This is a genomic window from Planktosalinus lacus, from assembly GCF_014640155.1.
Taxonomy (GTDB): Bacteria; Bacteroidota; Bacteroidia; order Flavobacteriales; family Flavobacteriaceae; genus Planktosalinus; species Planktosalinus lacus.
Map to the genome: position 1 here is coordinate 230,686 of NZ_BMGK01000002.1, position 99,763 is coordinate 330,448.

90 protein-coding genes are annotated in these 99,763 nt (G+C 39.1%); 55 read left to right on the forward strand and 35 right to left on the reverse strand.

Features of this window, described 5'->3' with window-relative positions:
* Positions 1 to 89 precede the first annotated feature (89 nt).
* The 10 genes from IEV69_RS03280 to guaA form a co-directional block, all read right to left on the reverse strand.
* A complete protein-coding gene (locus IEV69_RS03280) occupies positions 90 to 740 on the reverse strand; it encodes a hypothetical protein (RefSeq protein WP_188439421.1) in 651 nt (216 codons plus the stop codon).
* 105 nt (positions 741 to 845) lie between these two features.
* Positions 846 to 2,024 carry a tRNA 2-thiouridine(34) synthase MnmA gene (mnmA, locus tag IEV69_RS03285; protein ID WP_188439422.1) on the reverse strand — a complete coding sequence of 393 codons (1,179 nt, stop codon included), beginning with the start codon at positions 2,022 to 2,024 and terminating at the stop codon, positions 846 to 848.
* A 116-nt stretch (positions 2,025 to 2,140) separates the two neighbouring features.
* Positions 2,141 to 4,036: a membrane protein insertase YidC gene (gene yidC, locus IEV69_RS03290; RefSeq protein ID WP_188439614.1), complete on the reverse strand. Its 1,896-nt coding sequence runs from the start codon at positions 4,034 to 4,036 to the stop codon at positions 2,141 to 2,143.
* Between the two features lie 29 nt (positions 4,037 to 4,065).
* The gene (pyrG, locus tag IEV69_RS03295; RefSeq protein ID WP_188439424.1) at positions 4,066 to 5,691 is read right to left on the reverse strand and encodes a CTP synthase; all 1,626 of its coding nucleotides are present in this window, start codon (positions 5,689 to 5,691) and stop codon (positions 4,066 to 4,068) included.
* Positions 5,692 to 5,846: 155 nt separating this feature from the next.
* Positions 5,847 to 6,074, reverse strand: a complete 228-nt coding sequence (locus tag IEV69_RS03300) for a DUF3820 family protein (protein WP_188439426.1) — start codon at positions 6,072 to 6,074, stop codon at positions 5,847 to 5,849.
* 12 nt (positions 6,075 to 6,086) lie between these two features.
* On the reverse strand, positions 6,087 to 6,389 hold the full coding sequence (locus tag IEV69_RS03305) for a type II toxin-antitoxin system RelE/ParE family toxin (RefSeq protein WP_188439428.1): 303 nt from the start codon (positions 6,387 to 6,389) through the stop codon (positions 6,087 to 6,089).
* Positions 6,386 to 6,607, reverse strand: coding sequence for an addiction module protein (locus IEV69_RS03310; protein ID WP_188439430.1), 222 nt, complete (start codon positions 6,605 to 6,607; stop codon positions 6,386 to 6,388). Before IEV69_RS03310 ends, IEV69_RS03305 begins: the two co-directional genes overlap by 4 nt.
* Positions 6,608 to 6,659: 52 nt before the next feature.
* Positions 6,660 to 7,193, reverse strand: coding sequence for a DUF922 domain-containing protein (locus IEV69_RS03315; protein WP_188439432.1), 534 nt, complete (start codon positions 7,191 to 7,193; stop codon positions 6,660 to 6,662).
* A gap of 30 nt (positions 7,194 to 7,223) precedes the next feature.
* Positions 7,224 to 9,161: a LysM peptidoglycan-binding domain-containing protein gene (locus IEV69_RS03320; protein ID WP_188439434.1), complete on the reverse strand. Its 1,938-nt coding sequence runs from the start codon at positions 9,159 to 9,161 to the stop codon at positions 7,224 to 7,226.
* A 275-nt stretch (positions 9,162 to 9,436) separates the two neighbouring features.
* On the reverse strand, positions 9,437 to 10,966 hold the full coding sequence (guaA, locus tag IEV69_RS03325) for a glutamine-hydrolyzing GMP synthase (RefSeq protein WP_188439436.1): 1,530 nt from the start codon (positions 10,964 to 10,966) through the stop codon (positions 9,437 to 9,439).
* A gap of 123 nt (positions 10,967 to 11,089) precedes the next feature.
* On the opposite strand from guaA, the gene IEV69_RS03330 reads away from it, so the two are divergent.
* Positions 11,090 to 11,815: an SIMPL domain-containing protein gene (locus IEV69_RS03330; RefSeq protein WP_188439438.1), complete on the forward strand. Its 726-nt coding sequence runs from the start codon at positions 11,090 to 11,092 to the stop codon at positions 11,813 to 11,815.
* 71 nt (positions 11,816 to 11,886) lie between these two features.
* Here IEV69_RS03330 and bshC read toward each other — a convergent pair whose 3' ends face one another.
* Positions 11,887 to 13,497, reverse strand: coding sequence for a bacillithiol biosynthesis cysteine-adding enzyme BshC (gene bshC / locus IEV69_RS03335; RefSeq protein WP_188439440.1), 1,611 nt, complete (start codon positions 13,495 to 13,497; stop codon positions 11,887 to 11,889).
* A gap of 332 nt (positions 13,498 to 13,829) precedes the next feature.
* Here bshC and IEV69_RS03345 point away from each other — a divergent pair, with 332 nt between their 5' ends.
* The 8 genes from IEV69_RS03345 to IEV69_RS03380 all read left to right on the forward strand — a co-directional run bounded on the left by IEV69_RS03345 (position 13,830) and on the right by IEV69_RS03380 (position 23,591).
* On the forward strand, positions 13,830 to 14,390 hold the full coding sequence (locus IEV69_RS03345; protein WP_188439444.1) for a helix-turn-helix domain-containing protein: 561 nt from the start codon (positions 13,830 to 13,832) through the stop codon (positions 14,388 to 14,390).
* 297 nt (positions 14,391 to 14,687) lie between these two features.
* Complete coding sequence (locus tag IEV69_RS03350) at positions 14,688 to 16,778, forward strand: Ig-like domain-containing protein (protein ID WP_188439446.1); 2,091 nt, start codon at positions 14,688 to 14,690, stop codon at positions 16,776 to 16,778.
* Between the two features lie 81 nt (positions 16,779 to 16,859).
* Positions 16,860 to 18,893: an OmpA family protein gene (locus IEV69_RS03355; RefSeq protein ID WP_188439448.1), complete on the forward strand. Its 2,034-nt coding sequence runs from the start codon at positions 16,860 to 16,862 to the stop codon at positions 18,891 to 18,893.
* A gap of 239 nt (positions 18,894 to 19,132) precedes the next feature.
* Positions 19,133 to 19,636, forward strand: coding sequence for an outer membrane beta-barrel protein (locus IEV69_RS03360; protein WP_188439450.1), 504 nt, complete (start codon positions 19,133 to 19,135; stop codon positions 19,634 to 19,636).
* Positions 19,637 to 19,814: 178 nt separating this feature from the next.
* On the forward strand, positions 19,815 to 22,295 hold the full coding sequence (locus tag IEV69_RS03365) for a M14 family metallopeptidase (RefSeq protein ID WP_188439452.1): 2,481 nt from the start codon (positions 19,815 to 19,817) through the stop codon (positions 22,293 to 22,295).
* A 44-nt stretch (positions 22,296 to 22,339) separates the two neighbouring features.
* Positions 22,340 to 23,023 (forward strand): PrsW family intramembrane metalloprotease, encoded by a 684-nt coding sequence (locus tag IEV69_RS03370; RefSeq protein WP_188439453.1) that lies wholly within the window; start codon positions 22,340 to 22,342, stop codon positions 23,021 to 23,023.
* 64 nt (positions 23,024 to 23,087) lie between these two features.
* Positions 23,088 to 23,336 (forward strand): type II toxin-antitoxin system Phd/YefM family antitoxin, encoded by a 249-nt coding sequence (locus tag IEV69_RS03375; protein ID WP_188439456.1) that lies wholly within the window; start codon positions 23,088 to 23,090, stop codon positions 23,334 to 23,336.
* Positions 23,337 to 23,591, forward strand: a complete 255-nt coding sequence (locus IEV69_RS03380) for a Txe/YoeB family addiction module toxin (protein ID WP_188439458.1) — start codon at positions 23,337 to 23,339, stop codon at positions 23,589 to 23,591. It abuts the gene before it with no gap.
* A 42-nt stretch (positions 23,592 to 23,633) separates the two neighbouring features.
* On the opposite strand, the gene IEV69_RS03385 is transcribed toward IEV69_RS03380, so the two are convergent.
* A complete protein-coding gene (locus IEV69_RS03385) occupies positions 23,634 to 24,872 on the reverse strand; it encodes an ABC transporter permease (RefSeq protein WP_188439616.1) in 1,239 nt (412 codons plus the stop codon).
* A 43-nt stretch (positions 24,873 to 24,915) separates the two neighbouring features.
* Between IEV69_RS03385 and IEV69_RS03390 the strand changes: the two genes are divergently transcribed.
* From IEV69_RS03390 to IEV69_RS03405, 4 genes are all read left to right on the forward strand, one after another.
* Positions 24,916 to 26,184 (forward strand): exo-beta-N-acetylmuramidase NamZ family protein, encoded by a 1,269-nt coding sequence (locus IEV69_RS03390; protein ID WP_229741299.1) that lies wholly within the window; start codon positions 24,916 to 24,918, stop codon positions 26,182 to 26,184.
* Between the two features lie 42 nt (positions 26,185 to 26,226).
* Complete coding sequence (locus IEV69_RS03395; protein WP_188439462.1) at positions 26,227 to 26,442, forward strand: (4Fe-4S)-binding protein; 216 nt, start codon at positions 26,227 to 26,229, stop codon at positions 26,440 to 26,442.
* Position 26,443: 1 nt separating this feature from the next.
* On the forward strand, positions 26,444 to 26,722 hold the full coding sequence (locus tag IEV69_RS03400) for a GNAT family N-acetyltransferase (protein ID WP_188439464.1): 279 nt from the start codon (positions 26,444 to 26,446) through the stop codon (positions 26,720 to 26,722).
* Between the two features lie 162 nt (positions 26,723 to 26,884).
* Entirely contained in the window at positions 26,885 to 27,244 is a 360-nt protein-coding gene (locus IEV69_RS03405; RefSeq protein ID WP_188439466.1) for a DoxX family membrane protein, read from the forward strand.
* Positions 27,245 to 27,281: 37 nt separating this feature from the next.
* Here IEV69_RS03405 and IEV69_RS03410 read toward each other — a convergent pair whose 3' ends face one another.
* On the reverse strand, positions 27,282 to 27,779 hold the full coding sequence (locus IEV69_RS03410) for a YkgJ family cysteine cluster protein (RefSeq protein WP_188439468.1): 498 nt from the start codon (positions 27,777 to 27,779) through the stop codon (positions 27,282 to 27,284).
* A 15-nt stretch (positions 27,780 to 27,794) separates the two neighbouring features.
* Between IEV69_RS03410 and IEV69_RS03415 the strand changes: the two genes are divergently transcribed.
* Positions 27,795 to 28,499 carry a class I SAM-dependent methyltransferase gene (locus tag IEV69_RS03415; protein WP_188439470.1) on the forward strand — a complete coding sequence of 235 codons (705 nt, stop codon included), beginning with the start codon at positions 27,795 to 27,797 and terminating at the stop codon, positions 28,497 to 28,499.
* Here IEV69_RS03415 and IEV69_RS03420 read toward each other — a convergent pair.
* The 3 genes from IEV69_RS03420 to IEV69_RS03430 form a co-directional block, all read right to left on the reverse strand.
* Positions 28,489 to 30,117 carry an amidohydrolase gene (locus IEV69_RS03420; protein WP_188439472.1) on the reverse strand — a complete coding sequence of 543 codons (1,629 nt, stop codon included), beginning with the start codon at positions 30,115 to 30,117 and terminating at the stop codon, positions 28,489 to 28,491. The two genes, IEV69_RS03415 and IEV69_RS03420, sit on opposite strands and share 11 nt — an antisense overlap.
* 73 nt (positions 30,118 to 30,190) lie before the next feature.
* Positions 30,191 to 31,879: a TonB-dependent receptor gene (locus IEV69_RS03425; protein ID WP_188439474.1), complete on the reverse strand. Its 1,689-nt coding sequence runs from the start codon at positions 31,877 to 31,879 to the stop codon at positions 30,191 to 30,193.
* 31 nt (positions 31,880 to 31,910) lie between these two features.
* Positions 31,911 to 34,931, reverse strand: coding sequence for a tetratricopeptide repeat protein (locus IEV69_RS03430; protein WP_188439476.1), 3,021 nt, complete (start codon positions 34,929 to 34,931; stop codon positions 31,911 to 31,913).
* A 164-nt stretch (positions 34,932 to 35,095) separates the two neighbouring features.
* On the opposite strand from IEV69_RS03430, the gene IEV69_RS03435 reads away from it, so the two are divergent.
* The 6 genes from IEV69_RS03435 (at position 35,096) to IEV69_RS03460 (ending at position 40,894) form a co-directional block, all read left to right on the forward strand.
* Positions 35,096 to 35,572 carry a hypothetical protein gene (locus IEV69_RS03435; RefSeq protein ID WP_188439478.1) on the forward strand — a complete coding sequence of 159 codons (477 nt, stop codon included), beginning with the start codon at positions 35,096 to 35,098 and terminating at the stop codon, positions 35,570 to 35,572.
* A complete protein-coding gene (locus tag IEV69_RS03440; RefSeq protein ID WP_188439480.1) occupies positions 35,565 to 37,502 on the forward strand; it encodes a S8 family peptidase in 1,938 nt (645 codons plus the stop codon). Before IEV69_RS03435 ends, IEV69_RS03440 begins: the two co-directional genes overlap by 8 nt.
* A gap of 89 nt (positions 37,503 to 37,591) precedes the next feature.
* A complete protein-coding gene (locus IEV69_RS03445; protein WP_188439482.1) occupies positions 37,592 to 38,275 on the forward strand; it encodes a cell division ATP-binding protein FtsE in 684 nt (227 codons plus the stop codon).
* Between the two features lie 27 nt (positions 38,276 to 38,302).
* A complete protein-coding gene (locus IEV69_RS03450; protein ID WP_229741301.1) occupies positions 38,303 to 39,010 on the forward strand; it encodes a methyltransferase domain-containing protein in 708 nt (235 codons plus the stop codon).
* A 33-nt stretch (positions 39,011 to 39,043) separates the two neighbouring features.
* Positions 39,044 to 39,934 (forward strand): glycosyltransferase family 2 protein, encoded by an 891-nt coding sequence (locus IEV69_RS03455; RefSeq protein WP_188439486.1) that lies wholly within the window; start codon positions 39,044 to 39,046, stop codon positions 39,932 to 39,934.
* A 21-nt stretch (positions 39,935 to 39,955) separates the two neighbouring features.
* Entirely contained in the window at positions 39,956 to 40,894 is a 939-nt protein-coding gene (locus tag IEV69_RS03460; protein WP_188439488.1) for a glycosyltransferase family 2 protein, read from the forward strand.
* Here the strand turns inward: IEV69_RS03460 and IEV69_RS03465 are convergent.
* Positions 40,882 to 41,277: a sugar 3,4-ketoisomerase gene (locus IEV69_RS03465; RefSeq protein ID WP_188439490.1), complete on the reverse strand. Its 396-nt coding sequence runs from the start codon at positions 41,275 to 41,277 to the stop codon at positions 40,882 to 40,884. The two genes, IEV69_RS03460 and IEV69_RS03465, sit on opposite strands and share 13 nt — an antisense overlap.
* Entirely contained in the window at positions 41,274 to 42,377 is a 1,104-nt protein-coding gene (locus IEV69_RS03470; RefSeq protein ID WP_188439492.1) for a glycosyltransferase, read from the reverse strand. The genes IEV69_RS03465 and IEV69_RS03470 overlap by 4 nt, the downstream gene beginning before the upstream one ends.
* Positions 42,378 to 42,415: 38 nt before the next feature.
* Between IEV69_RS03470 and IEV69_RS03475 the strand changes: the two genes are divergently transcribed.
* Positions 42,416 to 43,561, forward strand: coding sequence for a glycosyltransferase (locus IEV69_RS03475; RefSeq protein WP_188439494.1), 1,146 nt, complete (start codon positions 42,416 to 42,418; stop codon positions 43,559 to 43,561).
* Position 43,562: 1 nt separating this feature from the next.
* On the opposite strand, the gene IEV69_RS03480 is transcribed toward IEV69_RS03475, so the two are convergent.
* Positions 43,563 to 44,324 (reverse strand): T9SS type A sorting domain-containing protein, encoded by a 762-nt coding sequence (locus IEV69_RS03480; protein WP_188439496.1) that lies wholly within the window; start codon positions 44,322 to 44,324, stop codon positions 43,563 to 43,565.
* A 129-nt stretch (positions 44,325 to 44,453) separates the two neighbouring features.
* Between IEV69_RS03480 and IEV69_RS03485 the strand changes: the two genes are divergently transcribed.
* Positions 44,454 to 45,374 carry a sulfotransferase domain-containing protein gene (locus IEV69_RS03485; protein ID WP_188439497.1) on the forward strand — a complete coding sequence of 307 codons (921 nt, stop codon included), beginning with the start codon at positions 44,454 to 44,456 and terminating at the stop codon, positions 45,372 to 45,374.
* On the opposite strand, the gene IEV69_RS03490 is transcribed toward IEV69_RS03485, so the two are convergent.
* From IEV69_RS03490 to IEV69_RS03520, 7 genes are all read right to left on the reverse strand, one after another.
* Positions 45,371 to 46,858 (reverse strand): oligosaccharide flippase family protein, encoded by a 1,488-nt coding sequence (locus tag IEV69_RS03490; protein WP_188439499.1) that lies wholly within the window; start codon positions 46,856 to 46,858, stop codon positions 45,371 to 45,373. The genes IEV69_RS03485 and IEV69_RS03490 overlap by 4 nt on opposite strands.
* Positions 46,859 to 47,044: 186 nt before the next feature.
* Positions 47,045 to 48,193: a DegT/DnrJ/EryC1/StrS family aminotransferase gene (locus tag IEV69_RS03495; protein WP_188439501.1), complete on the reverse strand. Its 1,149-nt coding sequence runs from the start codon at positions 48,191 to 48,193 to the stop codon at positions 47,045 to 47,047.
* Positions 48,190 to 49,134 (reverse strand): GNAT family N-acetyltransferase, encoded by a 945-nt coding sequence (locus IEV69_RS03500; RefSeq protein ID WP_188439503.1) that lies wholly within the window; start codon positions 49,132 to 49,134, stop codon positions 48,190 to 48,192. Before IEV69_RS03500 ends, IEV69_RS03495 begins: the two co-directional genes overlap by 4 nt.
* A gap of 74 nt (positions 49,135 to 49,208) precedes the next feature.
* Positions 49,209 to 50,384, reverse strand: a complete 1,176-nt coding sequence (locus IEV69_RS03505) for a GlmU family protein (protein ID WP_188439505.1) — start codon at positions 50,382 to 50,384, stop codon at positions 49,209 to 49,211.
* Between the two features lie 109 nt (positions 50,385 to 50,493).
* A complete protein-coding gene (locus IEV69_RS03510; RefSeq protein WP_188439507.1) occupies positions 50,494 to 50,745 on the reverse strand; it encodes a type B 50S ribosomal protein L31 in 252 nt (83 codons plus the stop codon).
* 180 nt (positions 50,746 to 50,925) lie between these two features.
* Positions 50,926 to 52,296 (reverse strand): T9SS type A sorting domain-containing protein, encoded by a 1,371-nt coding sequence (locus IEV69_RS03515; RefSeq protein ID WP_188439509.1) that lies wholly within the window; start codon positions 52,294 to 52,296, stop codon positions 50,926 to 50,928.
* A gap of 60 nt (positions 52,297 to 52,356) precedes the next feature.
* On the reverse strand, positions 52,357 to 53,928 hold the full coding sequence (locus IEV69_RS03520; protein WP_188439511.1) for a hypothetical protein: 1,572 nt from the start codon (positions 53,926 to 53,928) through the stop codon (positions 52,357 to 52,359).
* 225 nt (positions 53,929 to 54,153) lie between these two features.
* Between IEV69_RS03520 and IEV69_RS03525 the strand changes: the two genes are divergently transcribed.
* From IEV69_RS03525 to IEV69_RS03555, 7 genes are all read left to right on the forward strand, one after another.
* Positions 54,154 to 54,693: a DUF4199 domain-containing protein gene (locus tag IEV69_RS03525; protein ID WP_188439513.1), complete on the forward strand. Its 540-nt coding sequence runs from the start codon at positions 54,154 to 54,156 to the stop codon at positions 54,691 to 54,693.
* Positions 54,694 to 54,698: 5 nt separating this feature from the next.
* Positions 54,699 to 55,649, forward strand: a complete 951-nt coding sequence (locus IEV69_RS03530) for a glycosyltransferase family 2 protein (RefSeq protein ID WP_188439515.1) — start codon at positions 54,699 to 54,701, stop codon at positions 55,647 to 55,649.
* A 65-nt stretch (positions 55,650 to 55,714) separates the two neighbouring features.
* Entirely contained in the window at positions 55,715 to 57,442 is a 1,728-nt protein-coding gene (locus IEV69_RS03535; protein ID WP_188439516.1) for a phospho-sugar mutase, read from the forward strand.
* A 46-nt stretch (positions 57,443 to 57,488) separates the two neighbouring features.
* Complete coding sequence (locus tag IEV69_RS03540; RefSeq protein ID WP_188439518.1) at positions 57,489 to 59,312, forward strand: ABC transporter ATP-binding protein; 1,824 nt, start codon at positions 57,489 to 57,491, stop codon at positions 59,310 to 59,312.
* Positions 59,313 to 59,832: 520 nt separating this feature from the next.
* A complete protein-coding gene (locus tag IEV69_RS03545) occupies positions 59,833 to 60,375 on the forward strand; it encodes an RNA polymerase sigma factor (RefSeq protein ID WP_188439520.1) in 543 nt (180 codons plus the stop codon).
* A gap of 33 nt (positions 60,376 to 60,408) precedes the next feature.
* Positions 60,409 to 60,915 carry a hypothetical protein gene (locus IEV69_RS03550; RefSeq protein ID WP_188439522.1) on the forward strand — a complete coding sequence of 169 codons (507 nt, stop codon included), beginning with the start codon at positions 60,409 to 60,411 and terminating at the stop codon, positions 60,913 to 60,915.
* A gap of 12 nt (positions 60,916 to 60,927) precedes the next feature.
* Positions 60,928 to 61,365 (forward strand): hypothetical protein, encoded by a 438-nt coding sequence (locus tag IEV69_RS03555; protein ID WP_188439524.1) that lies wholly within the window; start codon positions 60,928 to 60,930, stop codon positions 61,363 to 61,365.
* A 5-nt stretch (positions 61,366 to 61,370) separates the two neighbouring features.
* On the opposite strand, the gene IEV69_RS03560 is transcribed toward IEV69_RS03555, so the two are convergent.
* The gene (locus IEV69_RS03560) at positions 61,371 to 62,420 is read right to left on the reverse strand and encodes a WD40/YVTN/BNR-like repeat-containing protein (protein WP_188439526.1); all 1,050 of its coding nucleotides are present in this window, start codon (positions 62,418 to 62,420) and stop codon (positions 61,371 to 61,373) included.
* 186 nt (positions 62,421 to 62,606) lie between these two features.
* On the opposite strand from IEV69_RS03560, the gene IEV69_RS03565 reads away from it, so the two are divergent.
* From IEV69_RS03565 to IEV69_RS03640, 16 genes are all read left to right on the forward strand, one after another.
* A complete protein-coding gene (locus IEV69_RS03565; protein WP_188439528.1) occupies positions 62,607 to 63,818 on the forward strand; it encodes an RsmB/NOP family class I SAM-dependent RNA methyltransferase in 1,212 nt (403 codons plus the stop codon).
* Positions 63,819 to 63,906: 88 nt separating this feature from the next.
* Positions 63,907 to 64,953: an endonuclease gene (locus tag IEV69_RS03570; protein ID WP_188439530.1), complete on the forward strand. Its 1,047-nt coding sequence runs from the start codon at positions 63,907 to 63,909 to the stop codon at positions 64,951 to 64,953.
* Between the two features lie 109 nt (positions 64,954 to 65,062).
* Positions 65,063 to 68,731 carry a phosphoribosylformylglycinamidine synthase gene (gene purL, locus IEV69_RS03575; RefSeq protein ID WP_188439532.1) on the forward strand — a complete coding sequence of 1,223 codons (3,669 nt, stop codon included), beginning with the start codon at positions 65,063 to 65,065 and terminating at the stop codon, positions 68,729 to 68,731.
* A gap of 160 nt (positions 68,732 to 68,891) precedes the next feature.
* A complete protein-coding gene (locus tag IEV69_RS03580) occupies positions 68,892 to 70,034 on the forward strand; it encodes a T9SS type A sorting domain-containing protein (RefSeq protein WP_188439534.1) in 1,143 nt (380 codons plus the stop codon).
* Between the two features lie 137 nt (positions 70,035 to 70,171).
* Positions 70,172 to 71,368: a histidine kinase gene (locus IEV69_RS03585; RefSeq protein ID WP_188439536.1), complete on the forward strand. Its 1,197-nt coding sequence runs from the start codon at positions 70,172 to 70,174 to the stop codon at positions 71,366 to 71,368.
* A gap of 2 nt (positions 71,369 to 71,370) precedes the next feature.
* Positions 71,371 to 73,197, forward strand: coding sequence for a sensor histidine kinase (locus IEV69_RS03590; protein ID WP_188439538.1), 1,827 nt, complete (start codon positions 71,371 to 71,373; stop codon positions 73,195 to 73,197).
* A gap of 4 nt (positions 73,198 to 73,201) precedes the next feature.
* A complete protein-coding gene (locus IEV69_RS03595; RefSeq protein ID WP_188439539.1) occupies positions 73,202 to 73,951 on the forward strand; it encodes a LytR/AlgR family response regulator transcription factor in 750 nt (249 codons plus the stop codon).
* Positions 73,952 to 74,030: 79 nt separating this feature from the next.
* Positions 74,031 to 75,809: an AMP-dependent synthetase/ligase gene (locus IEV69_RS03600; protein ID WP_188439541.1), complete on the forward strand. Its 1,779-nt coding sequence runs from the start codon at positions 74,031 to 74,033 to the stop codon at positions 75,807 to 75,809.
* Between the two features lie 140 nt (positions 75,810 to 75,949).
* Positions 75,950 to 76,357 (forward strand): hypothetical protein, encoded by a 408-nt coding sequence (locus tag IEV69_RS03605; protein WP_188439543.1) that lies wholly within the window; start codon positions 75,950 to 75,952, stop codon positions 76,355 to 76,357.
* A 183-nt stretch (positions 76,358 to 76,540) separates the two neighbouring features.
* Positions 76,541 to 77,002: a MarR family winged helix-turn-helix transcriptional regulator gene (locus IEV69_RS03610; RefSeq protein WP_188439545.1), complete on the forward strand. Its 462-nt coding sequence runs from the start codon at positions 76,541 to 76,543 to the stop codon at positions 77,000 to 77,002.
* Complete coding sequence (locus IEV69_RS03615; protein WP_188439547.1) at positions 76,995 to 79,403, forward strand: 3-hydroxyacyl-CoA dehydrogenase/enoyl-CoA hydratase family protein; 2,409 nt, start codon at positions 76,995 to 76,997, stop codon at positions 79,401 to 79,403. Before IEV69_RS03610 ends, IEV69_RS03615 begins: the two co-directional genes overlap by 8 nt.
* Positions 79,404 to 79,466: 63 nt before the next feature.
* Positions 79,467 to 80,021, forward strand: coding sequence for a transposase (locus IEV69_RS03620; RefSeq protein ID WP_188439549.1), 555 nt, complete (start codon positions 79,467 to 79,469; stop codon positions 80,019 to 80,021).
* A 95-nt stretch (positions 80,022 to 80,116) separates the two neighbouring features.
* A complete protein-coding gene (locus tag IEV69_RS03625; RefSeq protein WP_188439551.1) occupies positions 80,117 to 81,310 on the forward strand; it encodes an acetyl-CoA C-acyltransferase in 1,194 nt (397 codons plus the stop codon).
* A gap of 14 nt (positions 81,311 to 81,324) precedes the next feature.
* Positions 81,325 to 81,684, forward strand: coding sequence for a four helix bundle protein (locus IEV69_RS03630; RefSeq protein WP_188439553.1), 360 nt, complete (start codon positions 81,325 to 81,327; stop codon positions 81,682 to 81,684).
* 60 nt (positions 81,685 to 81,744) lie between these two features.
* On the forward strand, positions 81,745 to 83,553 hold the full coding sequence (locus IEV69_RS03635) for an acyl-CoA dehydrogenase FadE (RefSeq protein WP_188439555.1): 1,809 nt from the start codon (positions 81,745 to 81,747) through the stop codon (positions 83,551 to 83,553).
* Positions 83,554 to 83,849: 296 nt separating this feature from the next.
* The gene (locus IEV69_RS03640) at positions 83,850 to 84,527 is read left to right on the forward strand and encodes a hypothetical protein (RefSeq protein ID WP_188439557.1); all 678 of its coding nucleotides are present in this window, start codon (positions 83,850 to 83,852) and stop codon (positions 84,525 to 84,527) included.
* A gap of 112 nt (positions 84,528 to 84,639) precedes the next feature.
* Here IEV69_RS03640 and IEV69_RS03645 read toward each other — a convergent pair whose 3' ends face one another.
* From IEV69_RS03645 to IEV69_RS03660, 4 genes are all read right to left on the reverse strand, one after another.
* Positions 84,640 to 85,134: a hypothetical protein gene (locus tag IEV69_RS03645; protein WP_188439558.1), complete on the reverse strand. Its 495-nt coding sequence runs from the start codon at positions 85,132 to 85,134 to the stop codon at positions 84,640 to 84,642.
* A 113-nt stretch (positions 85,135 to 85,247) separates the two neighbouring features.
* Positions 85,248 to 87,053 (reverse strand): adenylate/guanylate cyclase domain-containing protein, encoded by a 1,806-nt coding sequence (locus IEV69_RS03650; RefSeq protein WP_188439560.1) that lies wholly within the window; start codon positions 87,051 to 87,053, stop codon positions 85,248 to 85,250.
* A 7-nt stretch (positions 87,054 to 87,060) separates the two neighbouring features.
* Positions 87,061 to 87,429 (reverse strand): hypothetical protein, encoded by a 369-nt coding sequence (locus IEV69_RS03655; RefSeq protein ID WP_188439562.1) that lies wholly within the window; start codon positions 87,427 to 87,429, stop codon positions 87,061 to 87,063.
* A 193-nt stretch (positions 87,430 to 87,622) separates the two neighbouring features.
* Positions 87,623 to 88,093, reverse strand: a complete 471-nt coding sequence (locus IEV69_RS03660; RefSeq protein ID WP_188439564.1) for a hypothetical protein — start codon at positions 88,091 to 88,093, stop codon at positions 87,623 to 87,625.
* 185 nt (positions 88,094 to 88,278) lie between these two features.
* Between IEV69_RS03660 and IEV69_RS03665 the strand changes: the two genes are divergently transcribed.
* Positions 88,279 to 89,136 carry a sulfurtransferase gene (locus IEV69_RS03665; RefSeq protein ID WP_229741303.1) on the forward strand — a complete coding sequence of 286 codons (858 nt, stop codon included), beginning with the start codon at positions 88,279 to 88,281 and terminating at the stop codon, positions 89,134 to 89,136.
* A 32-nt stretch (positions 89,137 to 89,168) separates the two neighbouring features.
* On the opposite strand, the gene IEV69_RS03670 is transcribed toward IEV69_RS03665, so the two are convergent.
* Entirely contained in the window at positions 89,169 to 90,353 is a 1,185-nt protein-coding gene (locus IEV69_RS03670) for a T9SS type A sorting domain-containing protein (RefSeq protein ID WP_188439566.1), read from the reverse strand.
* A 433-nt stretch (positions 90,354 to 90,786) separates the two neighbouring features.
* Between IEV69_RS03670 and IEV69_RS03675 the strand changes: the two genes are divergently transcribed.
* Positions 90,787 to 91,290: a hypothetical protein gene (locus IEV69_RS03675; RefSeq protein ID WP_188439568.1), complete on the forward strand. Its 504-nt coding sequence runs from the start codon at positions 90,787 to 90,789 to the stop codon at positions 91,288 to 91,290.
* Positions 91,291 to 91,467: 177 nt separating this feature from the next.
* Here IEV69_RS03675 and IEV69_RS03680 read toward each other — a convergent pair whose 3' ends face one another.
* Entirely contained in the window at positions 91,468 to 92,451 is a 984-nt protein-coding gene (locus tag IEV69_RS03680) for a GlxA family transcriptional regulator (protein ID WP_188439570.1), read from the reverse strand.
* Between the two features lie 198 nt (positions 92,452 to 92,649).
* Here IEV69_RS03680 and IEV69_RS03685 point away from each other — a divergent pair, with 198 nt between their 5' ends.
* The 5 genes from IEV69_RS03685 (at position 92,650) to IEV69_RS03705 (ending at position 95,185) form a co-directional block, all read left to right on the forward strand.
* The gene (locus tag IEV69_RS03685; protein WP_188439571.1) at positions 92,650 to 93,102 is read left to right on the forward strand and encodes an SRPBCC domain-containing protein; all 453 of its coding nucleotides are present in this window, start codon (positions 92,650 to 92,652) and stop codon (positions 93,100 to 93,102) included.
* A 124-nt stretch (positions 93,103 to 93,226) separates the two neighbouring features.
* Positions 93,227 to 93,691 carry a GyrI-like domain-containing protein gene (locus IEV69_RS03690; RefSeq protein ID WP_188439573.1) on the forward strand — a complete coding sequence of 155 codons (465 nt, stop codon included), beginning with the start codon at positions 93,227 to 93,229 and terminating at the stop codon, positions 93,689 to 93,691.
* A gap of 12 nt (positions 93,692 to 93,703) precedes the next feature.
* Complete coding sequence (locus IEV69_RS03695) at positions 93,704 to 94,369, forward strand: class I SAM-dependent methyltransferase (protein WP_188439575.1); 666 nt, start codon at positions 93,704 to 93,706, stop codon at positions 94,367 to 94,369.
* Positions 94,370 to 94,461: 92 nt separating this feature from the next.
* Positions 94,462 to 94,956, forward strand: coding sequence for a DinB family protein (locus IEV69_RS03700; RefSeq protein ID WP_188439577.1), 495 nt, complete (start codon positions 94,462 to 94,464; stop codon positions 94,954 to 94,956).
* A 79-nt stretch (positions 94,957 to 95,035) separates the two neighbouring features.
* On the forward strand, positions 95,036 to 95,185 hold the full coding sequence (locus IEV69_RS03705) for a hypothetical protein (RefSeq protein WP_308420128.1): 150 nt from the start codon (positions 95,036 to 95,038) through the stop codon (positions 95,183 to 95,185).
* A gap of 109 nt (positions 95,186 to 95,294) precedes the next feature.
* Here IEV69_RS03705 and IEV69_RS03710 read toward each other — a convergent pair whose 3' ends face one another.
* Together IEV69_RS03710 and IEV69_RS03715 are read right to left on the reverse strand one after the other, a co-directional pair.
* Complete coding sequence (locus IEV69_RS03710) at positions 95,295 to 95,837, reverse strand: DUF1697 domain-containing protein (protein ID WP_188439579.1); 543 nt, start codon at positions 95,835 to 95,837, stop codon at positions 95,295 to 95,297.
* A 120-nt stretch (positions 95,838 to 95,957) separates the two neighbouring features.
* A complete protein-coding gene (locus IEV69_RS03715) occupies positions 95,958 to 96,395 on the reverse strand; it encodes a nuclear transport factor 2 family protein (RefSeq protein ID WP_229741305.1) in 438 nt (145 codons plus the stop codon).
* 510 nt (positions 96,396 to 96,905) lie between these two features.
* Here IEV69_RS03715 and IEV69_RS03720 point away from each other — a divergent pair.
* From IEV69_RS03720 to IEV69_RS03730, 3 genes are all read left to right on the forward strand, one after another.
* On the forward strand, positions 96,906 to 97,541 hold the full coding sequence (locus tag IEV69_RS03720; RefSeq protein WP_188439584.1) for a MarC family NAAT transporter: 636 nt from the start codon (positions 96,906 to 96,908) through the stop codon (positions 97,539 to 97,541).
* Positions 97,542 to 97,611: 70 nt separating this feature from the next.
* The gene (locus tag IEV69_RS03725) at positions 97,612 to 99,039 is read left to right on the forward strand and encodes an SDR family oxidoreductase (RefSeq protein ID WP_188439586.1); all 1,428 of its coding nucleotides are present in this window, start codon (positions 97,612 to 97,614) and stop codon (positions 99,037 to 99,039) included.
* 1 nt (position 99,040) lies between these two features.
* Positions 99,041 to 99,688, forward strand: coding sequence for a chromophore lyase CpcT/CpeT (locus IEV69_RS03730; protein ID WP_188439587.1), 648 nt, complete (start codon positions 99,041 to 99,043; stop codon positions 99,686 to 99,688).
* Positions 99,689 to 99,763 lie beyond the last annotated feature (75 nt).

Below are 99,763 nucleotides of genomic sequence, written 5' to 3' on the forward strand. Positions count from 1 at the left end.
AGACCTTCAAGGTTTTTGAAACCTTGAAGGTCTGAGGGGTCTCAAAGATAAAGAATATTTTTTGTTGGACATCAACCCTTGAAGGGTTCTTAACCCTTCAAGGGTTGAGCTTGGGTTTGGAACCCTGAAAGGGTTAAATTGGATGGATATTTATGACAGTATTTAAAATGCTCCATATCTCCAAAATAATCGACTACTTCTTCCTTAAGTAGCGTGGGTGCATTTGAAGAAATAATGGATTTATAAGAACAATACTTCCATTCTTCAGCACGTTGAGTCAAGCCTGCTTTTATGGGGTTAAAATGTATGTAGTGAATTAATTTCCTCAGGTAGTTTTCATCTGTAATCACCTTTCTTTTAAAGGTATGCATAAACAGGTTGCCTTTTCGGTTGTGTTGTTTGTTGAAGGCTTTTGCATATGCATTAAAGAAATTGCTGAATTGTCTGGAAATCAAACATTCAAGGTTTTTGAAACCTTGAAGGTTTGAGTTCGCTCTTTCAATTTTATCTTTAAAATATTCATTTAAAACCGCTTCTTTTTTTACCCTCACCAAAAAATGAAAATGATTGGGCATTAAGCAATAGCAAAACGTGTCGACAATGGGAGAGATGTACTCATCGTATTTTTTAAGGAAGTACCGGTAATTATCGTCAGATAAAAACAACTGTTCGTTTCCGTTGGCACGATTGTAAATGTGGTAGGTGTTTTCCGGTTCCAGAATGGCTTTGGTGTCTTGCATCGTATAACCATTTAACCCTTGAAGGGTTGAGGTTGTTTGTGGTAATAAAAATAAAGAAAAGATTTCAAACCTTCAAGGTTTTTTGAAACCTTGAAGGTTTTGAAGTTAAGAGATTACCCCACTACCCAGTAATTCTTCATCGTTATACCATGCAACAAACTGTCCTTCGGTGATGGCCGATTGCGGGTTTGCAAAGAGTACATACAGTCCGTTATCTGTTTGATGGAGTGTTGCCTGATCGAGTGGCTGGCGGTATCTGATTCTTGCTTGTACCTCCATTGTTTCTCCTTCGTTGAGCTTTAAATCTTCACGTACCCAATGAATTTCATCTTGTTTTACAAAAAGTCCTTTGCGGTATAAACCCGGATGGTTTTTGCCCTGGCCTGTATAAATAATGTTGTTATCCACATCGGTTTCGATGATAAAAAGGGGGTCTTTGGTGCCACCCACAGCGAGCCCTTTGCGCTGTCCTTTGGTAAAGAAATGAGCTCCCTGATGTTTGCCCACCACTTTACCATCCTGAGGGGTATACACAAACTTTTTACTTTCTGTGAGTAACTTATTTTCATCAGTTGCTGATTGCCCGTTAAAAACGGGGCTGTTTTCAGGCACTTCAACGATGACTCCTTCTTTAGGCTTGAGTTGTTGCTGTAAAAAATCGGGTAAACGCACTTTACCAATAAAACAGAGTCCTTGAGAGTCTCGTTTATCGGCAGTGACAAGTCCTTGTTCTTTAGCGATTTGGCGTACTTCCGGTTTGAGTAGTTCTCCAACCGGAAACAGGGTCTTTGCCAATTGTTCTTGTGACAGCTGACACAGAAAATAAGATTGATCTTTGTTGGGGTCTTTCCCTGCCAGCAAACGATGGATGGTTTTATCATCTTTAGTCACAGTATCTTTACGGCAGTAATGGCCTGTGGCAACAAAATTTGCTCCCAGGTCGAGGGCAATTTTAAGGAAGACATCAAATTTGATTTCGCGGTTACAAAGCACGTCGGGGTTTGGTGTGCGGCCCCTTTCATATTCCCTGAACATATAATCAACGATGCGTTCTTTGTACTCCTCGCTCAGGTCAACGGTTTGGAAGGGAATGCCCAGTTTATTGGCCACAATCATGGCATCGTTACTATCCTCCAGCCAGGGGCATTCATCTGAGATGGTGACTGAATCGTCGTGCCAGTTTTTCATGAATAACCCAATCACCTCATACCCTTGTTCTTTTAACAGGTATGCGGCCACACTTGAATCTACACCTCCGCTAAGTCCTACTACTACTCTTTTCATATCCATCACCCGCGCAGGCGGGTGCCTTGTTATTTATTTTTAGAACTGCAAAATTACAAAATAAAAAAGAGGAAGTACAGGCTTCCTCTTTCTTTAACTCCTTGTTTAGAAAAGGATTATTTTTTCTTTTTTTGTTCCTGTATTTGTTTTTGTTTTTCTGCCTGCTCCATAATTTCAGACATTTTTCGCTGAAAGCGGTTTTGCTTTTTAGGTTGTTTCTTTTTCTCTTCAATCTTGGCCAGGATTTTTTGTTCGTCCAGCACAAAATATTTAATTACCAACATAATTCCAATCGTAATCACGTTGGAGATGAAGTAGTATAATGAGAGTCCGCTGGCAAAATTGTTAAAGAACACCAACATAATGAGTGGTGACAAATACATGATGAATTTCATGTTTGGCATCCCTGGTTGTTGTTGCATTTGCATGGTTTGTCCTGTGGTCATCATCATATAAATAAAGATGGCGATGGATGCCAGGATGGGGAACAAACTCACGTGGTCTCCATAAAAAGGAATGTAAAACGGCAACTCGGCGATGCTGTCATAACTCGATAAATCGTCTGCCCATAAGAATCCTTTTTGCCTTAAATCAAACGCAGACGGGAAAAACATAAAGAGCGCATAAAACACCGGGAGCTGCATCAATGCCGGTATACAACCCGCCATGGGGCTTGCTCCTGCTTTGCTGTACAGCTTCATGGTTTCCTGCTGTTTTTTCATTGCGTTGTCTTTGTACTTCTTGGTGATTTCCTCAATTTCAGGACGCAGTATTTTCATTTTCGCCTGGGAGAGGTATTGTTTGTACTGTACCGGTGACAAGGCGATTTTTATCAAAATGGTCATCACAATGATGATGATTCCATAGCTGGTGATCCAGGTTGCCAGCCAGGTAAACAAGGGCATGAAAAGGAATTTGTTAATCCACCCAAAAATACCCCATCCCAGTGGAATGATTTCATCGAGGTTACGCTCATAGCCATCCAGGATTTTAAAATCGCTGGGGCCATAATACCAGTTCATCGTATAAGAAAGCTCTCCTGCTTTGAATTCCAACGGAAATTTGGAAACAAAGTTTTTTGTATAAAGGGAATCAATTTCTTCGTCTTCCACCAGGTTTTCTGAAGTGAAGTGTGCCGTTTTAAACGGTGTGTCTGTCAATAAGACCGAAGTAAAGAAATGTTGTTTGTATGCAATCCAGGTGACATCGCGGGCATCATCTTCGGTTAAGCTGCCTTGCCCTAGGTAATCGTCTTTTCCGTCTTCATATTCCCACAACATTTCAGTATATCTGTTTTCATAGGAAATACTTTTTGCTTTACGGTGGGCTTTGAGCTGCCATAGTGCTTCAGCCGGGTTGGAGGTGTTGATGATATTGTTCAACCCTTGCGTTTGAATTGCAAAATCGAGCATATATTCGCCCGGTTTCAACTCATAGCGGTATTCCAGGTATTGATTTTCTGACGCTTTAAGTTTCATTGAGAGAATGGTGTTTTCACCACTTTGTGTCAATGAAGGTTCAAAGAACAGGTCGCGTGTGTTTAAGAGGCGGTTATCTGCCTGAAACTGCAGGTTGAAATCGGCATTTCCATCTTTAATAAGATACACCGGAATGGAGTCGAATGTTTTGTGCTTTTTTAGGGTAGCTTCAACTATATAGCCCCCTTTGTTGCTGATTTTTAACTCAAGGATATCGTTTTCAAGGGTAGTGACCTCTTCGGTTGCTGAAGGCAGGGTAGCCGCGTATGCAAAAGAACCCAATTGATTTTTCAGGGCTTCCATTCGTAACGAATCTGAAGCCGGCTCCTGAGTAGTTGTTTCTGTTACGACCGGTGTAGCGGGAGTTTCAGCAGGTGTTGTTGTGGTATCTGCCGCTTTTTCTACTTGTTCAGTTTTTGCCCGTTCTATCAGTTCTTCTTCTGTTGGAGCGTTTTGATAAAGCATCCAGATAAGGATGAGTGCGATGAGCACAAATCCTATCAACGAATTATAGTCAAATTTCTTTTCTTCTATCATGTCAATTTATTGGTTTCCCCTAGGGGTTACTTGCTGTTTTTAGTTTTATTATAGTTGGCTGCTGCATTGACAAAGGCCACAAACAAAGGATGCGGATTTGCCACGGTGCTTTTATATTCGGGGTGGTACTGAACCCCCACAAACCACGGATGGTCTTTCAATTCAATTATTTCCACCAACCCTGTTTCAGGGTTGATTCCGGTGGTCTGTAAACCTGCTGCTTCCAATTGTTCTTTGTAGGCATTGTTGTATTCATAACGGTGTCTGTGACGTTCATCAATCATTTCTGTTTGATAGACCTCAGCGACGATGCTTCCCGCGGTCAATTTACATTTCCAGGTGCCCAATCTCATGGTTCCACCCTTATCAACGATGTTTTTTTGTTCCTCCATCAGGTCGATGACCGGGTGCGGGGTGTGTTCATCCATTTCGGTTGAATTGGCCTTTTTGAGTCCGAGAACATTGCGGGCATAATCGATGACTGCCATTTGCATTCCGAGACAAATTCCGAAGAAAGGAATTTTGTGTTCCCGGGCATATTTTACGGCTTCGATTTTTCCTTCTATGCCCCGTTCTCCAAAACCGGGCGCGACTAAAACTCCATCAAGGTCGGCAATTTTGCTTTTGAGTACGCTTTCATCAATATATTCAGAGTGAATTGGAATCACTTTTACTTTTACTTCCAGTTCGGCCCCGGCGTGAATGAATGACTCCAATATGGATTTATAAGAATCTTGCAGTTCGACATATTTTCCGATCAGTCCGATTTTTACGGTTCTTTTCGGGTTTTTATGACGTTCTAAAAACTGGTTCCATTGGGTTAAGTCCGGTTCATTTTTAGAAATTAAATTCAATTTTTGGAGGGTGATGGTATCCAATCCTTCCTCTAGCATCAGGTTTGGAACATCATAAATGGTAGATGCATCGATGGATTCGATCACGGCTTCCTTTTTGACATTGCAGAAGAGCGCGAGTTTGGTTCTCAGTTCGTCAGAGAGGTGGTGTTCTGTTCTGCAAACAAGGATGTCTGCTCTCACGCCGCTTTCCATCAACAGTTTAACAGAGTGTTGAGTGGGTTTGGTTTTTAATTCGCCTGCTGCGGCCAAAAACGGCACGAGGGTAAGATGAATAACGATGGCATTGTCATCGCCCAATTCCCATTTCAATTGTCTTACAGATTCTATATAGGGTAAGGACTCGATATCGCCCACAGTTCCACCAATTTCGGTAATGACGATATCATACTCACCACTGTTGCCCAACATTTGAATGCGCTCTTTAATTTCATTGGTAATGTGTGGTATCACCTGAACGGTTTTCCCCAGAAATTCACCGCGGCGTTCTTTTTCAATGACGCTTTGGTAAATGCGTCCGGTGGTCACATTGTTGGCCTGAGAGGTAGCCACATTTAAAAAACGCTCGTAGTGTCCTAAATCTAAATCAGTTTCAGCACCGTCATTGGTCACATAGCATTCACCGTGTTCATAGGGGTTTAAAGTTCCCGGATCGATATTGATATACGGATCCAGTTTTTGAATGGTTACTCGGTATCCTCTGGCTTGTAAAAGTTTTGCCAGTGATGCTGCTATGATACCCTTTCCCAATGAAGAACTCACACCTCCCGTGACAAAGATATACTTGGTGTTGGCCATTTTAAATGTTAGATTTCAGATGTTAGATTTGAGAAAAACAGATTTTAGAACTGGTAAAATCACCTTTCTCATATTTTTTCAATGCGCAAAAATACAAAGAAGAAATGATACTCGGTAATGAATTTTTGTTTATCTAAAGGGAATTACTGTGGGTGTTACTTAGGATAGGTTCGCCTGATGTTGTAGATAAGTTCTTCCAGACCGTTGAGCTTGATTTCATACATTTGCTCCATCATGTGTCCCAGTTTACCCTCCGGAAAGCCTTTTTGTTTAAACCACACAAAATAAAATTCAGGGATGTCAATCAGGTCAATGTTTTTGTACTTGCCAAAAGGCATTTTGTAATGCGCCAGTTCGATGAGCTTATGGGGATTTGGTTCCAATTATTTTAATATTTATTGATTTCTTTTAGTCCAGGCCTTCGGATTCAATGCCATATGGAATACTCCTGAAACAAAAATTATTTTTTCTTCTTCGTAGTACTTATAGTGAATTGTAAAAGGAAAGCTTTTTACGATACAAACTCTTATTTTAGAATAAATTACTGGTGAGGCTAAAGGGTTTTTTCTTATATAATTTACTGTAGACTCAACATTACTTAAAAACCGTAAACCTAGTCCGCTTTGTTTGTGCTCGTACCAGTTTACTGCTTCATCGAGATCAAACTGAGCTTCATTTGAAATTACTACATAAATCATTTGTATTTATTCGCAATCGATTCCATGGCTTTATCAAACGCTATTGCTTTATCAGGGTTTTCCTCATATTCTTTCACTCTTTTTAAAACCTCTTTTCTTTGCCAATCGGGAATTGATTGGGTAAATGACATTGCATCGATATAACCCAAAATTCTTTCCAAAACATCTTGAGGAGCATGTTTCAGTCTTTCATTTATTTCTTCTAAAGTGCTCTGCATCTTTTTATAATTTTTCAGATTAAAGATAAAAATAATTAAAGAAATAAATAAACTAGCTGTCTATATTCCATTTTTCCAGTTTCTTAAGTTCTTCTTCAATATATTTTTGCCAATCCCTTTCTTTTTCAATGTTCATGGAGTGATTGGTTTCCTTGTCAAAGCGGTCTTGCATTTGCTGACGTTCACGGTTTAATTTTGTAAAAATAGCGGGGAGTTCGTTTTTATATTTCTTTGTCACTGTATATTCAGCAAAGGCCTTTCGCAACTTTCGGGCGTGTATTTCAGTGATATCAAAATGGGCTTGCTCGTGTTTTAAAATATGGTCATTGATTTTATCGGGCTTTGCCCAGGACATTTCCGGGTAGAAATAGGCATCTACTTTGGTAGTGAGGTGAATGATTTCGTTTTCAATTGTAACTCCATAATTAAAGGCAATGCCTGAGTGGGTTAATGCCGCAAAAGAACTCCTGGTATCGGGTTTACCCTGGAAGTCTTCCCAGCTCAATTGTTGGTGCTCATTCCAGGAAATAACCATGGGATCTTCTGCCTGAAAAAGAAACAATACTAAAAACGCAACAAGTTTCATAGGCCGGTATTATTTAATTTTGCACTGATTTTATTCAACTTCAACCAACAGCAGTTCTTTGGTATATTTAACAATATAGACTGCATTGTTGTTGTAACCACCCTGTGCATTTCTCACATAGTTAAATTTATTTTCAACATAGACTGTTTCCCCGTCGATGGCTTCATTGGCATCAAAAATGTTATCGGCGGAAGCCATCCTCAACAAGGCGTCATAGGTAATATCAAACCCTCTGGTTGCAAAACGATTGGGTAAGGACCCATAACGGGTTTGGTATTCATTTATAAAATCATTTTCCTTAGTAAAGTCAAAACCTTTATTCCAGGAAGGATAAGTAAAATCCAGATTTGCCAGGTGCATATTTGAAACCTCCCTGAAGTCAAACGCATCATTTTTATCTGTTGTAAATAATTGAATTGAATTGCTTCTGCTCAAGCTGTTTAAAACTCCGATGGCACTACTCACCACAGAAATATTGGATGATTCCAGTAACACCCAGTTTTCGGTTTCTTTATTAATGCCTTTGGCGATGTCTTCAGTTCTAAAAAAGTTGCCTTCCCTAGGTTTTATGACCACGATGCCCGGAAACAAGTTTTGTATGCGTTGAATCTTTGAAGACCCGGGTTGATCTGTAATTAAAATCAATTTTTTGCCGGTGCTGTTGGCGGTCAAATAAGACAGCATTCTATTTTCAAGTATTTTGTCCTGTGGGATGCTTTGAATAAAATTGGAATACATTTTTCCCTGACGGTTGCTCAATGGAGAGATTACCGGGATGTTTTGGCTTGACAATTCGGAAGCAGTGCGCTCCACCAAGGTTTGTCGTAATGGACCAATCACCAAATCAACGTCTTGAATATTTTTTGAACGGAAAAGAGATAGCACACCGCCTTCTGTTTCACGGGAATCAAACACATGCATTTTTACAGAGATGCCTTTTTGTTTGGCAAACTCGGTCGCAATCAGCATACCGGTATAAAAGTCCAGCGCCAGCCGCATGGTTGAATTGTTCTTAAGTTGTTCTTCATTTAATTCAAGTGAATCTTTTTGAATTTTCTGTAATTCAAAAGGAAGAAAAACCACGAGGTTTTTCGTTTCAAAATTTGAAAGGCTATACTCCAGGTTTATAATTCTTTCAGGGGTGATTACAACTTCAGAAGGGGTTTCACCACTAGTTGCTTTGGGCACTTTTATGACCATTCCTTCTTTAAGGCCGTCAATAATATGTGGGTTGAGTGCTTTGAGTTCTTCTTCGGTCAGACCAAAAAGTACTTTCATTCTGTAAAAACCTTCTTTTGGTTTTACGGTGTAGAAGGTATAGTTACTGTCTTCTTCCTCTAAGGGTTTTTCATCGATGGATTTTTTAGGAACATTGAGCACGGTTCCAACTGAAATATCATCACTCCCATAAATAGAAGGGTTGAGAGCTTCCAGCTCGGCTACTGAAATATTGTATTGTTTTGCAATGCCAAATTTAGTTTCCTGTGATGCTACTTTGTGTTTTCCCGGCAAAAGTTCCTCTGAGGTCGACTGGGTGACAGCGCTGTTGTATGGAGAAATGATGGTTACTTTTTTTAGAGGAATCTTGATTTTCTCTCCCCGTCTCAGTTCGCTGGAATAAAGATGTTTGTTGTATTTTTTTATTTCTTCTACGGAAGTGCCATAGGCTGTTGCTATTCCAAAAATAGTTTCTTTGCGTTTAACTTTGTGTGTTTTAAAACTCACCTCCCCATTGTCTGGGTTTGAAACTGTTTCCAGCACCTTTGGAATAATCAATACCGTGTTTTCTTTCAATCCCTTTTTCACTTCCGGATTTAAACGAAACAAATCTGCTTCTGAAATTTGGTATTTTTGGGTAATGCTAAAAACGGTTTCCCCATCCTGCACGCGATGACTCATATAAGAAGTCTGCGGAAAACACAAGCCGGTATAAAAAATAAGCGATAAAACTAGGATTAACTTCTTCACACTAATTGATTTGGTTTTTGTTATCATTTTTGGCAGATTGCTTCTCCGCCTCTGGCGGATCGCAATGACGCTTATGCCGCCAAAAAGATTTAAATTTTCAAATAGTTGACCCGCCTTTGACGGGGTCAGGGTCTTCAAAATTATTATTTGAGCTACTAATAGTTGACTCCTCCGGAGTCACTTCTTATATTGCCATTAAGTTAGAATTCATCAAAGTTTCCGGGGTTTAATAATTAAAAATAATAATTCAACCTTAAACCTTGAACCTAAAACCCTTATTCCCACTCAATAGTTGCAGGGGGTTTTGAGCTGATGTCATATACTACTCTATTAACGCCTTTTACCCTATTTATTATATAATTGGATGTTTCCTGCAGAAATTCGTAGGGTAGATTTACCCAGTCTGCGGTCATACCGTCTGTACTTTCAACGGCTCTAAGGGCCACCACTTTTTCATAAGTACGCTCATCACCCATCACTCCCACAGAGTCAACCGGAAGCAAAATTGCTCCTGCCTGCCAGACTTTTTCATAGAGGTTCCATTTTTTCAGGTTATTTATAAAAATGGCATCAACTTCCTGCAAGATACGCACTTTTTCGGGAGTGATGTCTCCTAAAATCCGAATTGCCAAACCGGGACCCGGAAAGGGATGTCTTCCTAAAATATCCTGTGAAATGCCCAGTTCAGCTCCTACCCGTCTCACCTCATCTTTAAACAACATTCTGAGTGGTTCTACTATTTTTAACTTCATAAAATCGGGCAAACCACCCACGTTGTGATGTGATTTGATGGTAACTGAGGGTCCGTTTACTGAAACTGATTCGATCACATCGGGGTAAATCGTGCCTTGTGCCAGCCAGCTCACATCCTGAATTTGATGGGCTTCATCGTCAAACACTTCTATAAATGCGTTTCCAATGGCTTTCCTTTTGAGTTCAGGATCACTTAGCCCGGCAAGTGCACCCAAAAAGCGGGCTGAGGCATCCACTCCTTTTACATTGAGGCCCATGTCTTTATACTGGTGTAGCACATTTTCAAATTCATCTTTGCGTAACAAGCCATTGTTGACAAAAATGCAATATAAATTTTTCCCTATCGCTTTGTGCAGTAACATCGCCGCTACAGAAGAATCCACACCACCGCTTAAACCCAGTACGACTTTGTCGTTCTTTAATTTTGCTTTCAATTCATTTACGGTTGTTTCCACAAATGCTGAAGGTGTCCAGGACTGCTCCACACCGGCAATATTCACCAGAAAGTTTTCAAGCAATTGCTTTCCATCAGTAGTGTGGTACACTTCGGGATGGAACTGAATGGCATAAGTTTGTTCACCGTCAATGCGGTAGGCTGCGTTTTCGACATCGTGAGTGCTTGCCAGTAAGATACCGTTTTCGGGTAATTTTTTAATAGAGTCACCGTGGCTCATCCACACCTGACTTCCGGTGGAAATGTTTTGAAAAAGCCCATTGTTTTCTACAATTTTAGAAAGCTTTGCCCGACCATATTCACGGGTATCAGACCGTTCTACACTACCGCCGTAAAAATGGGCGAGGTATTGTGCTCCATAACAAACAGCCAGCAGTGGTTTGTGGCCGCGAATTACAGACAAATCAGGATGCGGTGCATCTTCTGCTCTAACAGAAAATGGACTACCTGAGAGGATAACTGCCTTAAATTTTTTGATATCGGCCGGAATTTTGTGGTATGGATGGATCTCGCAATAGATATTTAATTCTCTTACACGTCTTGCGATAAGCTGTGTATATTGCGATCCAAAATCTAGGATGAGGACGTTGTTTTGCATAGGCAAAAATAGGTCATTTTGATTTTTTGGGCAATGGAAAATAAGGTAATTTTTACCCAAATTTTGAAAAGGCAGCTTTGGAGTTCAAAAAAAGTTTATCTTAGATTCACTAAACTCGTTACTATGAAATATATCACGGCCATATTTTTTTCCATTGCCATTGTTTTGGCTTCCATTTTTTTGGGCAATGCCTATGTGAATCGTGCAAATCCCGATGGAAAAATTTCTGTAACCGGTTCGGGGTCGACAGATTTCACTTCAGATTTAATCGTTTGGGAAGGTCAGTTTTCAAGGTTTAATTCAAATTTAAAAACTGCTTTTGACCAATTGATTACTGATAAACAAGCGGTTGAAGACTATTTGATTTCAAAAGGCATTCCCCGTGAGGAGATTGTTTTTAATTCGATGCAAACCAGTGATCGCACCCAGAGTCAGTATGAAAATGGCAATTTTGTGGGCAGTGTTTTTGTGGGTTATGACTTGACACAAACTGTTAAAGTGGAGTCTAAAGATGTTGAACTTATTGAAAGTGTGTCAAGAGAGGTGACCGAATTGCTCAACAAAGGCGTACAATTTAACAGCTATGCGCCCAGATATTACTACACCAAACTGGCCGATTTAAAGATTGAAATGATCTCCAAAGCCACTGAAGACGCACACCTGCGTGCTGAAAAAATTGCAGAAAACAGCGGTGGCAAATTGGGAAAACTCAAGGATGCGAAGATGGGTGTCTTTCAAATCACCGGTCAAAACAGCGGTGAGGATTTTAGCTGGGGCGGCAGTTTCAATACTTCCGATAAAAACAAAACCGCTTCCATCACGATGCGGCTGGAGTATGATATTAAGTAAAATATTGGCGTAAGACTGCAGGACTTAGGACGTAAGACTGCAGGACTTAAGACTTAGGACAGGTTTAAAATTTAATCTTTTAATTCCAAACATATAAACTCCTGTTGCAGTGGGTCTAATTTTTCAAAAAGCAGTTCTAAAAGGCTGTCGCCATATTCCAGGTAAAACTCAGAAAAGTTAGCGGTGCGTTCTTGCAGGCTGCCATTGGGGAAGAGTTTGTTTTGCAACAGTGTCACCCTATTTAAGTGGTCTTCAAGTTTTCGTTTTTGAGCTTTGAGGAGTCTTTTCTCCAGTCTATCGAGCCCATTAATTTGCTTGGTTTCCTGTGCTGCTACCATTTTTTCAAAAGTGGGATCGGTTTTTTTGGCCAGCTCATAGAGTTCATTAAACTGATTGCGTAGGTGCTTGCGTTGAGAAGAAAGGTCTATAGAAATGTTTGAGAGCTGTTTAGTGACATTCGTTTCCAATTTGTGTTGTGGAAGGAATAAATCATCCACATCGATTGAAAGTTTTTCCAATTTCTCAAGTTGCTTTTGGGTACATAGAAGGGCTGAATTTCGCAACAGCAATACAGGAAATGGTACTCCAGATTTTTCAAAAAATGACTTGAGCTGTAACCAGTAAGCCAATTCTCCACCTCCACCAATGTAGCATACGTTGGGTAAAATCACTTCCTGATACAGAGGCCTGAAAATCACATTGGGGCTGAACCGCTCAGGATGGTTTTCTAATTCCGATTGTAGTTTGGTTTCAGAAAACTGAATTTGTGTATTATTAATAAAATAAAGGTCATTTTTTTTGATGATGCGTTCCCGCAGCCCTTCCCGGAGATAAAACAAATTAATTTCACGGGGGTTTACCTGCAATTTATAGTTTTTTCCTGCTAACGCATTTATTTTAGCGTTTGTTTTTTCAACTTCGGTAGTTGCTTCGTTTGTGAACAATTCCGTTTTCATTTGAGGCACAAAAAGCTGTTTGAGCGCGTGCTCATTGGCATCGAGGATTATCAGTCCATAGACGTCAAAAAGTGAATGCGCTAAAAAGCGAGTCGCCTCAGTCAGGTTGTTGTGGTTGAGGTAGGCCTCTTTAAAAAGTGTTTTTAGTTTTTGGGCTTTTGGCGAACTGCCCAAAGATTTTGCAAAAGATTCATAAACGTTCTCCAGTCCCTCGGTAGAAATTTCACCCACTGCTCCGCCTGAATTTCTTTCCCACACTACTTTTTTATCTTTAAAATTAAAGAAATTGATCTCGTCAAAATCATGGTCTTCGTTTGCCATCCAGTAAAGGGGAACAAAGTTATTTTCAGGGTATTCTTTCTTCAGTTTCTTACATAAATTAATGGTGGAAATAATCTTGTATAAAAAATACAAAGGCCCGGTAAACAGGTTTAACTGGTGACCTGTGGTAACTGTAAATGTATTGAGTTTTTCTAAGTTTTTCAGGTGGGTTGCTGTAGCTTCAGAAACCTTCAGGTTTTTATACTGTTTGTTGATGGTCTCGACCAGCACTTTTCTGTTTTGGTTCGGGTAGTGTTTTGTTTTCTCCTGAATTTGTACACCAAAATTTTCAAGAGTTGGAAAACGGTGGTATAAAAATTCGACGGATTTATCCTGATTGAGATAGTCCAGAATCAGGTCAGTAAAATATCCGGTATCACGATAGGGAATACAGTCTTTTGGCATAGCGAGTTTGAAATTCTTTTCAAATATAAGTTGTTTGGTTGTTTAATTTTATAAATATAAAGTTAATGTCACAATTGATATTTTAATACTATTGAATTGTCTCATTAAAATATCTGAAACTTTTATGGCACGGTAAATGAATTTAAACACTTAATAAACCAAAGATACAAGCCCCTTTAGTTTCTTTTTGTTTATCTTTGAAAACAGACAGCTTATGACCTATTCAGTAAGCAAAAAGTCACCCTCACAAAACCGCCTTTTTGAAATCACAGGATTTTCAATCTCTTTAGGCCTTCAAGCATCCTATTTTTACCTAACCAATAACAAAATCAATGATTCTACATATAAAATATATGGTAAGCATGCGCTGTAAAATGCTGGTGACAGATAAACTACAGCAACTAGGTCTCAACTATTTTACTGTTGATCTGGGCCAGATTAATGTGCTCGAAAATATTACAGACCAACAGTTAGAACAACTTAAAGCTGAATTGTTTAAATCAGGTTTGGAGCTGATGGATGACAAGCGGGCCATTATCATTGAAAAAGTAAAAAATGTAATTATCGATTTGATACATCACACTGAAGAGTTGCCGAAATCGAAATTTTCTGTTTTTCTTAGTGAAAAATTAGACTATGACTATACCTACCTCGCCAATCTTTTTTCACAAACCGAAGGAATTACCATACAGCAATTCATTCTCAATCATAAAATTGAACGCATCAAGGAACTCATTCTTTATAACGAGCTCAGTCTCTCGGAGATTTCCCATAGATTAAATTACAGCAGTGCTGCTGCCCTTTCCAATCAGTTTAAAAAAATAACCGGTTTAACGCCTTCTTTTTACAAACAACTCAAAGAAAAACGCCAAAAAAATCTTGAACATATTTAACTATTTTAAATTGTTCCATCACTCATTCAGTCCTATCCGTTTCTCACTTACCTGATTTTAGCTTACCTATAAATAATTCTCATTCAAATAAAACAACAGGCTTCAACTTATTATTGTTATCCTAGTCTGAACGGCACTTTACATCTATTTTTTCTACTAGTTCCTATTTCCATGTGTGAATATTGTAAGTAGCAACTCTTATTCTGTAAGATAAAAGGGTAGTTACTATCGCACTTTTGCCTAAACAATCTTTATCCACCCCAAACCCGTCACTTACGGGAATTAAAAATGAAAACCATGAAAATAAATAACTTAGTAACAATTGTTTCCCTACTGATGATTGGCTTATTCGCAGGATGCGAAAAAGACGATTATCAGGAGACCATTGGAATTTGTCCGCTTGTAGTATCAACTGATCCTGCAGACGGTGACACAAATGTGTTCCTTGATAAAGTAATTACTGTGACCTTCAATGAAGAAATGAACCCTGCTACATTAAATGCAGGTTCTATTACAATTGAAGGACTATCAGAAATTACAGGAACCATAACATACGATCAAAGTACGCTTACAGCGTCCTTTACTCCTTCAGAGTTGCTGACAAGCAGCACTACTTATGCAGGAAGGGTAAAAACTACGGTAAAAGATTTAGACGGTAATGCGCTTCAGGAAGACTATGTTTGGACATTTAGTACCGGTGAAAACATTGCGCCAATGGTAATCGCCACCGACCCTGAAACCGATGAAACAGATGTTGTAATAAATAAAATTATTACAGCAACATTCAACCAACCTATGAATCCTCAAACAATTAATGAAACAACTTTCATTGTTATGCAAGGAGGGACAGCTGTAACCGGTGCAATTACTTATACCGGCACAACAGTAAGTTTTGCTCCAACAGTAGAACTGGATTTAAACACTGTTTATACTGCGACAATTACTGCAGAAACTGAAAACACAGCCGGCATTGCTTTGCAAAGTGATTATATCTGGGAATTTACTACCGGAGCATTGGTTGCTCCAACAGTAATTTCAACTGACCCGGAAAATGATGAAACAGACGTTGCCCTTAATAAAGTAATCCGTGCTACATTCAGTGAGCCCATGGATGTCACAACTATTAATGGTACAACGTTTACACTAAATGAAGGTACAAACGTTATTACCGGAGTAGTTACCTATAGTGGAACAACAGCAAGCTTTACACCTTCTGCAAACCTGACCGCAAATACTACTTATACAGCTAACATTACAGCAGGTGCTGAAAACGTTGCAGGTATTTCACTGGCAGGTGACTATAGCTGGAAATTTACCACCGGAGCATTTATTGCCCCAACAGTAATTTCAACTGACCCTGAAGATGAAGAAACAGGTGTTGCCCTTGATAAAGTAATCGAAGCCACATTTAGTGAGCCTATGGATGCTGCCACTATCAATACCACAACGTTTACCTTGACAGAAGGGACAAACACTATTACAGGATTAATTACCTATACCGGAACAACAGCCTCTTTTGATCCTAATGGTGAGTTGGACCCAAATACCCTCTATACAGCAACGATTACCGCAGGAGCTGAAAATATAGCCGGTATTGGACTGGAAAATGTTTATATCTGGAGTTTTACAACACTATCTGCTACAGTAGAGTTACCGGATATAGGGACTCTTGAATTTTTTGGTGGATTTGGCGGAAATGCCGGATTGACAAACGAGGGATTAAATACTGTAATCAATAATGGTGGAATAGGCACTACTGCTGCTTCTACATTGGTTACAGGTTTCGAAGATGGCCTAACAGGGGACATTTATACCCAAACTCCATTAAATGAAGGATTAGTAACAGGAGGAATTTTCACGGCTCCACCGGCTCCCGGAACTGCTACAAGCATGGCTATAGCAGAACAAGCACTACTGGATGCGCAAGCACTCTATAATGCAATTTCACCTGCAGCAATGCCCGGCGGCACTGATCCCGGGGATGGAGAACTTGGAGGTCTTACTTTAGCTCCCGGTGTGTATCAATCTGCCAGTGGCACTTTTAATATTTCTACCGGCGATTTAACCCTTGATGCTCAGGGTGACCCTAACGCACTGTGGGTTTTTCAAACTGCTTCCGGTTTAACAGTTGGTATTGCAGGTCCTACCGGAGCTAAAAATGTTAATATTATAAATGGTGGAGATGCTGCAAATGTATTTTGGCAAGTTGGTAGCGCCGCTACTATTAATGCTGCCGGTGGCGGAACGATGACAGGAACTATCGTGTCTATGGCCGGAGTAACTCTATCAACAGCCGGTAATGCAGCACAAACTGTCCTTAACGGAAGAGCTATTTCCCTGGTTGCCTCTGTAACTATGGTAAATACCACAATCAATGTACCTAATTAAATAACAACTATAACAAGGTAGGACCCGGGAGGAAATCCCGGTGTTCTGCTTACTTGTTATTAACAACCTAATATTCTCATAATGAAAAACACAAATCATTCAACAAGCAAACTGCTTAGTATGCAGTTACCTGATACCTTGCCCTTAAAGAGCATATTTCTCTCCCTTTTATTTTTACTTGGTTTATTTACATCTCTTTCTGCACAAGAAATAGAATATACAAAACCAACATGGAAGTTTGGTGTAGCAGCCGGAGCAAACTTTAACTTCTATCAGGGCAGCACCCAACAACTGAGTACTGATTTAAGAGTTCCCGCTGCCTTTCACGACGGATTTGGCACCGGATTATATCTTGCGCCAAGCATAGAATATTACCGCCCAAACACACGTTTTGGTATGCTATTTCAATTTGGTTATGACAGCCGTCGCGGAACATTTGATGAGGTGATGAGCCCGTGTGATTGTCCTATGGATTTATCCACTAATCTGAGCTACCTGACCATCGAACCAAGTTTACGTTTTGCACCGTTCAAGTCTGATTTTTATCTCTATGCAGGACCGCGACTGGCCTTCAATATGGATAAATCTTATGAATATCAGCTGAAAGCAAACCCGGATTTCCCTGAGCAAACCGATGGCCCTGTAATGACAGGAGATTTCAGTGAAGTGGAGAAAACCATTCTTTCTATGCAAATTGGTGCCGGATATGATATCCCACTTACGGGACAAAACAAGAAAACACAATTTGTGTTGTCTCCTTTTGTTGCATTCCACCCTTATTTTGGTCAAAATCCACGCTCCATTGAAACATGGAACATGACCACTGTAAGAGCCGGTGCAGTTCTTAAGTTTGGTGTTGGAAAAAACACTTCCGTTGAAGAAGAAGAAACAATTGTTGTTGTGGCTGAACCTAAGGTTGACTTCTCTGTGAATTCTCCAAAAAATGTTCCTTCTGAAAGAACGGTCAAAGAAACTTTCCCTGTTATCAACTATGTATTTTTTGATTTAGGCTCTACTGAGATTCCAAATCGTTATGTGCAACTGAACAAAAATCAGGTAAAAGACTTTAAAGAAGACCAGGTTGAATTGTTTACACCTAACAATCTTTCAGGTCGTTCAGACAGACAAATGATCGTGTATTATAACATCCTGAATATTCTTGGTGACCGTATGGTGAAAAACCCATCGTCATCTGTCAAATTAGTTGGATCCTCAGAAAAAGGACCTGATGATGCCCGACTATTGGCAGAATCTGTAAAAACTTATTTAGTTGACATTTTTGAAATAAATGCTTCAAGAATTTCAACTGAAGGTCGTAACAAACCCGCCATCCCATCAGAAAAGCCGGGTGCTACAACTGAACTTGCTCTCCTTCGTCAGGGCGATCGCAGAGTGAGTATAGAAAGCAATTCACCTGCTTTGCTTATGGAGTTTCAAAGTGGACCAGACAGCCCCTTGAAGCCCATCCAGATTATTGACAGACAAGAAGCTCCTGTTGACAGTTATGTTACATTTGACAACGAAGGGTCTGAAGACGCTTTTAAATCGTGGTCTTTAGAAATAGAAGATAAAAACGGAACTGTCCAATACTTCGGACCTTACACTCAGCGAAAAGTTGCCATACCCGGAAAAGCTATTTTAGGCACAAATGCTAAAGGTGACTATACTGTTAAAATGATTGGTACCACGCCAGAAGGATCTAAAATTATCAAAGAAACCAATGTTAGTATGGTGCTTTGGACGCCCTCTACATCAGAAGAAGTCATGCGTTTTAGTGTGCCTTATAATTTTAATGAATCAAATTCAATCGTGAGATATGAAAAATACCTGACTGAAGTTGTAGCTCCTAAAATTCCCGAAAACGGAAAAGTAATCATCCACGGATATACTGATATTATTGGAGAGGCGGCTTACAATCAATCCTTATCTGAACGAAGAGCCAAGGATGTAAAAACCATTCTTCAGAACGCTTTGACAAAAGCTGGAAAAAAGGGTGTGACATTTGAATCCAATGGATTTGGTGAAGATCTTCAAACAGCGCCCTTTGAAAATAAAAAACCAGAAGAACGTTTTTATAACAGAACAGTTATCATTGATATTCTTCCTGTTAATTAAACTTAAAATTTATTAAATTGAAAAGGGGCTGTCTGAAAAGAAAGCCCTTTTTTTTTAAAAAAACTATCAGGCCAATTAAAATTAATGAGATTGCAGCTGTTTCAATTCATATTTAAAAGTGTGAATATTGTAATTTAAATCTAAAGTTATGCAAGCCTTCTAGTTGAAACTAATTGCACCTTTGCACAGTGAAAATGCATTCACAACTGCCGAAAGTATTCGGAAAAAATTGTAAAAAAATGAGAAACGTATATTTAACATTGATTTTATTAATTGCAGCAACTGCAACTAGCTTTGCTCAAAATCCGTTACCAAAAGGTGACGCACAATTAAACATGGGAGTTGGATTATCAAACAGGGGAATTCCTGTTTATATAGGACTTGATTACGGTATCCATAAAGACATTACCATTGGAGCCGAGTTATCATACCGAGGTTATAATGACAGATTCAATAACTCAAGATATAAGCATTCCATCATTGGATTTTCTGGTAATGCAAACTATCACTTTAACCACGTATTGAAAATTCCAACCGAATGGGATTTTTACGCCGGTCTTAACATTGGTTTCTATCATTGGAACTCTGATGAAAATTATCCGGGTGATTTCAACTCCGGTGTAGGTATTGGTGCCCAGGTGGGTGGTCGTTACTTTTTTACTGACCACTTTGGAATCAATCTTGAATTTGGTGGGAACAACGCCTTTTCAGGTGGGAAGTTTGGGATAACTTTAAAGCTTTAGGATTTAATACATATTAGCTAATTTTTATTAAATTCAAAAAAGGGAGTGCTTTTAAAAGCACTCCCTTTTTTCGTTTCATAGTTCACTTCATTTAAAATTTGGGTAAGCAACTTCAACTTTCATTAGTTTTTAGTAGATTTAGCGTCTAAATAAATTAACCACTTTCAACTCATTGTTCATGAAACACGCATTAACTTCCGCTATTTTTCTACTTGTTTTTAGTTTTGGGTTTAGTCAAAACATCCAATCACCCTCAGAGTTTTTAGGGTATGAAATTGGCACTCAATTTACCCGTCACGCCGATATTGTCAACTATTTCAATCAAGTGACTGAAACCAGTGCTCTAGTGACTTATCACAATTATGGTCAAACCAATGAACGACGCCAATTGACTTATGCCGTTGTCACTTCAGAGAGTAACCAGAATAATATTGAGACCATTCGTCTCAACAACCTGAAACAAATTGGCCTTGCCGATGGAAGTGCCAGTCCTGAAGTTGCCATCGTCTGGTTGAGTTACAATGTGCACGGAAATGAAGCCTCCAGTGCTGAAGCAGCTATGCAAACCGTTTATGAGTTGATCACTCAAAAACAAGCCTGGCTTGAAAATACGGTTGTGATTATCGACCCCAACTTAAACCCGGACGGGCGCGATCGTTATGTCAACTGGTACAATCAGGTAAAGTCAACACCCTACAACAGTGCTCAGGTTGCCGCAGAGCATATGGAGCCCTGGCCCGGAGGAAGACCCAACCATTATCTGTTTGACCTCAATCGCGACTGGGCCTGGGCGACACAAGTGGAAACACAACAACGGTTGAAAGTATATAACCAATGGATGCCACACATTCACGTTGACTTTCACGAGCAGGGCATCAATGAGCCTTATTATTTTGCTCCGGCAGCTGAACCTTTTCATGAAATCATCTCTGACTGGCAACGTGATTTTCAAATTCAAATTGGTCAAAACCATGCCGGCTATTTTGACAAAGAAGGGTGGTTGTTTTTTACCCGTGAACGCTTTGACTTACTTTACCCCAGTTATGGCGACACCTATCCTACCTATGTGGGTGCTATTGGTATGACCTATGAACAAGCAGGACACGGACGTGCCGGTTTGGGTATTGATACTGATGAAGGTTATGAACTCACATTGGTTGACCGTGTAGAACATCAAAAAACCACCGGACTATCCACTGTGGAAATATCATCTAAAAATGCTAAACGGCTGAATACTGAATTTCAGAAATTCTTTCAACCCAATTTAAAATATAAAAGCTTTGTACTTCAAGGTGAGGAAGACAAAGTCAACGCACTGGTTCAATTGCTTGACCTACATGAAATAAAATACGGTTTTGCCAACAGTGGAAAGGCAACAGGCTTTCATTACGGAACCAATAAAAACGGAAGTCTGGAAATGAAAAACGCTTTGGTTGTGAACACCAATCAGCCTAAGGGAAGAATGGTACAGGCACTTTTTGAACCTGAAACAAAATTGAGTACTCCATTGACCTATGACATTACTGCCTGGAATTTACCCCACGCTTACGGTTTGGAGGCCATTGCCAGTACCACCCTGGTAAACACAAGCTCAACAATGACTTCATCGCAACACACCAACACACCCAACCCCGGTGCTGCGGGATATATTGCCAAATGGAGCAGTATGCAGGATGCTACATTTTTGGCTGAACTACTTCAGGAAGGAATAAAGGTGCGTTTCAGCGAAAAGAAATTCGGTGTCAGCGGTCAAACATTTGATCGTGGAAGCCTTATCATTACTAAAAGTGATAACCGCAACAACCCGGAATTTAATGAACAAGTCACAGAAATAGCCAACAAACACAACCGAAAACTTTTTGCTTCAAGCACCAGTTTTTCAGATACAGGAACCGACTTTGGATCACCTGATGTAAAAATAATTCACGCACCACGCATTGCGCTTTTAAAAGGAAATTATACTTCTTCTTTAAGCTATGGTGCGCTTTGGCATTTCTTTGAGCAACAATTGCACTACCCGGCAACCTCCATTGACACAGATTATTTCAAAAACATCACTTTAGACCAGTTTGACGTTTTGATTCTTCCGTCAGGTTATTATCAGAGTTATTTGGATGAATCTGCACTCACAAAAATTAAAGAATGGGTTTCAGAAGGTGGCACCCTGGTTGCCATTGATAATGCTCTAAGTACTTTTGCAGATAAAGATGGTTTTGGTTTAAAAAGAAACAGCCCTGATGAAGAAGATAAAGCAGCACCCAATCTACTGATTCCATATGATCAAAGAGAGCAGGAAAGTGTAAAGAACTTTATTACAGGGACTATTTTTAAAACTAAAGTAGATGTATCCCACCCATTGGCTTTTGGGTATGATGAAAACTACTTTACCCTCAAAGCAGGCCGCAGTTCCTATAGTTTTCTTGAAAACGGATACAATGTTGCCTATATTGAAGGTGAAGCTGAGCGTGTAAGTGGTTTTGCCGGAGAAGAAGCTTTGAAAGGATTACAAAATTCATTGGTATTTGGCGAACACCGTATGGGCAAAGGGAGTATAATTTACCTGGCTGATGATGTGATGTTCCGCTCCTTTTGGGAAAACGGCAAGTTGTTTTTTGTCAACAGTTTGTTTTTTATCAACAATAAAGTGGTTGTTTTTTAATCCTCCCCCTAGTCCCCTCCCAGCGAGGTGGAATTAATTATGTTATGGATGTTCTCTTTTTAATAGGTTTAGCATTAGCGCCCGGGGCGGCGATTGGTTTGTTCATTTGGTTGAAAGATCAATATGATCGTGAGCCTTTAAAGCATTTGTTTATCAGTTTTATGCTGGGTGTCTTGTGTGCGGTACCGGCTGTGATTTTGTCAATTGTTTTGGGAAAGCTCTTTCCGGTAGATTATTCCAGTTTGATCTCTGTTGCTGTATTTGCATTTATAACCGTTGCTTTTGCCGAAGAATTTGCCAAGTTTTTAATCCTCCGGTTCTACGCCTATCGCCAAAAAGAATTCAATGAACCTTTTGACGGAATTGTCTATGGCGCTATTATCAGTCTGGGTTTTGCAGGAATTGAAAACATTCTATATGTCACTGACGGAGGGGTACAGGTGGGCTTATTAAGAATGTTTACTGCCGTTCCTGCTCACGCTAGTTTTGGAATCATTATGGGGTATTATTTTGGCCTGGCCTGGCAACATAAAGAAAGAGCTTTTGAATACAAACTCAAGGGATTGCTGGCTGCAGTTTTTCTACATGGTTTGTATGACTTTTTCCTGATGCAGCAAAGCTACCCGGCATTCTGGTTTTTATCATTTGTGGGACTGGCCCTCAGTATACGTTTGTGTTTCAAGGCAATGAAAGCACACAATTTACGGTCGCCGTTTAAGACCAAGTGATTTATTTAAATAAATTCTTATTATTTAAGTACGTGATTAAGTACTTTTATAATATATTTGCACTATGGAAACAGTCAATTATTCAGCCTTTCGGGCAAACCTAAAACATTGGTTTGATAAGGTCATCAATGATGTTAGCGATGTTATCATCAAACGGAAAGATGGAAAAGACCTAGTTCTAATTTCTCTTGATGAATACAATTCACTCAAAGAAACAACCTATCTATTAACCGGAAAAAACAGAGATGTATTACTGAATTCTATCGAAGAGTTGGAGCAAGGCAAAGGATTTGAGAAACATATCACTGAATAAATGAAACTCATCTGGTCAAAAACCTCCTGGGAAGATTATTTATATTGGCAAAGAGTGGATAAAAAAATTGTCAAACGTATCAACGAACTCATAAAAAGTAGTTTGCGCACTCCTTTTGAAGGAATAGGAAAACCGGAAGCATTAAAAGGAGATTTGCAAGGCTACTGGTCCAGACGCATTACCTCAGAACATCGTTTGGTTTACAAATATAAAGATGACCAACTTTTTATTGCTGCGTGCAGGTATCATTACTAATTGAGAATGATATAAATAAAACTCAGCATTCTTTCTATTGGTTTACTCAAACCGAATCGCTTTCACCGGAGAAATTTTGGTAATGATGTAGGATGGAATCAACAACATTAATAAACAAAGTAAAAAAGTGCCTGCGTTAAGTATCATAATATATCCTAAATCCAGATACACGGGTGCTTCGGTTACATAATAAGTATCCGGGTTTAGAGGGAAGAGTTTCAGGTATTTTTGCGCAAGCAACAAGCCTATTCCAATAAAATTTCCCCAAAAAAGCCCCACTCCAATAAGGTAGACCGCATTGTAAATAAACACTTTCCGAATACTCCAATTGGAGCTGCCCAGTGATTTTAAAATCCCAATCATTTTGGTGCGTTCCAGAATTAATACCAGCAAAGCTGTTATCATATTGATGCCCGCCACGAGAATCATAATTCCAATGATGAGGGCAATATTAAAATCAAACAAATCCAGCCATTCAAAAATGGAAAAATACTTGTCCCTGACGGTTTGGGTATCGAGTGTGGAGTCAACGGAATAATAGACTTTATTACCGGTTTCCTGAATTTTATCAAAATCAGTTACGAAGAGCTCAAAAGCTCCAATTTGGTTTTCCTCCCAGTGGTTCAACCGTTGAATGTGTCTGATATCAGCAATTAAATAGCTTTCATCAAACTCCTGAAAGCCGCTATTGTAAATCCCAACCAAAGTAAACCCACGGGGTCTTAACGGGCGTTCGTTACTCTCTTCATCAAAAAAATAAGTAACTACTTTATCTCCGATTTTTAAGTCCAGTCTGTTGCTGATGAATTCTGAAAGTAAAATTTCATCGTTGAGTGTTTCACCATAGACAGGCAAGCGGCCTTCCCTTAAAAATTCTTCAAAATACTGCCAATTATAATCATCGCCCACTCCTTTTACCACAACGCCTTCAAAATCGGTTTCGGTACGGATGATTCCGCCTTTTAGTGCCGTAACTTGAATGTGTTTGATATCCGGTATCTCATGAAAGACGGGATAAAAGGGTTGGTCTTTTGAAATGGGGTTTTGGGAGTCTTTAGAAAAATTGGTATCAAAATTAGAAATAATGATATCGCCATTGAATGCAGAAACTTTTTCACGCACTTTTTGTTGCAGACCAACCCCTGTGGCAATGGCAACCAACATCATAATCATACCCAACGCAATTGCCGTAATGGCAATTTTTATTATTGGCGCCGAAATACTACTTTTATAGTCTTTAGACCGAATGATTCTTTTTGCTATGAAAAACTCAAAATTCACCAGATACCTTTTAATTCGCTTCAAAAATAGCACTTTATTTTTGATGGCTCTTGTTCTGGTTTCTATTTCCTGTAAAGGGCAGGAAAAAAACTTTGAAGTAAAAACATCCTTTGATTCTACGGCAGTAAAAAGCTATCCGGTGGTAGGTGCCAATCAAACTGGCGAATACCTTCCTTATTTAAGAAATAAAAAAGTGGGTGTGGTGGCCAACCAAACCAGTGTGGTGTTCAAGCCCGAAAACTTTATTTTTATGGAGGACTACTGGGATGAAAGCAGCCGATCTTACAAACAGCGTCAAACCCAAAAGTGGATTTTCAGTAAACACACTCATTTGGTAGATTCACTCCTGTCACATACTATTCAAGTCACCAAAGTTTTTGCTCCTGAGCACGGTTTCAGGGGTACTGCCGATGCCGGTGAACTTGTTAAAGACGGAAAAGACAGCAGAACCGGATTGCCTCTCATTTCCCTTTACGGAAGCAATAAAAAACCAACCCAAGATCAAATGCAAGGTCTGGATGTGATGGTATTTGACATTCAGGATGTGGGGGCGCGTTTTTACACTTATATTTCCACTTTACATTATGTGATGGAAGCTTGTGCTGAAGCCGGCATACCGCTTTTAATTCTAGACCGGCCCAATCCAAACATACATTATATTGACGGCCCCCTACTGGAACCCGAACACCAAAGTTTTGTGGGTATGCATCCTGTACCGGTCGTTCATGGAATGACCATCGCTGAATATGCCCAAATGATCAATGGCGAGGGCTGGCTGGAAAACGGCCAAAAATGTGAACTGAACATTGTTTCTGTAAAAGAGTATGACAGAGCCACTTTTTATTCACTTCCCATCAAACCTTCGCCCAACCTACCCAATGACCAGGCAATCAACCTCTACCCGAGTTTGTGTTTTTTTGAAGGCACACCACTCAGTGAAGGGCGCGGTACAAACAAACAATTTCAGGTGTTTGGAAGTCCAACCTTACCCAAGGATAAATACACTTTCACGTTTACACCCCAACCCAATGAAGGTGCTAAAAACCCGAAGTTCAACGGTCAATTGTGTCATGGAAAAGACCTCAGCAATGTAGATAAGCTTGATCATATCAACTTACAATGGTTGCTAGACGCATACCGTGACTCAGGTAAACAAACGTCATTTTTTACTAATTTCTTTACAACCCTGGCCGGCACCAAAACTTTACAACAACAAATTGAACAGGGTATGAATGCTGAACAAATCAGATTGAGCTGGAAAAAAGGGCTCGAAGAATATGATGCAATGAGAAAGAGGTATATGATTTATTAGCGGTCAATGATTGGTGAATACTAATTAAAATCTAAATACATTATGGAAAAAGTTAATGAATATTCAAACGGTGAAATCACCATTTTCTGGAAACCAGGGCTTTGCACACATTCAGGTGTTTGTGTAAGGACATTACCAAAAGTTTACAACCCCAAAGAACGCCCGTGGATAAAAATTGAAAACGCTACTACAGAGGAATTGATGAATCAGGTGAGTCAATGCCCATCAGGAGCATTGAGTTACAAGAAAAACAACTAAAATGGAAATTCAGCAAATCAACAGGGAGAACAAAGGTTTATTTAAAGCTGTTTCAGATGGAAGTGAAGCCGGAAGAATGACTTATTCATGGGCTGGTAAAGAGAAATTTATCATTGACCACACCGAGGTAAATGACGCATTTAACGGTCAGGGCGTGGGTAAAAAAATGGTATTGGCTGCCGTGGATTATGCCCGTGAAAACAATTTGAAAATCATTCCTTTATGCCCGTTTGCCAAAGCGATGTTTGATAAGGTAAAGGAAATAAGGGATGTACTTTAGGGTTGTTTATTAAAAAAAATCTCTGTGATAATCAGCGTAATCTGCGGGAGCTTATTACCACATTTTGGCCGCAGATCTCACAGATAGGTGCAGAAGACGTTCTAAACCAGATGCTATAAATTATAAATTTTTATCGAAGATAACTTCTATAAAATTACTTAAATGATTAAGCAAATACTTTTAATCCTCCTTGGTTTGTTTTTTCTCTTGAACGGAGTCAATCACTTTTACAACACCCACATTTTAAAGGAATATGCTGACAAACGTTCATTGATTGCCCCCAAACTGATGGTGATTTTAAGTGGCTTATTACTTATTGCCGGTGGTTTGACGCTCATCACCGGTTATTTTGTAATTGAGGGTATTATTGCACTTTGTATTTTTCTTGCAGTGGCCTCTTTTATGCTGCACAAATTCTGGGCAGTCAAAAAACGGGAAACTGTCATGATGGAAGCTATGCACTTTGTCAAAAACTGGGCAATTCTTTTTGAGTTGGTTTATATTGCGACTACTTTAGAATAAAAAGCAACCCGTCAACAACCCTCATCACTATTTTCTATCATCTATTTTCAATTAATTCCTTCATACGCTCGACTATATTAAATGCCGCCGGGCAAATGGCGACATTTTTTAAAGTCAAATTTGAAATCTGCTGAAACTTTTTACGGTCAGTATGAGGAAATTCACGGCACGCTTTGGGTCGCACATCATAGATGGAGCAGTAATTATCAGCTCCCAAAAAGGTGCAGGGCACACTTTGTAACACATAATCTTTGTCTTCGTCAATCCGCAGGTAGGTATTTATAAACTGTTGCGGTTTCATTTTGAAGTGTTTGGAAATACGCTCAATGTCCTTATCGGTAAACAAAGGACCGGTGGTTTTACAACAATTGGCGCACTTAAGGCAATCGGTTTGCTGAAACTCTTCTTCATGCAATTGTTGCATTACCACATCCAGATTCCTGGGTGGTTTTTTCTTTAATTTGGCGAAAAACTTTTTTGACTCGTTATGCTTATCTTTGGCCTTTTGAGGGAGTTGTTTTAGCAATTCTTCCATAATGCAAAGATACACATGCAAAAAGACATTTTAGGCAACGCCCTGCTTGATTATTTTTACGGAAAATACACCGAGGACATCCTTACCGAAACCAACATTTCTGAAGAGGACACTTTGCCCCTTCCCTATTTATTCAGGAATTATGAACAAATGCCTGCTATTGAACAAAAGGCCCTGACGCTAGCCAGTGGTAAAGTACTGGATGCAGGTTGTGGTGCCGGCAGCCACGCATTGTATTTGCAGGAACAAGGACTGGACGTGACAGCGATTGACGTTTCGCCGGGTGCGATTGAAGTGTGTACCGGCAGAGGGGTCCAGAAGGCAAAAGTGGCAGACTTGTTGGATGTAACAGAAAGATATGATACCATTCTACTATTGATGAACGGCACTGGGATCTTTCAAAACCTGGAAAAAGTGCCACACTTTTTAAAACATCTTAAAAACCTTCTTACCCCCGGTGGGCAAATTTTGATTGACTCCAGTGACCTCATTTATATGTTTGATATCGATGAAGATGGCGGGGTTTGGGTGTCGACAGACAAAGAATACTATGGTGAACTTACTTTTAAAATGAGTTATAAAGGTGATTCCTCCAAAGAATTTGAGTGGTTGTACCTGGATTTTAACTTACTAAAAGAATTGGCTGCTGAATCAGGCCTTCAAGCTGAACTTGTTCAGGAGGGTGATCACTATGACTATTTAGCGCGCCTTACTTTTTAAACACCATTTTTCCATCCATAAAGGTAGCTTCTACATTTATGTTGGGAATTTCGGTTTCCTCAACGGTCATAATGTCTTTGTCCAAGACGATAAAATCAGCAAATTTTCCAAGTTCGATACTTCCTTTTTCGTGATCTTCAAAGTTAGAATAGGCTGCCCAAATGGTCATTCCCTTTAATGTTTCTTCACGTGAAAGTGCTTCTTCGTTTTGAAAACCTCCTTCTGGAAATTGCTCTAAATCTTTTCGCGCTACAGCGGCATAAAAGGTATAAAACGGACTCACCTGCTCCACCGGGAAGTCGGTTCCCAGTGCTACAATTCCGGCTTTATCTAATAAGGTTTTGTATGCATAAGCACCTTTCATTCTTTCAGACCCCAGTCGGTCTTCTGCCCAGTACATATCACTGGTGGCGTGTGTGGGTTGCACTGAAGGGATGATTCCGTTTGAGAAGTAGTCAAAATCAGCTACATCTACTATTTGAGCATGTTCAATTTTCCATCTTCGGTTGCTGGCGGTTCCAATAGCGTCTTTATAAGCTTCCAGCACTACAAGATTGGTTGAATCACCAATGGCGTGTGTATTCATTTGGTAGAGTGACTCACCGATGCGTTTGGCAAGGTTTTTAATTTCATCAACAGAAGTCACAAACACGCCGTAATGTCCGGCATGGTCGTGATAAGGTTCTTTTAGTGCAGCCCCTCTTGAACCCAACGCACCGTCACCATACACTTTTACAGAGCGCACATTGAGTTTTTTAGTTTTGATGACTCCGCGAGGGAGGTAATAATCCAAGTTTTCAGGTGTGTTTGAAACCATGGCATAAATGCGCATGTCGAGTTCGCCGGTAGTTTGTAAACTATCGATGAGTTCAATAATCTCTCTGTCGAGGCCTGCATCGTTGACTGTGGTCAAACCGTATGAAAAGCAAATTTCCTGTGCTGTTTTCAGGGCTTCTGCTGAAACATCTTTAGTTACTTTGGGCTTGATGGCATCCACAAGGTCCATAGCAGTATCTATTAAAATTCCGGTGAGTTTGCCCTCTTTTACTTCGGCATAACCACCTTCCATTTTAGTTTCAGTTGTTATTCCGGCAAGGTCAAGTGCTTTTTGGTTTACAAGATAAGCATGGCCGTCAATCCGGGTAAGGGCAACGGGGGTATCGGGAAAGAGTTCGTCGAGTTTTGTCTTATTTGGAAATTCTTTTACGTCCCACAGGTTTTGGTTCCAACCGCGTCCTTCAATAAATTCAAGCTGCTTTCCTTCATTAAAATCCACTACACGGCTGATCATTTCATCATGACTTTGGGCACCTACCAGATTGACAACCCGCTGGTTTAATCCCAACCCATAAAAATGGGCATGTGCATCAATGAAGCCCGGTAAAATGGTTTTTCCGGCAAAGTCATAGGTTTCTGTAACTTTATATTTTTCGCTTAAAGCGGAAGAAGTTCCAACTTCAACAATTTTTCCATCTTTAACGACAAATGCTTCTGCTTTGTCAAAATTCGCATTCACGGTATACACATTCGCATTCATCACTAAAAGGTCTGCAGGAAGCGTTTTCTTGCAGGATATAAAAATGAACGCGGGTAGCAACAACACTATAATTTTCTTCATAATCAAATAAATAATAAGGTCTGTAAAAGTAGGGTTTTTACAGACCAAATAAAAAATAAATTACAACAAGGACTTACCAGTCAAACTTATAAGTGGCACCGGCCAATGCCTGAATGCCCTGAACCGGTGTATGCAGCCATTTTTCATAGGTATCACCAAGAAGGTTGCTTCCTTTTACAAAAATGCTCAATTGATCATTGATGTTGTAGCCCAAATGGATGTTTGCATCCATATATGCATCCAGGGTTTTGAATTCTGTTTCACGCTCCCCTACAAAAAAGAGACTGAAGTTTCCATATAATTTTTCAGTGAAAGCTGCATTTGCAAAAAGGGTAGCTTTTAGCTCCGGTAAGTTATAGGCTTCGGGTAAAAGGTCTAAAGAGTAATTAAAATAGCTGGCATTGACACCGATGGTAACGTTTGAACTTATATCTGTGAGCAATTCGCCAAATGTTTCCAATGTTGTCACATCATCATAAACCAACCCAAAAGAGTTTCCAAATTCATAGCCTTCCATTGGGGTGAATGCTAATGGATTTGCCAGAAAAAATGGCTTGTTGATTTCATTTTTATAGGAAGCTTTTAAGTTATAACTCACTGTTGAAGTAAACTTTCCTTTTATTCCGGCGAAGGCGTCATATTGTTTGTCTGTTGGTGCAATCAATAAAGTGGGGGAAACATAAGGGTTTTCCTGAGTAAAATTGAAATAAGTATTTTGTATCAGGTCTCCATCCACACCGGCATATACCGTCATAAATTCATCGACCACTTTTACTGAAGCATTAACTTTTGGATAAATATAAAAATCATTTTCACTGTTTTCCATATCCATCGCATACATCAATTTAGCTCCCAGTTTGATTGAAAAAGTATCATTTTGAAACCTGATATAAGGTTGCAATCCGGCAAATAGATAGCTATATTTTAGATCTGATAAAGTGTTTTCATAATTTCGGTCAAATGTTCCGTTGAGGTAATTGATTTCGATTTCAGTACCCACATCCTGTCCTCCCAGGTCAAATTCAAATTTGGGTGTAGCTTCAAACTGAATTTCTGAAGAACTGTATGAATCCCCAAAATAACTCAAAGTAGCATTTCCTCCTGAAAACGGACTGTCTTCCATTGCGAGTCCGGCAGAAACCGAAGCACCATAATAAGAATGATTGACTCCTGCACTTGCTGCCTGAGGAGCTAAAAGTGAAAAATCTGTTGATAGCCCATACCAGTTATACAGCTGATGCAAAACTCCAAAACCCAACTCATAGTTCATAAACCTGGAGTCTGCAGTATAGTTTAAATCAAATGTAGTGTTATAAAATTTATCATCAAGCAATACGTCTTTGATTCCGCCTTGCGAGGAGTTGTGTTTTAAAAACAAGCTCAGGTTTTGTCCGCGATTTACTTCAAAGTTAGTATACAGCTCACCAAGTACCGAGGTATAATTTCCAAACCCAAGGGTAGCATAACTTCCAAATATTTTTTCAGGGCGTTTGCGTTCAATAGTGGTGGCTTTTCCTTTTGCGGGAGTAAATGTTGATGCAACGGGAACAGAGAATATACTGTAGTTTATGTCCTTTTTTTCAACATCAAGCGAGTCAAGACCGGCCGGATTTTCTTTGATTTTAAACGCATCTGAAACTGATGGTGTATAAGGCTTGACTACATTTATCACCTCAGTGCCAATGGTATCTTGTGAAAAGGCTGTAAAGCCAGCAAACAAGAGGAAAAACGAAAGGTAAGTTCTGAATGAGTTCAAATTCATAGTGCTAAGATATCTTAAAGAGGGTTTTTTATTAATTGTCATTGGTTTCAACAGAGGCATTTGTTTTTGCTTCTTCAGCTTTAATTTTATTGAGTTCGAGGGTTGCTTCTTCTATTATTTCAGGGAAATCGGCAAAGTTTTTTAGCACACTTTCCAGAATATAGGTAGCCTGAAAGGCATCCTCTAAAGCATAAAAGTTTTTTGCCATTAACACAAGTCCTTTTCCACCCCAGGTTTTGTAAACTGAAAAGTCTTTGGCCAGTTTTTGAACTGTAGCATTGGATTCTTGAAACGCACCTGATTTATTTTCAAAATACGCCTGATAGTATAATGCTTCTGCGGCTAAAGATCCGGTGGCTGTTTTCTGGACCTCTGCATAGGCGTTTTTGGCTTTATTTTCATCGCCGGTTTGCATTGCTGAACGGGCAATAATACTGTGAGCATCATTTTTTGCCCTTGCTTCTGCACTGGAGTCATTGAGCACTTTTTCTGCAAAAATTACTGCTTCAGCATAATTTTTTGCTTCATAATAGGCTTTCATCAGGTTTGACTGAGCATATATGATATTTTGAGGTTTGGTTCCCTCAACTTCGAGTCTTTTTAACAAAGGTGTTGCACTTGAAAAATCATTTTTTTCAAGGTAAAGTTGAGTGACGCGCACCAGGGCTTGTTCTGTAAACTCACTTCGTTCTTTTGAAACCACAAAGTTGTATTTTTCAATGGCCTTTTCATTTTGATCTGTTGAAAAATAACGTTCTGCTAAATAAAAGTTGGCCGGTAAAATGTGTATTCCGTTAGGGAAATCCCGAAGGTAGTTTTCAAGCAATGTTTGGGCTTGGGGTTCGTTTTGGAGGTATTTTGCTTCAGCGGCTGCAAAGGTGGCCTGATCTATTTCGGCATCGGCTACTTCAACAAAATCGAGGGTTTGTACCCATTGTGCATATTCATTTACACGCCCCAGGTCGATATAAATCAACTTGGCAGATGAAACAGCCTGCATTGCCTCAGGTGAGGATGGGTACTTTGAAGCTACACGTTTAAATACAGTTAGTGATTCTTCATATTTTTCAGAATTATTCAATATTAACCCTTTTTTCAACAAGGCTTTTGGCACATAACTACTCATTGGAAGACTTGATACGAGTTGGTCATAGGCTTTGATGGCCTGTGAATTATTGTTGAGTGCCAGGTGGGTATTCCCTAATTCATAGAGTGCTTCATCGCGGTAGATGGAGTTGGGATACCTATCTTCAAATCCGGATAATTCCTCAAGTTTTGTTTGGGCCCTGTCCACAAAGCCATAACTAATGGCTTTTTGAAAAGCAGCATAATCAGCATTGGCACCACCTGCTGCTATGACTTTGTTGTAGGTTTCCATTGCCGGCCAGTACTGACTGCTTACAAAATAACTGTCTGCAAGTCGTAAATTGGCATCTTTCTGACGGTTGTTATCAATTCCCGGTTGTCCTAAAAACTGTTGAAAAGCAGTGATTGCCTGTTCATAGTTTTTGGTTTTAAAATAAGTATACCCTAAATTATAACTGCTGTTTTTATATTCGGGTGTGGTTGTATTTTGAGGAAGTTGTTGAAATTGTTTATACCCAATCAATGCTTGTTCAAAATTGTTGAGCTGGAAATCACTTTCGGCTTTCCAAAAAGTTGCGCGTGCTGTAAAAGAAGCATCTCTGGGTTCTTTTAATGATTTTTCAAAATGTGCTTTGGCATCCTGATGGTTGCCCTCCTCAAAGAGTTCTAACCCACGGAAAAATGCTACTTTTTGCAAGGCAAGCTTATTGCTAAAACTCTTGTTGTTTTCAAGTAAATCCAAAGCGGCCTTATAGTTTTTGGAAGAAATGTAAGAGTCTATTAATAAATCCTGTATTTCTTCTTTGTTATTGGTTTGCGGATATTTTTCCAAAAAGGCAGTCAGTACTTGTGGTGCTGAAGTATAAGCATTTCCTATTTCATAACTCAATTTGGCATAATTGTAAAAGGCATCTTCCTGAATCTGTGCACTAAAATCCATTTCTGATGCATTTTTAAAAGCATTGAGGGCCTGTTGTTTTTTGTTTTGTTTAAGGTAGGAATCTCCCAAATGGTAGTAGGCATTTTGTGCCACAGCATTGCGACCGTTAATAATTTTATTGAATTCTGAAATGGCCTTTTCATAATCGTTTTGCTTATAGAAAGCATAGCCTAACTGATAATAATCAGTATTATTCCACCTGCCTCTCATGCCTTTGTACTCACTTAAGTAAGGAATGGCTGCTTCATACTGGCCAAGGTTGAAGTAACTCTCGCCAATTATTTTTGAAAGTTGTGATTGTTCCCGGGCGTTTGATTTTCCAAACTGTTCTTTTCCAAGTCGAATGGCTTCTTCAAAATTGCCGAGCTTGAAATTCATATCGGCCTGATAGTAAGACAGGTTTTCAGAAAGGCGATCGTTTTCATCGATGCCTTCAAAATACTGGTTCGCTTCCTGATATTCATCTCCTTCATAAGCCATATAACCAAGATAGTATTTAGCCTGAGAGCCAAATTCTTTGGATGTTGAAATCCGGTTGAAATATTTTCTTGCTTCAGCGGTTCTTTTGGTTTGAAAATAAGTATACCCCATCTGGAAATAAAATTCTTCCCGCTGGCTGTAACCCAAATTTCTTTCATCCACTTTTTCAAACCATTTCATGGCCTGCGGGTAGCGTCCCATTTCAAAATAATAAGTTCCCACTTCTTGAAAAGCATTGTTTCTTTTAGTACTGGCTGGGTATTGCGTCACAAAGTTTTCCATCATTTGTTCGGCTCCTTGCTGATTCATCCTTATTGCAGCATTGGCGGCATAATAGGCACAATCAGCTTTCAAGCTCTCATTTGATGAGTTTTTTTCAAGCTCCAAAAACAACATTTGAGCAGCATTGTATTGCTTATTGTTATACTTAGTTACGGCTTCCTGATAGGTAGCAAAATCATTCGTATAAACAGCAGATTGTTGTGAAAAAATGAGTGTGGAAAACAGCATAAAACAGCTCAAAAAAGCAATGCGGATTCTATTCATGGTTGTTGATTTATTGTTGATCAAATATATTGGATTCTTCAGTTATTTTACTTGAATAAAACGTGAGAATTTTGTTAATGTTGCGTTTGATTTTGTAAATTGGTGGTTTGGGTTGTAGATTCGTTACAATAGCCTTAACCTATTCATTTAAAAATTAAATTCTTATGAAATCAACTATATCCATTGTCTTTGTCCTCTTATTTTTTACAATGGGGTTTAGCCAGTCAACCGGTAGTTTTAAGAACCTCACAGAGGCTGAAAATGGTTTTATTGGAATCAACACAACAAGTCCTGACGCTATGCTCACCGTAAAAGGGACCATACATACTCAGGAAGTGAATGTAGATTTGGACGGAGCCGTAGCACCTGATTATGTTTTTGAAACCTATTTTAAGGGTCATTCCACACTAAATCCCGCTTACCAATTTCTTTCACTTGAAGAAATTGAACACTTTGTCAAGGTAAATCACCATTTGCCCAAAGTGCCCTCTGCAGATGAAATTGCTTCTGAAGGCCTTTCGCTCAAGCAACTCAATTTATTATTACTTGAAAAGATTGAGGAACTCACCCTCCACACTATAGAACAACAAAAGCAACTGGAAGCGCTCACTAAGCGACTTGAAGCACTTGAAAATGAATAAACTGGTCTGTTTTTTATTATTCCTTTTTAGTTTAAACGGAGTTTTTGCTCAGGAAACACACTATGAAAAAGAGGTTTTTCATTATTTAGTAACCCTAACCCAACCTGAATCACTGAGTATTCAAAAATTGGAAAACGGGGTATTGGAAATTAAAAACCCCCAGAATAATCGTGAAACCAGACTTTTTAAAGAAAACTATGTATTGGTTTTTCAACCCTTATTCCCCAATACTCAAAAAGAACACCTGAAAAAAATTTACCGTATCAGTACAACTAGTAATACTTTGCTAGGTAAATTACAAAATGAAAATCCGGGATTGTATACAAAAATTGAACCCTTTGACCCTCCACCTCCTAATGCCTATTTTCCCAATGATTACGGGACCACTAGCCCTGTGGAAAATCACGGTGGGCCCTATCCTTTAACGGGGCTTGATTTAATCAATGCACCGGGCGCCTGGGGAATCACAACCGGCGACAAAAAAGTTGTAATAGGCATATCAGACGGAAGGGTTGATTCTACAAACACAGACCTTGTTGGACGTGTGAGTAACTATTTGAAATATTTTAATAATTCCAAAGGAACTGTTTGCTACCATGGAACCGGAATTGCAGGGGTTATAGGTGCTAAAATGGACAACAGTTTTGGTATTCCCGGCATATGTTCAGACTGCGACTTGATTACCAATGGTTATGCCCGTTTTGACTATATTCAGGAGCTGATTGAAGCCGGTGCAAAAGTTGTCAATGCCAGCTGGTCTTTGTGTGGATTTGGATCCTATCATCAAAATGTGCAGGAGCGCATCAACGAATATTATGAAGAGGGCATTCTTATTGTAGCTGCTGCAGGAAATGGTTCAAAATGCAACCCAAGTTTAAAAGATTATGCTTCCAATTACACTTATCCCGCTTCCTACAAAAATGTAATTTCAGTCACTTCAGTTTATGCAGCATGTGGACATTATGAAGATTGTGTTATTCAAGACGAGCAGTATGGAGAAATTCATTACAAACTCAAAGACAGGCATGTGAGAAGACAACGAAAAACCGAAACTGGATTTATACCCATAAATTCAAAATTTGCCACACAGCACAATCTTTCAGTTGACCTGGCGGCTCCTGCAGAAACATTCTCTATTGGCAGGGCGATGTGTGGAGAGGAAGAAGAGTTTACCGGCCTTTCCTCAGTTTCTGCGGCAGTTGTAACCGGAGTGATTGGTTTGATTTGGTCTGCCAATTACTGCCTGGCGAGTATTGAAGTAGAGAGTATTTTAAAACTTACATCAGAAGACATAGAAAACCTTCCGGGAAATGAGCCTTTCAAAATGAAGCTGGGAGCCGGAAGAGTGGATGCTTACAGAGCCGTAAAAATGGCTGATGCAATGCAACAGGAAAAAGGCATCGTCACTGTTTCAAACAGGGATTTTTATCGGTTTAACTTTGAGTTGTTTTCTTCTCCTTATCAAATTCAGATTCAAAATCAAACGTTCAGGGATTCTTCTACTGTCGATTTCAAAGCCCGAAAACGTATAATGCTTAAACCGGGCACCAGGCTAGTTCCCGACAAAAATGGTTTTGTAAAGCTTTCTATTGACCCCGGTTTACCAACGGAAGAGTGTTTTCCGGCTCCGGTGAAATCGAGGCCTAAAGTCGAAAAAGATAGTATTTCCAATTATCCTAAGTTTACTAAACCATTTGAAATTAAAAGAGCCCCAGAAATAGAAGGCATATTCATAGAACTCATGGAAGGAGGAGTCGACACTGAGTATCTGGTGGTTATCAAGACTGATAAAGAGGTGTTTAGAAAGAGTTTTTCTAAAGAGGAAAACGCATCAATTCCTTTAGAGACTATTAAAAACGAAATGATAACGATTACAATCACTTCTGATTTATACAGAATTCAAAAGAAACTCAAAGTGAATATTCAATAAAAGCATTTTATGGATTGTATTATTTTGTTTTATTTTTCGTTAGCATAAAAAAAATAACTTGTAATTTCGCTGCAAAGCAATCAATCACTATGTCAAAACCTGTTTTATTTTTAAAAAACGCTTCCATTTTTCAAAGGGAAAGTCTCATACTTTCTGAGGTCAATGTGTCTATCAACAAAGGAGAATTTGTCTACCTGATTGGAAAAACCGGAACCGGGAAAAGTAGCTTTATGAAAACCTTGTATGGAGATCTTCCTTTACAGGAGGGTGATGGAGAGATAGTAGATTTTGATTTGCGAACACTCAAAGAAAAAGACATTCCGTTCTTAAGACGTAAACTGGGTGTTGTTTTTCAGGATTTCAAACTTTTAAATGACAGAACTGTCAATGACAACCTGCTCTTTGTCCTCAAGGCCACCGGCTGGAAAGACAAAAAAAGTATGGAAACAAAAATTGACGAAGTGCTGGGAAAAGTGGGTATGAAAACCAAGGGATTTAAATATCCCTATCAACTATCGGGGGGTGAGCAACAGCGAGTGGCCATTGCAAGAGCTTTGCTTAACGACCCCGAACTCATCCTGGCTGACGAGCCCACCGGTAACCTCGACCCTCAAACTTCTGTTGAAGTGATGGAAGTCTTGCAGGATATCAACAAAAACGGCAACACCATACTGATGGCTACACACGATTATGCTTTGTTGCTTAAGTATCCGTCTAAAACACTCAAATGTGACGAAAACCAGATTTTTGAAGTGGTACAGAAAACGGTTTAAGCCATGTATACTACTTTAAAAAATAGTGTGAAAAAATTGCTCCCCAAGAAACTTCTTTTTCGGTTTGAGCCATTTTTAAGAAAGCTATTGCGATTTCACTACAAAGGTGACCATTACCAATGTACTATTTGTGAAACCAAATTAAACACTTTTATACAGCTTGAAAACGGCGACTTATTATGTCCGGCGTGTGGTAGCAGAAGCAGAACCAGGCGCCTTTTGCAACTACTCAAGGAGAACAATTTGATTGAGGGAAAGATACTTGACTTCTCCCCTCCCCGCGGCTTTTATGAGCTTTTGAAAAAAAAGGTGAAAAGCAATTATTATCCCACCGATTTTGAAAACCAATTTTTGGCTCAATACAAATATGACATCACAAGGATTCCCCATCAAGATGATTTTTTTGATTTGATTTTATGCTATCATATTTTAGAGCACATCCCTGAAGATACAAAAGCGATGGCTGAGTTGTATCGCGTTTTGAAACCCAATGGTATTTGTTATATACAGACACCTTTTAAAGAGGGTGATATATATGAGGATGCCACAATCACTTCAGCTGAAGCGAGACTGAAGGCTTTTGGACAGGAAGATCACGTTAGAATCTATTCAGTTGAGGGATTGAAGCACCGCTTAGAACAAGCAGGTTTTAAAGTGAAAATAAATACATTTGAAGCAACACAAAACCCTTTTAACGGATTTAAAAGCGAAACCGTTTTAACCGCCTGTAAGTAAAGTATTTAAACTAATTTAGCTAAAAGCGACGCGATGATATCCATATTGATTCCAACATACAATTATGACATCACTACTCTTGTCACCAGGCTTGTGGAGCAGTTGGAACAGTCTAAAGTTGCTTTTGAAATTTTAGTGTTGGATGATGCATCTACAAACCAGGAAATCAAAATCAAAAACAAAGAGATTTCGTCATTTGAAAACTGCTTTTTAATTGAAAACGCTGAAAACCAAGGCCGCACCGCAACCAGACAGGCGCTTGCTGAAAAAGCCAACAATCAATGGCTCCTGTTTATGGACGCTGATGTGCTTCCAAAAAACAACGATTTTATTAAGAAATTTGATGTTGAAAATCAAATAAGCGATGTAGTTTTTGGTGGTATTTCTTATGAAGAACAAAAACCAGAAAAAGAGAAAGTCTTACGATGGAAATATGGTAAAGCACGTGAAGCAAAACCGGTTGCCGAAAGAAAAAAAATGCCACATCTTTCCATCATCTCTCAGTGTTTTTTAATTCAAAAGAAGGTGTTTTTACAAGCCAATGATTTTCATGACAATGTCTATGGAGTCGATGTATTGTTTGCTCAAAACCTAGAAAAAATGAAAACCACGGTACAGCATATTGACAACCCCATCGTTCATCTGGGTCTTGAAAGCAGTGCTCAATTCATTGAAAAAAGTAAAAAGGGATTGCAATCGCTCTATCGGTTTGAAAAAGAAACTAAAATAACCAACGATTACAGACCTATTCAAAAAGCCTATCGTTCATTGGAAAGAAATAAATTGGATTCTTTTTTTATGAAATCGATGCAGCTATTTGAAAAGTCTATTTTTAAAAACCTGCAAAGCAGTAATCCTTCGTTGTTTTTATTTGATTTGTATCGGTTGTATTTTTTCACAAAATTGCATCATACTAAAGCATAAATTAAACCTCTGTAAAAATATTTGAAATTTTCAGTCGTCATACCACTTTATAACAAAGAAAACTTTATCGCTCAAACATTGAACTCTGTTTTGGCCCAAAGTTTTACAGACTTTGAAGTGCTTGTCATCAACGATTGCTCAACCGATGGAAGTGAACAAGTCGTAAACACATTTGAAGATTCCAGAATAAGACTCCTCCGGCACACCAACAACAGTGGCTTGTCTGCTTCAAGAAATACCGGCATCAAAAATGCCCGGGCCAATTATGTTGCGTTTTTAGATGCTGACGACCTTTGGAAACCTGACTTTTTGAAATCTATCAATTTTCTAATTGAAAATTATCCGGAAGCTTCTCTTTTTGCGACCAAGTATGAACTGAAATTAGATCAAAACAACACTACAGAGTTTCATTTCGATTTTGAAAACTTTACTACCCATGGCATCGTTTCAAATTTTTTTAAAACAAATCTTAATCAATCAATTTTCTATCCTTCCTGTTTGTGTGTGAGAAAAGACGTTTTTGAAACAGTGGGACATTACAATGAAACTGTAAACTACAGTGAAGATATCGATTTTAATATCAGGGCATTTGCCCGTTTTAAACTGGCTTATTTTAATAAAGCCTTGGTCACTTATTTAATGGTTTCTGAAAATCAAATCACTCAAAAAGGACTGCTGGGAAAAAAAATTCCTGATTATGATTTTTATGAAGAAAAATTTAAAGATCGAAAAGACATCAAAAAATACCTGGATTTCCAGAGGTACATTAAAGCCAAGCTATTTAAACTCGCCGGAGACACCAATCAATACAAAAGCTTGATTTCAAAAATTGACCCATCCAATTTAAATATTAAGCAAAAAATATTGTTGCATTTACCGGTATTTGTTTTAAAATGGATTGGCAAGAGCAAGCAGCTATTGCTAAAAAAAGGAATCAACCTAAACAGTTATTCAGATTGATGGGTTAGAAAATCATTGAAATCCCTGATGTAATCCTCCTCATCATATTCACCCGAGGCGATCACCAGGCATACCGCTCCCGATGAAAAATTTTCCAGTTCACGCCACACATTGGTTTTAATTAAAAGTCCTTTGTCGGGTTTGTTCAATGTTATGGTATGTTCTTTTTTTCCATCTTTTAAAACCACATCAAAACTACCGGATATTGGAATTAAAAACTCCAACTGCTCCTTGTGGGCATGACCGCCTCGCTGGGCACTGCTGGGCACATCATAAAGGTAGTAGACGCGTTTTATTGGGTAAGGAAGAACATTTTTTTCGATGACAGAAATATTCCCTCTCACATCTTCAATTTTTGGCAATTGTATTAGTTCAAAGTTCATTTGTTAACAGGTATTTTTAGAAAATCAAGCCACTGAGCTCCAATGGTTTCAAAATCAAATCTTTTTATACTTTCTAAAGTCTTTGATTTACAATGTTTATAAAAGGCTTCATCAGTTAGCATCGTTTCGATTGCTTGAGTCATTTCATCGAGATTTTGGTTTTCAACCAGGATTCCATTTTCGTTTTGAATAATAATTTCAGCCGGACCCGATTCACAATCATAGGCAACCACAGGGGTTTCGCAGGCAAGACTTTCAATCAAAACATTTGGGAAGCCCTCATTTTTGCTTGTTAAAGCCGTTATATGAGCCCCTCTAAAATAAGGAAAAGGATTGGCCTGATAGTCCAAAAAAACAACATTTTCTTCCATATTTTTTCTTTGAACCAAATCTTGCAAGTGACTTTTTAGTTCACCATCACCCATCAACACCAATTTGAATCCACGTTCTTTTGCTGAAGAACGGTCAAACGCGTGAATTAAATGATCAAACTGCTTGATTTCGTGCATTCTTCCGATTCCAAAAATATAGGGAAAGTCAAAAGGAACAAAAGCTTTTGATTGTGCTTCAATTTGTTCAACATTTACAGGATTATAGATTGCCTGAACATTCTTATAACCATAATCAGCAACAATTTTATCACGCAGTTGTTGAGAAACGGTAACGATGCCATAGGCTTTTTGATAAATACGTTTGGCTAAAAATAATTGTTTAGGAAAATAAAAGCGGGTATCAAAACTCCGTATCGTCATTACAAAAGGCGATTGATACAGAAAATTAGCAATGTAAAATTCCTGAAAAAAATTGTTTTTTACCCTGAAATCAATGATAAAGTCAAACTGATTTTCGGTTAAATATTTTTTCAACGCTTTGAATCGAAACCATTTATTTGAAATGCCGTTTTTAGTATCCTTTAAGGTTCCCATATTGAAGAGTGTTCCGGCATAATCATAAGTAACCACATCTTGTACTATGATGTGATGTACCTCAATATTTTTGGATTCAAAATAAAAAGACAATTGTGCCTGAACCCGTTCAGCACCGCCTCCACTGAGTTTGTCACCCACTAAAGCAATTTTAAAACGGGGTTGTTTTATCATAGAAGAATAATTAACTTCACGGCAAATATAACCAATCTATGAAGATTTTATTGCTTGGTGAATACAGTCACTTGCACAACACCTTCAAAAAGGGTTTGGAAGCATTGGGACATCAAGTAATTCTTGTGGGAGATGGTGATGGGTTTAAAAACTTTCCGGTTGATCTTTCTATCAGACCCAAGAGCAGCGATTCTTATTTTATAAAGCCCTTCCGCAAGCTTATTTTTAAAATGTTCAAATTTGATATTGCTCTCCTTGAAAGAGGTCTTCGGTTTTACTTTTATAAAAATCAGTTGCGTGGCTTTGACATTGTTCAGTTAATCAACGAAAAACCTATCAAAACCACTCCTGCTTTTGAACGGTATTTACTTAAAAAAGTGTTTAAAAACAATACTAAATCATTCTTGCTTTCCTGCGGAATTGATTATTTAAGTGTTCAGTTTATGCTCAACAAGGGTTTTAAATATTCCCTTATGAACCCCTATTTTGAAAACCCTCAGGTAAAAAACGAATTCCAGTATATTTTTGAATACACCACAGAAGCCCATAAAAAAACACATCAATTGGTTTATGAGCACTGCAAGGGGGTTATTGCAACAGATTTTGATTATGTGCTTCCTTTAAAAGGGCACCCTCTTTTTTTGGGATTGATCCCCAACCCGGTTGATTGTGAAAGCATTCAACAACTACAGCTTAAACCTGAAAATAATATCAAGGTGTTTTTGGGTATTAACCGCGGCACTTATGTAAAAAAAGGGATTCCTTTTTTTGAAAAAGCACTTGAGATTTTAAAAACCAAGTATCCCGACACCCTGGAAATTACTATTGTGGAAAACATTCCCTACAATAAATACATCACCCTTTTTGACCAAGCCCACATCCTGCTGGACCAGGTGTATGCTTACGACCAAGGCTACAATGCCCTGGAGGCTATGGCCAAAGGGAAAGTGGTTTTTACCGGAGCAGAAAAAGAATTTTTGGAACACTACAAGTTAAAGGAGGACGAAGTCTGTATCAACGCCTTGCCCAATGTGGATGCTATCGTGAAAAAACTAAGTTGGCTGATAGAAAACCCCGGGGAGATAGAAAAAATTGGCCATAATGCCCGTGCATTTATTGAACGGGAGCATCATTATATTAAAGTAGCTGAACGCTATTTAGAAAGCTGGAAAAAAGTTGATTAAATTAATTTTTGATAAATTTTTGAACTTGTTTTGCGCCAGATTCTGAAGTAATTTCTATAAAATACAATCCCGTCTTTATTTCTGACACATCAATTTCACCGTCTATCATAGAAGTATTTATTTTTTGGCCAGAAAGGTTATATATGGCAATAGCTTTTATTTTCTGAATGGTTCCTTTTAAATATAAAACCTCTGAAGCCGGATTTGGATAAATAGAAAAAGTATTTAAAATGTTTGAGGCCACAGAAAGGGGTGGCACCTCTCCATATATTGCATAATCACCATTTGGTTTTTGAATATGAAGTGTTTCATAATCTAAAGTACCAGGTGGCACTATGGAATAGGTAAAAGTAGATTGAAAATCCTCATAAAAATCATGATGAAAATTTTCAAAGTCGGCTAGTTCTCCATTGCCGGTAATTGGTGTACAACCAAGTGAAGTGCTTCCATAAAAGCAGGGCCCTTCTCCTGTGAGGCCTCCAAAACCAGCAACTGTAAAAGTAGCCAAATCAAAATTATCCAGATTTGCTCCAAACATAGAACAAACCCCAAGATCCATAAAATAATTACCATCAAAGAACTCAATATGAAGTCCAAGAATACAATTAATTGGAGGGTCATTTGGTAAGCCCGGTATATCGATAAGTACCCCATCAAGAAAAAGCTCATGGATATGCCAGTCACGATTCAAAACATTTACATCTTGACCTTTTGATTCTAAAGCTAAAAAAGCGATTAAAATAACAAGAATACTTTTTTTCATTTCCAATTGTTTATTAAGTAAAAGTAATACTTATATTTAATAAAATAAAGTATCATTATTTACAGGCACCTGTTGTTAACCAAAAGTATATTGAAAAAGAATATCTTTGATTTTTAAAGTAAAAATAGGATGCACCCATATAAATTACCCAATCTCTACATCCCCGGTGCCGGAAAATCAGGCACTTCTACCTTACATGAATTACTCAACACCCATCCGGAAATTTGTATGTCTAACATCAAAGAACCACACTACTGGACCCGCAGTAATTATGACGAGGTGAAAGATATTCTTTTAAGCAGGTATGAAACTCTTTTTGAGGATAAAAACTGTAAATACTTTGGGGAATCCAGCACGTGTTATATCGCTTTTCCGGAGTTCAAAGTACGCATGGAACCATTTTATACAAAGTCCCCAAAATTTATTTTTCTCTTGAGAAACCCAATTGACAGAATTTATTCCCATTATTGGTGGTTAAAAGGAATGGGCAGTGAAGAATTAAGTTTTAAAGAGGCTGTTTTAAGTGACTATGATGTGGCTCCCGCCGAAAAAAACCGTTTACCCGAAGGAAATTTCAAAACCTATTTTCAATTTGGACTGTATGGAAAATGGATTCAAAAATTTCAGGAAACCTATGGAAAGGAAAACATTCACATTATAACCACCGAGTCTTTAAAATCTAATAAACTGGAAACACTCAATAGTTGTTTTAACTTTTTAAACCTGGAAAACCTAGATTCTTTACCTGACACCCTAAAGAATAAAACCACACTTTTAAAATTTCCAAAAGTTTATAAAACAACAAAAAAAATCTTGTTTGGAGATACCTTATTAAAAAAAACCATCAAATCACTTATTCCTTTAAAATATCGAAGTCCGCTAAAAAACAAAATACATCAATCTGTTTTTAGCCTCACTTCAACAAACCAGGAATACCCGCAGCTATCAAGTGAAGACAGGCTTTGGCTAAAGAGCTTATATGAAGAAGATGTTGTTTTATTAAAAAATATTACCGGAAAAACATTTGAAGATTGGGAAGACTTCAATTAGTCACGTTTCTTGTTGATAAAGTTTTTTATAATCTCCATTAAGTCCATTTTTTGATTCAAAAGAAACAATGAAAAACCTCCCGAGATTAATACTATAACTACAAAACCTATCACTTTATAAACTGAATTGTCAACAAAAGTTAAGGAAAAAGCCAGCAAACAGAACACAAGACATACTAAAAAGATTCCATAAAACGACTTCGGAAAATAAAAATTATAGGCCACTTTTGTGATGATACCCACAAGTATTAAATGCACGATGTAATACACTAAAAAGCTAATTCCTAATCCTACCAATCCACCGTAATAGTACCCTGCTATATTGAATCCTAAAAGTAGTGAATTGAACACCACCGCATTTTTAATAAATATTTTTGAATCACCTTTGGCGATAAATATATACCCCATTGAAAACGAAACGGCTTTAAATATAGTTCCTAAAATGGCCCACAATAAAAAACCTACCACCGGTAAAAATTCTTTAGAATAAAGGAGTAACACCACAATTTCTGCAAAAATGATAAAGAGTATAATAATGGGCGTAATCAATAAAACCGCAATATAAGCCTGGTGTAAAACCGTCTCTCTTATTTTAACGATATCATTAGCTATAGCCGCCAGACGCGGGTAATAATCGGTGGACATAGCATTGAATATCATTCCCACATATGAATTTATGATTACAATCCCTGCGTTGTAAAATCCCACTTCATACACGCCGCCCACGTTACTCACAAAAAGTTGGGTTAAAAACAATCCCAGTGCAACCAGCAAACTGCTCACACTCATCACAACTCCCAGTTGAATCATATCTTTTCCCTTTGAAAAAGCTTGGGAGGTCGTCACTTTTTTTGGCTGTAGTGCTACTTGGTTTGCATAATAGCGGCTAAACAAAAAAGTCATTAAGAACGAAATGAAAATAGCCGGTGCAATGGCATCAATTCTGAAAATATAGTACAACGGAATTACAATCACCAAACCCACTGCACTCCCCATCAGATTTGCTTTTGCAAGCGATTTTAATTTTCTCAATGCCTGTAGCACTACTAAATTTCCATAAGCTAATTGCTTGATTAAAATAGCTGCTGCTATCCAGGCAAAAGCCAGTGTAAACTCATCTGTATCAAATGCCCAAACACTTAACCATGGGGAAAGTATCAGCGTTAAAATAGCTCCTAAAAATCCTGTAAACCACACCAAACGGCGTAACACTCCCAGCACTTCTGCAATTCGTTCTTCATTGTGAATTCCGAAAGCAGCAGAAACATCTTTAACAGCACTGCGATCCAGTCCTGCACCGGTGAGTTGACTGATTACATTTAACGAAGTATTTAACAAGCCCGAAATCCCCATTCCATAAGGTCCCAGTAACACTGCTATGACCTTGGAACGAATGGCAGCAATCAAAATCTGAAACACCTGCACCCCACCAAAAAGCGATGTGGCTTTAAAAACCTGACGGTATGCACTGCGGTCTTTATTCATAATTGCCCGCGAAGGCGGGTATCTCGTTAATTATTGTTTCTATTTTTAAAAAAATGCAACCCCTTAAATACTTACCACTCACATCTAACCTCTATTAACTATTAACTACTTTATTTTCTCGCAAAGGGATGCAGAGTCGCAAAGTCATAATTAATTGTCTATAATCTCAACTCACAAACTCAAAGACTAATAACTATCAACTACTTCAATAACTCGTTGTACCTCTTCATTTGTCATCACCGGGCTAATGGGAATGCTCAACACCGTGTTGTGTATTCTATCTGTGACCGGGAAACTCAATTGGTTCCATTCACTAAAGGCTTTTTGTCTGTGCGGTGGAATGGGATAGTGAATCAATGAACCCACACCGCTTTTAGTGAGGTATTGTTGAAACTCATCCCTGCTGTCTGTTCGCACCACAAACAAATGAAATACATGCGCATCAACATCGGGTACTGTAGGTAAGATGATTTTTTTGTTAGAAAGTTGCGTGAGATACATCTTGGCAATTTCACGACGGCGGTTGTTATCTGAATCCAGTTGCTTTAATTTGACAAGAAGTAATGCCGCCTGAAGTTCATCCAAACGCGAATTAAATCCTTCCAAATTGTTGACATATTTGGTTTTTGCACCATAATTCCGAAGCATTTTCACGACTTCGGCTAACTCTTCATCATTGGTGGTCACGGCACCACCGTCACCCAGTGCTCCCAGGTTTTTTGTTGGGTAAAAGCTAAAACCCGCGGCATCCCCTAAATTTCCTGCTTTTAAAAAATGGGAAGACTTATCATATCCGGTATTTGTTTTTTGGAATTTGGAATTTGGAATTTTTGCCCCGTGTGCCTGCGCTGCATCTTCAATCACCAATAAATTATGCGCTATTGCGAACGCGTTTACTTTGTCCATATTGGTAATTTGCCCATACAGATGTACCGGCATGATGGCTTTGGTTTTTGGGGACATTGCTTGTTCCAGTTTAGAGCAATCAAAACCAAAAGTTTCGGCCTCTGCGTCAACCAGAACAGGGGTTAGTCCGGCTTGTTTGATGGCAAGAATGGTGGCAATGTAAGTGTTGGCTGCTACGATGACCTCATCACCTTCAGTTAGTTTTCCCAGCATTTTATAGCCTTCCAGAATAAGTCGCAAAGCATCGAGTCCGTTGCCCACACCAATGCAATGTTTGACACCGCAATAGTTTGCAAAAGCGTTTTCAAATTCGGTGACTGAATTCCCTAAAATGTAATAACCGGAATCCAGAAAGGATTGAAATACCCCCTGAAATTCGGTTTCAAAGCGGGTGTTTATTTTATGAAGGTCCAAAAATGTGATTTTCATAATTTTAATATATATCGGTCTTGGTTGTAGGGTTTAGCACCAAACTCCTCTTTATATTTACTCAAGCCCTTGTTAAAGGTTTTACCATCACCAGTATTTGTCGTGCCCATATCAAAATACGCAAAGTCTTGTTTTTTAAAATGATCCAGAAGACTGATGTATAAATAATCTAAAGCGCGGTATTCTTTTCCGGTAGTATTTGCTACACCATATTGGGATTTTACAATTTTACCCGAAATAAAAAGTGTCATTCCGGCAATCATTTTATTCTCTAACAACACATTGTACTGAACAATGTTTTCCGGAAATTGTTGCATTAAAAGCTGAATTTCACTAGCAGTATGCACCGGATCATTTCCATATTGTTCTTTTAGAACAGGGATCAATAAATCATTCCAAAATGGATTTGTATCTGTTGTTTTTACAATTTTTAATCCATCCCACAATCCTTTCTTTTTAAATTTCAACTTTGATTTGTGAATTTGTAAAGGCTTTTTGAGATCAATAAAATAATTTAACTCGCGTCTTTGCAAATGGGCATCATTACAAAAAATCGCATATTCAAAAGCACTACTATAGTCCATTTGGTATGGGATAGGCATCACTTTAATGAGTATTTCATTATACCCCAATTCCTTTAAATAGCGTTTAACAACTTCAAAAGAACTATTCACATCTTCAACACCAAGGTTTTCTTTAAAAATAAGTCCGCCATAAGATAGTCCTAAATGGCTGCAATAGCTATTTTCTAAAACATGACCCGGTAAAATTGCTTGAATCTTTTCTTTCTTAAATACCATCAACGAATGATCTTCAAACCGATCTGAGTGATATTCCATAAAGTCACGATAAAATAAAAAGGTGGCATTTTTGGAAGTACGCACAAAGTCGTCCCACTGTTGTTTGAATTTGGGTTGGTATCTGGTTATTTTATAGTCCATAATTTGTGAGAAAAAACAAGGTTTTCTTCATGTGTCGAGGCGCAAGATTTTGCGCCTTAACTGTTTTAAAAAAATTAACTTCGTCTGTACTTAGCCGTGATTTCAAAAACATGTTCCAAGATCTTTTCTTCGACCTGATTAAACTCCAGGTCTCGTCTTTTCATCACTTCACGGGCTACTTCAAAGGCTTTATCGGTTTTAAAAGTTGTCATTCCGGCAGCGCCGCCCCAGCTAAAACTCGGTATAAAATTACGCGGAAAACCGCTTCCAAAAATGTTGGCGCTCACACCCACTACTGTCCCGGTATTAAACATGGTGTTGATACCACATTTGCTGTGATCGCCCATCATCAGTCCGCAAAACTGGAGCCCGGTGCGGGCAAAATTCTCGCTTTCATAATTCCATAAGCGCACTTCGGCATAATTATTTTTCAAATTGGAATTGTTAGTGTCTGCACCCAGGTTGCACCACTCGCCTATCACTGAGTTTCCTAAAAACCCATCATGGGCTTTATTGGAATATCCAAAAAACACTGAGTTGTTTACTTCTCCGCCAACCTTGCAATGAGGGCCCACCGTGGTGGGACCATAAATTTTTGCACCCATTTTCAAGGTGGAATGATCACACAAGGCAAACGGACCACGAATGGCACAGGCTTCCATGACTTCAGCGTCTTTACCAATGTAAATAGGACCTGCACTAGCGTTGAGCGATGCCAGCTCTACTTTGGCGCCTTCTTCGAGGAAAATGTTTTCTTTATGGATGCAAAAAACACTGTCTGGTATGGGTTGAGATTTTCGTCCTTGTGTAAGCAATTCAAAGTCGCGTTGAATAGCTTCACCGTTTAACCGGAAAATATCCCAGGTGTTGGAAATTTTCAGCACATCATTGTGGGTGTATTGAATGACTTCAAAATCATCAAAATTCACTTTCTGATTGTCTATGAAAAAGTATGCAATGGGACGGTCATCATCAAACAATGCCTGGTTTTCCTGAAGGTTTTTTACAATACCGGCCAGGTTTTCTGTGGGCAGATAAACCGGATTGATTTTTATGTTTTTATCGAGCGTGGTTATTGGAAATTTCTCAGAAAGATAGTCTTGTGTTTCCGTTGTGGTGGAAGCGTTGAGGTGTTTTTCCCATTTTTCGCGTAAGCTTAAAATTCCCACTCTGATTTCTGCTACCGGACGCGTATAGGTAAAGGGCAATAAATTGTTGCGCTCCGGTCCGTCAAATAATATAAAATTCATGGTTGCTGTGATTCAATGTTCAGTAAAAGTATTGAAAATTATGGTAAAATAGGAAACAAAAAAGCCTTCGATGACTCGAAGGCTTTTAAAAAAATATAATGCGAAATAATTATTTCTTGAATTTTGAGTATTTGTTCTTGAACTTATCGATACGCCCTGCGGTATCTACCAATTTAGATTTACCGGTATAGTATGGGTGAGAAGTTCTGGAGATTTCCAGTTTTACCAATGGATATTCTGCTCCATCTACTTCAATTGTCTCCTTTGTAACTGCGGTAGATTTAGAAAGAAACACATCGTCATTTGACATGTCTTTGAATGCTACTAATCTATAGTTTTCCGGGTGAATTCCTTGTTTCATATTGTTATGCTTTAAAAATCGTCGCTATTTTGAGGATGCAAATTTAAGCATTATTTTCAATTGAGCAATACTATTATTAAAAAAATTAGGCTGTGTTTTGTTTAGCTCCACTAAACTTCAAATCAAAAATGCAATTCCCGACAATAAAAATTAGGGCAATCGTATAAAATGATTTGAACCTTACTCCTTTATAATTTTAAAAATAGATTTTAACTCTCCAGCTTTGATTTCTGCAAAATAAACCCCATTTGAAAAACTAGAAACATCTATTGCTTGTTGGTTTGTGTCACTTTTTAAAACAATTTGCCCTTGAATGTTATAAAAAGTAACTTGGGTGATGGGGATGCTACTTTCAATTTTCAACACCTCACGCACAGGGTTTGGACTTATTTTAAATGGGTTTGTTTCTATATCATCAATACTCAAAATTTCATTGTTTCTGTACCAAAGCAATTTTCTGGTTTCCGGACCTGTACTACCCAATCCTGAATCTGTTATTAAAATATCCAGGTCACCGTCTGAATCAAAATCTGCAGTTTCTATTGACCATATTGCTAAGCGGTCATCATCTATGATTTGTTGAGGCCCAAAATTACCTAAACCATCCAGGTTTTCAAACCAGACCAATTTATCGCCAGTTACCGCGTGGTGGGTAGCGGCGATAATGTCATTATAACCATCGTTGTTCAAATCTGCTACATGCACCTTATAAAATTGTGCCAAATCAACAGACTCGTGAATGACTTCAATATTGAAATCATTAGGGTTCCCTTGGTTTTTATACAAATACAACCACCTGTCAATACCCGTAATGATATCTAAGAAGCCATCACCATCAATATCTAGCAACTGATGAGCTTGTCTTACCTGTAAATCATTCTGGTGACGTGTCCAACTAAGGCCATTGCCATCTGTATTTTCAAACCAATCAAACCCAAGGGCTCCTGAAGGCTCAAGGAAATCAATATCACCGTCTTGATCTAAATCAGCTATTGAGGGCACACGTGCTTGACTAATGTTTGGGTCTATGGTATGTAGCTCCCACAAGGTACCGAGGTTATTTAAATTTTCTGCCCAATACAGCCCATTGCCGTTGGTAATGCCCAAGAGCAAGTCTTTACTGCCATCTTGCCCCATATCTATTAGTTGAATACTTGAAGCTCTATTTAAATCTGAAAATATAATCTGTGCAGGGCCAAAATTTCCTGCACCGTCATTTTTATGCCATGCAAATTCATCATGTTGTCCATATGCTACAAGTATATCTATAAAGCCATCATTGTCAATATCATCTGAAGAAAACTGATATACTATGTTTGAATCCTCTCTGACAATAAAAGGCTCACTAAAATTACCTAAACCATTAACATTTTTACACCAAGCAAGGATTTCATCATCTACAAATGCTACATCTAGATGACCATCATAATCAAAATCAGCAGCAATTGCATATCTAAAATAACTTCCTTCATATATTACTCTAGGTGTTTCAAACTGTTGCGACCAACAATAAAAGGGCAACAAAAAAAATATTAATATTAATTTTTTCATTATTATAAAATTTGATAAAATCACCTCACTTAAAATTGTAAAAGAGTTGATTTTTATTTTTTATTGATTGTCTTTAATTATAACCGTTTGTTGTGTTGCCCCATCTTCATAAACTTTTTCTATTTTGTACAAACCGGGATCTATGGTATTGATCAGATTTGGGTTATTAATACTGGCAGAATCCTGTGGGTAAAGGGTTACATTGGTATTAAAAACATTATCGTTAAATTTAGTCAAGCTACCTCCAATCGCTGCTTTGTTCCAATTATCATAACATCTCTTTGGATCTAAAAGTGGATCATTAGATGGTATATTAGGAAAAATTATTTTAATAGCTGAATGGTTAGGATGTGTGATGTTATCAAAATTAGGTTCTTCTTTATTGAAACTTAATAAAAGTTGACTAGTACTTGAAAAAGTTGAGTTTCCCTCTTCATAAGGGGTTGGGGAAGAACAATCTTCTTCAGCAAAACAATCACAATTTACAAATCGATACTCAAAACCAGGTTGAAACAAGGGTTTATCAGCTGCTGGGTTTGATGGCCCTGCTACATAATATTCTCCTTTATAAGGCTCATATAAGGAAGCAATAGAGTTTTCAGATAAGGCAAAATGACCATCTTCATCAATTTGAATGGTTTCCCACGTTTTAATAAGTTGTCCGGGAGTAAATAGTATGTCGTTTACACACTCCCATGGCGCATAAGACATGATATTTTTATTGTCATAATCAAGAAATATTTGATAAGGTTCATCTAAGCAATCAATTCCTTTTGGATGCGATTCCCACGCACAGTCATTTTGATTATAATGCAACCAAGGTGTATAAGTATCCTCAGCCACTTCAGGGTCAATATTAAAATCTAGAATCAGTTCCCAGTAATGTTCTTTTCTGAAATCAGGTGCTGCCTGGGTATCAACTACTCTATCACCGGCTATATCAGCATTGTAGGGTTGTCCATTATTTGAGTTTCTATTAACTACTTCACAAGAAGTATTGTAGGGATTACCTTCTACATAAGGATAAATATATCCATCGTGAGGATGCCATAAACCTAGGTTGTGTCCCATTTCGTGTGCATTTAAACCAATTCTTGAAAAGTCTTGACCAAAATATTGATGCATACCAATTGCATTTTTGTGACGTAATGCTATACCAGCAAAATCATATGGTTTAAAAATGTAAATATTAATGGCATTTGTTTTATAATATTGATTGTTATTGGATTGAGCAAAATTTAGTAGTTCAGAAAAATTTTTATAACCCGGTTCATTATGACCTGATATTTCATAATACAGAGAATTATTAAAAGTTTCAAATCCTGTGTACTTAAAGTAAATATTATGTTTATTAAAACTTATGTTTAACATTTGAATAGACCTCAGTGCTCGTTCTTCAGTAATAGAAATATCATTTGGAGAACCAGGGGCTGTTCCGTCATCTTCGTTAATACCCCAATAGTATACATTAAAAACTATAGGATCATATGACATTAGTAATTGTGAGTCAGTAGAATTTGAATATCCTTCTGGGATATCAGAATCTGTTAAAGGAGAGGTTGCACAACCAACATCTTCATATTGAGCAACCAGAAGATTAGTTGAACATAAAATTAAAATACTGATAATCAATATTTTAATTAATTTTTGAGATAATGAGGGGGGGGGGGTAATTTGTTTTCATAATAAAAATGTTTATAGTTTGAAAACTAAGTTACTAATAAGTATTAAGAATATAACAAAAAAATGAGTAAATAATATAATAATAATTAGAATAAGATGTTCGCCTTCGCGCGAATTATGTGTAACGATTTTCTATATTTGTGTACTAACTTTCCAAACCAAAACTAAAGAATCATGGAGAACAACAATCAAATCATCAAAAAAAATGCTAGTGCGCAGGGTATTACACTAGGTATCATTTTAGCACTTAGTACCACTTTAATGTATGCACTGAACCCCGATATGTTTACAAAATGGTGGGTAGGCATATTAAGTTTCTTAATTGTCATTGTTTTTGGAATTATATCTGTTTCAAAATCAAAAGGAAAACTCAATGGCTTTATAAGTTTTAAAGAAGCGTTTACTTCCTACTTTATTACTGTTGCTCTTGGTTATTTCATTAGCACTTTGATGGGTATCTTAATTTTTAGTATTATTGATCCTGAAATGGCTCAGTATATTCAGGAAAAAGCGATAGAAACTACCAGAGGTTTTATGGAAGGTTTTGGAGCTCCTGAAGAGGAAATTGATAAAGCTTTAGCTAAAATGAGCGAACAGGATAACTTTTCAATTGTATCACAACTTAAATCATACATTTTTGGGTTGGCGTTTTTAAGTGTTTTAGGCCTATTAGTTGCGCTTATTTTTAAGAGAAAAGACCCTAGTTTAGAATAAAATAAATGAATCTTTCCATTGTCATTCCGTTATTAAATGAACAAGAATCATTGAATGAATTACACCATTGGATTGCAGCTGTGATGCAATCCAATGGTTTTTCATATGAAATCATTTTTATTGATGATGGAAGTACTGATGGAAGTTGGGACATTATTTTAGCGCTCTCCAAAAAGTATCCCGAAGTGAAAGGCATCCGCTTTTTGAGAAATTTCGGGAAATCACAAGCCCTGCATGCCGGTTTTGAAAAAGCTTCCGGAGAGGTTGTAATCACAATGGATGCTGATCTACAGGACAATCCTGAAGAGATTCCAGAGCTGTACAATTTGATTATGGAAGGCAACCACGATTTGGTTTCCGGCTGGAAGAAAAAAAGGTATGACAGTAAACTCACTAAAAACTTACCATCCAAACTTTTTAATTTTGCTGCCCGAAAAACTTCCGGGGTTCAATTAAACGATTTCAATTGCGGACTGAAAGCTTATAAACAAGAAGTTATCAAAAACATTGAAGTCACCGGCGAAATGCATCGGTATATTCCGGTCCTGGCAAAAAATGCCGGCTATTCCAAAATTACCGAAAAAGTAGTACAACATCAAGCCCGAAAATATGGCACGACTAAATTTGGCGTCAACCGTTTTATGAATGGCTTTTTAGATTTAATCACCATCTGGTTTTTAAGTAGGTTTGGAAAACAACCTATGCATCTTTTTGGAGCCTGGGGCGCCTTGATTTTATTTATTGGTTTTATTCTCACGCTTTATCTTGGTATTGACAAAATGTTTCTCAATCCCGGTGGAAGACTTATCACTGACCGACCTCAGTTTTACATAGCACTTACCGCCATGGTGATTGGGTCGCAGTTATTTCTGGCCGGTTTTTTAGGTGAAATAATTTTACGGAACAACAAGCACAAAGACAATTATAAAATCAGTGATCAAGTCAATCTTGATTAACGATTTTCTAACAAATCAATCTCCCCAACTTTAGTTACCTTTGTTGTTTAAATCATTTCATATCCATGATCTATATAAAACCCGAAATACTTGAGAAAGTCAATCAATGGCTTACTCCTGCTTTTGATAACAATACCCAGCAACAAATCAAAGAACTTATTGCCCACAACCCTCAGGAACTGGAAGAAAGTTTTTATCAAAACATTACTTTTGGTACCGGCGGTATGCGTGGCATTGTAGGGGTTGGTAACAACCGTATCAACAAGTATACGTTGGGAAAAAACACCCAGGGCATTTCAAATTATATCAAAAAACAATTTCCCGGTGAAACACATAAAGTCGCCATCGCTTATGACTGCCGCCACAACAGTGCTGAACTCGCCAAAGTAGTGGCCGATGTTTTTTCTGCCAACGACATTCAGGTTTATTTATTTTCAGAATTGCGCCCCACTCCTGAGCTTTCTTTTGCTGTAACTCACCTGGAGTGTCATTGTGGTATTGTTTTAACCGCTTCTCACAATCCACCCGAATACAACGGCTATAAAGTTTACTGGAACGACGGCGGGCAATTGGTTCCCCCGCAAGATCAAGAAGTGACTGATGAAATCAATGCGCTCAAATTTGAAGACATTCTGTTTGAAGCCAAAGAATCTTTAATTCACTATATTGACACTGATATAGATGAAGCTTTTATAAATGCATCGTTAAAAAACGGAAGTTTTGGCACTTCAACAAAAGCCAAACAAGGCCTAAAGATTGTGTTTACCTCCCTGCACGGTACTTCCATTAAACTCAATCCGGTGGTACTGGAACGTGCCGGCTATACAGATGTTCACATTGTTAAAGAACAAGCCGAGCCCAATGGCGATTTCCCCACAGTAAAATCACCCAATCCTGAAGAACCCGAAGCCTTAAAAATGGCCCTTGCGCTGGCAGACAAAATCAATGCCGACATCGTCATTGGCACCGATCCTGATGGTGACCGACTGGGAGTTGCTGTGAGAAATCCCGATGGCAAAATGACTTTGTTAAACGGCAACCAAACCATGGCCATGATGAGTGATTTTCTACTGAATTTTCATTCCAAAAACAACACACTGCAAGGGAATGCCTTTATAGCATCAACCATCGTTTCAACTCCTATGATGCTTAAAATAGCTGAAAAATATAATACCGAATGCAAAGTGGGTCTTACCGGTTTTAAATGGATCGCCAAAATGATTAAAGACCACCCGGCTCAACAATTTATTGGTGGTGGCGAAGAAAGTTTTGGATACATGGTGAGTGATTTTGTGAGGGATAAAGACTCGGTGACTGCTACTTTACTGGCTTGTGAAATGGCTGCTCAACAAAAAGAAAAGGGGAAAACACTGTATGACTACCTCATCAGTTTGTATCAGGAACACGGGTTTTACAAAGAACATCTTGTGTCTATGGTAAAAAAAGGGATTGAAGGAGCTGAAGAAATCAAACAAATGATGGTGGAATTAAGAGCAAATCCGCTGAAAGAAATTGCCGGTTCAAAAGTGACTGTTCTGGAAGATTATCAAACGGGGATTGCTAAAAACCTCTTGACAGGCACCGAAGAAAAAATTGACATTCCGACGTCCAACGTACTTATATACTATACCGAAGATGGAACAAAGGTTGCTGCCCGACCCAGTGGAACCGAGCCTAAAATCAAATTTTATATCAGTGTGAATTTACCTTTACAAAATAAAGGTGATTACAAAAGAGTGTCTGAAAAACTGGATGAAAAAATTGTATCAATTTTAAAGTCAATAAACATATAAACTAAAGACTTAACTTTGAGTTGACTTTAAAAATCAAAAACTATTGATGAAATACTTCAAAAAAATCCTTCGCTTTGCGATACCTTATAAAACGTATGCCATACTAAATATTGTCTCTAATATTTTTTATGCGTTGTTCAGCACCCTCGCTATGTTGTCGCTCTTTCCTATGATGAAAGTACTTTTTGACAATACCAAGCAACTTCAAACTAAACCTGTCTGGACCGGTTTAAACAATGCTAAAGAATATCTGGAAAACTCCTTGAATTATTTTGTCACCCAACAAAAAAGTCAGGGTGTTGATGATGTATTGATTTTTATGGTCATCCTGGTTATTAGTATGTTTTTACTCAAAAACCTGTTCAATTACCTGGCGATGTATTTCATTACTTTTTTACGCAACGGTGTCTTGAAAGACGTGCGCAATGCGATGTACAAAAAAACCATTGAATTACCGCTTTCACATTATTCTGAAAAACGTAAAGGAGACACCATTGCCAGAATCACCAGTGATGTTTTGGAAATTCAACATTCGTTTTTATCTATACTCGAATTAATTGTAAGAGAACCGCTCACGATAATTTTTACTATTGTTGCGATGTTCCTGATCAGTGTTGAACTCACCATTTTTGTATTTATATTTTTACCGATTTCAGGCTTTATCATTTCGTTGATTGGTAAATCTCTGAAGCGTAAATCTGACAGAGTTCAAAAAGAACAAGGCTATTTCTTATCTATTTTGGAAGAAAGTCTTGGAGGGTTGAAAATTATAAAAGGGTTTAATGCGGAAAATATTTTTACGGATAAATTCAAAAACTCAACCCAAAGATTTTACAACTTTTCAAACAAACTACTCAACCGGCAAAACCTGGCCTCACCGGCAAGTGAGTTTTTAGGAATCTCAGTAATAGCAGTATTACTCTGGTATGGAGGAAAGCTTGTGTTAATTGACGAAACACTAGATCCTGAAATGTTTCTCGTCTATATGGGGCTTGCCTATCAAATATTGACACCGGCAAAAGCAATTTCCAAAGCCTCTTACAGTGTCAAAAAAGGCAATGCTGCCGCTGAACGAATTTTAGAAATTCTTGAAACAGAAAATGTAATAAAAGACAAGCACGATGCTGTTGAGAAGGATGAATTTCAAAACATATTAAGCCTCACTGATATCTCATTTAAATATGAAAATGAACTTGTACTGAAAAACTTCACACTCGATGTAAAGAAAGGACAAACGGTGGCATTGGTGGGCCAAAGCGGAAGTGGAAAAAGTACGATTGCAAATCTCCTTACCCGTTTCTATGATGTAAATAACGGAGCAATCACAATTGACGGGATGGACATCAGAAACATTAAATTAAATTCACTCAGAAATTTAATGGGGCTAGTCACTCAAGATTCTATTTTATTCAACGACACTGTGAGAGGCAACTTAAAGATTGGAAAAGAAAATGCAACTGATAAAGAAATCATTGACGCACTTAAAATTGCCAACGCCTGGGAATTTATTGAAAATCTACCGCAACAACTTGACACTAATATTGGTGATAGCGGTAACAAACTCAGCGGCGGACAAAAGCAACGTCTCAGCATTGCCCGTGCTGTTTTGAAAAACCCACCCATAATGATCCTAGACGAGGCTACTTCAGCACTTGATACTGAAAGTGAACGCCTGGTTCAAAATGCTCTTGAAAAAATGATGCAAAACAGGACCTCCATTGTCATAGCACATAGGCTCTCAACGATTCAAAATGCAAATAAAATAGTTGTGTTATCAAAAGGGGAAATTGTAGAACAGGGAACCCATCAAGAGTTACTTGCCAATAAAGGAGTGTATTTCAGCCTTATTGAAATGCAGTCGTTTGATTAAGCAGAGATTGCATACTAAATAAAAAAAAAGCGAACTTTTTAGTTCGCTTTTTTATTTAATCTGTCGCTTTATTTGGGGCACAAAGCAACGATGTTTTGCATAAGTAGAGTGTAAAAGTAAAACATAAAAAGTTATCAAACAAATATTTTTTGTATTTTATCTGTGTTTTTTGTATTTCATCGATTTTTATAACTATTTAATAAGTGTCATTCCTACATTTTCAACAGCCCTTCAAGTTAAATTAAACTCATTCATTTAAAAGACCTAAAAATAAAAGGCAGGTCCTTTAGAACCTGCCTTTCCCAAACTTGTTAACTATTACAATTGGGGCATATAATAGTAAACATAACCGCATAAGATGGTGTAAAGATAATAAGATTTTTCTTACAAAAAAATAAATTTAGCTTTTTGTCTATCTTTTTTGCATTTCGTCTATTAAATTGCTCATTTTGTGCACCATTAGTTTTTACAGTTTTAATCCTTTTCCTGTATCTTTAGTCTAATTTTAAAAATCATTTCTTTGGTTGAAGAAACACAGTTTATAAACGAGCTCCAGTCTGAACAAACAAAAGACGCTGCTTTTAAAGAGCTTATCCGCCTTTATAAAAAGAGATTGTATTGGCACATTAGAAAAATGGTTTTAAATCATGATGATACTGATGATGTGTTGCAAAACTCCTTTATTAAAATATATAAAAACATTCATCTATTTAAAGGGGAAAGTAAATTATATTCCTGGATGTACCGCATTGCAACCAATGAGGCCATTACATTTCTCAATAAAAAAGCAAAACACACAGGCACTACTTCAGAGGAGCTAAAACAAAATACCCTTAAAAACCTTGAAGCAGATGTTTATTTTGAAGGGACAGAAATTCAGTTGAAACTACAACAAGCCATTGCAACACTCCCTGAAAAACAACAGCTGGTGTTCAATATGAAATATTTTGATGAGCTGACCTATGAAGAGCTCTCCGAAATTTTAGACACCTCAGTAGGTGCCTTAAAAAGTTCCTATCACATTGCAGTAAAAAAAATAACTGCAATTTTAACCGAGGATTAAACCATGTATGAAATTTAAAGTCTTATAAACAAGATGAGTAAAAACACCCTAAATATAAAAAAGCACGGATTTAAAACACCTGAGGGTTATTTTGACGCATTGGAAACTAAAATTATTGACACAGTTAAGTTGAGTTCTAAAATGCCTCAGGAAGTTCCTTTTAAAGTTCCGAAAAATTATTTTGATACCCTTTCGGAAAAGATTGAAATGAATACCATTTCCAAAACAAAGAAAACCAAAGTCATTTCTTTGTTTGCCTATAGGCCTTTAAGATATGTGGCCAGTATCGCTGCTGTTCTTGCAGTATTATTTTCGATTTTTATCTTTCAGAACAATCTCACTTTCAAGTCTGAAGCATCCTTGAGTGATGTTTCAGAATACATCGAAAATGAACTAATCTATTTTTCAGATCTAGAATTACAGGAGCTCATTTCAGAACAACCAATCAATGACGAAGTGTCAAATACCACAATTTCAAATGAAGAATTATTAGATTATCTTTCATACACACTCAGGGATGATCACATTTTTAATGAATAAAAACCTATCCCCATGAAAAAAACAACTATCCTCTTTATCCTTGCACTCAGTGTAGTAAGCATTGGTTTTGGGCAAAAGAAGAGTCACGACGAAATTAAAGCACTTAAAACTGCTTTCATCACACAACAACTTGAATTAACATCTTCAGAAGCAGAAAAGTTCTGGCCGGTGTATAATTCTTATGACTCAGAAATTCACAAGTTAAGAAAAGAGTATCGCGACCATGTTAAAACAGCCTTCGAAGGTGACATGGATACTGTTTCACAGCAAGATGCAGCTGAAATTCTTCAACATATTAAACAACATCGGGAAAAAGAAAACAGGCTGGAAACCCAATTAGAATCAGATTTGGTCAAACAACTTGGAGCCAAAAGAGTTTTAAAACTTAAAAAAGCGGAATATGATTTTAAGATGCAGCTTTTAAAAAAGTATCGCGGAAGAAAAAAATAAGTTGATTATCTGAAAGTAAGTTTGGAGATTTTATTATTTCCCGAAGCAAAAGCAATACTATCGTTTACAAACTCTATCGCAAAAAATGCTTCTGAACTGAGCTCATTCCAGGTCAAACCACGATCTGCTGAGTAAGCAATACCGGGTGAACCAACTGCTACAATTCCGTCACCTCCTCTACCGGGTATAAATTTCACAGATGACCGATACCCCGGCCCGGAACCATCGCTTATTAAATTCCAGGTTTTACCGCCATCTTCTGTCAAAGCTTTATTGGATGTGTTATTCTCTTTATTTTCCCAATCACCCCCAAAAATAATTCCGGTGTTTTCATCATAAAAATCAATGCTGTAAATCCCTGTCATCTTCCCTCCCTGTATGATGGGAGTTTCATATACATCCCAACTTTTTCCTTTATTGGGCGTATGAAATACACGTGCTTTTTTCCCGCCACTGGCTATCCAGGCATGGGTTCCATAAACTGCTATATTTGAATTACTTGCTGCAAAAGCGGCTTCTCCTTCCGAAATTTTTGGCAGTAAATCACACGACAATTTTGTCCAGTTATTCCCACTATCACTGGTCAATAATACACTTAAACAATCTGATGTGGGATCGCCCATTGCGATTCCGGTGGTGTCATCCCAAAATTGAATGGCATCATAAAACACCTTTTCCCCCTCTTCCAGATAGACCTGTTCCAGTGAAGTTGCTTCCAATCCGTCAAATCCAATTTTATAAAGTACACCCGGATTAGCGATACTTAACACAAAAACAGCACTACTGGTTTTTGCAATAGCGCGAAAATGCAGTAAACTATCTTGATATCTTATTACCGCCAGTTTTGGTGTTTTATTATCAATCAAACCCACTTTACCAAAATTTCCGGCAAACCATACCCTGTTTTCATCAACAGGATCCAGAGCTCTTATACTTACTGAGTCAGTATATATTCGCTCAATCACAACCTCTTCAAAAGCAGGTTTAGTTGATTTTGTCTCACTTGTGCAAAAAGTTAGTAGCAATGCTATAAAAAATAGACCAATCGTTCTCATTCTCTAAATTTTGGCTAAATATAAAAACAATTTAATGAGATTGTAATACCTTTGCCGATTACTTATAAGAAGTGAGTTGATCTACTTTTTTTAGAGTAACAATTAAATTGTTTCGCTTATGCGAAACAATATTATGTATTGATTGTTGTATAATAAAAATGACAATCATTAAAACAAAAAACCCAAATGCGATTACACCGAAATTTAGTCTTTGCCTCCATAGATGCACTCAACGAGATCTTTAACGAAAACAAGTATGCAGACAAGGCAATACAGGGGACGTTAAAGAGAGATAAACGCTGGGGCGCTCGTGATCGCAGTTTTATTGCTGAAATGGTCTATGACATTGTTCGCTGGAAACGGTTGTATGCAGAAATAGCAGAAGTTAAAGAACCCTTTGACCGTCAAAAGCTATTTCGTTTGTTTACTGTTTGGGCCACTCTTAAAGGCATAGCACTCCCCGATTGGAAACAACTTGAGGATACTCCCACCCGAAGAATAAAAGGACGCTTTGACGAACTATCAAAAATCAGAAAATACAGAGAATCCATCCCTGATTGGTTAGACGAACTGGGACAAAAAGAACTCGGCAAAAAATGGGATGCTGAAATTGCCGCACTCAATGTGGAAGCAGATGTTGTTTTAAGAACCAATACACTTAAAACTACTCCCGAAAAGTTAAAAGCAATTTTGTTTGATCTCGATTTAGAAACTGAACCGGTTCAAGGTGTTCCAAATGCCCTAAAACTAAAAGAACGTGCGAATGTTTTTCAAACACCGGCATTTAAAGATGGTTGGTTTGAAGTGCAGGATGCCTCCTCACAATTGGTAGCAGATTTCCTCGATGTCAAACCCGGAATGAGAGTTGTTGATGCCTGCGCAGGAGCCGGTGGAAAAGCGCTTCACCTGGCATCACTAATGGAAAATAAAGGGCAATTAATTGCTTTAGATATATACGCTAATAAACTTAACGAGCTCAAAAGAAGAGCCAAACGCGCCGGTGCTTTCAACATCGAAACAAGACATATTGATAGTACCAAAGTGATTAAAAAACTTCACGAAAAAGCGGATAGGGTTTTAATCGATGCCCCCTGTTCAGGATTGGGTGTTTTGAGAAGAAACCCCGATGCTAAATGGAAATTGCAACCCGATTTTATTGAAAATATAAAACAGACACAAGCTGAAATTCTTGATCAGTATTCAAAAATGGTCAAGCCCGGTGGTCAATTGGTATACGCAACCTGCTCAATATTACCTTCAGAAAATGATAAACAAATTAAGAAATTCTTAAACTCCGAAAACGGGAAAAGTTTTAATTTAGCCAAAGAAAAAACCATTTTACCTTCAAAATCAGGTTATGATGGCTTTTATATGGCTTTACTTACAAAAACAGAATAACTAAAAGTCCCAAAACAGGAAATTTATAAATTGATATCATTTCCCATAAAATAAAATAACTGGATTTAAAAAACTAAAATTAATCTTGATGAAAAAAATCTTAACTATTGCGCTTTGTTTACTGACCTACGTTACTTATTCCCAACAACCCTATTACGATGATGTTAACTTAACCCTCACAGGGCAGGCATTGTATAATGAGTTACAACAAAAAATTTCAGCATACAATACTTCATTTACCTATGGGGATGCGCGTGATGTGTTGGTATTCACAGATGAAGACCCTGATAATTCAAACAACGTACTTTTAATTTACGGTTATAATGATAATGACGGAAACTGTACTACAGACCGATCCAGAGACAAAGATGACTTTGGTGGGGTGTCCTGTGAGTACAACCGCGAACACGTGTTTGCGCGGTCACAACCGGTTCCTGATATGGGAGATGTAAATAACGGGACAACCGGAATTGGTGCAGATCCACATAACCTCAGAGCATCAGACCAGCAAATGAATAACAACAGAGGCAGTAAAAAATTTCAAGATGGCAGTGGGTTCGCAGGTGATGTGGGAAGTGGTAACTGGTACCCGGGTGATGAGTGGAAAGGTGATGTCGCCAGAATGATCATGTATATGTACACACGGTATGGCGAACAATGCCTGCCTTCCTTTGCAGGAGTTGGAAGCACTCAGGGAAGCACTCAAATGCTCCAAACATTTTTAGAATGGAATGCCGAAGACCCCGTGAATATTTATGAAGATCAACGAAACGACTATCTTCAAGCAGCTTATAGCAATCGCAACCCTTTTATTGACAATCCTGTATTAGCTACTATTATTTGGGGCGGACCCCAGGCAGAAGACCGTTGGGGGTTGTTAAGCACTCAAACAGTAACTGCTTTTGAATTTGTGATGTATCCCAACCCAAATGCAGATAAGAAACTTACCATTCAATCCAATGCTACTATCGAGTCTGTTGTCATTTATAATATCAACGGACAAATTGAATTGAATATTCAAAACCCTGAATCCTCTAAACAAACCATAGATTTGAATAACCTAAGAGAAGGTTTTTATCTGGTTAATATAAACTCTAACAAAGAGACTTCTACGAAAAAGCTTATTATAAAATAAGTTTAAACGCTACAATTAATTTAAGCCCGAAACAAAAATTTCGGGCTTTTTTTTACAATAAAAATCCGTAATTTTGCACTTTGTTTTTATCAAACAAACACCGCAATTTATGATCCTCTTTTTCTCCAGACAAAACACGGTTTACGCAGTAGCGACCCATCACAAACTTGACGACCAAAACATACAAAAACTCAACTGGCTTTTTGGCAATGCCACCCTTAAAAACGAATCCGTACTGACACTTCCCGCGACGGATTTTTTTGTAGGCCCCCGCGCCGCCATGGTCACGCCCTGGAGTACCAACGCCGTGGAGATTACCCAAAATATGGGTGTAGAAGGCATCATCCGTATAGAAGAGTTTCAAATCACCAATGAAAAAGAAGCCGATTTTGACCCGATGCTACTGCAAAAATACACGGAGCTGAATCAGCATTTATTTACCATTGATATTCAGCCTGAAGCTATCAAAGAAATTACAGACATTGCCGCTTACAACAAAGAAGAGGGACTTGCATTGAATGACGAAGAAGTCATCTATCTTGAAGAACTATCCAAACGTCTGGAACGACCCCTTACAGATTCTGAAGTGTTTGGTTTCTCACAAGTCAATTCAGAGCACTGCCGCCATAAAATCTTTAATGGCACCTTTGTGATTGACGGAGTGGAAAAACCATCGTCACTGTTTAAACTCATTAAAAAGACCTCTGCTGAAAATCCCAATACGATTGTTTCAGCTTATAAAGACAATGTGGCTTTCATAAAAGGCCCCACGGTAGAGCAATTCGCTCCCAAAAGTGCCGACAAACCGGACTTTTACCAAAAGAAAAACTATGACAGTGTGATTTCGCTAAAAGCGGAAACCCACAACTTCCCCACCACGGTGGAACCCTTTAACGGTGCCGCAACCGGAAGCGGCGGCGAAATACGCGACCGTCTCGCCGGCGGCAAAGGCTCCTTGCCCCTGGCAGGAACAGCGGTTTATATGACCTCTTATCCCCGTTTGGAAAGCAACCGCTCCTATGAGCAAAACCTCGCAGCCCGAAAGTGGTTGTACCAAACCCCGCTCGACATTCTTATCAAAGCCTCAAACGGTGCCTCTGACTTCGGAAACAAATTCGGACAACCCTTAATTGCGGGTTCGGTATTGACTTTTGAACATCAGGAAACCGATCGGATGTTAGGCTATGACAAAGTGATAATGCTTGCCGGAGGTATCGGTTACGGAAAAAAAGATCAAAGCATCAAAGACAAACCCAATGTGGGAGACGATATCGTTATTCTGGGTGGTGATAACTACCGCATTGGTATGGGAGGTGCTGCGGTTTCTTCTGCAGATACCGGGGCTTTAAGCAGCGCGATAACCCTAAACGCTGTACAACGCTCCAACCCCGAAATGCAAAAACGTGCCGCCAATGCCATTCGTGGTTTGGTAGAAAGTGATATCAACCCCATTGTTTCCATTCACGACCACGGCGCCGGGGGACACCTCAACTGCCTGAGCGAACTCGTGGAAGAAACCGGTGGCGAAATCGCTTTGGAAAAACTGCCCGTGGGTGACCCTACCCTTTCGGCGAAAGAAATTATCGGCAACGAATCCCAGGAACGTATGGGACTCGTTATTGGCCAAAAAGATACTGAAACCCTGAGACGCATTGCCGAACGCGAACGTTCCCCGATGTATGAGGTAGGTACCGTCACCGGCGACCACCGCTTTGTCTTTAAAGCCCAAGACAGCAAAAACCCAATGGACCTGGCACTGGCCGATATGTTTGGCAGTTCGCCAAAAACCATCATGACAGACACAACCATTGACAGAAACTATCCTGCACTCAAGTATAGTTCAGACAAACTCAACCAATATATCACACAGGTACTGCAACTGGAAGCCGTGGCCTGTAAAGACTGGTTGACCAACAAAGTAGACCGTTGTGTAACCGGGCGTGTCGCCAAGCAACAATGTGTGGGACCCCTGCAAATTCCGTTAAACAACTGCGGAGTGATGGCTTTGGATTACATCGGCAAGGAAGGAGTGGCCACTAGTATTGGGCACTCCCCCATTTCGGGCTTGATTGACCCGGTGGCGGGCTCACAAAACTCCATTGCCGAAGCTTTGACCAACATCGTTTGGGCACCCTTAAAAGACGGCTTGCAATCGGTTTCGCTTTCAGCCAACTGGATGTGGCCCTGTAACAACCCCGGTGAAGACGCACGCTTGTACGCAGCCGTAGAAGCCGTTTCACAATTTTCCATCGCTCTGGGCATCAATGTGCCCACGGGTAAGGATTCACTTTCCATGAAACAAAAATACCCTGATGGCGATGTGATCTCTCCCGGAACAGTGATTATTTCTGCTACCGGAAACTGTGATGCTATTACGCAAGTGGTAGAGCCTGTTTTACAAAAAAACAAAGGAAGCATCTATTACCTCAACCTGAGCAAAGACACCTTAAAACTGGGCGGTTCTTCTTTTGCTCAAATATTGAACGAAATTGGTGATGAAGCACCTTCGGTGAAGGATGCGGCTTATTTTAAAACCGCTTTCAATACCCTGCAGTCGTTAATTCGCAACGGTCAAATAGCAGCCGGACATGACATTTCTTCCGGTGGGATGTTGACCGCATTATTGGAAATGTGTTTTGCAGACAACACCCTGGGGGCTTCGGTTGACCTTTCCGCTTTAAGCGAAAAAGACCTCATCAAAATTCTCTTTGCAGAAAACACCGGTGTGCTGATTCAAGCTAACGACGATACTGCTGTTGAAGCCGCTTTCACGAAGGCAAACATAGAAGCCATCAAAATAGGAACCGTCACCGAAAGCGATGCCCTTACCATCAAACACGGAACAACAACCGAACGATTTAGCATTTCTGAAATGCGGGATGTGTGGTACAAAACCTCACACCTCCTCGACCGTAAACAAAGCGGCACACAAAAAGCCGATGAGCGTTTTGAGAATTATAAAAAGCAGCCGCTGGAGTTTAAGTTTCCGAAACATTTTGACGGGAAATTACCTGTATCCAATGGAGAAAAACGCATCAAAGCAGCTATTCTTCGTGAAAAAGGCAGCAACAGCGAACGCGAAATGGCCAATGCTATGTACCTCGCCGGTTTTGATGTGAAAGACGTACATATGACCGATTTGATTGCAGGGCGTGAGACATTGGAAGACATTCAGTTTATAGCTGCCGTGGGCGGATTCTCAAACAGTGACGTGCTGGGCAGTGCCAAAGGCTGGGCCGGTGCATTTTTATACAATGAAAAAGCCAACAAAGCCCTGAAAGACTTTTTTGCCAGAAAAGACACCTTATCATTAGGTGTTTGCAACGGTTGCCAGTTGTTTATTGAATTGGGGCTTATCAATCCTGAGCACGAACACAAACCCAAAATGCTGCACAACGACAGCCATAAGTTTGAGTGTACATTTACCTCTGTAGAAATAGCAGAAAATGATTCGGTGATGCTTTCTACTCTGGCCGGCAGCAAACTCGGTATCTGGTCGGCACACGGTGAAGGGAAGTTCAGTTTCCCCTACGGAAAAGAACAATACAATATTGTGGGTACTTACGGTTATGAAGGCTATCCTGCCAACCCCAACGGCTCAGATTTCAACACGGCCATCATGACCGATGAAACCGGAAGACATCTGGTGATGATGCCTCACTTAGAGCGCTCCACCTTCCCCTGGAACTGGGCATATTATCCCAAAGACAGGAACGACAAGGTCTCACCCTGGCTGGAGGCGTTTGTGAATGCAAGGGAGTGGCTGGAGAAAAAGTAAACTTAACATTTAAAACTTAAAAGCTGTTTGATTGATTTTCAAACAGCTTTTAAGTTTTTTACCATCCATCAATTGAAAATGGCTAATGGTCAATTCACATCATTATAAACCCTACCCTGATAGTAGATTTGCCTCATAATCATTTAAAAACAAATTAATTATGAAAACATTATCTACTCTACTTATACTATTTATTTTTGGTATATGTATGACTATGGGAAGCGCAAAACTAATAGCACAACCTGCAAATGACCTTATTGAAAACGCAATAGACCTTGGGTATGGCCCCATACCTTATGATGAGGAGGCAGTTGATTTTTCAAATGCCACAAACGCAAATGATCATACACCGGGAGGAACAGGATGTGCATTGTCACAGCCCGGCGTATGGTATAAATTCACAGCTACCAAAGTGGGGGTAGTGGGTGCTGGTATAATTTTACCTGATAGTCCCGTAATTGTATTCTTTGAAGGTCCTGCAGAGGGTGTGACTTCAGGTATGGAACTTTTTTATGTAGATCAGCCAAATAACACATGTGCTGTTGGTTCCTTATCAAGCATTGAAACAACACCAGGGACAACTTATTATGTATATATGAAAAACAATGTAGCATCTGATATTTTAATTAATACTACCAATGCATTTCAAGTCCCTGAAAATGATTTGATAGAAAATGCCATTAACCTAAATGGAATGGAAGACTACTTTGAAGAAGACATTCATTTTTTAATGGCTACTAATACCAATGATGGTGGTGCCAATGGTTGTGATATTGGAGAGGCCGGAATTTGGTACAAATTCACAGCTCAGATTGACGGGCAAGTTGTTGCCGGCATTAGTAGTGCTGCGACTGAAGGTGGTATAATTTTTTATACTGCTGAGGACGAAAATGCCACATCAGGTTCTGACTTAACATGGTTTAATGCACCAAACAATCCCTGTGCAGGGGGAAATATTACTTCTATTGAGGCAATAGCCGGAAACACCTATTATGTGTTTACAGGTATGGATGACCCTTATGGGGACTTTTCAATCAACCTTTCTCAAATATTGAATAATTCTGACTTTACTATTGTAGATTTCAACTATTACCCAAATCCGGTTGTTGAACAATTGAATTTTAGTTCAAAAACTACAATTGACCACATTAAAGTATACAACCTTTTAGGGCAAGTGGTTTTAAATGAAATCATAAACAACACCTCAGGCTCCCTAGATATGAGACATTTGACAAATGGAATGTATTTGGCTGAAGTAACCTCAGGTGATATTAAAACCACAGCAAAAATCCTGAAAAAATAAAATAGTTGTCAAGTTTTATTTAGTTTGTTGAAAAAAATGCTGTTTTGTATTTAACGCAAAGCAGCATTTTTAAATTCAAATAAAAAAATAACTACATTTATTTTTCCTTTTACAACCTCACTAATCAATTTATGGGTTTGAAAATCAATAAAAATAACAGGTTTGACACTGATCAATTTGAAGAAATCCTGATCTACTTCATCACTTCCATTCACAATAAAAATACTGAAGAAGCTATTTTATGGGACCTGGCAAAAAACTGTATTTCCAAACTGGACTTTAAGGATTGTGTCATATATCTGGTCGACTCGCACAATAAGACTTTGATACAAAAAGCGGCCTATGGTCCAAAAAACCCAAAGGATTATGAATTGTACAAACCCGTCACCATTGCTGTGGGTAAAGGGATTACCGGCACAGTAGCGCTCACAGGAACACCGGAAATTATCGCAGATACTTCTGCAGACCCCAGATACATTCTGGATGATGAAATGCGGTTTTCTGAAATATGTGTCCCCATCATGGCAAACGGTGAAGTGCTGGGTGTAATAGACTGTGAGCATCCTGAAAAAAACTATTATACAAACCAGCATCTAAGGATACTCAAAACCATAGCTTCCATATGTGGAATCAAACTCAATCAAATAAGAACTGAAAAAAGAATAAAAACAGAACAGGAAAAATTGTTGAAAATACAAACTGAAATGGTTGCCTTAAAGCTAAAGGCATTTCAGTCACAAATGAACCCGCATTTTGTATTTAACACCCTCAATGCCATTCAGTATTTTATCACTTCAGATGAAAAGGTGAAAGCACTGAACTATTTATCGGTTTTCAGTAAACTGATCCGCTATTACCTCAAAAATTTTGAAAAAGAAACCATTTCTCTAAGTGATGAAATCGCTATGCTTACCTGGTATTTAAGGTTGCAAAAACTGCGGTATGACAAACGTTTTGAATACACGCTCAACACAGTCTCCAATTCCACAAATTCAGATGCCCGCATACCCTGTTTTATTCTTCAAACCTTGTTGGAAAATATTATTGAATTTTCAGTTTTTAGCAATAAAGACCATGCTGATATCAATATTGATTTTAAAATTAGTGAAGAAAACGTTCAGGTTGATGTTGATTTTAACTTTAAAAACACCCATACCGGAAAAACAAATTACCTTCCCGAATACAGAAAAGAGATTTCAAAATGGCAGGACCAGATAAGAATGCTTAATTTAACCAAGGATTACAACATCAAAAAAAAAGTGGCACTAAAAACAAAAGTAAAGAAGGAATTTGCCGGCGGGCAAGTGGTATTGTGTCTCCCTAACCTGATATAATCGTGAAATTAAACCTGACATATTTTATCTGCTTCCTTTTCCTCTTTAGTGGAAATATTTCGTGGACACAGCATACCGAAGAATTTCAGGTCCCTTTTAAATTATTAAAAGTAAAGCAGGACACCCTTGCTGTGGAGAACATTATCGATAATGCCAAAGTTTTATTTTCCGGCACTAAAAAAGATGTAAAAAGCACTCCCGGTGACATCTTTTGGGTGCAACTGGATTTTTCGGAACATCTGGATCTTTTAAGCCTAAAAGAACATTGGTATATCTATATTGAATATCTCAACAGGGCACAAATATATTATCAGGATCAAAACACAATCCGTTCCACCGTTTTGGGAAGTTTTGAAACCGGCAAGGCTTTTACCGGTGAATTTCCTTTTACACAAGAACACCTCATAGATTCCAAATACCTGTATTTAAAAGCTGAAAAACTGAATGTCAAATACAACTTCAGCAAGCACCCTTTTAAATGTTACAGTGATACCGTTCAGCATTATAAGCAAAACTATATTTCAAGATTTCATTTTAACAGCAAAGCATTAACGTATTTTTTCCTTGGGGTTTCGCTCATAATTACAATCATTGCTTTGACCATATATTTCATCAACAGAAAAAAAGACTATCTGTTGTATGTGCTCTATGTAACCTGTATGGCTGTATATTTTGGAAGGTTTGTTTTTGAATCGTATACAGACACATTTGGAAGTTTCTCTTTTACTACCTTTTTCCTGAATAATTTTTTTGAAATACTTTCAAATATATTTTACATCCTCTTTGTAAAGTATTATCTCAACACTGCTGCACGCTATCCAAAACTCAATACAGGCATCCGTTTTGCAGTACTGTTTTTGACGGTTTTATTACTCTTTGACAGTGCCGTGCTGTTGATGCAAAATTTCAGTTTACACGCGTTTTTACTGGACATAAGAGCAGTTATCATAACAACTTTTGTCGTTTTGAGCATTGTTTATCTCTTGTTTCATTTAAAGAACAAGCTCACTTATTTCATTGTTTTTGGCTCCTTTTTTTATTCAGCAGGGTCTGTAATGGTTTTTTTAACAGGATATGCCTATTATGTAAAAACAGGAGCCCTTATTGAGATTATTATTTTTGGTCTGGGTCTGGGATATAAGATAAAATTGGAATATCAGGAAAAAATCGCCGCTCAGCAAGAAGCCATTGAGAATTATATCAAGGCATTAAGAGCACAGATGAATCCGCATTTTATCTTTAATTCCCTCAGTTCCATTCAGCATTTGATTTTAAAGAGTGATACCTCTGCAGCGTTGAAATATCTATCAAAATTTAGCCAACTGATGCGATCAACTCTGGAAAACTCCATTGAAAAGAATGTCACCTTAGCTGAAGAAATCAAGTTGCTGGAAACCTATCTCGACTTGGAATCCCTTCGATTTGACGGTAGTTTTTCATATGAAATCAATGCTGAAAAACACCTCGACACCCAACTGCTGGAAGTGCCCTTACTCATCATCCAACCCTTTGTGGAAAACGCCATTCTTCACGGTTTGCTTCCTAAAAAGGATGGTGAAAAAAAAGTAACCATCACATTTTCAGAAGATATACACTATATCACGGCAACCATAGAAGACACCGGCATAGGCAGAAAAGCAAGCAACTCACTTTATGAAAACACCACAAAACCAAAAAAGATTTCAAGGGGCATTGAACTCACTGAAAAACGCATTGAAGTTTTAAAATCTCAAGAATACGAGGTAGAGGCCTATAAAATTGAAGACCTTACAGATGCCTCAGGAAATGCTGCCGGAACTAGGGTTATTGTAAAAATACCAAAAAATTAATCTTATGGATTTAAAAGCAATCATCGTCGAAGACGAAACGCATAGCCGGGAAACACTCAAAAACCTGCTCGAAAAATTTTGTGAAGGCGTGGAGGTTATTGGTTTGGCCGCTTCCGTTAAGGAAGCATTGGAGATCATTCCCAAAGCCAAACCTGATGTGGTCTTTATGGACATAGAGCTCCAGTCAGGCACCGGATTTGACATCCTTACCCAACTGCCCGAAATTAATTTTGAAGTGATCTTCACCACCGCTTTTGACCAATATGCCATCAAGGCCGTTAAATTCAGTTCGCTGGATTACTTATTAAAACCCATTGACCTGGAAGAACTTCAAAACGCTGTTGAAAAAGCTAAAAAGATCAAAAACCGAATGGAATACAATCGGCAGTTGAAAACACTTTTGCAAAACATCAACCAACCCAAACTCTCCAAAATATGTCTGGCTACAGCAGACGGATTTGAGTTTATAAACACCAACGAAATACTGTATTGTGAAGCGGGGGGCTCATACACGACGTTTGTTTTGGGTAACGGAAAAAAACTTCTGGTAAGCAAGCATTTGAAGGAATATGAAAATATGTTAACAGACCAACATTTTATGCGGGTGCACAACAGTTACCTCATCAACCTCAAAGAAGTCAAAAAATATGTCAAATCAGATGGTGGGTATATTGTAATGAATAATGACGACATTGTGAGTATTTCCAGGAACAAAAAAGAAAAATTTCTGGATGCTATGCAAATGTTGATTTAAGATTAATCCCATTTAATATTATAACTCTTAAACTCCACAATTTTTCTTATTTTGCATTGCATTAAAATAAGAACATACTATGAGCACTGTAACCCGCCTTTTTGATTTCCCCTATTACCAGTTGTCAAAAAACAACCTTCCTGATTGTCTTGTAACTAAATATGGAGAGGATTGGATAAAAACTTCCACTGAGGAGTTTATCGATAAAGCCAATGCCGTTTCGCGTGGATTGCTGCGCATGGATGTCAACAAAAACGATAAAATCGCCCTTATTTCAACAAACAACCGTACCGAGTGGAGTATCATGGACATTGGTATATTGCAAACCGGGGCTCAAAACATCCCTATTTATCCCACCATAGGCGAAGAAGATTATGAATATATTTTGAATCATTCCGAATCTATCTATTGCTTTGTTTCAGATCAGGAGGTCTATGAAAAAGTCTTGGCCATCAAAAAAAACGTGCCCAAATTAAAAGAAGTATTTTCTTTTGACACCATCAGCGGGTGTAAAAACTGGAGTGAAGTGGTGGATTTAGGCAATGATGAATCCAATCAGGACGAAGTAGAAGCCAGAAAAGAAGCTGTTGATGAAATGGAACTGGCTACCATTATTTACACCTCCGGAACCACTGGAAAACCCAAAGGGGTGATGCTTTCCCATAGAAACATCGTTTCCAATGTTATTGACAGTGCTCCCCGCATTCCAGTCCAGGAAGGACAGTCCCGAGCGATGAGCTTTCTTCCCGTCTGCCACATCTTTGAACGGATGATCCTTTACATTTATCAGTACCATTCTGTTTCGATTTATTTTGCTGAATCCATTGAAAAAATAAGTGATAATTTAAAAGAAGTCCATCCACACGTGATGTCAGTCGTGCCACGTTTGCTCGAAAAAGTATATGATAAAATTTATGCAAAAGGAACTGAATTAACCGGCCTTAAAAAGAACCTCTTCTTTTGGGCGGTTAACCTGGGGCTTAACTATGAACCTTATGGGGCCAATGGTTGGTGGTATGAAACCAAACTTAAACTCGCCCGAAAGCTTATTTTTAGCAAATGGAAAGAAGCATTGGGTGGCGAACTGGAAGTAATGGTTTCAGGTAGCGCCGCCCTACAACCACGCCTGGCAAGGGTTTTTGCTGCTGCAGGAATTCCTGTGATGGAAGGATATGGATTGACAGAAACCTCTCCTGTTATTACGGTGAACGATCAGCGCAACCAAATGTTCAGGATTGGAACCGTGGGAAAACCCATTCCCCATGTGGAGGTTAAATTCGCCGAGGATGGCGAAATCCTCTGCAAAGGACCCAATGTAATGATGGGCTACTATAAAGACCCGGAAAAAACCGCCGAAGTGATGACCGGTGATTATTTCCATACCGGTGATATTGGAGAAATGGATGCAGACGGTTTCCTGAAAATAACCGACCGTAAAAAAGAAATGTTCAAAACCAGCGGTGGTAAGTATATCGCGCCACAATTACTGGAAAACGCTATGAAACAATCGCTCTTTATTGAGCAAATCATGGTTATTGGCGATGGTGAAAAAATGCCCGCTGCATTTATTCAGCCTAGTTTTGATTTTGTAAAAGAATGGGCCAAACGCAAAAAAATCGATATCGGTACCTCCCTGAAAGAACTTTGTAATAATGAAAAAGTCATTGCCCGCATTCAGGAAGAAGTAGAAACCTATAACGAACGCTTCGGCCAATGGGAGAAAATAAAACGCTTTGAACTCACCCCGGAAGTCTGGAGTGTTGAAGCAGGTCACCTCACTCCTACTATGAAATTAAAACGAAGGATTGTGAAAGAACGGTATATGGATTTGTATGAAAAGATTTACAATAAAAAGTAAGTTATTTTTTTCCTTTTTAATTCATTAAAACACCCTGTAAATAACGACCTCATTTAAGGTATAATGGTTTTTTTAGTAAAATAAATGTTTTTTCACAACTTTTTAATACATTTATTGTCAACTAACAAAAACCTTCACCAATGAAAACAAATAACTTTTTAGCGTCAGGTTTTGCAGGCGGGATTGTTTACTTCCTTCTCGGTTGGCTATTTTATGGAATTCTATTAATTGATTTCTTTCCAAGCCAAGAAAATGCCGAAGAGATGCAAACCATGTTGATGATTTTTCTGGGCTGCTTGTCTTATGCCTTATTTATCGCTTACATCTATACGAAGTGGGCACAAATTTCAACCTTGGGAACCGGCGCAAAAGCTGGTGCCCTCATAGGACTCTTTATGGGGTTAACCTGGAACTTTTTTGCTATGGCTATGCCCTGCTATCCTGATTACAACTGGAGCCATTTTGGTGCAGATGTAATTGTTATGATTATTTCAAGTGCTATAACCGGTGCAGTAATTGCAGTGGTTAACGGTAAATTAGGTGATTAAATAAACCCTAATTTCCAATTCCCAGACTCCTCCCCCGTGAGGAGTTTTTTTTTACAAAAAATTAATACCCTTTTATTATGCGTGCATAGTATATTTTTGTATCTTTACATTTCATGAGATGTATCTTTTGAGATTATTGCTTCATCAGATAAAAATAAAACCCTCTCTTTAAAGGGAATACATATGAAAGATATTACCATAGATTATGCATTACGCACCACCTGGCAAGCTGTTACACGCATGTATAATGAAGAAGCCTCAAAGTTTGAAAGCACGATGGCCACCGGATTTGCCCTTTTGAGTATCGATCCTGAAGAAGGCACCCCTTCAACATCCTTGGGACCGCGTATGGGCATGGAAGCCACTAGCCTCTCACGCACCTTAAAATCCATGGAAGAACGCGGGCTGATTATCAGAAAACCCAACCCTGAAGACGGGCGGGGCGTATTAATCTACTTGACAGAATTTGGTAAAGAAAAAAGAGAATATTCCAAAGACAGGGTGTTGAAGTTTAATGAGGCAATCAAAAGTCAGATTTCAGAAGAAAAACTGAAACACTTCTTTGAAGTCACTGAAGCCATCAACGAAATGATCTCCAATAAAAAAATATATACAAACGATTTAGTATTTAAAAAATATGAGTAAACGTAGAATTAACAAAGTAGCCGTCATCGGCTCCGGAATTATGGGAAGCGGTATTGCACTGCACTTTGCCAATATTGGCGTGGAAGTGCTCTTGCTTGACATTGTTCCGCGGGAACTGAATGACACCGAACAGAAAAAAGGACTGACCCTTGAAGACAAAGCCGTGCGCAACCGCATCGTGAACGAGTCGCTGCAAAGCGCTGTCAAATCAAAACCGTCACCGGTGTACCACAAGAGTTTTGTAAACCGCATCACCACCGGTAACCTGGAAGACGATATTGCCAAAGTCAAAAATGTAGATTGGATCATAGAAGTGGTCATAGAGCGCCTGGACATCAAAAAGCAAGTATTTGACAATCTTGAAAAACACCGCACACCGGGCACACTCATCACTTCAAACACTTCAGGTATTCCCATCAAGTTTATGAATGAAGGCCGAAGCGAAGACTTCAGAAAGCACTTCTGCGGAACCCACTTTTTCAATCCGCCGCGCTATCTGAAACTTTTTGAAATCATTCCGGGGCCGGACACTTCTCAGGAAGTACTGGACTTCTTAAATGAATACGGTGAAAAGTTCCTGGGAAAAACCTCGGTACTTGCCAAAGATACCCCCGCCTTTATCGGAAACCGTGTCGGGATTTTCGGAATCCAGAGCCTTTTTCACCAGGTAAAAGAAATGGGACTCACCGTTACTGAAGTAGATAAACTTACAGGACCGGTCATCGGCCGCCCTAAATCGGCAACCTTCAGAACCGTTGATGTGGTTGGACTGGATACGCTGGTGCACGTAGCCAACGGTATCTATGAAAATTGCCCAAACGACGAAGCCCACGACCTCTTTAAATTACCTGATTTCATAGAAAAAATGGTTGAAAACAAATGGCTGGGAAGCAAAACCGGTCAGGGATTCTACAAAAAAATTAAAAATGATGACGGCAGCAGCGAAATCAAAGAATTAAACCTCAACACGCTGGAATACCAGTCAACCAAAAAAGCAAACTTCGCTACCCTCGAAAAAACCAAAACCATCGACAAGCCCATTGATCGTTTTCCGGTATTGGTGGACGGTGATGACAAGGCAGGCGAATTCTACCGCAAGAACTTTGCAGGTATGTTTGCCTATGTATCCAACCGCATCCCTGAAATTTCAGACGAGCTCTACAAAATAGATGACGCGATGAAAGCCGGTTTCGGCTGGGAAAACGGTCCGTTTGAAATCTGGGACTCCATAGGCGTTGAAAAAGGACTTGAGCTCATTAAAGCCGAAGGCCTTCAGGCAGCAGACTGGGTAAACGAAATGCTGGCTTCAGGTAATAAAACATTTTACACTGTAAAAGATGGAGCTACCTATTATTATGATATCCCATCAAAAAAACAAACCAAAGTCCCCGGTCAGGACGCCTTTATTATCCTGAACAACATCCGCGAAAGCAAAAAAGTATGGAGCAACAAAGAAGCGTCCATACAAGATTTGGGTGATGGCATCATCAACCTGGAGTTCAACTCTAAGATGAACACCATTGGTGAAGGCGTGCTCGCCGGAATCAATAAAGCCATAGACCTGGCTGAAAAAGAATACAACGGACTCGTGATTGGCAATCAGGCATCCAATTTCTCTGTGGGTGCCAACATCGGGATGATTTTTATGATGGCTGCAGAGCAGGAATATGACGAACTCAATATGGCCATTAAATACTTCCAGGATACCATAATGCGGGTGCGCTACTCCTCCATTCCGGTCATCGTCGCTCCCCACGGGATGTCCCTGGGTGGTGCCTGTGAGATGAGTATGCACGCTGATAAAGTGGTAGCTGCCGCCGAAACGTATATCGGCCTGGTGGAATTTGGCGTGGGGGTGATCCCCGGAGGTGCCGGTTCCAAAGAAATGACCGTGCGCGCCGCAGACACCTTCAAAAAAGACGATGTGGAACTAAACGTATTGCGTGAATACTTCCTGACCATTGGTATGGCGAAGGTAGCTACATCAGCTTACGAAGCCTATGACCTCGGCATCCTTCAAAAAGGAAAAGACGTCGTAGTTGTCAACAAAGACCGCCAGCTCGCTGAAGCGAAAAAACACGCCCTGTTACTTGCAGAAGCCGGTTATACCAAGCCTATCGAAAGAACCGACATCAAAGTACTGGGCAAACAAGCCCTGGGAATGTTCCTCGTGGGAACAGACCAGATGGTCGCCGGGAATTACATCAGCGAGCATGACAGAAAAATCGCCGACAAACTCGCTTATGTCATGGCAGGTGGAGACCTTTCAGAAGCAACACTGGTGAGCGAACGCTACCTCCTCGACCTGGAACGCGAAGCCTTCCTGTCACTCTGTACCGAAAGAAAAACACTGGAACGCATACAGCATATGCTGAAGACGGGGAAACCCTTACGCAACTAGTAAAGTCGCAAGGTGTTGCGACTCAAAAGTAAAGGCGTAAGATTTTACGCCTCAAGAGTAAAGATGAACAAAAAACACAAAGGAAAATACCGCCCAGACACCACCAGAGCCAAATGGTGGGACTACGGAAACAACGGAGCTTACTTTGTTACAATAAATGCATATAAACGCAAACACTACTTTGGAGTAATCAAAAAAGGAGAAATGATACTGTCAGAAATCGGAAATATCGCAAAAAACTGCTGGTTAGAAATACCGGAGCACTTTCCTTACGTTGACCTTGGAGCGTTCGTTGTGATGCCTGACCATGTACATGGTGTCATCATAATCAACAAGCCAAGACACGAAAAAGATGACTATCTCATATCCCGCCCCTCAGTAAAGGCGCAAGATTTTGCGCCTCACTTTGCGCCCCCGAACAACACCTTCGGCCCCCAATCTAAAAATCTTGCATCCATAGTCAGAGGCTTAAAGGTAGGAGTCACTAAAAACGCTCGGAAAATAGACCCAAACTTTGCATGGCAAAGCCGATATCACGACCATATCATAAAAAACGAAATCGAACATAACCATATAGAATCATACATCATCAACAACCCAAAAAACTGGGAAGCGTAAAGGCGCAACATATTGCGCCTCAAACAAAACAACAACAGTAAAAAGGCGCAATATTTTGCGCCTCAACCAAAGAAAGAAGAAAAAAAGAACACAATATGAAAAAAACAGCTTATATAGTATCCGCTTACCGAACCGCCGTGGGCAAAGCACCTCGCGGACTCTTTCGCTTTAAGCGACCTGACGAACTCGCAGCAGAAACCATCCGGTTTATGATGGACAAACTGCCGCAACTGGATAAAACACGCATCGACGACGTTATCGTGGGCAACGCCATGCCTGAAGCCGAACAAGGCCTCAATATGGGACGACTTATCTCCCTGATGGGATTGGATACCGTAGACGTTCCCGGGATGACCGTCAACCGTTACTGTGCCTCCGGACTGGAAACCATTGCTACCGCGACGGCAAAAATCCAAAACGGTATGGCCGATTGCATCATCGCCGGTGGCGCAGAGAGCATGAGTTACATTCCAATGGGCGGATATAAACCCGTTCCTGACTATAAAGTCGCTAAAGAAGGCAATGAGGATTACTATTGGGGTATGGGACTCACAGCCGAGGCGGTTGCTGAAAAGTACAAGGTCTCCCGTGAGGATCAGGACGAATTTGCTTTTAACTCACACCAAAAAGCACTAAAAGCACAGGCCGAAAACCGCTTTAAAGACCAGATTGTTCCCATCGAGATCGAACACACCTTTGTCAATGCCAAAGGTAAAAAGGAAACAAAAAACTACACCGTAGAACAGGACGAAGGCCCAAGAGCCGATACTAACAAGGAAGCTTTAGCAAGGCTGCGACCCGTGTTCGCCGAAGGCGGAAGCGTCACTGCCGGAAACTCCTCACAAATGAGTGACGGCGCCGCTTTTGCAATCGTTATGAGTGAAGAAATGGTCAAGGAACTCAACCTGGAGCCCATCGCCCGCCTAGTGAGCTATGCCGCCGTGGGTGTGGAACCCCGCATCATGGGCATCGGTCCTGTGAAGGCCATTCCAAAAGCTCTTGCTCTAGCCGGACTCAAACAAGATGACCTTTCGTTAATCGAACTCAACGAAGCCTTTGCTTCGCAATCGCTGGCGGTCATTCGTGAACTGGGTTTAAACCAGGACATCGTAAACGTCAATGGCGGCGCCATCGCCCTGGGCCACCCACTGGGATGCACGGGAGGAAAATTAAGCGTTCAACTCTTTGACGAAATGCGCAAACGCGATCTAAACAGGAAATATGGCATGGTGACGATGTGTGTGGGAACCGGGCAGGGAGCGGCCGGGGTTTATGAATTCCTGAAATAGAAAAGAGAGAAGAGATGAAACGCTTACGCCATAATTATAAGAATTTAAAAATTTGGCAATTGGGGTTGGAAATAGCAAATGATGTTTCAGACTTATTAGTTGAATTTCCAAAACACGAAAAGTATGATTTGAGTTCTCAGATGAGTTCCAGCTCCGTTTCAATACCCAGCAATGTAGCTGAGGGCTTTTCAAGGACGAATAAGTCATTTAGTCACTTTCTCGATATAGCATTAGGTTCATCATTTGAACTTGGCACGCAACTTTTAGTAGCAAAACACAGAAAATATATTAATCAAACACAACTTGAAATCTTAGAAAACAAAATTGAAGAGTTTCAGAAGATGACTATGGGCTTTCAAAATAAATTGAATTGAAGTCTTTATTCTCTATTCTATTTTCTCTTTTCTTAATAGACAAATAATAACAAAAGTACCATGGAAAATAATTCAACAAATAAAGAACTCCTCCGAGGTGGCCAGTTTATCGTCAAAGAAACCGCCTGCGAAGATGTATTTACTCCTGAAGATTTCAGTGAGGAACAAAAAATGATGCGCGACTCTGTAAAAGAGTTTGTGGACAGGGAAATATGGCCGCACAAAGAGCGGTTTGAAAACAAAGATTATGACTTCACCGAGGAAGTAATGCGCAAAGCCGGCGAACTTGGTCTGTTGAGCATTGCGGTTCCTGAAGCTTATGGCGGAATGGGCATGGGATTTGTAACCACTATGTTGGTTTGTGACTACATTTCGGGAGCAACCGGGTCGTTCAGTACCGCCTTTGGAGCGCATACGGGAATAGGCACCTTGCCGATTACCCTTTACGGAACCGAAGAGCAAAAACAAAAATACGTTCCAAAATTAGCTTCAGGCGAATGGTTTGGAGCATACTGTCTCACTGAACCCGGAGCAGGAAGTGACGCCAACAGCGGTAAAACCAAAGCCGTGCTTTCGGAAGACGGTAAACATTACAGCATCACCGGTCAAAAGATGTGGATATCCAATGCAGGATTTGCCAAAATATTTATCGTTTTTGCACGCATTGAAGACGACAAAAACATCACCGCTTTTATCGTGGAACGTGACAAAGCCGAAGGAATGACTTTTGGTGAGGAAGAACATAAACTCGGTATTCACGGGTCTTCTACCCGTCAGGTGTTTTTTAGTGATGTGAAAGTGCCCGCTGAAAACCTTTTGGGTGAACGCAACGGTGGCTTTAAAATCGCTATGAATGCTTTAAACGTAGGCCGAATTAAACTGGCCGCAGCTTGCCTGGACGCACAAAGACGTGTGACGAGCAATGCCGTAAAATATGCCAACGAACGCAAACAGTTCAACACTCCCATTGCACAATTTGGTGCCATCAAGCAAAAGTTGGCTGAAATGGCTACCGCTGCTTATGTGGGTGAAAGTGCTTCTTACCGAGCCGGAAAAAATATTGAAGACCGTATTGCGATGCGCGAAGCTGCAGGCAACGGCCACCAGGAAGCTGAATTAAAAGGTGTGGAAGAGTATGCTATTGAGTGTTCTATTCTGAAAGTAGCCGTTTCTGAAGACATCCAAAACTGTTCTGATGAAGGTATCCAGATTTTTGGTGGCATGGGCTTCTCAAAAGACACCCCCATGGAAGCTGCCTGGCGCGATGCACGCATTGCCCGCATCTATGAAGGCACCAACGAAATCAATCGGATGCTCGCCGTAGGAATGCTCGTCAAAAAAGCCATGAAAGGCCACATGGACCTTCTGGGACCTGCAACAGCCGTTGGCGAAGAATTACTGGGCATCCCTTCCTTTGATACACCTGATTATTCTGAATTGTTGGCAGAAGAAAAAGAAATGATTGGCAAACTCAAAAAAGTATTCCTGATGGTAGCCGGCGGTGCCGTGAAAAAGTATGGCCAGGACATCGAAGAACACCAGCAACTGTTACTCAATGCTGCTGATATTTTGATTGAAATCTACATGGCTGAATCTGCCATATTAAGAGCCGAAAAGACAGCTAAACGTTTTGGTGAAGAAACCCAGAATGAACAAGTCGCAATGGCAAAACTGAACCTGTACCACGCCGTGGAGAAAATTACCACCGCTGCCAAAACAGGGATTATCTCATTTGCTGAAGGCGACGAACTCAAAATGATGATGATGGGATTGAAACGTTTTACCAAATACACCAACTATCCGGACATCATTGCCCTGCGAAAAACAATCGCCGAAAAAGTGATTGCAGAGAATAACTATCCATTTTAGTTTCTAGAACCCTTGAAGGGCTCTAAACCCTTCAAAGGCTCATTAAATTTATCTATAACACTGGCGCCCCAACTTATTGGGGCGTTTTCTTTGAATGTGTTTTGAATAACGCACACTTTTTCATAAGTTCATCAAGTCCACAAAATGTTAAGATTACCCTTTTATCCTTTGTATTTGACATATTATGAAATAACTTTACAGTTCTACATCTGTCTAAGAGTTTCTTAAAACAATATTCCAGTACACCCGCTCCAACAGAATACAATTAGATTTAGAGAAACCTAAAAAATAAAAAAATGAACTATTCAGTAACAATTAAGAACCTAAAAAAAATAGACGAACTCCCTAACTCGTGGTCTGAGACCGACTATAAAACACTCCTGGAAAAATTTAATTATCCCGATGCCGGCCAGCTCAAAACAAACGAACTCCAAGAATTTCTTTTCTTGGCAATTGCTGATTTTGAGCCTGAAGAAGCAGCGTCAATTATGCTCGAGTATAAGTTTTCAGAAGTATTGGAAGCCGGGCAAATTGACAATCTTTCACATGAAATACTGCGGGAGAAAATAGCCGAAAACTACTCTGACATTTCCCTACACAAAGGGTTGTTTGAAGTCAATCAATTGCTTTATAAAGCATACAACGGTAAGTTTCCTCATACACAGGCCAACTCCATTACCTTTGAACTGGTCGCTGAAGATGAAGACCAAACTGAAATCACTAAAGAAATAGTCATTAAAGCACTTAGTGCAGGGCTAAAGGACAGCAACCTGATCCACCGCCTTTTTGAAACACAATTGCAAGGCAAAGCCCCTTTTCCCGAAGCCCAACATATGCTCTGGGAACTACTAGATAAGGGAGAACAACAATATGAGGCCATCACTTCAGAAAAGTGGATTCAAAAAGAAGACTTTACAGCACCTGAGTTTAAAACCACGATCCGATTCTTTGAGGAAGAAGAAGATGAGTTATAAAACAGCCCACTTTTTTCTAAGCATTTTAGTGTTCCTTTCGATTGAAATAAAACGAAACGGAAAATTCAAATCTTACATTGCAAAACCAACTTATCTATTCATTTAATATTGATTAAAATGTAAGCTGAAAGCCTAAACCATTCGTTGAGAATACTAGATGGGTATCCGGGCTGAAATTTCTGGTTTTAGAAACCCCTATAGATTCATTATACTTAGTGACAGCATTCTTTAGGTTTCTTTTGGTCCCTTTTTGTAGAGGTATAGTCGCAGTAAAAAGTGCTAAACCGGCCCCTGCAAAAAACCAATTTGCTTCAAGATCTGGGCTAAATTCCAGTCCAACGGAAACTCCAATTAAAGCCCCGGAAGCAAAACTAATAAGTGCAGCTCCAGTATGATTAGCTCTAGCTTTTTGCATTAATTTTTTAGTTTCGGGTGTGTTGCTCATTAATTTTTCAGCTTCTTTTAATGACAATTTATCGTTCCCTTGTTGAACATAAAACCCTCTCCAAAAGTCTGATTTAAACTCCAATGGAGTGGTGTTTTGCTGACCATAAAGTGTAATAACTGTAAAAAAAAGTGTTAGGCAAAATAGGAAATGACATTTCATAGCTTCTAATGATCAATTTTTTTGCCCAAAAATAATCTTTCATTAGTAAATAGACTATGTTAAAACATGAAAAAAAACACTATACCTTTAAACTGAAACCAATATTATCATTTTCAATCAACAAAATACATCTTTAGCTTCCCCCTGTTTTTTACATCAATTTCACCGCGATATTCACACACCCAGCTATCTTTTATCAATTCATAGGTGCCTTCACTGATGTTTATTTTTCCGGGTTCAGACATAGATTCCATTCTGGAAGCAACATTGACGGTATCACCCCAAATGTCATAGGCAAACTTTTTACTGCCCACAACCCCCGCCACTACCGGACCGGAGTTAATGCCTATCCTGATATCAAAAGTCAGGTCATTGACGGCTATATTGTTTTTTGTTTCTTCAACAAAAGCAGTAATTTCTTTTGCCGCCAGGATCATTTTATGGGCATGGTTGTCTTCAGTTACATTCAATCCACCGGCACACATATAGGCGTCTCCAATGGTCTTGATTTTTTCCAATCCGTGTTTTTCTATAATAGTGTCAAACTTTGAAAAGTAAAAATCAACGGTTTCCACCAGTGTTTCCGGTGAGAGGTTTTCAGAATAGCTGGTGAATCCTTTAAAATCTGTAAATAAAACCGTCACAAGCCCGTGTTTCTTTGCTTTGACCTTTCCATATAATTTTAATTCATTAGCAGTCTCTTCAGGAAGAATATTAAGCAGTAATCGGTCTGACTTGTCCCGTTCTTCCTCAATAATTCTTTTGGTTTTTCTGATAAACAGATACCTTCTGTACCAGAGTATGGCTAGTATTGCAATAAAGATTAATACAATGGCAATGGAGTAAGTAACAATGCGTTGGTTCTTTCTTTTTTGTTCCAGCAGATCAACTTCTATTTGCTTTTGGGATACTTCAAAGTTCGTTCGTAAATCTGCTATTTGCTGCACGTTTTCCAAATTAATGACACTGTCTCTGTAAGCAATGTGTTCTTTGTAATGTTTTAAGGATGCTTCCTGATTGCCAGCTTCTTCATAAAGTTCAGAAAGGGTTAAGTTTGCATCACTAATCTGTTCTTTCAACTTGTATTGAGTAGCTAAATCCAGACTTCTTTGCGCATAATTCAAGGCAGCAGAAAAATCCTTTCGCCTTGAGTAAATATCAGACATATAGGTCAGGTAAACTGTAATGGGGTAATAGTCTTCCAGTTCCTCCAGTAACACCAAGGCCTCATTGATGTGTTGTTCTGCCAGAGCATCCTTGCCCTGTTCTGCATACACCATTCCCACATTTCCCAAATTATAGGCCGTGCCTATGGGATAATTTACCTGCTTAAAAAGCAAACCGGATTCTTCAAAATAATCAAGCGCCTTGTCAAAATGCTCGTTTTTAAATGCTTCGTCACCCGCATTGAGTAATGCAGATGCCAGCGTGAGCGAATCATTGGTTTCTCTTAAAATGTCAATGGATTTTGAATAATAGCTTTCGGCATTGCTTGCATTTCCTATGGTGGAATACACATCGGCTATAGTTAGATAAGCACCTCCCTCAAAAGATTTATCATTTATGCTTGAAGCTGCTTCACTTGCTTTTATATAGGACTCCAGCGCCATCGTTAAATTACCACCTCGTTGATACACCTGCCCTCTTATGCTATAGCCTCTGTAGAGATAAATATAATCTTCACGCTTCCGGGATAATTCTATTAATTCATTAGCATACTTTAATGATTCTTCTATATCATTGGCGGTATTGAAGGATAAATTGCGCAGGAGTTCCAGTTCATCAACTCCGGTTGTGTTTCCTTCCTCATAAATAACTTTCAGGCTGTCTGCTACGTTCCGGTCCTGAGCAAAACTAACTTGAGTGCAAAGCAAGAGGCAAGCTACTAAAACATACCTGCTATTGCTTTTGAAAAACATGGTTGAATTATTTGTTAATCATAATTTTTGGATCCTGATTGTAGGTAACATTATCCACTGTATAAGTGATACCATAAGTTTCTATGGTTCCGGCGGGGAATGCTCCTATCTCCCCTTTCCAGGTTCCGTCTGATTGTATAGCAGGAAGCTTTTTGAAGACATTACTCCCTCCGGTTTCATAAATATTGGATATTGCTCCCACATCGCCTGCTTTTTGAAAGACGACAACATTACCGGATTGAACAGATGTTGTTAGATTATCATCTTCTGTTTGGGTACTACCCACATTTACTCCATCTGAAATGGTGGGTGGATATGGAACAGCTGACGTTGCGCTAATGGTAATGGTTACTTTTTTTGGACCTGAATGACACATGATAAAATGTTTTTGTTGGTTAATAGACAGTTAAGATAATTAAAGGAATAATATAAATTTCATTTTTTTATATGAATCACTCCATTTTCTGTCCGAAAGCAACCTATTATTTATCAACCGTTAAGTACAATTGAAATTTTTCGTTAAATTATCAAGTATTATACAAGTACATTATTTCCTACAAAACAACTTTTTAGGATGATTTAAGCTCAAAATAACGGGCGGCACCCTTATTAAACTCCGGTACATACCTAAAACCCAGAAATTTAAACCAACTGATTTGACCGGGATGCTCAGAAGCCGAATATATTACACAGGTACACCCCTTATAATTTGATGTTTCCTGCTTTAACAGCGCCCTCAAATCAAAACTTATTTTTAATGCATATTCATCCATAAGCTTTCCGGCAATAAAAAATGTTTCATACTTTTTTATCCCTAAAACATAAAACCCTAAAATCGCAATAGGTTGCCCATCAAAAGTTTTCCAGATTTTTGAAAATCCGTCTATTTCACACAATTCAAGTTTGTTGACCACAAAATCATGTGCTCCCTCGATGCTATACTTGTCCTGAAGCTTCCATTCACTTTCGGTAAGATACCATGGGTTATTTAAAATAAATAAAATGTCACCGGTGCTTATTTCACTATGAATCTGACACATACCTTTGGGTTTAAAGCAAACTTATTACGCAACAACAAGATACAATGTTTTTTTGTGTGAAGGATTGCGCCGCATAAAAAAGCAATGACCCTCCAAAATATTAAAACCTGCAGCACCTCATTCATAGCCCCTTCATATCAGGAAACGACTACAATTTTCATATCTTTATAAAAGAATTGTAATATATGACTCCCGTGATGCACCCGCTCATTCAAGCCGAAACCCTTTGCAGTATGCAGGACGATAAACATCTTGTGGTAATACACGCCGGTTTTGGCGAAACGGCTTATGCCAATTACCTGAAGAAACACCTCAAAGGCACCCGGTTTGTCGAGTTAAATACAGATTTGTCAGACATTAAAGAAAATGCCGCTCAAGGCGGAAGACACCCCTTACCGGCCGTTCAGGCCTTTGCAAGACGGGTAGCCCGGCTGGGCATTACAGCCCAAAGTCATGTGGTGGTGTATGATGAGAACAAAGGTGCCAATGCAGCTGCACGGTTTTGGTGGATGCTCAAAGCCCTGGGGCATCAAAAAGTACAGGTGTTGGATGGCGGGCCTGAAGAAGCTGAACAGGCAGGGTTTCCAACGGATACCAACATCCCTGAGGTGCAACCCGCAACAGCTTATACAACTGAACAGTGGCTGCTGCCCACAGCAAGCCTGGATGAAGTCACCCGGGCTTCAGAAAAAAATACTGTAACGATTATCGATGTGCGCGAACCCCAACGCTATCAAGGCATCACCGAACCCATCGACCTTATAGCCGGTCATATTCCCGGGGCGATTAATAAACCTTACCAACACAACCTCAACACCCACGGAAGGTTTAAAGAGGCCTCTGAGCTCAGAAAAATGTATCAGGAATTTACAGCAGACACAACCCTTGTTCATTGCGGTTCGGGCGTTACGGCTTGTCATACCCTACTTGCATTTGCGGTGGCAGGCCTTCCTATCCCCAAACTGTATGTGGGTTCCTGGAGTGAATGGTCCCGCAACAACAAACCCATGGCAACCGGTACCCACTCAAAAGGCACTTCTTAATACCTTGCCGTAGTGGCAGCATTATAATTAAATTATTTCTTAATCAGTTTTTTTGTGATTTGCTTGTTACCGGATGTGATTTTTAAGAAATAAACCCCCGGCTTCAGACGTGAAATATCCAACATTCCGCTTAGAGAAACTTCAGAAGTATCCTGCTGTGTCAAGACCACCTGCCCTTTAAGACTGATGATTTCTACCACATAATCATTAGTAACACCTTGTCTGTCAAAGTGAATATAATCCCCCGCAGGGTTGGGGTAAAACGTCACAGCCTCTACTCCTAACTCTGGAGTGGATAAGTTTTCATCTGCAAAAATCGTAAAACTGGTAAGTGCAAAAGCACCATAAACTGTTTCGGTGCGGGCATACATTGTTTGTGGATTGGTTATATTTTCATAAGCTTCAGGGGCATCAACACCATTTGTTTTGTTTTGAGCATCTGTTTCTGTTTCGTAAAATGTAACCTCCAGGCCGCTTTGCGTTCCTGTTATTTCAGGAATCAACAAGGTCAGGTCAAACTGGGCTATCCCATCGCCGTCTGCATCAAAGACAACAAAATCGTCTTCCAGCACTACGGGTACACCGGGAACAGTATCTACAGCGATAAGCAATGGTTCAATTGAAAAACATCCCGTATCCAGGTTTTCTACCCTTACATAAATTGTTTGTTCTGGTGTTTCTATATTTTCATACGTGGTAGTAAGGGCAATTGGGTTTTGGTTAGTTTCAGCGTCAGACAAAATTTCAAAATAATAAAAAACAATGTTTTGAGAAGTATCAGCAATCTCACTCTCCCTGATGGTTAAATCAAATAGTTCATGGCCATCCCCATCAGTGTCTATAAGGACTATGGGATCTGGAGTGTTTGTTTCCGGAAGGAAAACAACCACAAGTTCTAACCCGGTAACAGCATACTCCCCTGTCACAATGGCTTCTACCCTGCCAAATACAGTTTGAGAATAGGGGTCTATATTAGTATAATTTAATGGCGATAATGTAAAAGTTCCTGCCTCGGCATCTGCTTGTGTTTCGTGAAAAGTTAATTGAACCTCCGTTTGACCACCAATAATTTCAGCTTCAGCCATCGACAAATCAAACGTAGCAAAACCGTCATTGTTAGTATCACAAGTGGTTAAAGGGCTGGGTGGATATGCCGTCACTTGTGCATTAAGCCACTGGCTTCCTGTTAATAAAAGGAGGAGCGAAATAGTTTTCATAGGATACACGTTGTTTTTATAATCCGGTAAATATATCTAAAAAATAGTATAGCCTCCATCCCAACTATGCAAAATATAGCTTTGAAAGCTCCTGATTTCAATTAAAAATAAAAGATCGCGCTATCTATTTGTAAATAATAAAAAAACAACTAACCTGAATCTACATGCAAGCCCTTTACAGCGAATTTTATTCAAAAATAAAAAAAAACAGACCACGTTTAGAACAACCAAACAAAATTTGATGTACATTTTAGCTTACTTTATACTATATGTCTGAATACCAACACTTTAATTAGTATGATTATAATTATAATATTCTTATTTATTTTTAATATATAATTAATTATTTGTAATTATTTAACAAATATTAGTGTTTATTTTTCAATAACTGATGTATCTTTGCGCCGTATAATTAATAACACATACATCCAAAATGAAAAACATTTTAATGATTCTGGTCATCGTTGCAGTTGCAATGACTTCTTGTAACAATGACAAACAAGTTTTATCATCTTCATTTGATGAATTACAAAAAGAAAGTGACAGCCTACATCAGATGCACACAGCTCTTAAAAACAACCATGCTAAGCACTCACAAGCTTATACAGCGTTGGCAGAGCGTTTGAAAGGCTCACCACTTCAGGATTCAACCTGGTTGGAAACTCTTGCAAGCCAAGAAGTAATGTTGAAAAGTCACGAAGCTGAAATCCAAAAAGTAGAACAACTTCTTGAAGGCCACAAAGAACTTAAAGCCAATTTCTCTGGACTGACTACTGAAGAAATGCAGGCGCAGATTGATGCAATGAGAACTGACCTTGAAGAAATCAGAAATTCACAAAGCAATTTGAGCGCTGACCATGAAGCACTGAACAATGAATTGGTGCAAATAGAAGAAGGGTTCAAAAAACAGGAACTGACTGCTGAAGCAAAGCAATAAACTTTTGACATCGTAAAACGCAGGACCCAACTCTAGAAGTTGGGTTTTTTTTTAATACAGAATCCTATTTTCTTCTAGAAGTTCATATGAGATTAAATATCTAAAACCCCAAACACTTACAAAAGGAATTCATCGGGATGGTATTAAAAGAAAGGGTTTAAAAACGCTTCCAAACTATTAAACTTCTACCAGATTATTAAACTTTTTCTTATAAGCCACCGGACTCAAACCGGTTACTTTTTTAAAAGTAGAACGGAAAGCCTTGGTGTCGTTATAGCCCACATCAAACATCACCTCGTTGACATTCTTGGTGCTGCTTTCCAGACTTCGTTTGGCCACCTCCATTTTCACCCGTTGAATATATTCTGAAATGGTATTGCTGGTTGCACTTTTAAAACGACGTTCCAATGTCCTTCTGCTTAATGCAAACATAGATGCCAGCTGCTCTACATTGATTTTATCCTCAAAATTGTTTTCAATAAACTCCTGTGCTTTTTTAACCGGTTCGTCATTGTGATCTTTCTGTCCTTCAAAGATGATAAAGGGAGACTGGCTATCCTTTTCAATATCAATCATAAAAGTTTTGGCTGTTAAAACAGCTACCTCACGGCCTGCATATTTTTCGATAAGGTATAGCAAGAGGTTTAAAAAGGAATAGGCACCCCCACTGGTGTATATGCCGCTGTCCTCGGTCATGATTTTATCATCCACCAGTTGTACTTGTGGATATAGTTTTCTAAAATGATCAGCGTGTACCCAGTGGGTAGAGCATTGTTTGCCATCCAGTAAACCCGAGGAAGCCAGAAAAAAGGCAGCCACGCACAAGCTGGCAATCTCTGCACCGGCTTCATAGTGTTTTTTTAACCAGGGAATGAAATCCTTATTGCTTTCATCGATATTTCTAGGTTCATCGTGAATGGCCGGAATGATAATCAGGTCTGTTTTTTTGATATCACTGATAATTCGCGTGGGATTTACAGAAAACAAGCCATTGGTTTGGTTTGTGGGAATGGATAAACCCACCAGTTCCACTTCAAATATCGGCTCCCTCCCCTGCCTGGTTAAAAAACCATTGACCTGATTAAAAATCTGATGGGTCCCTACAATATTGACCAAACTTGTATGCCCTACAGGGATTAAAATAGAAACATGCTTTTTCATTTTTCACGTGATTAGGTACTATAAAAATATAAAAAATGTCGCACACAACCCTTTAAGTACTAAATAAGCACATTCATTTTTCTAATAATAACTTTTGTATACCCAAAAGTCTCCATTATATTTATTACCCTTTTATAACTTGCCACCCAAAAAAGATTAAAAAGTTTATTCAAAGAGAAAAAATTAAAATCCATAACCATGAAAATATCCCTAACTGTAAACGCAAAAATACAAATATCAAAACCCGCTACTGAAGTATATGAAGCCATTGTCAATCCTGAACAGATGACCCATTATTTCATTTCCAAAGCAACCGGCCCTATGGAAGAGGGAAAAACACTCCTATGGCAGTTTCCGGAGTTTACAGATGAGTATCCGGTACGGGTTGGGAAAATGCAAAAAAACAAACTCATTTCCTTTTACTGGGATACCGATGGTAAAGAATACCTTGTGGAAATAAACCTCACACCCAAAGGAGACACGACAATAGTAAGTGTCACAGAAAGCATTGGAACCAATGACGAAGCCGGTATCAAATGGCTTAAGGGGAATACTGAAGGCTGGGCAAACTTTCTCGCCTGCCTCAAAGCCTGGCTTGAATATGGCATCAACCTGCGCAAAGGTGCTTTTGGTTTTTACAAAAAAACATAAAGTGTATTTACATTTTGTAAAACAATAGTGCCTTCTTTTTACCTCCTGACAAACCGCTGGCACTCCACTGTTCAATTTTTGACATCAATCTTGTAATTTTAAACTCCTAACCAAAAACAACCTTATGAATAAAGAAATCCAACCGGAAGCTACCCTGATCGGGCTTTCGTTACAACGAAAAACAACCAATAAAAATAACCAATCTGCTAAGGATTGCGGCATGCTCTGGCAGCAATTTGAAACCGGAAACTATTTTGACAAGATCCCAAACAAGCTCACCGGTGAAATCCTTGCCGTGTACCACGATTATGAAGGCGACCACACCCAACCCTACAGCTATTTTATTGGGTGTAAAGTAGCCTCGGGAACTCAAGTGCCCGAGGGCCTGGACAGCCTCCAAATGCCCGGCGGCCTCTACACAAAAATTGTGGCCCACGGCAAAATGCCCGATTGTGTGGGAGATGCCTGGAGAACCATCTGGAATACCCATCACCCACGGGCATACAAACCCGACTTTGAAGTCTATGACGAGCGCTGTGCCGACTGGAACAATGCCGAAGTGGACATATACCTTTCCATAACTGAATAAAACCTTAAAAATATGGATACCCTGAACGAAGAAGAAATCAAAGCCCTGGCCGCACAACTAAGCTGTCCGCAAGGGGAAATGGGAACCGTTGTTGGAGAACGAATGCACACCAACAACCTGCAAATGACTTTGAACACCTTTAAAAGCCTCAATCTCAAAAACAACAATAGGGTACTTGAAATCGGCCCCGGAGCCGCCGCCCATGTGCCTCTTATTTTAAATACTGCCAAAAATATAAGCTATCACGGACTCGATATCTCTGAACTTATGGTACAGGAAGCCCAAAATATAAATACCGAAAACATTTCCAAAAAAAACGCTTTCTTTCATCTCTATGACGGAACACACATTCCCTTTCCCGAAGCTCTCTTTGATAAGGTGATGACCGTAAATACCATTTACTTCTGGGAACACCCCGATAAACTCCTCAAAGAAATTAAAAGAGTGATGAAACCCAAAGCTGTATTTTGCATTTGCTTTGGTAAAAAAGAGTTTATGGAACAACTCCCTTTTACAAAATACGGTTTCAGGCTCTACAGTTCAGAAAAAGCACAAGAGCTAATTACAAACGCCGGTTTTGAAATCCTAAAAGCTACAGATGTTAGCGATGAGGTAGAGGTTAATGAAGACAAAACGATGGAGCGGTTTTTTAGTATACTGACGGTGCGAAAAACATAATTTCACATTTATTGTCCCCCCTGACAAACCGCTGTCACTCCCCTGTTTTACCTTTGTTGTTCAAGAATCAATAACCTTTAAAACAACTAATTATGAGTAACACAGCAACCAACTCGACAGTACATCAGGTAATCACTCCGGCAGAATTATTGGAACATTGGCAGGGGCACCGCAGCCTTACCCGCCGGGTCATAGAAGCCTTTCCCGAAAAGGAATTTTTTAACCACAGCATTGGCGGGATGCGCACCTTTGCAGAACTCACCATGGAACTGCTCGCCATTGCCGGTCCCGGAATCAAGGAAATAGCCACGGGAGAAACCAGCCCTCTTCAGGAACATATCGAGCACGGAAACAAAAAAACCTTCCTGCTGGAGCTATGGGATAAAGCCACTGAGGAGATCAATACCCATTACAAACAAATCCCCGTAGAACGTTTTCACGAAACCATCAAAACCTTCGGGCAGTATGAAGGCACCGTCATCTCCTCTATCTTCTACTTTATAGACAATGAGATCCATCACCGCGGACAAGGCTATGTCTACTTACGAGACCTGGGCATCGAACCGCCATATTTCTGGGAACGTTAAAAATTGTAGCAATGAAAACAGTACTGGTATTTAAAACATCGGTAAGTAAAAAAAAGAGATCAGGAAACTAAAACCTGTATTGAACGAACTCCTGCCCAAAGGGAACCATTGGAATTTTGATCTGGAGGACTGTGACAACATCCTGCGCGTGGAAACCCAAACACTTCACCCTGCCCGTGTTTTAAGTGCCTTGCACACTATGGGGTATATGTGTGAGGAACTGCATTGATTGGAACTCAGTTTTAAAACATTAAGAAGTTAAGGTAAGTTAAGACAATCAGCACTTAATGATCCTTAATGACTTAATGGTTTATTTTTGCAAGTGTATTATAAGCCCTTTATAACAACTTCGATATTTTCAAGACCGTATTCCAGTTGCGGGTGGTGATGTCTTTGTCATAGGTCTTTTCAAGAATGTTCATGACATCTGTGGTTTTGGTTTTGGAAACATCCAGGTAACTGATGACCTCGCTTCCTGTAAACCTGATGATATGGAAAGTCACATCTGAGGAAACCCAGTGCAAATCCAATGGGTTCTCTTTATGGGGCTCTTTGATATAAGTCACATACAAACGGATGTCCTTATGAACTTCAACATCTTTAAAGGGTTCTGATGCGACCATTTTAAGAACCTCCTCCCCTTTTCTTACCACAACAGGTACGGGAAAACCAAACGTTTGTTCCAATTGGTCACTTAGTTGAGCCTCCAGTATCTTAACGTCCGTTTCCTTGCCGGTAAACACCACATTACCGGAATTAAGCAGGGTTTTCACCTTCTGAAAACCCATGGCTTCCATCATGGCTTTGAGGTCAGCCATAGGGACTTTCTTATTCCCGCCCACATTAATACCACGCAGGAGGGCGATATAGGCTTGATGCATAGTTATTTATTTTTTAATGTGCCTTAAGCAAGCTACCGTTCACTCAAAACGGCTTTCATACTGGGTCGTGCCGACCATATGAACGATTAGTTATTGTAAAACGTATTTCACCCAACATTTTTAATCCACTTTATTCAATACGGATTGCCAAGCTGTCAATTTCCAAGTTCCGTCAACTTTACACTGAACTTCCAAAAATCTAATTGTAAAGTCAGTTCGCCCTAAGTTAACCTCCACTTTTCCCGTTAAAACTGCTGTTTCTCCATATATTCTTATCTCAACATCTTTTGGAATGAATGAAATATAATTGATTCTTCCAGATTTTATTGTTTCAAGATATCCCGTCTTTGTTTCAGTCCAACCAGTTGTATGAGCATAAGTCAGGTCATCGTTTAAAAGCTCATTTAATTTATCAATATCAGCGTCAATCATTGCTGAAATTCTTGAAGATTGGGCGTTAAGAACTTCTTGTTTTAAGATGTCGTTACTTTCTTTTTGAGCGAATCCGATATTAAAAGAAATGAACAACATCAGTATCGTGAATTTTAGTGATTTCATAATTTTATTATTCCATATTCCCATAGAGTAAGGTTTTGTCATAGGTTTTACAACGGTCGCAGCTAAACGAAGTGTGCAAATCCCACACCCGGCAAACAACCCATTATTTTTTATTAGCCCTAAAATTACAAAAAATACAACTGCATAACCCGCACATTTTGTTTAGCTGATGTTGCAGAATTTACTTCTTCAGCGTTTCCCTCCGTAGGTTCACCGGAGGAGAAAGCCAACCAATCACTATTCACCAATCACCAATTATAAAAGGGCCTGTTACTCTTGTCATAGACTTTAGTTTTAAAATAAGACCAAAAGACTAGAAAAACATATTTTATAGCATATTTATAACGTATATATAATGTATCTATAGCGTATGTATAATGTATATATGACGTATTAAATAAATAAAATTAGTATAAAATAAGCATCTTAAAGGCATAAAAACCTTTACATTCAATTAACCTTCCCCTCACAATTGAAATACATAACTGTAGTTCCTTTGCAGTAAAAACAATGGATTTACTTTTATATGCATTTGCCGCACTCTTCTCTATAATGAACCCACTGGGCACCGTACCCATATTTGTGGGACTCACTCAGGAAGAAGACACCGCTGAACGCAAAAAAACTGCCCTGCTCACGGTCATCAATGTATTGGTCATTATGCTCATTTCATTTTTCCTCGGCAAATACCTCCTGGAGTTTTTCGGGATCAGCCTCAATTCACTCCGCATTGCCGGTGGGCTCATCATTGTTTCCTCGGGCTTTGCACTGCTCACGGGGAGCTTTGCCAAACACAAAGGCATGAAAAACAAACGGGTGCAAAAAGACCTCTCTCAGCGCGAGCGCTTTTCACTTACACCCCTCGCCATCCCTATGTTGGCCGGTCCGGGTTCTATCTCTTTGCTTATCTCCTTCCAGCAGGAATATCAACAAACCACAGAAATACTCTTTATCATACTGGCAATAACACTCACCTGCCTGCTAACCTTTTTGATACTGCGCAGCGCTTACCTCATCGTAAAAGTGCTGGGCGCCTCAGGCATCAATGCCATTTCAAGAATCATTGGTTTCATAGTCATCGCCATCGGTATTGAATATATCAGCTCCGCTGTTATTGAAATCTTTAGAATAGGGGCTGCCTATTAAAACAAAATGCCCTTAACTCATTTTTAACGTTAAATTTCAAAGGGAATGCGTACATTTAAAAGAAAATACCTTGAAAATACTTCTCACCGGTGCCAATGGCTACATAGGCAAACGCCTGCTAGTACATCTCCTCGATCTCAATCATGAGGTAATTTGCTGCGTTAGGGATAAAAACCGAATGGATGTCGATGCATCAGTTAAAAACATAAGTTTTGTCGAAATTGACTTTCTGGATGAAGTGCAGGCAGATAAAATACCCAAAGACATCGACCTGGCCTATTACCTCATCCACTCCATGAGCGCGTCCACTCAAGATTTCGATCAAAAAGAAGCCCGCTCCGCTGAAAATTTCAACAGCTATATGGCACACACCTCGGTGAAACAAGTCATCTACCTCAGCGGCATAGTTAACAACGAAGAATTGTCAAAACACCTTACCTCCAGAAAAAAAGTGGAAGACATTCTTTCGCAAGGCAATTTTAAACTCACCGTTCTAAGAGCGGGAATTGTAGTGGGCTCAGGAAGCTCATCATTTGAAATCATTCGGGACCTCTGTGAAAAACTGCCGGTGATGGTGGCACCCAAATGGCTTGAAACCAAAACACAGCCCATTGCCGTGCGGGATGTAATTGCATTGCTCACAGGAGTTATTTTAAATGAAAAGTGCTATAACAAATCCTTCGACATTGGCGGGCCCGATGTACTCACTTACAAAGAAATGCTCCAAAAATACGCCAAAGTAAGAAAGCTCAAATTATGGATTATCTCAGTACCATTGATGTCTCCCCGCCTTTCTTCATATTGGTTATATTTTGTAACTTCAACCACTTATTCACTGGCAGTCAATCTGGTAGACAGCATGACAACCGAAGTGGTCGCAAAAAACAACGACCTCCAAAAACTGTTGAATATTGAACCCATTTCCTATGAAGAAGCCATTGAAAAAGCTTTTCAGAAAATAGAACAAAACCTGGTGGTCTCAAGCTGGAAAGACGCGCTTATTTCGGGGAGGTTCAACGATTTGAAACAACACATTAAAGTGCCGGAATACGGATGTCTCAAAAATGTAAAAACCATCAAGGTTAACGATGTAAACCGGGCACTTGAAAACATCTGGTCTATTGGAGGCAACCGGGGCTGGTATTATGGAAATTGGCTGTGGAAAATTCGCGGCTATTTGGACCTTATGGCAGGAGGTGTGGGCTTAAGACGCGGTCGCACGCACCCTGATAAAATATTTCCGGGAGATGCGCTTGATTTCTGGAGAGTGTTATATGCCGATAAAGAAGAGAAAAGGCTGTTGCTGTTCGCCGAAATGAAACTACCCGGTGAAGCCTGGCTAGAATTTAAAATAACTGACGACAATCAGCTAATACAAACTGCAACCTTCAGACCAAAAGGAATTTGGGGACGAATGTATTGGTTTAGTGTCCTCCCCTTTCACTATTTTATTTTTGGAGGAATGATTCGTAATATTGTAAAATACAAACCTGACTAATATGAAATATGTAATTTGTTTGTGCCTCATAGTAGCAACCTTCGCCGCGTGCAAAGAAGAACCACCCAAAGAAACTGTTTCTGAAATTGAAATAGAAAAAGATGTGGAGCTCGAAGAACTGTACAACTTGATGACCGGCACCTTCAATAGTGAACGCCAGGCAACACTAGACACTAATTACCGCGATGTCACATTACATATGTATCCCATTTGGCCCGATAGAGAAGGAAAATGGTTGTACATGGAACAATCCCTTACTGAAACTCAGGAAGAACCTTACCGCCAACGCATTTACAAATTAAGCAGGGAAAACGATAGTGTTTTAAGAAGTGATAACTACTCCATCCCCAATGCAGGCTTGTGGGCTTGCAAATGGCAAACCCCCGAATTTTTTGACAGACTACTCCCGGAAAGCATTGAATTAAAAGAAGGTTGTGAAGTACTCTTCAAAAAAACACCCGAAAACACCTATGAAGGAAAAACAGTAGCTAAAAACTGCCTCAACGATTTCAAAGGCGCCACCTATGTAAAAAGCCAAGTCATTATTTCTGATAAACAAATCATATCCTGGGACAGAGGCTTCAATGAAAAAGACAGCTTGGTATGGGGAGCAAAAAAAGAGACTGTTCAAAAAAGTGTGTCAAATTAATAATTTATTAATTTAGACATATGAAAGATATAGAAAAACAGAATGATTTTGAAAAACTGGTTACAGAACTTTCTA

Excerpts from the sequence above, each read along its gene's own strand:
- IEV69_RS03395 (WP_188439462.1), top strand. The coding sequence starts at position 26,227 with ATGGAAAAAGTTAATGAATATTCAAACGGTGAAATCACCATTTTCTGG.
- IEV69_RS03310 (WP_188439430.1), bottom strand. The coding sequence starts at position 6,607 with ATGCAGAGCACTTTAGAAGAAATAAATGAAAGACTGAAACATGCTCCT.
- IEV69_RS03430 (WP_188439476.1), bottom strand. The coding sequence starts at position 34,931 with ATGAATAGAATCCGCATTGCTTTTTTGAGCTGTTTTATGCTGTTTTCC.
- IEV69_RS03540 (WP_188439518.1), top strand. The coding sequence starts at position 57,489 with ATGAAATACTTCAAAAAAATCCTTCGCTTTGCGATACCTTATAAAACG.
- IEV69_RS03670 (WP_188439566.1), bottom strand. The coding sequence starts at position 90,353 with ATGAAAACTATTTCGCTCCTCCTTTTATTAACAGGAAGCCAGTGGCTT.
- IEV69_RS03400 (WP_188439464.1), top strand. The coding sequence starts at position 26,444 with ATGGAAATTCAGCAAATCAACAGGGAGAACAAAGGTTTATTTAAAGCT.
- bshC (WP_188439440.1), bottom strand. The coding sequence starts at position 13,497 with ATGCCAAAAGACTGTATTCCCTATCGTGATACCGGATATTTTACTGAC.
- IEV69_RS03390 (WP_229741299.1), top strand. The coding sequence starts at position 24,916 with ATGGCTCTTGTTCTGGTTTCTATTTCCTGTAAAGGGCAGGAAAAAAAC.
- IEV69_RS03405 (WP_188439466.1), top strand. The coding sequence starts at position 26,885 with ATGATTAAGCAAATACTTTTAATCCTCCTTGGTTTGTTTTTTCTCTTG.
- IEV69_RS03525 (WP_188439513.1), top strand. The coding sequence starts at position 54,154 with ATGGAGAACAACAATCAAATCATCAAAAAAAATGCTAGTGCGCAGGGT.
- IEV69_RS03380 (WP_188439458.1), top strand. The coding sequence starts at position 23,337 with ATGAAACTCATCTGGTCAAAAACCTCCTGGGAAGATTATTTATATTGG.
- IEV69_RS03365 (WP_188439452.1), top strand. The coding sequence starts at position 19,815 with ATGAAACACGCATTAACTTCCGCTATTTTTCTACTTGTTTTTAGTTTT.
- IEV69_RS03605 (WP_188439543.1), top strand. The coding sequence starts at position 75,950 with ATGAAAACAAATAACTTTTTAGCGTCAGGTTTTGCAGGCGGGATTGTT.
- IEV69_RS03415 (WP_188439470.1), top strand. The coding sequence starts at position 27,795 with ATGCAAAAAGACATTTTAGGCAACGCCCTGCTTGATTATTTTTACGGA.
- IEV69_RS03620 (WP_188439549.1), top strand. The coding sequence starts at position 79,467 with ATGAACAAAAAACACAAAGGAAAATACCGCCCAGACACCACCAGAGCC.
- IEV69_RS03610 (WP_188439545.1), top strand. The coding sequence starts at position 76,541 with ATGAAAGATATTACCATAGATTATGCATTACGCACCACCTGGCAAGCT.
- IEV69_RS03360 (WP_188439450.1), top strand. The coding sequence starts at position 19,133 with ATGAGAAACGTATATTTAACATTGATTTTATTAATTGCAGCAACTGCA.
- IEV69_RS03485 (WP_188439497.1), top strand. The coding sequence starts at position 44,454 with ATGCACCCATATAAATTACCCAATCTCTACATCCCCGGTGCCGGAAAA.
- IEV69_RS03280 (WP_188439421.1), bottom strand. The coding sequence starts at position 740 with ATGCAAGACACCAAAGCCATTCTGGAACCGGAAAACACCTACCACATT.
- IEV69_RS03445 (WP_188439482.1), top strand. The coding sequence starts at position 37,592 with ATGTCAAAACCTGTTTTATTTTTAAAAAACGCTTCCATTTTTCAAAGG.
- IEV69_RS03625 (WP_188439551.1), top strand. The coding sequence starts at position 80,117 with ATGAAAAAAACAGCTTATATAGTATCCGCTTACCGAACCGCCGTGGGC.
- IEV69_RS03330 (WP_188439438.1), top strand. The coding sequence starts at position 11,090 with ATGAAATATATCACGGCCATATTTTTTTCCATTGCCATTGTTTTGGCT.
- IEV69_RS03730 (WP_188439587.1), top strand. The coding sequence starts at position 99,041 with ATGAAATATGTAATTTGTTTGTGCCTCATAGTAGCAACCTTCGCCGCG.
- IEV69_RS03595 (WP_188439539.1), top strand. The coding sequence starts at position 73,202 with ATGGATTTAAAAGCAATCATCGTCGAAGACGAAACGCATAGCCGGGAA.
- IEV69_RS03700 (WP_188439577.1), top strand. The coding sequence starts at position 94,462 with ATGAGTAACACAGCAACCAACTCGACAGTACATCAGGTAATCACTCCG.
- IEV69_RS03690 (WP_188439573.1), top strand. The coding sequence starts at position 93,227 with ATGAATAAAGAAATCCAACCGGAAGCTACCCTGATCGGGCTTTCGTTA.
- IEV69_RS03555 (WP_188439524.1), top strand. The coding sequence starts at position 60,928 with ATGAAAAAAACAACTATCCTCTTTATCCTTGCACTCAGTGTAGTAAGC.
- IEV69_RS03465 (WP_188439490.1), bottom strand. The coding sequence starts at position 41,277 with ATGAACTTTGAACTAATACAATTGCCAAAAATTGAAGATGTGAGAGGG.
- IEV69_RS03680 (WP_188439570.1), bottom strand. The coding sequence starts at position 92,451 with ATGAAAAAGCATGTTTCTATTTTAATCCCTGTAGGGCATACAAGTTTG.
- guaA (WP_188439436.1), bottom strand. The coding sequence starts at position 10,966 with ATGCAAAACAACGTCCTCATCCTAGATTTTGGATCGCAATATACACAG.
- IEV69_RS03600 (WP_188439541.1), top strand. The coding sequence starts at position 74,031 with ATGAGCACTGTAACCCGCCTTTTTGATTTCCCCTATTACCAGTTGTCA.
- IEV69_RS03410 (WP_188439468.1), bottom strand. The coding sequence starts at position 27,779 with ATGGAAGAATTGCTAAAACAACTCCCTCAAAAGGCCAAAGATAAGCAT.
- IEV69_RS03615 (WP_188439547.1), top strand. The coding sequence starts at position 76,995 with ATGAGTAAACGTAGAATTAACAAAGTAGCCGTCATCGGCTCCGGAATT.
- IEV69_RS03665 (WP_229741303.1), top strand. The coding sequence starts at position 88,279 with ATGACTCCCGTGATGCACCCGCTCATTCAAGCCGAAACCCTTTGCAGT.
- pyrG (WP_188439424.1), bottom strand. The coding sequence starts at position 5,691 with ATGGCCAACACCAAGTATATCTTTGTCACGGGAGGTGTGAGTTCTTCA.
- IEV69_RS03635 (WP_188439555.1), top strand. The coding sequence starts at position 81,745 with ATGGAAAATAATTCAACAAATAAAGAACTCCTCCGAGGTGGCCAGTTT.
- IEV69_RS03455 (WP_188439486.1), top strand. The coding sequence starts at position 39,044 with ATGATATCCATATTGATTCCAACATACAATTATGACATCACTACTCTT.
- IEV69_RS03375 (WP_188439456.1), top strand. The coding sequence starts at position 23,088 with ATGGAAACAGTCAATTATTCAGCCTTTCGGGCAAACCTAAAACATTGG.
- IEV69_RS03345 (WP_188439444.1), top strand. The coding sequence starts at position 13,830 with ATGATTCTACATATAAAATATATGGTAAGCATGCGCTGTAAAATGCTG.
- purL (WP_188439532.1), top strand. The coding sequence starts at position 65,063 with ATGATCCTCTTTTTCTCCAGACAAAACACGGTTTACGCAGTAGCGACC.
- IEV69_RS03535 (WP_188439516.1), top strand. The coding sequence starts at position 55,715 with ATGATCTATATAAAACCCGAAATACTTGAGAAAGTCAATCAATGGCTT.
- IEV69_RS03305 (WP_188439428.1), bottom strand. The coding sequence starts at position 6,389 with ATGATTTATGTAGTAATTTCAAATGAAGCTCAGTTTGATCTCGATGAA.
- IEV69_RS03630 (WP_188439553.1), top strand. The coding sequence starts at position 81,325 with ATGAAACGCTTACGCCATAATTATAAGAATTTAAAAATTTGGCAATTG.
- IEV69_RS03515 (WP_188439509.1), bottom strand. The coding sequence starts at position 52,296 with ATGAAAAAATTAATATTAATATTTTTTTTGTTGCCCTTTTATTGTTGG.
- IEV69_RS03350 (WP_188439446.1), top strand. The coding sequence starts at position 14,688 with ATGAAAATAAATAACTTAGTAACAATTGTTTCCCTACTGATGATTGGC.
- IEV69_RS03470 (WP_188439492.1), bottom strand. The coding sequence starts at position 42,377 with ATGATAAAACAACCCCGTTTTAAAATTGCTTTAGTGGGTGACAAACTC.
- IEV69_RS03370 (WP_188439453.1), top strand. The coding sequence starts at position 22,340 with ATGGATGTTCTCTTTTTAATAGGTTTAGCATTAGCGCCCGGGGCGGCG.
- mnmA (WP_188439422.1), bottom strand. The coding sequence starts at position 2,024 with ATGAAAAGAGTAGTAGTAGGACTTAGCGGAGGTGTAGATTCAAGTGTG.
- IEV69_RS03505 (WP_188439505.1), bottom strand. The coding sequence starts at position 50,384 with ATGAATTTTATATTATTTGACGGACCGGAGCGCAACAATTTATTGCCC.
- IEV69_RS03660 (WP_188439564.1), bottom strand. The coding sequence starts at position 88,093 with ATGTGTCAGATTCATAGTGAAATAAGCACCGGTGACATTTTATTTATT.
- IEV69_RS03640 (WP_188439557.1), top strand. The coding sequence starts at position 83,850 with ATGAACTATTCAGTAACAATTAAGAACCTAAAAAAAATAGACGAACTC.
- IEV69_RS03420 (WP_188439472.1), bottom strand. The coding sequence starts at position 30,117 with ATGAAGAAAATTATAGTGTTGTTGCTACCCGCGTTCATTTTTATATCC.
- IEV69_RS03475 (WP_188439494.1), top strand. The coding sequence starts at position 42,416 with ATGAAGATTTTATTGCTTGGTGAATACAGTCACTTGCACAACACCTTC.
- IEV69_RS03650 (WP_188439560.1), bottom strand. The coding sequence starts at position 87,053 with ATGTTTTTCAAAAGCAATAGCAGGTATGTTTTAGTAGCTTGCCTCTTG.
- IEV69_RS03510 (WP_188439507.1), bottom strand. The coding sequence starts at position 50,745 with ATGAAACAAGGAATTCACCCGGAAAACTATAGATTAGTAGCATTCAAA.
- IEV69_RS03710 (WP_188439579.1), bottom strand. The coding sequence starts at position 95,837 with ATGCATCAAGCCTATATCGCCCTCCTGCGTGGTATTAATGTGGGCGGG.
- IEV69_RS03655 (WP_188439562.1), bottom strand. The coding sequence starts at position 87,429 with ATGTGTCATTCAGGTCCAAAAAAAGTAACCATTACCATTAGCGCAACG.
- IEV69_RS03435 (WP_188439478.1), top strand. The coding sequence starts at position 35,096 with ATGAAATCAACTATATCCATTGTCTTTGTCCTCTTATTTTTTACAATG.
- IEV69_RS03570 (WP_188439530.1), top strand. The coding sequence starts at position 63,907 with ATGAAAAAAATCTTAACTATTGCGCTTTGTTTACTGACCTACGTTACT.
- IEV69_RS03580 (WP_188439534.1), top strand. The coding sequence starts at position 68,892 with ATGAAAACATTATCTACTCTACTTATACTATTTATTTTTGGTATATGT.
- IEV69_RS03440 (WP_188439480.1), top strand. The coding sequence starts at position 35,565 with ATGAATAAACTGGTCTGTTTTTTATTATTCCTTTTTAGTTTAAACGGA.
- IEV69_RS03550 (WP_188439522.1), top strand. The coding sequence starts at position 60,409 with ATGAGTAAAAACACCCTAAATATAAAAAAGCACGGATTTAAAACACCT.
- IEV69_RS03315 (WP_188439432.1), bottom strand. The coding sequence starts at position 7,193 with ATGAAACTTGTTGCGTTTTTAGTATTGTTTCTTTTTCAGGCAGAAGAT.
- IEV69_RS03480 (WP_188439496.1), bottom strand. The coding sequence starts at position 44,324 with ATGAAAAAAAGTATTCTTGTTATTTTAATCGCTTTTTTAGCTTTAGAA.
- IEV69_RS03500 (WP_188439503.1), bottom strand. The coding sequence starts at position 49,134 with ATGGACTATAAAATAACCAGATACCAACCCAAATTCAAACAACAGTGG.
- IEV69_RS03715 (WP_229741305.1), bottom strand. The coding sequence starts at position 96,395 with ATGAAATCACTAAAATTCACGATACTGATGTTGTTCATTTCTTTTAAT.
- IEV69_RS03685 (WP_188439571.1), top strand. The coding sequence starts at position 92,650 with ATGAAAATATCCCTAACTGTAAACGCAAAAATACAAATATCAAAACCC.
- IEV69_RS03720 (WP_188439584.1), top strand. The coding sequence starts at position 96,906 with ATGGATTTACTTTTATATGCATTTGCCGCACTCTTCTCTATAATGAAC.
- IEV69_RS03490 (WP_188439499.1), bottom strand. The coding sequence starts at position 46,858 with ATGAATAAAGACCGCAGTGCATACCGTCAGGTTTTTAAAGCCACATCG.
- IEV69_RS03695 (WP_188439575.1), top strand. The coding sequence starts at position 93,704 with ATGGATACCCTGAACGAAGAAGAAATCAAAGCCCTGGCCGCACAACTA.
- IEV69_RS03645 (WP_188439558.1), bottom strand. The coding sequence starts at position 85,134 with ATGAAATGTCATTTCCTATTTTGCCTAACACTTTTTTTTACAGTTATT.
- IEV69_RS03425 (WP_188439474.1), bottom strand. The coding sequence starts at position 31,879 with ATGAATTTGAACTCATTCAGAACTTACCTTTCGTTTTTCCTCTTGTTT.
- IEV69_RS03355 (WP_188439448.1), top strand. The coding sequence starts at position 16,860 with ATGAAAAACACAAATCATTCAACAAGCAAACTGCTTAGTATGCAGTTA.
- IEV69_RS03530 (WP_188439515.1), top strand. The coding sequence starts at position 54,699 with ATGAATCTTTCCATTGTCATTCCGTTATTAAATGAACAAGAATCATTG.
- IEV69_RS03495 (WP_188439501.1), bottom strand. The coding sequence starts at position 48,193 with ATGAAAATCACATTTTTGGACCTTCATAAAATAAACACCCGCTTTGAA.
- IEV69_RS03560 (WP_188439526.1), bottom strand. The coding sequence starts at position 62,420 with ATGAGAACGATTGGTCTATTTTTTATAGCATTGCTACTAACTTTTTGC.
- IEV69_RS03565 (WP_188439528.1), top strand. The coding sequence starts at position 62,607 with ATGCGATTACACCGAAATTTAGTCTTTGCCTCCATAGATGCACTCAAC.
- IEV69_RS03675 (WP_188439568.1), top strand. The coding sequence starts at position 90,787 with ATGAAAAACATTTTAATGATTCTGGTCATCGTTGCAGTTGCAATGACT.